The organism is Pedobacter frigoris (assembly GCF_005116445.1).
Taxonomy (GTDB): Bacteria; Bacteroidota; Bacteroidia; order Sphingobacteriales; family Sphingobacteriaceae; genus Pedobacter; species Pedobacter frigoris.
This window is the reverse complement of record NZ_SWBQ01000001.1, coordinates 692,057-807,399: the sequence shown is the minus strand read 5'-3', so window position 1 is coordinate 807,399 and position 115,343 is coordinate 692,057. Positions and strand designations below refer to the sequence as shown.

Below are 115,343 nucleotides of genomic sequence, written 5' to 3'. Positions count from 1 at the left end.
TGTATCTCCACTGAATTCCATCCCATTGATTTCATATCCATTTCTAAAATCTGTACCACCCGAGATAAAGAACCTCCAGCGGTTCTGAAGCAAACTAAACTCCCAGCCAGGCCCCTGACCATCTCCCCAGCCGCTTGTCGCTTTCTTACCCAATACAGAAGGCCACTCATAATAATAATCTCCTCTTGAAACGTTGGTTGGGTTTTTCCCTTTTTTAATTTTAACTGAAATCGTAAAACTTGTGGTATCACCAAAATTAAAATTCGAAGATAATGCCGGACTCACTAAACCAACTGTCTTTTCAGGATCACCTAAAAATGTAACTGAACTGGCTAAAAAAGAATTTCCAAGGAAAGGTTTGGCGATGAAAGTCTGTTTGATTGATTCACTGTAGATCATCGTGAAAGTATTCACATTCATGTTGCTGAATATTGTTTTGTCATCTTGTGCCGGAGGCAACGCAAATTGTCCGCCTTTATTTGAAGTGATAATAATCAGCCAGTTTTCTTCTTTATAAGTTGGCCTGGCTTTCACAGTATTGATGATCTCACCAACCCGGGTATCAAAGTCCTTTATAGCTGTTTTGTACGCTGCAAAAGAGTTATCATAGTCCGAAGCTCTACCCGCTAAATTAATTCCTGAAAATTGTCCGATCACAAATGAGGCAGTATCCGATTTCAGAAAATCGACCATACGAACTTTAACAGCCTCATCATTATTATTAAATGACTCTGACACATCCGCACCGGTTGTCAACTTATCTTTAAAAACACTTGACGAAGCAAATGAAGCTATCCTGATGTTAGGATTGATCGATTTTATACGTTGCAATACCACAGGATAATCTGCCAGTTTATTACCCGCAAAGTCCTCAGTCAAAACCTGGTGCTTTTCCTTCTTCACACCTGTCATCATATCTGTCCAGTTAGTAGCATCGGTACCATTTAAATCTGCCAATGAATTCCAGCTGTATACAGACTTGGCAATTAACGACTTAAGCACTGGGATATCAGCATCTCTTACGGATGTACCTCTAGCGCCATCAGCAATGATGTAAAGCACTTTTGGTTTTTTATATTTTATGTCTGAATTAAGATCAGGAGATTCCGGAATGACTTTATTAAAGTCGCTGTCACATGCGCTTAACAGAGCCAATACGAAAAGTGAAGCCCCCATGAACCTGGTTTTAAATGTTTTCATACTTTTCAATTTATATTTAGTTTTCATACCCCTACTCTAATACTACTCTGATGATATTGTTAATTGGTTTATTATCAAAGACGTTAAACTGCCCCATGATTAACAGTGCACGTTTTCCATCTGCTGAAGTTGTCTCAAAAATATCGTTAAACTTGGCCTGAGAACCTACCACGTTACCTGTCGTATTATACCCTTCCGCAAGGTTTCCTGTTTTATCAAGAATCAGGAATCCATTTCTTACCACACCGTCGTATGATTTAAAATCACCACCTACAACTGCCAGTCCATCTTTAAGCAATTTCACAAAATACGGGGCGCCACCAACGAAAGCCTTAGGTGCGAATGTCTGATCTACAGTACCATCGTAATTCAGCAATACCACGTTTCTGCTTTCCTTTCCATTAAAGCTTCTGAATCTGCCTACAGCAATGTATTTATTCAACTCAGGACTATAGCTTACATGATCGATATAATCATTCGCTCCGGTGCCTGGGGTAAAAGTAGGATCAATTGTTCCATTAGGATTTAACCTAACGATATATCCCGCTGCAACATCATCAAATCTGTTAAACTGTCCATAACACAATAACTTACCATCATCGTGCATCAATGAAAATAACCTTCCGTTTCCACCTGCCCAGCTCTTTCCTTTCTTGCCCTTATATCCAATTGCATTCAGGTCATATCGCCATGTAGAATCAAGCTCTCCGGTCTCGTGAAATCTTACCAGCTGTCTAACTTCAGAGCTATCTATAGCCGTACTATCCTGATATTTATAGGAGTTAATGTTATACCTGCGTTTTACATAATAAGTAAAATCTCCTGTGGCTACCAGCTTGCCTCCAAAGCTATACAGACTACGAATGTATCCGGCAACACCTCCATTGAATCTAGGGACGTTCTTTGTTTTTAAAGTATAGGTCGTAACCTGCATGGTATCAATAACTCCACCTGCTGAGATTCTCGTAATATTGCTGATGTCTCCGCGCTGAGCATAACCACTAAATCCTCCTGCAATGTAACTCCATCCATTTAGAGTCGCCATACTTGATAAAGTACCATTTGATGCGGTGCCTGATAAATATGACCTGTCCCAGGTTCCGTTAGGGAATGTCCTCACAATTCTTCTGAGCTCTCTTACAGCACCATGATTATTGTAATTTGTAAAACCACCTAATAAAATGATGTTATTATCAGGCAGTACAAATGCCCTGTTTACTGGACCGTTAGTCCCATTTATAGCCACATAGGTCGGGTCTATCGTTACTTTACCCAATACAGTAAACACAGGACCAAAAACCAGTTGTCCGTTCACAACAAAGGATGTTACTCCTGAACTTGCTTTACCCGGAACTTTCACTTTGATCCCCGTCTCAGTAACGTCAACTATTTCAGCTTCCTGCCCGTTAAACATAAATTTCAGGCTACCCTTATGTTGTACCAGCCCTGTCGCGGTAATAGTCACCTCGGTACCTGCATATCCAGCTGCTGGAACAGGTATCTGCTGTGCATTTGTGATGATCCCCAGTGGTGCTTTTCCGCCGTCGTAAGGATTTTCAAACACAGTCTTATCGTCTTTACAGCTACTTAAAAGCATCCCAGCGATGACGATAAATAATGCGGTATATTTAAATTTCATAATACTTCTATTTTTCTGTTATCAATCCTTATCTGTTTAAAAGAACATCCTGGCCAAACTCGTATCCCAGGCCAAACCTGTTCGCACCTTCATCCGGGAAAAGCTCTCCTATAGCATTTCCGGTATATACTGCAAGTATGTGTACGACTCCATTTTTAGGCAGTACATCCGAAGACGCTACAGCCGCCGTATAATAAACCTGAGGGTTAGACTGATCAGGAAGATTAGCGATGCTGAGCTGTCTGTAACCGGTATATTTTACATTATTTGAAGAATTATAAACAACACCTATATTGGAAAGGTCACTGTTATAGCTGAAATAATAACCTCCCGGATAGAGTGCCCTCAGGTTAAAATCAAGCTGAGGATAATCTTTTAGCCTGAGCTTACCTTTGAATATATATTTCATCAGGTGTTTTTTCCAGATATCTCCGGGGATATCAGACAGGACTTTTATCGTGTCTTTATTGGCATTGAACAGCTGCTGATTCAACCGGTTACTTACATTTGGCTGGTTCGAATTTACCAGGCCAATTGTACGTCTGATCACTTCATCCGTTGGTGCAAAAAAGGTAATCTCTTCATTATTAAAAGCATCTTCCATTCCCGCCAGTTTGATAATCTGGGCTATAGTATCAAACTTTGCATTGGATTGCAGATACTGCATTACTGTCCCGTTATAAACCGGATCTGCTTTACCCCCATCCTGATAATATTCATCTTTTGAACAGGAAGATATGGTACACATCAGCAAAACAGAGCATGCTGTGACAGGTATAATGTATTTTTTTATAATATTTTTCATGTGCTTATCAATTTATTAAAGTCCGGTGCCTATCCAATACTCATTCAATGACATATATGGATTGTTATTTAAAGCTGATGGATTGATTGGCCATGTCCATCCCCCCCTGTTAAACTTATCGTAGGTCAGCGGATTATCTGTATACGTTTTATTCAGCACCTTTTTTGTCCGTACCAGATCGAAGTAATGCGTACCTTCTCCCATCAATTCTTTAGCACGTTCCCAGAATATGGCATCTTTTAGATCTGTATCGCCAACAGCGTTGGGATAAAGTGTTGCCCGTCCACGGTCTCTTACCAGGTTCAGCATCTTGATTGCTTCTTCGTCCTGAGTACCCAATTCTGCAAGGGCTTCGGCGCGAAGTAATATCGCATCTGCGTAGCGCATAATTAGGTAAGTGTTGTCTGGATTGATATCCAAGCCTGGATTACTGGCATCAACAAATGTATTGTAAGCAAATTTCTTCAATTGGAATGTTTCTGCATTCTGATCGAAGGGCGAAACAAACCAGTAGTTCAACCGACCATCTCCTTCGTCAGGATATAGTTTTTTCATGTACAACTCAGTAAATACAGCGTTGCTGTAACGGTGCGTATATTCCGGTTGTTTATAAGGGAAGTGAATGAACACATCTGCAAACGGAGAAAATGGGTTTGCTTGTGCAAAAGGATTATCAGAATCGTTATAATTAAGCGTTCTGAACAATTCGAACAGACTTTCTTCAGAACGGCCTTTGGCTACAGTAGCCCATTCTGTAATAGGAAGCAGGCGAAAAGCATTACTCTTAATCAGTTCATCACCCAACGCAGCTGTTTCCTCGTAGTATTTAGTTTTATTAGCCGGATCAAAACCTGCATTCCACATATTAAGATTCATCAGCAAACCTACTATTGCTCCTCTGGAAGCTCTAACCCCACGTAGAGATGGGTCATTCATTGTCCATATAATATCAGGTTTCGCTGTTTTCAGGTCAGCGATACATTTATTGACTACAGACACCATATTTTCCCTTGGCAGCGGGTCTTTCTGGTAGGCAGTGGTGTAATAAACCACATCTCCGTAAAGACGAACCATTTGAAAATAACAGAATGACCTGATAAACTTTCCTTCAGCAATATAGCGTTTAGACTGTTCTGCCGTCAACGCAGGAATTCCTTCTTCAATTTTACTGATCAACAGGTTGGCCGCCTGAATTACCTGGTAATATTCATTCCATACGGTGAGGTCTCCAAAATTATAATCAGACCAGGAACGTCCTGTTTGTACTGCCTCCAGTAATAATCTATCGTCTATCGTGGTCTCGGGAATCACTTGTTTATCAGTATTACCTCTCGGATCAGGAGTTTGTCTGGTATGCCCGCCAAGACGACCGAGCCCTCTTCTAAGCTCGCCACCCTGTACTGCGGGTATGGCTTCACCCGACCGGAACTCACCGGTAGCACCGGCAAAGGAGGTTCTGGTATATTTATCAAATAACCTTCCGTACATATCAGTGATATTGCTTTCCATATCATCTGCACTGCGGTAAAAGTTATTTCCTGTCAGCTTATCAATTGGCGTGATGTCCAGGAATTTCTTACAGCTAAATTGTGAAGCACTTAACACAATTAATAAGCAAATAGTAATCTTTTTCATGTCTTATTTATTTTGTGACTTCAATTAAAATGTTACGTTAAAACCTAGGGTATATGTACGTGGATTTGGATAACCACTTGATAAATCTTTACCTAAACTGGTTACACTCTCCGGGTTTGGTCCTGAATAAGGAGAGAATGTAACTAAGTTCGCTGATGAGATATATGTTCTTATTCCATTTACACCTACTCTTTTCGCCAGCTTTTTCTTAAAGGTATAGGCAAGGGTAGCCTGATTTATTTTCAGATAGCTGCCACTCTCCTGCCATAAGGATTGCTCGTATCTGAAATTGCCCATGTAACGTCCATGCTCATAATCGTATGCATTCGCATAAGTCGCATCAGTATCGCCAGGTCCGGTCCAGATATCTAAACTTCCTGCCGGAGGCACAGTCTTGGTTCCAAAAGGATCACCCAATAACAGCAATCGCTTAGACAATGCATTGTTCAGGATAGAACGTACTGCTGTATAAGATGCATAAAAGTTTAAAGAGAAATCTTTGTACTGAAATGTATTAGTAATACCACCGGTAATCAATGGCTGGGTATTACCTGTCACCTGTCTGTCTCTGTTATCTATTACATAGTCACCATTTGCATCCCAGATGATCGCATCTCCGCCTTCGTAAGAGTTGAGGTAGCTTCCTGAGCTTCCATTTCTCATTCTTAATCCGGTCACCGGATCTACAGGTACATTAGTTGTAGAACCATAAACACCCTGATTAATAAACAGGTAGTTAGACAATGAGTTTCTGCCGACTCTTTTAGCAATATACTGACCAATACCATCCTGATCTACGAAATCGATGTACTGACCGTTATATTCTTCCGGCAGTCTTGTCAATACGTCATAGTTTAAGGCTCCGTTAATGGAGAATGTCCATTGAAAAGCACTGTTTTTTGACAAAGGTCTGCTGGACAGGGAAAGCTCATATCCATAATTCGCCAGCGCCGCGCCATTACTTTTATAGATACCAAAACCTAAGGTATTTGACAATCTGTTGTCGAATAGTTCATTGTCAACTTTTTTGAAGTAAGTCTCAAAAACGACATCCAGTTTACCATCCCAGAAGCCTGCATCAACACCTAAGTTGTACATCAATACTTTTTTGGCCTTTAACAATGGATTGGGAATCTGACCATAGTCAATCCCTACACGGGCAGCATTGTTGTAAAACCCGTAAGGATTATATCTTCCATAGATGTCAACCAGGTTACCCTGAGGAAAGATATTCTGTCCCGCTGTCAGCCTGAATGAACCATAAGACAACCAGTCAGCAGTACCTTTCAGGAAATCTTCTTTAGCAAAGTTCCAGCGCAGACCGATAGATGGGTTCTTTGAATATGGATCCAATTGGCCACTTGCCGAAGAACCATCTATCCTGTAAGTAACATCCAGAATATATTTCTTTTTATAGTCATAGGTAAAGGCAGCTGCCAGTGAAGCCTGTTTCAAATCCCTGAAGCTGGTCAGTACACCGCCACCTTTTGAGTTGTAACCATCGTAGCCCAGAGGTCCTTCAAACTGATCATTTGGAGACCTTTCAATCTGAGTAATATTCTCCTGATTCTTTTTGATGTAGATCTCAGAGAATAAGTTTACAAAGAAGTTGTGGCTATTGTTAACCGACTTTGTATAGGACACGTTGTTACGGTTGTATAAAGTAGAACCGTAACTGTAGTAATTGTATACTCGTGCGAACTGTGAGTTTGCCGCAGCTGGCAAAAAGGTATCTTTGGATTCTATCGTATAGTCATAGTTACCTGAGGTTCCTATGTTTAAGCCGGGTAACAATTCATAATTCGCAGTCATATTTGCGGTTATATTTTTAGGTCCCGCACTCTCCCTGATCTGAAGTGTAGTTAAAACATCACTGGTAGCCAATAAGAATGATGGGCCGGGTAATAAAGAAGACCTCTGACCACTGTCATCCACTACTCTCTGTAACACACCGCTACCACTACCGGATTTTACACTACCGATAGAACTCCTGATAGATCCGAAAAAGCTAAGCTTTGGTGAAGGTTTGAACTCCATATTCATATTCAAACTGTATCTTTCAAAACCGGTATTTTCAACGATACCATCCTGAGAGAAGTAGTTTAAATTCGTTTTGTAGTTGAACTTAGCATCGCCTCCATCCAGAGAAACGTTATGGGTCATGTTAAACCTGTTAGAGTAAAAAATATCCTGCCAGTCAGTAGAGTTATTGTAAAAAGCACTTAAACTATCTGCCAAAAATGGCGTATTTGTTATCTTGTAGATGTCATCGGTTAATCCATAACGTAAAATCTGGTCAAGCTTAAAATCACGTTCATATGTACCTCCGTAAGTTTCACGTAGTTTAGGTACGGTAGACACGAAGTAATTAGAAGTATAAATTACCCTTGGGATTTCAGATTGCCCCCTTACGGTCTGGATTAAAATCACACCATACGCACCTCTTGAACCATACAAAGCTGTTGCTGTAGCATCTTTGAGGATCTCGATGCTCGCAATATCTTCCTGAGGAATCAGAGACAGCGGACTTACTCCAGGACCTTGTTGGTCAAACCCAAATTCTGATGCTTTATCTGCATCCATTGGCACCCCGTCAATTACATACAACGGTGAAGTTGGCTGTAAGAAAGCGTCATCTCCTGATCCGGTAGTCGCAATCGTAGAAAGACCACGGATATTTACAGTACCACGCATACCAGGAGCACCTGTATTGTTCTGGATGTTCAATCCGGCTACTTTTCCCTGTAAGAGCTGTTCTACGTTGCCAACCGGTACATCCTGAATTTCCTTCCGGGAAACCAACGCAGATGAGCCTGTTGTCTGGTCGCGGGTCCTTTTTACGTAACCACGTACCACAACCTCTTTCATGTTGTTTTTTTCTTCCTGCAGATTTACGTTCAATAAAATCTGTCCGGGAGAAAGCTTAACTGATTTTGACTCGTAACTAACATAGGTAAATATAACTGTTGCACCCTCGTCTACCACTATACTGTATTTCCCTTTACTGTCTACCACAACTACCCTCCTCGGCGTACCCGAAGCTACTGTAGCACCTACCATTGGTAGCTTAGTATCTGCATCAAGGACGGTACCCGTTAGTGTTATCTTCTTAGCTTGCGCCATCAAATCCTCGCATAAAAACATGCAGCTGAAAAAAATTGATAGCAAAATAATGTGTTTTCTCATCGTATTAATTTTAATCATTAGGATTCTAGTCGTTATCAAACTTAGGGTTGATGTCTTTGAAGTGGAATACTATTTCCCAATCACCCTTTTCATAAATTTTAAAGTCTTTAGAAAGCTTTCCGAACTCTCTAACCCCACCAAAACCAACTCTGGAGAAGGTAAATTCTACATGTGCCATGTCTCCCGAACCTGTAGCCCCCCCAGCGGTAAACCTTGTTGGTATCCTTGCTAATGGTATTGGATAGGCTACATTGTATTCTACATATTCAGTAGTCATCTTATAACCCAATTCTGTACCTGCCTCATTAAATCCGTGCACCTGCTCAAGCCATTTGGTTTCGTTGAAAAGCAAAGGGTTCATCGCAACAGAGTCTTTGTTCAAAAATTTAAATCTCAACCTATGACCATTAGCATCATTAGAGAATTTCCTGATGTATAAATAAACACGGCCAGTGGTTGGGTTCTTAGGATCATTCATGGCAACATTCGTGGTAGCTCCTTTTATCCCGCTGATAGAGGGGTAATTAAACACCCTTACTTTACCACCTGGCGTAGTGGTATTGGGCTTACCATTTATCGTGTTGTAATCATCACTTGGCTCATAAGGAACATCTATACGGGGAATGATCTGCAAATTCTTAATCACCCTGGAACCACCTGAATTCGAGATCTTCACATCGAAGTAGCGGATGTCCTGAGGATATGTCACAGAATCACTTGGTTTAATGAGATCCCTGGTTGCCGTGTACCACATGATCAGGTCGCCAGATCCACGCAGTTCAACCATAGGTCTGTTTTCGATCCTTCTCTTGTTTTCTATTTCCGCCAGGGTTTTTTCCTGACCAGTATATTCAGAAGCCCAGATCAATGTCGGCTTTACAGCCATCATATCACTTGCATCCCTTCCATCACCAAATCTTGCATTCTGAATGGTGAAGGTCATAGGAAAACTGGATGCATCCGGATTAAATGCGTTTACAGTTACAGATGTCCTTCCCAATCTTGGTGTAAAAATCTTTGTATTGTAATCTGCTTTTGTACTCAGGTAATCTACTTCTTCCGGAAGGTCAAATACTTTCCTGCACCCCGTAAAGGAGATCACTGCAGTTAACAATATTAAAACTTTATATTTTGTTGCGTCTTGCATAATATTACTATTTAAATCTGTCTTAGCGGTTAGTTAAATATTTCCCTTAAATTCATTGTCCACTCAGATATTTGAATTGTATTACCTCCATTATTTTGTAAGAAGACCAAACGGTATTGTTTGTAGGGAACTGTATTTACAAAATCAAAGATTTTCTGCTGATAGTTTGTGGTAAACTTCTGATCCTGACGGATGTCAAGCTGTACCCAGGTTTGAGTTACAGTCACAGGATCGTTCGTTGCTTCCAGCCTCCATGCCTTTGGATCTCTATCCAGATAAGTCTTACTGTCATTTGCAGAAGTAATGGTGTATGAATTGGCTACTTTGGGCTCACTCGGTATCCAGTTCATATAGATTTTATTGGTAGGGCTAAAAGTATTGAGCATTTTGGTCTGAAAGTTATTGTCCAGTACCTTAATGAACTTCTCGCCCGGACTAATACTTCCGTCAACAGTATTTACATCATCCCATTTTATAAACCAGGTTCCACCAGTAGGATAAGTAAACAAGTTCGGTGGCGGCGGGATTAAGGTAAGCCGGTTCACAAATTCATCAAAACCGAATACATGATCTGGCCTCAACAGGTGTACAATCCCATTTTTCGTTTTTATATTTACCGAAGTTGTCGTGGTTTTAGACCAGTTTGGCACAAAAATACTGCGTTTGGTATTGGCAAATTCAATAATAGCAGAGCCACCGTTTTGCCATCCCTGAGCATCAGCGAAAGTGCGCAAACCATGCATAGGGTAATCTCCCCTTACACTGTAAATCGTTTGTCCGTCACCTATCGCAAAATCATTTGCTACAAATAATTTTTTGATGATGTATCTCGACACCATCGTATCTAAATGCGAACTGTCTGCAATCGCTTTAGGCTTCTCTTTATTAGTCATCCCTGGCTTAACGCCCTCCGCAATGTCATTCAAATAAATTGCCGGCTTTCCTTGTGCTTTGCGTACATCATTTAAATTTTTAATTGCAATCTGAAAGCTCGTGTTTGATGGCGCAAACAGCGTCACCTCTTCCTGCTTCAGTATATTTTGCATGTTTAACTTATCGATCAAAAACAGCAAAGAATCATAAACCCCGGGTTTGCTTTTCAAATATTCATAAGTATTTAAATCTGTTTGATTAACAATATCGGAAGTATCATAAAAGCCTTCTTCGCGCTTACATCCTATCTGAAATGTGAGTGCAGCAAATGCAAGCACCAGCAAACATTTACTAAAAAAAGTTGATTTTTTCATTTCTATCTATACTTTATTACTTCCAAAAAGGATTTTGTTTTAACAATGGGTTTTGAGCAAGCAGGTCTTTTGCTATAGGCCAGTAAATACCTCCAGTTTCTATTAAATGCAAAAAAGCAGGGTTATTCTGTTTTATTTTATGATACCTGATCTGATCATACCAGCGCATGCCTTCACCCATAAATTCTTTTTGGCGCTCTTTAAAAATGGCTTCAATCAGAGTACCATGCATAGCACGGGAATAAGCAACGTAGTCCGTCGAACTCGAATTCTGCAAGCCCATATGATCTACATTATATCTTCTCTGTCTTACAATGTTCAGGTCATTTGTTGCTAAAGTCGTTTCACCCAATACAGCATACGCTTCAGCTCTTAATAAAGTGATATCTTCCAGTCTTGTAAATAAAATAGCGCTGGAGAAAATCCTGAACGTCGGATCCGTTGACCCACCCTGAATACATTTGATCTTACTGAAGATAGGATACCTTCCTGCAAAGTTTGTAAAATACAGCTGTGAATGGGTAATACCAGTTGTATCTATATTGAACCGGCCATCATTGGTTTCTTTAAATATGGATAAGATCGAATCCTTCGGTACAAAAATATCAGGGATGTTCTTATTCACCACTGGTTCAGCCAATGTCAAAGATTCAATATTGCCTACATAAGTTGCATCCTGATGGCCAAATACAAAGCCAAAAGCAAGTAACTGATTAGATTTCTTATCATAAAAAAGTCCCTGACGATCTGTTAAGTCCTGAGTAGAAACATAGCCCATCGATGCTTTTCCATAATCATTTAATACAATTTTCGAATAATTGATGACATCAACGTATTTACCTTGCCATGCAGCTACGTGTGCAAGTACACCATAAGCCGATAATTTTCTAACCAATGCACCATCCCATCTGCCGCTTCCCTCATTGTAATAATTTCCAGGTTGCTGTATGTCGTTTGCGCTATAGCGATAAGGCAATACCTCTGCCGCAGCAAGCATTTCAGATTGTACAAATTCGAGAATCGCTTTTTGATCAGTTTTAGGTCTGTTTTCAAAATTACCATCATCTGATGAGTCAATAAATGGTACGTCACCCCAAATCCTGATCATATAGAAATAAGCAAAGGCCCTTAAAAACCGAACCTGTGCCATATCCACAGCCATATTGTTTTCGGTATACCTCGCGTCTTTTGCTTTTACTTCTTTAATCCTTTCCAGGAATATATTAGCAGCGTTGATGATCGCATAAAACCTTCTCCAGTTAGACAGTTGCTCTACAACCGGATAGGAAGCATTGAGGTCATTTTTTATTACGGCCTTCAGATCCTGACGGTTAGGGCTATCAAAATTACCCATGCGTACATCCCCATAGATCCAGTGTCCGTTATTATCGGCTAATGCAGCTCTTGTTAAACCATAAACACCCATTATCGCAGCCCTGGCATCTTCCAGTGTATTCCAGTAGTTATTTTCATTCACTACTCTTGTCGAGTTAATATCCAAAGCCTTCTTGCAGCTGCCTGCAAACAAGCTTGAAATAATAAGGCCCAGCAAAATTATTTTTTTCATTTCTTCTGTTTTTATCTATGATCAAACACTAAAAATCCATTTTTACACCCAGGGTAAATGTTCTTGGAATCTGCATTCCATATCCTGTATCATAACCGGTATAGCTAACCAGTTCAGGGTCTTGTCCGGTATATTTGGTTAGTGTAAATACATTGTGAACACTTCCGTAAACCTGGAACTTCTGAACATTTGCTGCTTTCTTCTTAAAGAACTCAGTAAGGTCATAAGTAAGCGATAGCGTACGCAGCTTTAAAAAAGAAGCATCTTCCACGAAAATATCCTGGTTGGCCTGGTATGGTGCTACAGAACTCCATGGGTTGTAAAGCAGGTATTTAGAATAATCTCCTCTTTTCTCCCAAAAAGTAATTTCCCTTACCGAATTGATGTTGTTCTGACCTTCACGGTTTACAAAGTCAAACCTGTTCGCCATCTCCTGGTTCACCAGTTCGCGACCCAGATTGAAATAGAAATTCAACCCTAATGTCCATTTTTTATAACTGAAGTCGTTATTAAAACCACCTGATACTTGAGGTAAGGCATGGCCGGTCAATGTCCTGTCTTCATTAGTAATCGCCCCATCGCCATTCAGGTCTTTCCATCTTGGATCCCCTGCTTTTAAACCGATACCATTATAGCTTAGCCTGTATCCGCCCGAATTTACCGGAACCTCCGAATCAGTGTTGTAGATTCCCTCATTGGTTAAAACCCAATAGCGATCTACCGCTTCACCTATTTTTAAAAGCCTGTCTCCTATGATCAACTGATCCAGTCCACCAGGCAATGCAGTCAGTTTATTTTGATTAAAATTCAGGTTGATGGAAGAATTCCATGAGAACAATTTTTCAGCAGGCAGGATGTTTGCACTGATGGCAAGATCTACCCCCGTATTCCTGATGGCCATGCCATTCTTTATAATTGATGTATAGCCATATTCCGCTCCTGAGGGAACTCCCAGCAGCATATTTTTATCTTCCTTAAAATAGGCGTCTATACTTGCATTGATTCTGTCATTCAGGAAAGACCCGTTGATACCCAAAGATGCCTGATCGGTATAGGCCCACTTTAAATCATAGCCAACTGATCCAGCAGTATAAGGGCGATTTAATACTGCAAAACCGTTATAGCCAGGACTTATAAGATTTCCTGTAAAACCTATAAAAGCAGTATACTGAGGGCCCTGGGCATAATTATCGAAATTTTCATAACGTCCCATTCTTCCTGCACTTGCTCTTAAATTAAGAGAAGATACGCTGCTGTTGTCTGCAAGCAATTCTTTTTTAATGTCCCACCCGGCAGAGAACACAGGTGCATAAAACCAGCGATTCGTAGGCTGCTGATTAGAGGACGCATCACCACGTAAAATGGCTGAAAAACTATACTTCTCTTTATAAGTATAATCTGCTTTTCCATAAAATGAAACCTGGTTATTCCTGGTCTTATCTAAAAACTTATACACCAGTTCTCTTCTGAATACTGTTGGTTGCAGATAGTTACCATTATTGGGATCAGATTCTAACAGGTTTAGCTTAATAAAGTCATTGCTTCCTTTATATGCATACGCATAGCTGTATCTGTATTTATCATACTGTATGATACTTCCCACAGAAAAATTGAATTTATGATCTTCATTTAAATCATAATCATAGGTAGCCACATTGTCTATTGTAGCACGTTGATTATAACCGTAATAGTTGGAAGCATAGTTGGTGCTCTGCAACAATGTTCTCGCAAAGAAAATATCCCTCGTTCCCTCATTGTAGTCCAATCCGAGCGTACTGATGAAATTAAACTTGCCAAGATTGACACCGAGCTTTACATAGCCCTCAATGATATTGGTTTTGTTCTTGTCAAAGCCTTTATTGAACTCAGAAAGATATCCACTATAATAATCCTTGTTAGGAGCAATTGGCGAACTTAAATCAGGAATGTAATTCACTTGCGAAAGCCTGTCGCGAACATTTCTATTGCGCTGGCGCATAATCTGATTGGCATTTACCATTGCACTTACGGTAAACCAGCTAACAGGTTTCATATTGATAATGAACCTGGTATCGTAACGGTCTGCTCCTGTATCATCTGCTACGCCCCCGCTGCGAAGCGTTCCTAATGAAAATCTAAAATTGGCACGGTCTGTACCACCAGAGATACTGGCGTTTACACCATAAACAACCTCACTGTTATAATATTTGTCATTCCAGTTGGATGGACCATAGAAGGCATTGTTCAGTGAGTCACTTAAATATAAAGGATATACGTCATTTTCTGAGTAATTGCCATTGGCCGTATACTTATTGTAAAACTGCCTTCTGAAATCATTCTCAAATTTACCATTTATAGTAGTAACCGAGTTTGGCTGGGCCAATCCTACATAACTGTCAAACGTAATCTTTCTTTTAGTCCCAGGTGCGTTTGTGGTGATCAAAATTACACCATTGGCACCCTTAGGCCCATAAATAGCTGTCGATGACAAATCTTTTAAAACCTCTATAGACTTAATATTTGCCATATTAATGTTGGCAAGTGTATTTGTAGCAGGTCCTATTCTGTCATATTTGAACTGCTGAATATCGAATGCAAAAGGATGTTCACCTACCAGGGGAACACCGTCCAAAACTACCAGGGGCTGTGTAGCGAACAACTCACGGGCCGACAAAAGTGGCTGTGAAGTGCCATGAATAAACATATGCTGAACAGTCCCAGGTTCACCTGAAGGCTCCTGAACGTACAGGCCGGCAGACTCCCCTTTTAGGTACTGCTGTAATGACAAGGCCGGAAAAACAGAAAGTTTTTTAGGGTCCAGCTTGTTGCCTTTAGACTGTAATTTTTTCTCAATGCTTTTTTTAGGGCTGGCAATACCTACAACACCTGTATCTACCGATTTTTTAGCCGTATCAGTTTGCTGCAGAAAGCTCTCATTAAACAAGAGATTATTCGAAATACAGGCAGACCTAGCCGTATTGCCGAAAGGGTATGTTGCCGTACACAAAACACCCAGGAAAGTTATAGTTGCAATAATGCGCATAACAGACAATTAAGTATTAACTGATTGAAAATCTTTTTGTTAATCGTATTTATATCAGGAGTATCTTAAAAAATCAAGCAAATACTTTCCATCGCAGTATACTTTTACATATGCCGAAGAAAAACTCACAAGAAAACTTAAAATAAATTAAAACGTTTTAGCTAAGCGTAACTAAGAAAAATAGTTACCCTGCTATGGTTTTAATTTTTGGTAGCAACTGACTGTGTTTCTGAAAATGATAAGTGAAAGGATGTGAAGACCCACTCCTATTAGCTCTTGTAAAGGTTTGACTCATAGTTCGGTTATATTAGGTAATTATTTGGTTACAGATTAACCGATCTTTAGGTGCTAAATCGATTATCTATAACAATTATACGAAAGATAAATTATAATCCAAATCTTTTGCATCATTTTTTTTACAAATTTTTTATAATCTTATTTTAACATAAACCTATGAAATATTATCTCTTTTATCCTGCGCTATAACGTTATAGTATATTTAAATAATTACTCTACCAAGTATATATACAATATTGCTATTTTTACTGCTCAATCACAACATGCCTTTATCACTATTCAGTAATTATTAATATATAAAAACAATAATATCACCAGTTTAATGAATGAAAATTTGTTATTTTGATGCATAATAAAAACAGACAGGCCCTTTCACCCCAACAGACATGCCAGTTAAACAAAAAAAAGAAGTCAGCAGCAACGTATTATCTATTGATATTGGCGGCACAAGCATCAAAGCCTGTATATTGAGCAAAGATGGAGACCTGCTCTCCGAGTTCAAGAAAATTCCAACTCCTAAAAATTCTACACCGGAAGCAGTGATTGCTGTGATTAAAGAACTGGTACCTTCTCTGGAAGCTGAATTCAGTAAGATATCCATCGGCTTTCCAGGATATGTAAAGTGCGGAAAAGTGGAAACAGCCCCCAATCTGGCTAAAAACAAATGGACTAACGTGGATCTTGCACAGCAAGTGAGTAATCTTTATGGTAAGCCGGTACGGCTGATTAATGATGCTGATCAGCAGTCCTTAGGTATCGTCAGCGGCAAGGGTTTCGAAATTGTATTTACGGTAGGTACAGGCTTTGGAACAGCTATGGTATTTGATGGAGAACTTCTCCCCCATTTTGAACTAGCTCATCTGCCGGTTACAAAAACGAAAGATTACGATGACTATATCGGTACAAAGGCTCTTGAAAGAATCGGAAAGAAGGAGTGGAATGAACGTCTGGAACGCATCATCGAAATCTACAAGACCGTATTTAATTACGATACCTTATATATAGGTGGCGGCAATTCAAAACACATCACACTTGAACTGGATCATAATATTCAGCTGGTTACCAACAAAGATGGCATTAAAGGCGGTGCTAAGCTTTGGCAGGTGGCTGAAAAATATCATGTATACACAGTACATCCCCAAAATAAATAGGCATGTCCTCATGCTCAACAACAATGAATGATGAATAATAAATATACTTTAGGAATGATTGGCCTGGGCACCATGGGCCGCAATTTATTGCTCAACATGGCCGACAATGGTTTTCAGGTAACAGGATACGATAAGGATCCAAAAATGTTAAAGAAACTTGAGGAAGATGGTAAAGCTCATAACTTGAAAGGCTTTGAATCATTAGAAGAGTTTATACAGAGCTTAGAATTGCCAAGAAGGATTATGCTTTTGGTACCTGCAGGCAAAATTGTAGACAGTGTAATAGCAGAACTTATTCCCCTCCTTGGAAAAGGCGACATGATCATCGATAGTGGAAACTCACACTTTACAGATACCAGCCGCAGAGCTATTGAACTTTCAGAAAAAGGAATACATTTCTTTGGAATGGGCATTTCCGGTGGTGAAGAAGGTGCGCGTTTCGGACCAAGTATGATGCCGGGCGGAGACAAAGCTGCCTACAATGCTGTAAAACCGATCCTGGAAGCAGTATCTGCAAAAGTAAATGGCGACCCTTGCGTAGCTTACATCGGTCCGGGAGCCTCTGGTCATTTTGTAAAAATGGTGCACAACGGCATCGAATATTCAATGATGCAGGTATTGGCCGAAACTTATGACATCCTGAAAAATGGATTGGGTTATAACAATGACCAAATCTATAGCCTGTTCGAAAAATGGAACAATGGCCGACTGAAGTCTTTCTTATTGGAAGTAACACGCGACATCTTTAAAGTCAAAGACGAAAAGACAGGTAATTTCCTGTTGGATATGATCAAAGATCAAGCTAAATCAAAGGGAACCGGCAAATGGACTTCACAAGTATCAATGGATCTGCAGCTCCCTATCCCTACCATCAATGAATCGGTAAGCGCAAGGGATCTTTCTAAATTCAAATCATTACGTGTAGCGCTTTCAAAAGCATTACCACATCAGTCTGTTGCCATTAAAGATACAGCGGAATTTGAAGCCCACTTAGAACAAGCACTTTATTTCGCCATGATCACTTCTTATGCTCAGGGACTTCACTTGCTTGAACAAGCCTCTGTTGAGTTTAAATATGAATTAAATCTGAAAGAAATTTCTCAGATCTGGCGTGGTGGTTGCATCATCCGTGCTGAATTACTGGAAGATATTTATCAGGCTTATAAGAAACAGCCGCAATTGCCGCACCTGTACACAGATGAGAGCATACAGCACCAATTAAAAGAAATCATTCCGGGAACCAGAAATATCGTCATTACAGCAATCGCTAATGGAATTGCCATTCCTTGCTATGCTTCTGCACTGGCCTATTATGATGCGCTCAGAACAGATAAATCGCCGCTCAATTTAACACAAGCACAAAGAGACTTTTTTGGCGCACATACTTTCGAACGTATAGATGAAGAAGGTATTTTCCACGCCGACTGGAATTAAATCAATTAGCAAACACAATAAAATAATGAAGACTAGCATCAGCCTCAATCCTACCATAATTGTCATTTTTGGCGGCACAGGCGATTTAAATATGCGCAAATTGGCGCCTGCATTGTACAATCTGTATGCCGAAGGATATATGCCTGAAAAGTTTGCCATCATCGGTACTGCCAGAAGACCGTTAACGGATGACAAGTTCCGCGAAACCCTGATGGAAGGCGTCAACAGCTTTTCACGTACCGGAAAAGTACAAAAACACAAATGGGATAATTTCTCTCCAAACATCCATTACAACTCCGTTGATGTAAAGGATTCTGCGTCTTTCGATACGCTTAAAGAAAATATAGACAAATTTAAGGATGAGTTTGGTCCGGAAACCCAGATCATTTATTACCTGGCCGTATCTCCTGACCTTTTCCCTCCTATAGCCAAACGTTTGGCAAAATTCAAGCTGGCTGAAAACGAAGACAACTGCCGTATCGTGGTAGAAAAGCCATTTGGTAAGGATCTGGAAACAGCACGTGAACTTAATGAATTGCTGAAGCAACGCTTCTCGGAAAAACAAATCTATCGCATAGACCATTACCTGGGCAAGGAAACTGTACAAAACATCATGGCCTTCCGTTTTGCCAACTCTTTCCTGGAGCCGCTGTGGAACAGGAATTACATTGATCATGTGCAGATCTCGGTTACCGAGCAACTGGGTGTGGGCGACAGAGGTGGTTATTATGACGGATCTGGTGCCCTGCGTGACATGATTCAGAATCATTTACTGCAATTGCTTTGTATCATTGGTATGGAAACCCCTATAAATTTCGATGCTGATGAGATCAGGGACAAAAAAGTAGATGTATTAAAAGCCATGCGTCCATTCTCTGCTGAAGATATCCGTTTCAACACCGTACGCGGACAATATGCCAAAGGCTGGATTAAAGGTGATGAAGTATCAGCTTACCGTTCGGAGAAGGATGTCGATAAAGAATCTAATACGGAGACTTTCGCTGCCATCAAGTTTTTTGTAGACAATTGGCGCTGGAAAGGCATTCCATTCTATGTACGCACAGGTAAACGCCTTTCACAGACCTCTTCACTGATCACCATACAGTTTAAAGATGTACCGCACCAGGTATTCCCGGCAGGCGTTACAGAACACTGGCAGCAAAACAGGCTCATCATCAGTATACAGCCTGAAATGAGTATCCGTCTGCAGGTTCAGGGCAAAAGACCAGGTCTGGATATGACGTTAAACCCGGTAGATATGGTGTTCGACTACAAGGGAACTTATACCACAGAATCTCCGGAAGCTTACGAAACTTTGCTACTCGATGTCATGACTGGCGATCAGACCCAGTTTATGCGTGCCGATCAGGTGGAGATCGCCTGGGAACTGCTCATGCCGGTTATCAATGCCTGGGAAACCAAAAAATCACTGAGCTTCCCTAATTATCCTGCAGATTCGTGGGGACCTGAAGATGCTGAAGCATTGATCGCAAGAGATGGCTTCCATTGGTTTACACTCCCATTAAATAAAGATTAAATGAACTTACTGATCTATAAAACTCAGGCAGAATTATTTGAAGACCTGATAGATTATATCGTCAATATCGCAAACCAGTCGATCAGCGAAAAAGGCTGTTTCAATTTCGTACTTACCGGAGGAAATTCTCCAAAAGCATTGTACGAACTGCTAGCCACCACCTATAAAGATAAAATTGACTGGAGCAAAGTCTTCTTCTTTTTTGGTGATGAACGCAATGTAGCACCGAATCATGAAAGTTATAACGGCCTGATGGCTAAAAATGCGATACTTGCTCCGCTTAATATTGCTGAAGATCATATCTTTTATGTTGACACCACACTGGAGCCTGAAAAAGCAGCCATAGAATACCATAAAGCCATCGTAAATCACTTTAAAGGCGGTGATCTTGCATTCGACCTGATTTTATTGGGCATGGGCGATGATGCTCATACAGCATCTTTATTTCCCGGTACAAAAATACTGAATAGTAAAGAGGTAGAAATAGACTCGGTCTATGTAGACAAGCTCTCTACTTACCGCATCAGTTTTACTGCACCTCTGATCAATAAGGCAAAAAATATTGCCTTCCTGGTATTTGGTGAAGGAAAAGCGAATGCAGTACAACACGTCATTGAAGATGAGCAAAAGAATACAAACCTTTACCCTACCCAGCTGATCAACCCAATTGACGGTCATGTTACCTGGTTTTTAGATGATGCTGCAGCTAGCCTTTTAGATAGCTAGATAAAGCGCTCGTCATCTCGAACATCGTGAGAGATCTCTTGAATTTTACTTACTCCAAGCAAGAGATCTCTCTTTTCCTTCTTTCATCTTTTCCACAACATAGTTACACAATAAAAAAATTCCTATTTGTAACTTGCAGTAAAGTTTATAAAAACTAAACTTTAGCCACAAACCAAAATGAAACTGTTTTTATGGAACAAGAATTAAATGCATTGCCCCGCAGAGCGTTTTTAGGGAACATCTCTAAAGCCGGAATCCTGGGCTCCCTTGCCGCATTTTTACCCGGCAGCAGTTCTGCCGAAGTACTGCAGCAACTCACCGCCAAACCAGCAGAAGGACATATTTTCCTGACCAAACCGTACCTTCAGGTGCCTGCACCGGATGGTATGACTGTGAGGTGGATTACCAATAAACTCTGCTACAGCTGGGTAGAGTACGGTGAAGGCAATAACCTAAACCAAAAAGCACATCAGGTTACGGCCGGACTTGTTGATGCCCACAACCGCATCAATAAAGTAGCCCTTAAGAATCTGAAACCCGGAACTCAATACAGCTACCGTGTAGTGGCCAAAGAAATCGTAGATTTCAAGCCCTATGCATTGAAATATGGTGAAACCATTACCAGCGACTCCTACTCCTTTACCACCCCGAAATTGAACCCGGAGACGGTAGAATGGCTGATCATGAATGACATTCATGACAGGCCTGAGTCTATCCCTCACTTGATGAAACTCAACGGAACAGACAATTACGATTATGTGTTCTACAACGGAGATTTATTTGATTATCAGACAGATGAGCAGCAGATCATAGACCACATGCTTACCCCTTCTGCATTTTCCAGCACCAAACCCTTTATGTTCGTGAGGGGCAACCATGAAACCAGGGGCAAATTTTGCCGTGAACTTGCCGACTACTTTTCCAATAAAGATGGCAAGGGATATTTTGCTTACCAATGGGGTCCGGTTTTCAACGTAGTACTGGATACAGGTGAAGACAAAGAAGACACTCACCCGGTCTACGCAGGAATTGTTGATTTTGATGATTACCGCATGGAACAGGCAAAATGGCTGGAAGAAGTGATGACCTCAAGTGCATTCAAACGTGCAAAATTCCGTGTGGTCATGATGCACATTCCACATTTCCATTCCGGCGATGCACACGGACCGCTACATGTACGTGAACTATTTGCGCCGATTTTTGCCAAGCATAAAGTTGATATTGTCATCTCAGGACATACCCACAAATTTGGCGTTTGGCCACCCTCTGCAGAGCACCCTTATCCGATCATTATCGGTGGTGGTCCAAGAGATGGAAACCGCACACTGATCAAAGTAAAAGCCGATCAAAAGACACTTAATCTTACCATGCTGAAAGACGATGGTACTGAAGTAGGTAAATACAGCCTGAAAGCTTAATCACAAAATTCCTGCTTTACCGGATTCAGTTGAACAGCCGGATCCGGTAAAGTAATATTATACTTTAATACGTTCTACCACTACAGCATCGTTTGCTGTGTTCATCCCTTTTATCTCCACATATTTTACATTAGGGAGCCAGAAAGAACCACCCTCTATCCTCACAAAAATCCTTTCTATCTGTAATTTCTTCTGGTTTACCGTTACATAGACATGGAACTTTTTATCCTCACCACGCTGCAGGTACATCGGCAGTTTTTTATGAGAAACAAACCTCAGCTCGTATTGGTCTTTCGCAATCTGCTTTGTCTGAATACCATAAGCAAACTTCCGTTGGATATAACTCAAATCCTGTTTTTCTCCCTTGTCGCCATACCTCATCCAATAAATCAGGATAGGCTCTTTTTTATCTACCACCCCATTTTTATCCGCATTTAGTTCGTATATAATTGTATTTACATTCGGATCTCTTTGTAAATAGAAAAGTTGATTGGCAATTCCCTTAGGTGTGGGGAATTTTAATGGCGAAGGATCACTCTTATCTGTTGTTTGAGCAAAAGTCCGTACCATAAACAACTGCATCACCACAAACAGTCCAATGGCCAAAACACGAAAATTTAATTGTATCATTACCTGTTAAGTATACCCAAAGATAAGAATACAAAAATACTTTTATCACAAATCCATCTGTAAGAGATGACATTTTACCTTAGGCTTACAGCTAAATGCTAACAAATATTTCTTAAACGATTTGGAAAAAACTATAGCATTCCCTAGTAATAATCAGGATGCCCAGCATTAAAATGAACCAGCCAAAACCGGCTTTTAATTTTTTCGAATTAACCCTATCCGCAATCCTGGCTCCTGCTATACTACCTAATAACGCCATGGCGGATATGACAAGCAGAAACTTCCAGTTAATATCTACGTGATTAAGGTCGTTAGCAAAACCCGATAAAGAGTTTAAGGCCACTACGGCAAGTGATGTACCTACAGCCTTTTTAATATCCATTCCAAGCATTAAAGTCATCACCGGGATCAATATAAAACCACCCCCCGCACCCAGAAAACCCGTAACCGTTCCGATCAGCAAAGCATATGGAATACTGAGCATAAAACTGCTTGAGCCTTCCATGGTCACGCAATCTGTTTTCCCGCTTTTATTGATCATCACAATAGCTGCAAGGATCATTAAACATGCAAAAAGAACTATACTTAGCAAATCATAACTTAAAGTAGCATGGCCCAGGTGTCCAAATGACTTGGGCATTATTGGAATGACGAATTGCCTGATGGCAACGACAGCAACCATGGAAGTTAGTCCAAAAGTTAATGCTGAGCCCACCAGCACATCACCCTTACGAAATTTGCCCGTCGCTGCAAAGAAACTGGTGATGCCTACTACAAACAAAGAATAAGAAGTAGCCAGTACCGGAGGCATCCGAAAAAGAAATACCAGCACAGGGACCATTAGTATACTTCCACCGGCGCCAATAAGGCCCAGAGAAATACCTATTAAGGCACAAGCGCAATATCCAATCAATTCCATGCCGCTGAAATATTAGGCGATAGAAATTTCCTTGTTTTGAAAGATGGATGCTGCTACTTCAACGGCTTCAACAATCTCTTCCCTTGTAGTATGCTTACTGAAAGAGAAACGCAAGGTGGCACAAGACTTTGCCTTGCCAATCGCTTTCATCACATGAGAACCGCCATCTCCGCTGCTGCAGGCACTGCCTCCAGACACACAAATGCCTTTCATATCGAACAAAGTTACCAGGTAGTCGCTCTGCGAATCAACCGGAAAACAAACACTCAATACAGTATACAGTGAATTGGCAGGATTGTTAAAAGAAACACCCGGAACAGCCAACTTAAGTTGCGTTCTCATAAAATGATTCAGCTCAGTGATGTATTTACTATCGCTGTCATACCCTGCCGTTGCGAGTTCAAGGGCTTTCGCAAATCCCACTATACCGTACACATTTTCTGTACCGGCACGCAATTTACGCTCCTGACCGCCTCCGAAAATCAAGGGATATGCCTTCACCTCATCACTCACATAAAGTAAGCCGGTGCCTTTTGGACCATGAAACTTATGTCCGGCTGCAGTAGCAAAATGTACTCCACAAGCCTTTAAATCTATTGGATAATGGCCTATCGTCTGAACACAGTCCGCATGAAATAGCGCATTGTTTTCTCTGCAAAGCTTACCTGCAAGTGCTATATCCAGTAAACTCCCCAATTCATTATTGGCATGCATCAATGACACCAGGCATTTTTTACCTTGTTTGGACTGGTTCACTAGTTGCGCTTCAAGATTTTCATAGTCAACTTCACCGGTTGCAGTCAGCTTCACATAAGAAAATGTTAGATTTTTACTGTGTGCATAATGCTCCACAGTATGCAAAACGGCGTGATGTTCTATAGGAGAAGTAATGATATGTTTACAACCTAACTCGTTAACGGCCATAGCTATTGCCATGTTGTTACCTTCTGTTCCGCCGCTGGTAAAAATCAAAGTCGATGGTTTTACCGACAAGATTTGAGCAACAGTTTTTCGGGCTGCTTCGATGGCTGACTTGGTAACACGGCCCAGTGAATATGATGAGGATGGATTACCAAAATGCTGTGTCATATAAGGCAGCATAGACTCCAACACTTCAGGATCAAGGGCAGTGGTTGCAGCATTATCTAAGTAAACGGGTTGTTTCATAACAATTGAAAAATATAATATTTAACAAAAGTCGATATAATTGATAATTCCGTCAACGTACAGCGTATATTCCGTAAATTATACGGATTTTCACACAAATATTTAATGTAATTTCAGAACAAGCTCCTTTTAGAGCTATCAAACTGAAAAACATAATATTATCTGCAACCATTCGATTCAAAAATTTCATTCCCGTCCCTTCAAAAGCAAGACGTTTACGCCCGGGTTACTGATCTGTATTACATACCTGAACCTTTAAATCCTCAACTTCATCTGTAAACAAACTGTCCAGTATGGTCTGAGAAGCGGCCTCACTAAAATCAATACCTGAATAATCCGGATTATACCCCCCGATATAGGGCACCGCCATCATATAAATTCTTTCGTTGGCTTTACCAGTCCGGTCAGTTACCTGAAAACAGTCATTTATACTAATTCCCGGCACTGTCATAAAATATTGTCCATTGTGGTCTATGCTGACCAGCTCATTCTTTTTATCCACTTGTGCTTTCCCCTCCTGCTGTGAGCGAAACCTCAACCTTGCAGGGCTCACCACACCTTTATCAATCAGGTCCCGGAATGGAAAGTCTTCAAAAGCCAGGGCGGGCTGACCAACACAATCAATAAAGGTCTCGTAATGATGCGTCACCTCGTCATGATGCTCATCAGTATAGTGGTATTCTACCCCACCGCTATCCAGCGACTCCACTTCACTATCATCTCCTACTGATACCAGCGAAAGCAATCCGGCGTCGTGCAGCGCCATTAAATCCCGACATGAACTCTGCGGAACAAAGGCAATAACGATAGAAATAAGGGGCATAAGCACCTTCTGTAGCCTGAGCATGTCTTCCGCTGAAAGATACTTAGCCGGATAATTCATGGCGAAACTAAGCACTGCGAGCATTTCTTTCCAGTGTATAGATTCCCGGTTTTCGATCGACTTTTCTGCTTCTGCATATTCTTTTTTCAACAATTCAAAGGGATCCATCCTTTCTCGTTTTTGCATCATCGCATCCACAAACGTTTCGATGTTCATTCCTTTGATCTGCTCATAAAATTCGGGTTTCCGCTCTATGAATGTTTCCTTAAAGTTCTTTTCAAATAGAAAATCCAGGGAAATAAATCCGTCGTTGCCGGCAATGTGCATTTCCAGTTCCGCTTTACTCAATAGTCCATCCTTACCCAGATGAGAATCTTCCAGGTGAAACCTTACAGCCGGGAGCATGCCATTACGCGAATGCATCACAATCCGAAAATCAGCGGAGGCCTCATCAAGACAGAACGTTAGTTTGCCTTCAGCATCTTCAGCAAATGTCCCGTTCTCACGGGCAATCGTCCTGATCGCATCTATAGCAGTAAGCGACGAACCCTTGATGGCAACAGCATGGTTCAGCCTTTTTTTAAGCTTTAACGGAGGATACGGCGAATCATAATAACCAGGTATCTTTCCTTCCAGCTTTTTAGGCCAGTTGTGGCCAATGCAAACTACTACATGATCAAAATCATTCCGCTGATCACCGTCAACTTCCACCTGCACGCATTGGTTTTCAGGACGGTCAAGTATACCAGTAACATTGGTTTCTAAATGAACCGTCGTGCAGATGCCTGTACCTCCAGCTTTATCACACAATAAATCGAACTGGGCAGATAAATAAGCACCGAAAAACAGTCTTGGCAATACCTTATACTCATTAAAGTTTTCAGCATTAATATTAAACCGCTCCAGCAGCTCAACCGGTGCGGTCTCTACCCATTCAGCTATAGAGTTGAATATCCTGGGAATCTCATTATCCGAAACATTCGTGATGTGCTCATCATTGGCACCTTCGTGACTATAGGGCATGCCGGCGCCAAGATATGCCTTGCGTTCAAAAATATGAATATCAAGGTGCTTACGCCCAGATTCTACTAGTCGTTTGTACATAAAAAGTCCACTGGGACCGCCTCCCAATATGGCGATTTTTTTATTCATGGCTTGATGGCTTAACATTAAATCATAGCATTAAATAAAAAAAACGACAAATTGTTTTAAGGTAAACCTGATTATTAAATTTATATAAACAATCATCCGGAAAAAACCGTTAACATTATTTAAGATAACGTAGAATGACAAGTCAAAAACCAATGGACCAGGAAACTGAAATTTACACAAATCCCAAACTTTTTATGGTTTTACTCGGTTCGAAAGCGCCGCAGCGTAACGTCGAACAACACGACTACTTTTTTGGCATCGCGCCTTCCCTTTCCCGGCTGGTGCCACAACTCAAAGCCTTCTGGCCTGAAGCCGGATCCAGCCTTCACATCGATGGCTGGCGCGAAATCAATCTCGTTGACGGGTATCAAGTGAAGGTGATTGAAAAAAATAACACTATAGCGTCAGATGTACACAAACTCTTCTTTATTAACCTGGGTGGATACCAGACAGGCAAACTGGAAGAGCAGCATTACACAATGTTGTGTGTGAAACCCGATACAGCACAGGCAGTACAGGATTCAAAAAAGACCATATTTTTCAAATCCAACAGTACCAAAGGTGCAAATTCGCATATCGATGAAAAATACGGGATAGATGTGGATGATATTTATCGCCTTGATGACATCTTGAGCCCGGATTTAAAGAAAAAATATCAAATCCAGGTATCACCGGCAGACATAGAAATACCTGAAGACCAGATACATCTGGGGTATTTCAAATTAGATAAAATTGAAAGCCATCACTAATCTTGCCTATTGGTCTTTTGACTTCAGCTGATAAAGAATGATGTTCCTGGCGATCAGAAATAAGACGAAGAATCCCAAAATTACCAGCATGATTTCCGACGCTCCCACCTGATAACCGTATATGACCATTGCGATCTGACTCATCGACTATCCTGCCTTTATCGTTAAAAATGCCACCAGGTGTTGCTCCAGCAATTCGGTGTTGTAGGTTTCTTCAGCAGTATGGTCAGTAATTTCTATCTGATCATCACCGATCGTAAGCGTATACGCATTTCCCTCTATAACTTCCGGAAAGCTGATGTTTACCACATCAGAAACATGTGCAAATTCTACGTTAAGATTGCTTCCCAGCTGCTCATTAATATAAGTTGGAAAATCAGTTTTTAATAAATCGAATAAAGCTTCGGGGCTTAACGGCTGAATATTGTTGATAGAGATCATAACTTTTCTATAAACTATCCAATAATGGTGCCCCGAATATCTAAACAGTCAACGCTCTTACTATAAACACCTTACCTAATACGAGAACAAACCTAAGTGTACGATTCAGACTAATAAGTGAATCAGTATCGGCTGAGTGATGTGTTCCAGTATCTCAAATGTAACTTCAGCCATCCTGTTGCCTTTATGGTCGAGTAGCGGGTTTACCTCCACCACTTCAAAACAAATTACTTTATCCGAACCGATGAGCTGTTCTGTCATGGCAATGATCTCCTGCTGATCGAATCCCTTTGGCACAGGCGTTCCAGTCCCATCAGAAATTAGGTCGCAATCCATACTGTCTACATCGAAGGATACATACAGGAAGTCACAATCTGATAATTTAGCGAGGGCTTCCTGCACACAAACATCCATTTCCCTGCTACGGATCTCAGCCACCTGATAGTTTTTTATCCCAACGTTTTGGATGAGGATATCTTCGCTTTCTTCCGTATCACGTACACCGAAATAAACCAAATGTTCCGGCTTGATCTTAGGCCCACTGACGCCGATATTCTTCAAATGCTCCCAGTAAGCAGCCGTAAGTTCCGGTACGTCATTTATCTTGCAGGACAAATTATCTTCGCCAATAGTAGCAGCCAGCGGCATCCCGTGAAGGTTGCCCGAAGGAGTCGTATATGGCGAATGCAGGTCGGCATGTGCATCAATCCAGATCACACCCAGTGTCTTTTCAGGATAGGTTGCCTTGATTCCGGCAATACTGCCGATTGCCGAAGAATGGTCTCCCGAAAATATCAGAGGAAATTCACCAGCAGTTAATGTTTGCTGCACCACCGCCGCCAGACGGTCACATTGTTCTTTTACCTCTTCTATCCGTTTGGCAAATACATTTTGATCTGCGCGGTAGACAGATTCGTTCCTTGTCTGCACCTCTATAAAAGGAAAATTGTTGAAATACTGACTCCCCTTATTAATTGCCGCAATTTCTATAGCATCTACCCCCATGTCTGACCCCCGCGTTCCGGCACCAATATCAGACCTGTTTTTGATAATTTTTATGGATTTTCTCATAAACCCTAAGCAAAATTAGCAATAGCCTTTTCAATGATCTTCAGACTCTCGCTGATCTGCTCTTCGGTGATCACCAATGGCGGCGCCAGTCGGATTTTATTCCCGTGAGTAGGTTTAGCAAGCAGTCCATGACGTTTAAATTCCACACAAATGTTCCATGCCAGATCAGAATCTTCCCCGCTATCGATGACAATGGCGGTCAGCAATCCCTTCCCGCGCACTTCCCTGATCAGACCCAATCGATCTCCAATATCTCTAAGTCCCTCCCGGAGCTGCTCACCCAACTTCAATGCGTTTAAAGCCAGATTTTCATCCAGCACCACTTGCATTGCTTCTCTTGCTACAGCGCAGGCCAATGGATTCCCACCATAGGTAGAACCGTGTTCACCAGGCTTTATACATAACATCACCTGATCATCGGCCAGCACCGCCGAAACAGGGAGTACCCCACCGGAAATTGCCTTACCCAATATCAGTATATCGGGTCTGTTTATCCCCGTATTGATGTCGTAAGAAGCCAGCATACTGCCTGTTCTCGCAATACCAGTCTGTATTTCATCAGCGATATAAAGCACATTGTGGGCCTTACACAAATCATGAATGCGTGATAAGTAATCCTCATCGGGCACAACCACACCCGCTTCTCCCTGTATAGGTTCAACGATGAATCCTGCTATATGCTGATCCTGCTTCAGTAATGCTTCAAAAACATCCGCATCATTGTAAGGTACCTGAACGATGCCATCCAGAAAGGGTCCGAAGTCTTTTCTTGCACTTTGATCGTCTGATGCAGAAATCACTGAAATTGTACGTCCATGAAAATTTCCCTTGGCAAACACAATTTTGGCCTGCCCGTCCGGTATACCTTTGACCTGGTAGGCCCATTTTCTGCAGAGTTTCATGGCACTTTCCACAGCTTCCACTCCTGAGTTCATCACCAACGCCTTATTGTAACCAAATAGCTTACACATGAATTCTTCAAAATCACCCAGCTTATCATTGTAAAAAGCTCTGGAAGTTAAGGTCAGTTTTTCTGCCTGCGCTTTAAGTGCGCCTATAATTCTGGGGTGACAATGTCCCTGGTTTACTGCCGAGTAGGCAGACAAAAAATCGAAATACCGGTTTCCCTCCACGTCCCACAGAAAAACACCCTCACCCCGCTCCAATACCACAGGTAAAGGGTGATAGTTGTGGGCACCATAATTATTTTCCTTAGTTATTAACTCCTCACTTTTTGTTAGATTCGCTACTGATTCCATTTGCATACCATTTGGTTTTAGAGATTTCAAAAGTAAATAATAAACTTACAAACTACCAATAAAAGTCAATTTAAAACTTATATTGCAATTAAAAAGATACTTTGACTTACACTCAAACTAAATGGAAAGCCTAGACGACTTCGACATACAGATTTTAAAACAACTGGAAAAGGATGGCCGTATGGCCTATTCAGCAATTGCTGCAGAACTAGGTGTATCCAACACCATGATCCATCAGAGGATCAGCAGGCTGACTGAGCAGGGTATTTTGACCGGTATCAAGCCAGTGCTCGATGAAAAGAAGTTGGGTTATGACTGGGCAGCTTTTACGGGACTGATACTGGAAAAAGACCACGATTCCAACCGGATCATAGAGGAACTGAAAAAGATTCCGGAAGTAACGGAGTGCTATTACATCACTGGCACCTATACGTTATACCTCAAGATCATTGCAAAAGACCATACACACATGCGCCAGGTACTTTACGAAAAAATAGACAACATCGCGGGCATCGCTAAAACTGATTCCATTATGGAACTGGGCTGCGCCTTTAAACGCAATATTATCCTGTAAATTATCTGCTAAACAAAGAGATACCTCTACTTTTTAGCTCCAAATTTCCGCGGAAAGTAGGCTACGGAGATCATAAAATACTGGGTCAGCGTACTTACATTTGTTGTAGATAGCGTACTGCCATCATTGAAGACAGAGATGCTTTTATTTTGACGTAGCAAATCAAGCGCAGAGAGCCGCAATTCAATGTTTTTCTCCTCGGTAAACCTTTGTATCAACGTAGCATTCCAAATAGAAAAATTAATGGCTTTGCTGTTAGTCGGCTTAAAATTTTCATAAGTGATATTTGTATTGACCGTTAGCCCATTAAAAACCGGCACACTCAGACTTGACGAGGTCGACAATCTCAGATTGCCAAAAGAGTTCAAATTGGCACTACCCACATTTTTAGAAGAAGAATTGCTTATTCCCTGACTGAAGTCCAGAAACAATTTGTCTTTAAAGGTATATCCGGCATTCAAATCTACCTTACCGGAATGGCTCTGAACCATATTCTTAAAGCCATCGATGTAGTTTGGTCTTTGAGAATAACTATAACTGGCCGTCAACCTAAATTGCAATTGATGATCAGCTAGCTTAAACGACTTCGTCGACCTCCCACTAACACCCAGACTTTGATATCCATTGGCATTCACAAAATAATTAGTCCTCCGTCCCTGCTGATCATAGAAAATACTATCTGTTATCATATTATTTATTGCCGTATAGCTCAGGTTGAACCCATAATTCAGCCCTTTGCTCGCCTTATTTGGATTGTGTCCGAAACTCATAACAACTTCGTGATGATAGCTCTCTTTCAAATTCAAATTGCCCAAAGGGAAGCTAAAAACGTTTGTACTATCTACCAAAGGTGCCATCTGGCTAATCTCAGGTATTTCAATTCGTGTCTTATATTCCAGGGTGTATTGATTACTATGACTTCCGTTCTGTTGGTTACTGTAGCTAATATTTGCCGATGGGATAAACGCATTATATTTCCTGCCTATGTTCTGAACTTTTTGATCCGCACGGTTATCCTGCTTTAAGAACTGCCCGTGTAAGGCCACATTTACACTCATCGTTTTCTGATACCTGCCTTCCAATGCACTCAGTTCATAATACCTACTCAAGTTGAGACCATAAGTATCATTCAAAAGGTTATAATTGGTACGGTTAGTCAGGTAATTATTCGTTTGATAACGGTTTGTCGGCACATCAAAATCACTAACCCGATCGTCAGCTTTGTATTGATTCAAATCCAGGCGGTTTCTAAGCGTCATATTTATCCCTGACCTGTCATATCTTCCAAAAACCAGTTGTTGCAATGGCATTGACTGCAGCTCAAACATTTCCTTCGAATTTCTGACTGATGTTTGATATTTGCGGTTATAGCTCCTGTTTTGCGCAGGATCTGTTAATGAATTGAAATCCGTCATGTTAGTCCTGTCATTTTTACTTTCATCGGTAGAAATATCAAAACTTAAATTAAAAGTTGGCTTTAGCAGGCTGGTGCTGGATCCCATCGGGCTCTTGAGGTTATAACCTCCGGTCACACCATAAAACTGATAAGTATTGGCACCCAGGTTTCTAGCCGAAGCATTGCTTTGAGGCAATCCATCCTGAGTAGTAACGCTGCTGATAGAGCTGGAGTTGCTCTCCGAGCTATTGCGATTTATCCTGGGCCTAACAGAAAGACTATTTTTGCTATTGTTTAAAGTGTAATTAAAACTGAGGTTTTGCCTGTTAGACACCGTATTGTTCGAACTGTTATCCAGCTTTCTGGTGTCCGCACTCTGCGGCACTACCCGATCCGTGGTACTGGCTCTTTGTACCTCATTAAAAATCTTTGAAATAAAGTAATCTCCCGTCAGCAAATCGGCATCTTCAATGACCTTTCTGACTTTCAGAAAATCGTATTGAAATTGCGCCCCGCTGGCGTACTGTCTATTGATGCCTTGCTGCCTGAAATCAGGATTATAAGCTACACTGGTTCCCTCCCCTTTGAACGATGCGTTTTGCTGCAATTGTGAAACACTATTGGCCGTCTTATTGGTATTGTTGGCTGCCCCGATCAATGCAATTTGCATTTTATCATTAAAATAATTCAGCGAAGCATCAGCACCATATCGTTTATCAGTCCCATAACCAAGGCCAACTTTACCAAAAAGCCCCTTGTTCATGCCCTTTTTCAGCTTCACATTCATCTGCAGCGTAGAATCCAAAGGGTTATTTTCTGATGCTTTATTGAAAACCTGGATTTTTTCGACGATATTTTTCGGCAAATTTTGGGTAGCTACTTTTAGATCGCCACCAAAAAAAGGCTTACCATTAACCGTTAAGTTGTTGATGGCTTTACCGTTATAAGTGATGCTACCATCACCCCAAACAGTTAAGCCGCTCAGCTTTCTAATCAAATCTTCCACTGTTGCACTTTTCTCCAGGGTGTAAGCATCAGCAAAGAACTCCAGGGTATCTTTGTTCATTCTCACCGGTGGTGGTTTGATCTGCACCTCTTTCAACACAATATCCTTATTGGAAAGGTTCACATTCTTAAAATCTAAAACCTTATTTGCAGCTTTAAGTGTAAAATTTCTACGTTCACCTTTATAGCCGAGGTAAGTGAAATCAGCGAATAAGGGCTTTCCTATGGGGATATTTTTTGCTGAAAACTCGCCCAAACGATTGGCAAGCTGATAAACAACCAATGAGGAATCGGCTTTGTTATAAATAGCTATGGTTGCCGCATTCAAACTGAAATTGTGAAGCGAGTCTCGCACCACTCCTTTGATTTCACCAATAGCATTTGGGTCTTTTTGCTGCGCATAAAGATTTAAACAAGCAAGACAAACAACAAGAATTAAGAGCAATTTCCGCACAAGCCTAAAAATCAGATTTCAATTTTAACCTGATCAACACAGGATTTCCTAAACGGGATGAAGTCTTAAAATATTCCTGCATCAGTGTGCTGTAAACCGGATTTTTACCGGCAATTTCTTCCTTTGCCTGGAAAACCACAGCTGAACTTAAAACAGCATAAACATTCTCTTTGTCTGTGCCAACCAGCCCCAAACCGGTAACTGGCAAATATCCATTGGTAGCGTCGCCCTGTATATTCCTCATTTCCAAAGCAGTAGCCGTACTTAGATTATACATCACCCTATTCCAGCCACCATTCCAGTGCATAGCCGAAAAGAATAGCCAATTGTTTATTTTATAAAGATTCTGCAGGCCAAAAACTAAATCCGGGTTGCCGTTCACTATTGGAAAGCGTTTCCCTACATAGGTGCTGTTGGTCCAGAAATCGAGCGGCAAACTATTTTTCAACGGAAATAATACTTTATAAACTTCTTTAACGCCATTAACGCCGACATTACGGATATTATAGTCTTTTGACTCTACGAAAAGTACCGAATTATTATTCACATCAATACCAGACCAACTCATCAAGTTATGATCCATTCCGGAAGCCCTGATGTTCGTATCAGCCTCAACATATTTTGATAAAGGCTTATCGCCATCATAAAAGGTCACGCGATGTTTTACTTTGGCAGTATCCTTAACGTCGTACATATAGTTATCGACACCTGCGTTTATTTTATTACCAAAGTAAATATTTCCAGTTTGCTTTTCCATTCTCAGGTATTTGCCATCCAGATCGAAAAACACGTTGTAGTTCCCATCCTTATACCAGAATGCTTCTGCAATAATTTCTTTCCTTTCATGGTCAACCCACATCTCCCGAAAACCTTCATCCAACATTTTCTTCCCAGGAATCTCTGTGATCTTTTTGATAAACTTACCCTGTTTGTCAAAAATGAATATCCTCCCCGGCTTCTTATCGTCATGGATAATATACCGGTCTTTAGTAGATTCAACTTTTTCAATTCTATTGATTTGACTTTCTTTGGTGTCTTCCAATGGAATGTATTCGTTTTCTGCAAAAATTTCTGATACCGTACCACCGTTTAGGTTTTCAATATCGATCAGCACCTTTTTCTCCGGAGGATTTTGTTGGGCGATGGCAATTTGAGCGAGAACAACTACAAAAAAAGTAAACAGACAAGAGCGTTTTATCATAAAAGGGTTATTTATCCGTAAACATATAAAAAATCACAACACTTTTATTCTTCCAAATTAATATTCCCCAGGTATAGGCTATTGGAAACATCTTTACGGTCATCAGAAATGAAAGCCAGGTAAACTTCCACAGAGGTCTTTTTAGTTTTATAAGTCGCACCTTCCAAATGATACCCGATATCAAGTTCATCCTGACCTTTTGAGCGAAGGGCGCCATTGGTAATGAATTCTGTATTGACGGAATCGTTGGTGCCGGGAAAATAAGCGAACATCATCGCCTGATCCCTGTTGCGAGGATAACTGTCATGATCAGTAGTGCTCCATGTAAATTTCAACAGATTACCTTCCCTCGTTACAGCTGCGTATTCAGGTGTCGGCAACTTGCCTTTGCTGACCAACACATTTTCAAAATCAAGCTGAAAATCAGGAAATTCACCTATTACGGCATGTTTCAAATTGTAAGATACAGCTCCGTTTTCAGGAATTCGTGTTGTGCCCTTAACATCTGCAGCAAAACCTACACTTATAAAATCCTTACCGGCAGAGACAAAGGATTTGACCAGTGAAAAACGTATATTTACTGCCTGTTGAGCCGGTGTTCTTGGCTTTTTGCGTTTAGGTTTGCGGGTCTTCATTCTAACCACATTTTCACCCAACCGGTCATAGCTAATCAGGTTTCCAAGCTTACCTACGATCATTCCGAATATTCCGTCTTTCAATCTTGCCATTTTTCAGCGATTTTTTATGGTTTTAGTCTAGATATGTTAATTCAAATATAAGCATAAACTAGTCTTCAGCAGTAGATTATTTTTGTTTTTTTGTTGGATTTATATTGTTCATTTTTTGCTATTATTTTGTTAAAAGCAAAAGGATAGCAAAACAATAGCAAAAGGATAGCAAAACAAAAGCAAAAGAAATATAGAGTACAAACAGAACTTTTAGTTACTTCTGCCTACATCTAATAGTTGTTGTCCAATGATTTCGTGGTTACGTATTTGTACCGCAAAATAGGTTTAAGCAAAAGCAATCTGTGATTTTGAAGGATGTTCTTTTTGAGCTATCAGGTAAATGTCCTCAACCTTCGTTTATGATCCTTTAGCAAGTTCGATCATTTTGTTGACCTCAACAAAATGATCTGAAACCTTCTTAGAGTGCAATAATCTCTTCCAGAGAAAGACCTGTAGCCTCCGCTATAACTTTAAAATCTAAACCTTTAATCTTTAATTTTTTGGCGATTTCCTTTTTTTCTGCTACAGCCCTGAACCGTTCTTCTTCACGAACTTCCTTCTTCGCATATTCCAGAATGCTATAATTATCCCATGCTCTTTGTTGTGCTGTTCTATACATATCTCGTTCCTCCGGTGTTAATTTGGCATAGCTAGCCAGTTCAAAAAATGTTGTTAATTCTGGTGCGTTTAAAAACAGCGGCTTCCGCTTCATTGTAGAAGCATGCTTTAAAGCATAAAGCCACTGATCTAATGCAGATTTGAGTTCCTCTTCTTTTTTGGTAAATTTTAATACTTCTATATAAATGAAATGCAGCTTATCATAAAAGGCTTTCCTGTCTTAGTATGGCATAAACAGACATTGTGCATATAAGTATCCACATCGGTACCAGATAAACAAAAACCCTCAAGCAGCGAAATAGAATAGACTTCTTTTAACTTATATTTCCAGTTCTTATCTCCTTTTGGCGCCTGGTCGCTAATTAACCGGCCTGCATAAAATAAAGAACGCTCTTTAAAATGTTCCAGTTTTTGCTTTTGAACTTCTACCAGAAAAGAGGTGCCGTCAAAATCAGTACATGCAAAATCAAACACACTGCCGCCCTCTTCTTCAATCTCCCCAGGATACTCGTTCTTAGTATAAACAATACTTTGTATTTGTCTTTTACCCTGTAAAATCTCATTCAGGAAAGCTATTATAACTTCCTTATGTGCATCAGAAGCAAAAATCCGCTTAAAGGCCCAATCAACAAAGGGGTTAATGTAGCATTGCCCAAGATTATTATCTTCTACAAAGTACTCAGCTCCAGCTTCCTTAACTATACTTTCGTCTTTTTCTATATTCAGTTTTCCAATCATTACCATCAATAAAAATCAGTTAACCAAATATAACAAAAACAACTAAAACAACCAATATTTTCTTTAAAATAAAATATTGTATCTCTATTAAATATTTTGAGTAATAATTTAGAATCTTGAATGATAAATCAAAATATTGAGTAGATGAGGGGTGTGAGCATCTTAGAAAGACTAAAATATTGGTCAATTGATCAAAATATTGCAAAATCATCCAAAATATTAATTACAGAGAAATGTTTGGTTGAATTTTATCTTTTGAGTATATTTGATAAAAATTAAAAGTATGTGATAAGCTAATATTATACATTTGCAAAATCTTCAAAATATTTGAAGCATTTAGCACTTAAGAGTCTCGTCTTGGAAACGTAGGAAATTTCAAAAGGGGTGAGAGGATAAGTGACAAGTGCTCGCGCTAAAAGCGCGGGCCTTGCTTATTCGCCCCAAGGTCTCCTACGACCTCCAAGACGGTAAGTGGGGTTCCGCGCTTTTTGCGTTTAATAAGCATTAGGCAAAATACAATCAGGTTCACCTCCCCCATTCTTCAGATTCTGTATCATATCTGCTTAAACCAGGCTAACAGAATGCTATGAAAAGGTCTAAGACACCAACACCACATATACTGATCAAAGCATCTACTACCAGTAAATGGGACGAGGTTACTTTTGCGATCATACACCTCAGTGCAGATTGGAAAGCCCGCATGGCAGAGCGGATGGTGGCTGTTTCTCAGTTTAAAAGAAGCAGGGAATTCTATTGTCAGGTTTACCGGGATGCCCCGCTGGGTTATTATACAGGTACCCTCCCCGGAAGTTTGCTTGATAAAATCCTTCGTCGTCATGAAGATTATATCTATATCACCCTGGAAGCTGACGAAGAAAGCACACTACCCAGGCCTGTCAATAAATTAGATGTGCACCAGCTATTCATCACCAAAAATGGTATTGCACATTACAGAACATACGGTAAACATACCGGCGAGGAATTTCGTACCGAAGAATTCAATCTGATGAAGTTGATTGCTGGAAAGCCGACTTGAACAAGAGATCTCTCGTAACCTCGAGATGACGGCAACCTGAACTTTAACAAAGTAAACAGATAATTAAAGAAATATAACAATGAAAAAAACGATACAATTGGTCGTAATGGCCATGCTTTGCCTCAATTTTTGCTACGGACAAACTAAAAAGGCTTGTCCTGAGCCTGGAACTACCCGAACTCACATCTATGCTTTTACGCGCTATAAGTCTGGTTATAAGAGCAGTTGTCGCATTAGCGCAGACGAGTTTATGCGGGGGAAGATGATTACTGTGCGCAATTACACCATTCCTCAATTGTATGCCATTGCTCTGAGATTGGCACCGCCCAATGACGCTTCTTTTAAAGCTAGTGAGCAGGAAAAAGTCATCATTGATGTTCGCCAACCTGAGAAGTTGAAGCGGCTATACTGTTATAAACTGGTAGTCCCTTACAATAATCAGGATGACTTTTATGTACTGATGCACAGAAGCCTTGACGGGGAATGGCCGGAGTATGAAGTGAAAATAGAAAAAAAGGGTAAGGAATATTTAATGGTGATCAGAGACAAGGATCAGGACACGAATTAATCTGATTAATTCGTGTCCTGATCTTTTCTCATAGCTATGCTACAACAGCTGTCCGTAAAATCAACTGGTCTTCTATTTCCTTAATCGCCGTAACAGTTTTCATAAACGAATCCGGTGTAACGGAGATGGAATCTATGCCTTCCTCTACCAAAAATTGCGCGAAATCAGGGTAGTCGGATGGCCCCTGACCACAGATCCCTACTTTTACATTCATTTTTTTAGCAGTTCTGATCAGATTAGATATCATCATCTTGACGGCCTCATTGCGTTCATCGTACAGATTAGCCACCAGCGATGAGTCTCTGTCCAGCCCCAGCACAAGCTGGGTAAGGTCATTTGAACCAATCGAAAAGCCATCAATGTGTGCTGCAAACTGCTCCGCTAAAATAACATTAGAAGGGACTTCTGCCATTAAGTAAACCTCTAAACCGTCTTTCCCACGTTCTAAGCCATACTCTTTCATTGTTTTATAAACCATCAGCAACTCACCGACAGTACGGCAAAACGGTATCATTACCACCACGTTCTGTAGTCCCATAACCTGACGCACTTTCTGGATTGCTTTACATTCCATTCCAAAAGCCTCCTTGTAAGCCGGAGAATAATACCTGGAGGCACCTCTCCAACCGATCATTGGGTTTTCCTCACTTGGCTCAAAATACTTACCTCCTGGCATATTGTAGTATTCGTTGGTCTTAAAGTCAGAAAAGCGTACGATTACCTTGTTGGGATAATAAGCTGCAGCAATTTTTGCAATTCCATAAGAAAGCTTTTCAATAAAGTAAGCTTCTTCATTTTCATAACCTGAGGTCAGCTGACTGATATAGGCCGTCAGCACTGCATCGTTCAAGGTTTTGTGCTTCAACAGCGCCAGGGGGTGAATTTTGATGTAATTGTTGATGATGAATTCCTCACGTGCCAAGCCTACACCTTTTGCGGGATAATCAGCATAACGAAAAGCGATATCAGGCGACCCGATATTCATCATCACAGGTGTCTCAATCTCAGGCAAATCGCACAGACGATGTTCAGTTTTGGTAAAGGCTATTTTTCCGCTATAAACTATCCCTTGTTCTCCCTCTGCACATGAAACCGAAATTTCCTGACCCGTGCGAAGGATCTCGGTTGCATTATCGCAACCCACGATAGCAGGCACGCCGAGTTCTCTTGCAACGATGGCGGCATGACAGGTACGTCCACCCTTGTTGGTGATGATCGCAGAAGCCTTTTTCATGACCGGCTCCCAGTCTGGATCAGTCATTTCAGTCACCATAATATCGCCCGGCAAGAAATTGATTTCATGGATCTGCTGTTTCTGCAGCCCTTTAAGGTTATGCACGCGGCCCGAAGCGATCTTATCGCCCACAGCAACACCAGTCAGGATCACCTTCTCATGCCTGTTTTTGTCATTGATGTGGTAAGCAGTAATGCAATCCTGCTTTTTAAGCGAATGGATAGTTTCAGGCCTGGCCTGAACAATAAAGAGTTCACCACTGATCCCGTCTACCGCCCATTCTACATCCATCGGACACCATTGCCCTCTCAGCTGCGTATAATAATCTTCTATGATGATCACCCAGTTGCTGAGCTTCAGGATTTGTTCATCGTTTAGACAAAACCTGCCTGAATCCATTGGGGGCGTATCGATAATTTCTACCGCTTGCCCCTCCTGGGTACCATAGATCATTTGCGCTTGCTTTTTACCTAGTTTTTTTTCAATAATGGAGGGATATCCCTTTCTAAGCAAAGGCTTGTGAACAATATATTCATCTGGGTTAATTGCGCCCTGAACGATCAGTTCGCCCAAACCATAAGATCCGTTGATGATGATGGCATCTTTAAAACCACTTTCAGTATCTATTGAAAAAGCAACCCCGGAAACCCCTCTGTCTGAGCGTACCATTTGTTGCACACACACTGACAGTCCGATATCAAAATGGCCAAACTTAAAGGATTCGCGGTAACTGATGGCCCTGTCGGTAAAAAGTGAGGCAAAGCAATTTTTGATAGCCGTCAGGATGTTCTGTTTCCCCCGGATGTTCAAATAGGTATCTTGCTGACCAGCAAAAGAGGCATCGGGCAGATCTTCTGCTGTTGCAGACGAGCGGACAGCGAAACCAACCGACTGCTCATAGTGATCTCCTACAAGTTTGCGGTAAGCCTGAAGGATTTCCTCCTCAATCTGAGCAGAAAACATACCTTGAGAAATCAAAGTCCTGATCTGATGTGCGCAGGAAACCAGGGTTTGCAGGTTTTCTATATCTCCAGATTCTAAAATAGTTCTGATCTTTTCATCCAATTGATTGTCCTTAAGGAACTGGAAATAACAGGCACTGGTGATGATAAATCCGTCAGGAATCCTGACTCCTTGCGAAGCTAATTTTTGGAGCATTTCACCAAGTGAGGCGTTTTTCCCACCTACCATTTCAATATCGCCGATGGAGGCCTCGATAAGGTCCATCACATAACCTTTTGCTTTCATAGCTAAATAATTTTAACAAATGTACATCGTCTGTCAAAGTCACATTTATTAAATATTAAGGTAAATTGATACTATATTAATACATTTGTTCTATTCAATAGGCATTCATATCTGTATATAATACATGAAAGACTTTTTTGGGCAGGTTATAAAGGTGGCTGGTTCCACATTTACCTTAGCGGAAGCCGAGACCTACCATGCGCTCAATAGTTTTCACAGTCACCTGGAATTAGAGCTGATCTATGTAAAATCAGGGGAAGGTATTTTTTCCATTGGGGATACTTCCAAGCGGATCTCCGGCGGCACAATGATTCTGATTGGAGCTAACGTGCCCCATCTTTTTAAATTTGAAGCCAACAGGTATTATGACTATGCGACGAAACACGGAAAGACGATAGTTCCGCTACAACTATTGACCCTGCATTTTGATCCCAACAAGCTCGGTAGTGATTTCCTGGCGCTCCCGGAAAATGCCCTGTTGAATGCGTTGCTGGATCAGGCCAAGCAAGGACTTTTTATCAATGAACAAGTCAAGCAGGTTGTACTGGAAAGATTACAAGTACTGGAGCATGCTGCCGGATATGAACGGCTGCCACAGTTGTTGCTGTTATTGAATAAGATCGCAGAAGATCAGGGAACTTCGATTTCAGAACGATCAGAAAAAAAGCCTTTTAAAAAGATAGACGAGACCAGGCTGTCGATGATCTACCTGTACACAATGGACAACTTCTATAAGGAGATCAAATTGAAAGACATTGCCAACATCATCCATATGGTGCCTAATGCATTTTGCCATTACTTCAGATCACGCACGGGTAAGACGTATTTCGAATTCCTGATTTTAGTAAGGATTGAGCATGCCTGCAAACTCCTGAGGGAGAATAACGATAGCATAACATCGGTATGCGACGATTCTGGATTTACCAACATCTCTAACTTCAACAGGTATTTTAAACTGCAGACTGGCACAACACCTTTGGAGTACAGGCGAACCTACCGACAATAAATTTGTATTAGCAAGAGTAGCCGACTTTATAAGTCGACCACCTTACATTTGAGAAACGTTATTGTATCAAAGAAGAAAGCTTTTTAGACAAGTCATCCCCACGAAGATTTTTACCAATAACAAGTCCATTGGGATCAATTAAAAAATTTTGCGGAACTGAGGTCACGCCATATTGCAGCGCAACCTCATTTTTCCAGCCTTTTAGATCACTCACGTGAATCCATGGCATACCGTCTTTTTCTATCGCTTTTGACCATTGCTCTTTAGAATTGTCTAACGATACACTTACTATTTCAAAATTTTTACCTTTTAACTGGTTATAAGCTTTTACTACATTTGGATTTTCTGCCCTGCAAGGTCCACACCAGCTTGCCCAGAAATCTACCAAAACATATTTACCTTTTAAGGATGACAAAGTAAAAGCTTTGCCATTAATATCATTCTGCGTAAAGTCCTTAACCCTGGCACCGAGCTGGCTTTTCTTAGCGAGTTCTATTTTAGCCAGAACTTTCTGCCCGTGCATTGATTTTTTTATAGCAGGGAGGAATTTATTGAATTCGATTTCGGCAGTTTTTGGGTCAAAATCAGAACCCAAACCATAAATATTAAAAGCAAACAAGGCTATATAAGAGGTTCTATTTTTTGCTATAAAATTCATATTGATCAATCTCTCTTCGGCCATCAATGCAGTTATTTTAGTACCGGCAGTCTTGCTATAAGTTTTATCGCTTTGTTCTTCCGGTGTTTTGCGCAAGAATTCGTCTGTTATAGCATCGATTTGTTTCTTCACCGGTTTCACTAATGCTTGCAACTGCCGATTTTCATAATCGGTAACAGATCCTTTAACCGTCGCTTTTTTAATAGAATCTGTAGAGGTAATCTCGATATCGGAATTTTCGATATAAAAGGATAACATGTCCTTTGCCTTACCTGATGGAGTTTCTGCCGCATATTTGATATTGATAACAGCACGTACGGGACAAGGCACTTTTCCTTTAAACTGGAAACCCGCATTTTTGATTTCCATAGAATCAACAACAGCTTTACCCTCTATTGTATAGTTTAAGTAGGCCTTTTCCGGGCTATTTAACTGCCCAAGTTGCCCCTTAATGATAAAACCTTTTTGTGCCATTAGAGATACAGGCATCAAACAAATAATTAATAAAACTATCTTTTTCATAACGATAAGAAAAATTGAGGATTGATTACTTTTGGGCCAGAACCTTCTCCAGCAATGTTCTAAGTTCTGGATTCGAAGGCCTTGGTGAGTTAACTGTTACGATTTTTCCATCTTTGTCAAAAACCATAAATCGTGGAATACCAGTGATTTTATAGTATTTTGCAAGATCACCCCAACCTGTAGCAAACAACTGAAGACCTCCAAGCTTGTCATCTTTAACCATTTTAAGCCACTTCTCTTTGTCTTTTGCTTCGTCGACAGAAATACTCACAAATAATACATCGGTTCCCTTCATCTCTTCCTCCAATTTCTTCAGGTATGGAATCTCTGCTTTACAAGGAGCACACCAGGTAGCCCAGACATCAACTAAAACCACCTTACCTTTTAATTCTGTCATAGCGACCATTTTACCATCTTTATCGGGATAGCTAAAGTTGAAAGCAGCTGCTCCCGGCGTTAGAACTGCAAGCCTGCTCATCACCTCCATATCACGCGTTTTTTGAGGTGCTGTTAGAATATATTTACCGAAGATGCCTAAATAAGTAGTATAATCATCAAACTTCGTCAGGCTTTGCATTCTTATTGAAACAAGATCACCTTTCAAAGTATCATTCGGAACGAAGTTTATATTTTCTTTTAATCCATCCACAGTGCGATTCGACAACGTACCCTTTAATTTAAAATTCAACTCAACCATATAACTCAACAGGCGTATCCCCCATGGGTAACGATATAAAACATTCGTGTTTTTCGCAAAATCGTTGATATTCAACTTCCGGTAATAGTCATTAAAATCCTCTTTAGCCGCCTTTTTAGTTCTAAATGTGAACACAAAATTTGTGGCATAATATGCCAGATCATTCTTTATAATCTGGTGCATGGACCGGTCAAATTTTAGATTTCCTGTCGCTTTACCGTTTAAAAAACTACTGGATTTTGAAGCCAGCTGCTCCATAGCAGGGAAGAAGTCAACATAGGTTACGTTAACGGTATTTGCAGTAAGAAAGAAAGTCGATTTTGTTGCTATATCCTCTGAAAAGGTATACCACTGTGACAAGACTTTATTTTCTTTTGAATTCGTGTTTCCAGTTAAACGATAAGTCGAATCCAGTAGCTCTAGCGAAAGCTGCTCCCCACCTTTAAAATAGAACTTATAATTGTTACGGGCATCATCCAACTCACCAGTGCCGAGTACATACAAACCCTCATAATCGGGATAAAAGGTAAAACCAAATTTACCCGTTGCGCTGGGTTGGGCACTTGCTATTTCTACGATTTTGCCAAGTTCAACTTTAAAAAGTTTAACGGGCTGCATTCTTTCTTTTTTTAGCAGGCCGGTAACTTGTACCGGCTGCTGAGCGACTAGATTAAATATGCTTACTAAAAAGAAAAGCGAAAAAATAATTATTTTCTTTAACATCATTTCCAGTATTTAAAATGTATTTGGATAAGTAAAACCAATTATATTAGGCTCTATGTAAAGTGCATCCGCAGCGGCGCCTTTTCCTTCGAGGGTAAAGGCCGGAGCAGCGGAAAGATTACCCGAGGACTTAATAAACATCCTTACTTTGTAATTGCCTCCGATTTTTGAGCTCACCATCACATAATTAAAGCTATATGGAGCAGCGCCGGTATATTTCCGGTGTCTGATGGCAGTAACTTCTTCACCTGCCTGCAAAGTATACTGTAACTGTTCAAATTTATTGGAAAGATTGCGCGACCAGATCTGATTGCCAACAGAGAAATAGATCAAACTTTCATCCTGAAAGAGCAATGCAAAATTAGATCCGTTGTAAATCTTATCGGTAGCTAACAAGTTCTCATTAACTATTTTGAACTTGGTTAAATTGGGTGTTATGGTAGATAAAGTTTTTGTAGCAGGATTTGTTTTGTCCTGGAATATCGCATATCCGACAAAAGGACTCTGGGTTTTAAGCCCCATATATACCATTTTTTTGTTATTGTTGTTTGATGGCAGATCGGTAACAGCATCATCCACTACTGGAGTCAGGTAATTGCTACCTCCGGCAGCCGATACAAATGAGCAACTTGTCTCATCGAAAAAATAAGGTGTAGTATATATTAGATGGTATTTTGACAAGTTGTAGGGTGTATTTTGATTGTCTTTTAGCTTGCGTCCGCCAAAACGACCATTATTTGCTGTCACATTTAAAATGCTGTGCAACTGACCATCATTGATCGCATAAAAGGCAGTAAAAATTTGACAGGTAACTACAGCCGGTTTTTTTACTGCCGGTTCCTCTACAAATAGACTGGAAAAGCCTCTGATCTCCTTAAGTGTGCTGACATCAACTGTAGATATATCCTGATCGGACACCAAAAACAACGACCTCGCATTGGCAGCCCCTACCGGTGTAACAATTTTGTAATCCTCATAAAAATTCAGGATTGTTGCTTTTCCGGCTAATTTCCTACCATTAAGTGCACTGAATATATTTTCGCGGGGACTTCCGGGAACAATAGACTGCTGCGTTGGAAAAAAATCCAGGTCAGTCTGGCTTCCATCATCTTTTAGCACATACCATCCATTGGTAAATTCAGTACCTACACTTAGTGTAGCATTCATATATTTTGAATAGCCTGTTTTTTTATTGGTTGCCCTAAACACCAGTACCCAATCTTTAGCGCCAAGTTTAACCTCATAATTGAGGTCCTTGGTTTTAGTAATGGTATCCAGCCTGGGCGTAGTTCCGTTAGCTACATTGGTTTCATAAATTCCCCAGAAATATTCGAAATCAGAATCCATATTAGATGATACTGCGGGATTTATGGTTACATAATTACCCTTTAAAGTGATTATTGAATAATTGCTGGCTATACCTGTGACAGTGATAACTTCCTCTTCATCGAAATGGAGGTCGCTGTTATTTTTTTTGCACGAGCTTACCATCACAGTAAACAGGAGAAGTGCGAGTATATATAGGTGTCTCATATTAAATTATTATTTAAGGAATTATGACTAATTCACCAGCTTCATCTGTTAAGGGAGCGGTTGGATGTGCTTTATTGTAGGCAATCAGGGCTTCTTTTACAAGAGAAATCCAATAAGCCTGTTCTGAAGAGTCACCGGCAATTTTTACTAGGAAATCCTGATCCCATTTTTGCCCGGTGCTATCGATCATGAACTTGTGCTTAACCATACTGTATTTGCCAAAAGTATTGGTAGCGTAGGCATCTGTCCAGGCATTAGGGCGACTTAAGCGATCGGTAAAAATCAGTTTACGCCATAAAAATTGCTCCTGTCCGAATTTGAAGTTTTGATCTTCAACAATACTTAGTTTCAAAACAGCTGAGTTTGTTTTCAGACTATTATCCCTGATGAGTACCACTGGTACAAGGCTATGGCTCTGGCTTGCTTTGATCACGTAATTCTTACTTGTTTCAGGATCGTTAAAGGCTTTATAGTGCTGACCAGGAATTGCATTGTAAGCACCCGGAACCTGTTCTTGTTTTAAAGTAAATGACCTGTCCTGATTTGTTTCATGCCCAATGGAATAAATGTCGAAATACACAGTATCTGAGACCACTGTAGTAGCATCATAAAAGAAAGTCAGTTGTTTTAACGTATCATTATAGGCATAGGGAGCAAAATACCGCCATTGAAACTCTGGTCCAAATTGCAATCTGGCTACACCGGTATAACGAACATAGTCCGCTTTTTTACAGGAAAACATCAATAGACAAATTCCTGCAATTGCGATATATTTAAAATTCTTCATCTCGTTTAATTAATTATAGTAGTTTCAGTTTTTGGCATAGGGACCAGATAATTCACCGTAGCAGCTGCCGGTGCAAAAAGTACGCTTGTCTTTGCCGCATTAATACGTTTATATGCAAAAAAAGCCTGTCCTTCCGCATAGAACTCTTTTCTGTATTCTTTGATCATATCCGATTGGCGCTGTAAAGGATCAGCGGCTATTACTAAAGGGGTTAAGTTACGTGCAGTACGGAAGGCATTCCACAAGACCTGAGCTTCAGCCGCCGGCGCAGTTTCTATTGCAATCAGATACATTTCACTTACACGTAACATCGGGATCTGTTTAAAATCCACAGCCATATTTGCAGGCGTTTCTATCGACTGGTATTTTTTATAGATATAACTCTTGCTTGCTGATATGGTTAATAATTCCCATAAATTAGCCTCCCTGATATCCGTTCCTGTATTACCATATAACTGGGTCTTAATCGTCGTTTCAGCATTACCTTTTTTTAACAATCCGGTAGCAAAAATGGTATTGTAGCGCGTAAACAACTTAAAATCATACAATCCAAAAATATGTTCGCAGGTCAGCACATAATCTTTAGCCGTCATATCTGCAGCAGTACCAAGCCTGAATTTAGGCTTACCGTCATTATCCTTAGCGTCAATCACCAGGCGAGCACAGTCATAAGCTTTTTGCTGATCATTAAACCACAAGTAAGCGCGGGCCTGCAATGCTTTAATGGCATAATAATTCATCCTGGTGTACCGGTAGTTTAAAAAATTATTATCCGTTTTGAAAACACCATTTTTAAAGTCGAGTATACTATTTTTTGTAAATGGGTCTACCTCTTTTTCGAGCGCTTCGGCATCAGCCAGATCTTTCAACAATAAAGTTTTAAAGGTCTCGTAGCTCACCGCGGCATCAGGTTTTGTAGATAAATTCTGAACATAGTGCAACTGGTTACCAACTGCAGGGGCTGTAGGAACAGGCCCAAACAGGCGCAATACATCAAAGTGGCAATAAGCGCGCAAGGCCAAGCACTCCCCTTTAATCATTTCGTACATGCCTGGACTAAAAATATCCTTTTTAGCATCAATTTGTTCAAGAATTGCATTTATACTCGCAATGATCTTGTATTCCTGACCATAAATATCGGACAGTGCTGTTTCAGCCCCGGCATCGGTATAATTGAATAATCCGAGTCGCTGTTCTGTGCTGTTAGCAGTTACATCCCAGCTTGAGATCAGGCTCTCCAACGTAGTCATGGTCATTGCTTTACCATAGGATTTTTCTTCTTTCATCTGAATGTACACTCCTGTCAGTGCATCCTTAAAACCAGATTCATTAGAAAAAAGCACATCCCTGTCCATTTCTGTTTTAGGGTTTATGGTTAAATACTTTTTGCATGAACTGATGCTCATCATCACAAGCAGCAGCATGACTGTATATTTGATATTTTTCATCTTAAATCTTTTAAAATGTTGCACTAATGTTTAAAGAGAATTGTCTGGAAAAAGGATACACTGTTCCTCTTTCTTGTTCAATAGTAGAAAACCGGAAAGGCTCCGCTGTATTTGCTCCAATAAGCAGGTTGTTTAGTCCCACCTTACGTTTTAAATAACTGGATTTCAACTCATACTGGATATTGATATTCTGACAGGTGATGGTATTCTCATCCTGTACAAAACGGGAAGTTCTGGAGGTAGGTGTAAAAATCATCAAACCTTTAAAAGCGGCATCATCACCAGAATTCTGCCAGCGATCATCATATACCCTGGAATCAACGTTGTACTTATAATCTGCATTTTCTACTTTGCTGATTAACGTTTGGTTATACAGTTGTCCGCCAAAACGATAACCAAAAACTGCGTTGAACGACAAACGTTTATACCTGAACATGGTACTGAAATTGCCCATAAAATCCGGATCTGAATTGCCCATGGCGCGTAGGTCGTTACCGCTCCAGGTATAGGTGGGTTTACCGTTGATATCCAGATAAAGCTCTTTACCACTACTTGGATCTATACCCAAGGATGGAACAACCCAAATCGCATTTGTAGAATAGCCTTCAAAATATAGTGCACTCAATACATCCCCTGTACCCAGTTGTCTTGATTTTTGAGCATCTTTTAATGCCTGTGAAGTTTTAACGATCTGATTGCGGTTCTGAACTACCGCACCTGTGATACTCCAGAACCAACCATTTGGCTGATTCAGTAAAATACCGGTCGCTTTGAATTCAAATCCTTTGTTCCGCATTTTCCCAATATTTTCGATGTAGTTAGCGAATCCTCTTGATGCAGGAAGATTTACAGAAGAAACAAGGTCTTTAGTGGTCGACAGATAATAATCAGCAGTTACACGAAGACGGCTTTTTAAGAATTCTGCATCAATTCCAATGTCATATTTCATAGCCTGTTGCCATTTTAAGTCTTCATTGCCAAGACCAAGCAGGTAAGCGCCATTCCAGCCCATATAACGGTCATCTGTATAATACTGATAAGTAGAAAGTGACTGATAAGCACTGAAATTCTGTGCCCCGGTTATACCAGCTGAACCGCGCAATTTCAATCGGTTTACCACATCATTATTCTTTAAGAATACTTCATTGTGCAGATTCCACCCTATACCAGTTGACCAGAAAGGCGCCGTCATGTTCTTTCTTCCAAACTGTGATGATCCGTCCATACGTAAAGATGCATCTACAAAATAACGGTCGTCATAGTTATAATTTACGTTACCTGTAAAGCCCATCGCCCTGGTCAGGCTCTCGCTGCCTGTAGGTTTCTGATTTTTGGCGTATTGCAATGCCATTGAAATAAAATCGAAGTTGGGATTCGTAAAACCCTCTGCAAGAAAACTATAGGCTGAACTTTTATATTGGCGAATGTTATAATCCAAACCGGCAAAGAAGATATGTTTTTCCTTAAATACTTTAGAATACTGCAAATTTAAACTTCCATCATAGCTGAAGCCATTTCCAATGCCATAGTTATAATCCCCTTTCCGAAATAATTCTGTAGCAGGATATTCAGCAAAAGCAGTATGATCTGCAGGCCTGAATTTGTCTTTTTGCGTAGTGTTTTTCGTCAGCCCGAGCTGTGCTCTAATCACCAAATCTTTTAATAAGGTCAGTTCAACAGTGGTATTGTTAATGAGTTCCGATGTTTTGGTTTTGTCAAAAACATTCAGCGTCGCATTAAACAAGGGATTTGTTGGTAAAGTAGCCCACCGGGATTGATAATCAAAATTACCAGGATCTCCCATAAACTTAAGTACGTTTCCTTTGCTATCGTAAGGGGTCCAATATGGGTTCATTTTAACGTAATCTGCGAATGAGCCATAAGATGATTCCGTAGAATTACCCTCTGTAATCATTAGGTTATTGCTAAACCTGATATTTTTATAAGTATAGGCCAGGTTCACTGTTCCGTTAAATGTATGACGTCCAGAGCCTTTCATTACACCCGCAATATTATTTACCTGTGCAGAAGCCGAATAACGAAAGGTGTGATCTCCACCAGAGAGGCCGAAATTATGTCGCTGCCCAACTCCTGTACGGACAGGTATAGATAACCAGTCTGTATTTACTCCCTTATTTACCTGATTCAGCACATAATTATAGTATCTTTTCAAAGGCAAATCGAATTGCGGAGTTGATGCGTTATACAAACCCGATTTCTGCTCAAGCTCCAACTTTTGACGGGCATCCAGCAAATGATAATCGCTCAAGTCGGCAGCTTCAATATTAAGATCTGCTCTGTAATTGAGCTTTAATGATCCGGCTTTAGGAAGTTTAGTTGTAATGACAACAACACCATTAGAGCCTCTAGACCCATAAATAGCCGTTGCAGAGGCATCTTTAAGCAGGGTAATGGACTCTACTTCATTTTGATTAATATCCAGCATCTTTTGTAGCGTAGATTGAAATCCATCCAATATGATCAATGGTGTATTCAACCCGGCAAGATCGTCCAGATTGGCTACATTAGGCAAACTGGAATTCCCCCTGACCTGGATATCGGGTAAACGATTTGGATTGGAGCCCATTGTATTACTCTCAATGATATTGAAAGAAGGATCGAAATTCCTTAAAGAAGTGACGAGGTTGCGATTACCAAACTGTTCCAATTCTTTTGCTGTGATGGTTGTTGATGACCCGGTGAAGCTTTTATCTGCTTTTCTAAACATACCCGTACTAATCAAAACCTCATCCAGCTTATTGTCGGCAAGCGCCATCACTATATTTAAGGATGTTTGATTGGATTTTAGTTGAATTTCCTGGCTTTTATAACCTATATAAGAAACCATTATTATCGACTTTTCTGGAACATCTTTTATAGAAAAGGCCCCATTGACATCTGTCAACGACTGTTTATTAGTTCCTACAACACTTACAGTTGCTCCAGCTAAGGGCATTCCTGAATCAGCACTGACTATTCCACTAATATTTACGTTTAGAAACTGGGAGATTAACCTATCCAAGATTGAAACCTCCTTTTTCGAGATTACCACCATTTTCTCCTGCACAACAAAATCTAATGACTGATTTTCAAGCAGCTGTTTCAAAACCAATTTAAGTTCTTTATTGTGTACGGTGATGGATACTGGTTTTGCCTGTTTAAGTATGTCACTAGGAATCAGAAAATCGTAACCAGTTTGTATTCTGATTTTATCGAAAATCTTATCTATCGAAGTGTTTTTCTCAGAAAGGGTAATTTTCTGTGCAAAAGAGCTTGCACTTACTTGCATAACAGAGACAAAAAGGATCAGGGTGGTTAGCCGCATAATCATGACTAATTTACGTACGCACCCATTTGGGATGCATATTTTTTGTTTATAAAAAATGTACATTTGTTAAGTTTGGTTTACGTTATGCCACTGCATTTTCCAAGATGAGTGTGGTATTCCGTATGAGCTGATATGTTGATTAATGTATTTGTAATCCAAATTTTAGTCAGGTTACCGGATCCTTCTGGTTCCCTGACTTCTTAGACTACTTTGTTTATGGTATATTTATTCCATAGCAGTAATCCTCCTTCCTTCAACTCTAAAATGAATAGATTTTGTGGATTCCAGGGCTTTCAGTACCTGATAAATATTTTTAGAACGCGAGACCTTACCATTGAAGCCTTTTGCTGAAATTTCGCCTTCGTAGCTAACCTCAACATTATACCATCTTGATAGTTTACGCATAATACTTTCAATAGGTTCATTTTTAAAAACAAAATCACCATTTTTCCAGGCGACGGCATCATTTACGTCTACAGCTTTTACATTAAGTGTATTACTGGTCAGCACTGCCTGTTGTCCAGGCTGAAGTGTTTTCTGGACATTTAATTTTGCGACACCTTCTATTCTCACACTCCCTTCGAGCAGTGTAGTCTGAACTACAGCTTCATCTTCATATGTATTAATATTGAAATGCGTACCCAAAACTTCTACCTGCTGTCTGTTACTCTTGACAACAAAAGGGACTTTTTTATTGTTAGCAACCTCGAAATAAGCCTCACCTTCTAAAAATATATCACGCGTCTTTTTTACAAATGACTGTGCAAATGAAATTTTAGATTCAGCATTCAGCCAAACTTTTGTGCCGTCTGGCAACGTAAATGTATATGTTTGCCCCTTAGTTGTTTCTGCAGTTACCTCTAGCCCCCCCATTGATTCCTTGTCTGAGATAACCGAGCTTCCATCTGTATAAGCCAGCCGGTCCTTTTCTATCACTACCCCACTTTGTACGTCGCTTAGTTGTATAACTTTGCCATTTGCTAAGGTAATGGTGGCTCCGTTTTTACCAGGAGTAATGTCTTTAGCAGAAATCAGAGGGTCCCCGCGATGGTTGATATGATGATCGCTTTGGTTTGAAGCATAATATAACCACACTCCTAATGTCATCACCGCGACGGCGGCCGCAGTAGCAATCATACGATAATTAAAACGTATCGAAACTCTTTTCTCACGATTAATTCCGCGGTTAGTCTTAGCCCAAACTGCCTCTTCATCTAAGGAGTTAAATTCTTTTAAAGCAGACATTAGCATCGCATCATTTTTAAACTCTTCAAAAAAAGTTTTATTATGGTCAGAAGCAGCAATCCAGCTTTTAAGTGCTTCTTGCTCACGAATATCCAGCCTTCCTTGCAAATGCCTGACTATTAAATCTGAAATAGAAAATTGATCTTCAAATATCATGTCAACTCGTTATAGGTTTGATTCTTTCTATAGAAACGGTTGACAAATCCAAACAACCCAAAAAATGTATTTTTTTTATTTGTCCAGATAAAGTAGAAGAGCTAGAATTCCAGCAGAGGAAACACCTCTTTTGATCATCGCAGTTTTTAATAATTCGATCGTTCTCGTTTTATAGTTTCTAACTGTTTGAGGTGTGAGTCCAAGTTCCAAAGCTATTTCATCAGTCTTTTTGTTTTCGAAATAGATAAGCTTAAATACTTGCCGATAATTATTTGGTAATTGTTCAATTTCCTGATTTAAAACCTGTAACACCTCAGCTTTCACAATATGATACAAAATTGTTTCCTCAGCCTCAGGATCTTGATTTAGGTAGCGTTCTTGTGCCAGGGTTTTTACTTTAACATGTCGAAGGTAATCCAGGCAAGCATTTTTACAGCTGAGGTATAAAAATGCTTTAATATTATCAACTGTCTTAAAACTTGAACGTCTTTGCCAAAGTTTTATAAAACAAGTTGCCACAATGTCTTCTGCTTCTTGTTTATCATGAACTAAACGGTTTGTAAAATACCCCAATGATTTGGCATATTGCTTAAAAAAATGAGATAGCGCAGTTTCGTCGGCACCAGACAGAGCATCTATCCAATACTGATCATTTTTTTCTGTTTCCTTTTCCATTGCTTGTAAAACCCCTACAAATCGCAGCCGGCAATATCGATATTATTTTTGAATCATAATATATTCTCCTGACCGCATGAAAATTAAAGCATATGGATTCCTGTGTGGTATATTTTTGTGATTTTCTCAATAAAGCTACCCTAAAGGCTTTATTATACATAATTTTGCGGCATGCAAGCTTTCCTGAATGGTTGTTTAAATTTTATACGCAGAGAACACACCGGCGATGCGCTCCGCAATACGTTTGCGACCTTTGTTCCAGGATTTGCCATAGTCATCTTAGGCGGAGATAGAAACGTGGCAATCGCGACCAGTGTAGGCGCGCTTTTATCATCTTTAACAGATCTTCCCGGTATCCGTGCGGATAAATTGCAGTCTGCCGGCTGGTGCATACCATTTTTCTTTGTTTCAGCATTTTTAACAGAGGTAGTATTGATTAATCCATGGGCGCTCACGCTATGGCTGACAGTTGCTGCTTTTGCCTGCGGGATGTTATTTTCATTGGGAACACGCATTGCGAATGTTGGTGTGCTCACGCTGATTTTGATCTGTTTTACGATTGGGTTGCAACCGGACGGGGCTTTTGACTGTAGTTTGTACATCGCATGCGGCGCATTGTGGTACTTTTTGATCAGTATCGTTCAATCCTACATACTTCCTCACCGTTCTCTATACTATGCCATGAAGGAAAGCTATAGCGGAATGGCAACCTTACTGCGTGCGAAAGCAGACTTTTATGGCAAGGACATCCCAGTAGTTGACATTTATAGAAAAATCAGTAAACTTCATGTTATCGTCAGTGAGCAACAGGAGCATGTAAGGTCTTTATTGTTGCGGGAAGAAAATCTGTTAAAATCAGATAACTCTAAAGGGCGACAGTTGTTGCAACATGCTTATCGTGTGATTGACCTGTATGAACTGCTAACAGCAATTGATCATGATTACGATCACATTCGCCAGTCTTTAGATGCAGAATCCTCATTAAGTCCGATCAGAAAAATCATCACGCTGACGGCTGAGCTAATAGATGCGCTTCACCTTCCTTTGACAAAATACCATAAGAAGGAACAAATTTTAGAAGCTTCTATTCGCCTTCACTTAGCCGAATTAGAGCAGTCGGCAGACACACACAAGTCTGAACCAGGCAAAATCCTGAAAGCGACTATTAGAAATATCAATGAAATTATAGAGAAAATTCTCAGCTTAAAGGCACTTGAAGTCATCCAGTCCCTGCCAGAACCTGAAGAGTCCGTTTTTGACTATACTAAATTTATTCCGGAAGTTAGTATAAGATGGAGTACCATCAGGGCACAACTGATATTTAAATCACCTGTTTTTCGCTTTTCAGTTCGCCTGGCTATGTTATTTGGCTTAAGCGCTGCATTTGGATTCTTAATCGTTCAGGCAAAATATTCATATTGGTTATTGCTTACGATAGTCATTGTGGCCAGACCTACCTATGCCATAACTCAAAGGCGAAATTATCAGCGTATCATCGGAACAATTCTTGGCTTAATGATTAGCATGGTTGTTTTATTGCTGCTGGGCAACAAAGCGGTGTTGCTAAGTATAGTAGTCGTCAGTTTATTTGGCTTCTTTCTTTTTAACAGACCTAATTATTTGGTAAGTGTCTTGTTTGTCACGGTAGCCGTGCTGGTCTCCTTGCTTACATTTGAGGGAGCCAGTCTGGAGCTATTTAGCAGCAGAGCTGTATTTACCTTGCTCGGAACCTTGCTTGCGCTCTTAGGGTGGTTTGCCATCCCGGTCAGGCAAAGCAAGGGAATCAGTGGTTTAAAAGACGCTGTAGTGGAAAGCAACACGGCATACTTTGAAACCATAAAGTCATATCTGGAAGCAGATCAAGTTGATTTGTTCGGCATACGCCTGGATCGCAAGAAAGCGCACATTTCTTTAGCAGCTTTTTCTGAAGCTTTTCATCAGTTACAAACTGAGCCGGGGAAAAAAAAGACAGATTTTGACAGGCTTTTTGACTTCCAGGCATTGGCCTACCGCACGAATTCATTGCTGATCGGTCTCTCGTTAATGATAGGGAAAAGCAGGAGTATTCCTGATTTTCAACATTCGCAAGATCGGATCCTCCATCTGGAATCTCTTTTAATGGAATTGAAACGGATAGCAGGTGATCATTCATCGGCTCAGGTGTCATAGCACACTGTGGAACTAATCCTATTGCGATTATAAAAGGAATATGATCTTATAGTCTGAACTGTCATTACCCGCTAAAAACCGCTTTGAGTTTATCGATAACGCCTGTTCTCTTTTTTCTTTGCTTTTCGGTGCCGATCAGAAAACCGTAGGGCTGCAGATCCGGGACATGATCGCAAACAATTTTCAGCATCCCCAGTAAGGGCATAGCAAGAACCATCCCCGCTATGCCCCAAATCATCTCACCCAATACAATTGCGAGTATGGTAAATAAGGGATTGATGTTTACCTGTTCTCCTACAATAAGCGGTTCAAGTATATAAGTCTGAATAAATTGGACGAGCGCATAGGTAATTAACACGCCAATAATCATGCGGCTATCCCCTCCCTGGGCGAGCACCGAGAGCACTGTGATTGAAGTACCAGTTAAATTTCCGACGAATGGAATGATTTCCAGAATACCGCATAATACCGCGAAGAAGATTGCGCTTTCTACACCGACAATGCTAAAGCCTATCCCATACATCACCCATAGCACCAAAATCATTGTGGCTAGGCCACTTAAATAACGCTGAGCTACCTTTCCGGCTTGATGTACCACTCCATCAGCCTTACCTTTCTCTTCTCCAGGTACAAGCTTCAGAATGAATTTTTTTATGTGCGAACGATAAAGCAAGAACAAAAACATATAAACCAGTATAAGCACAGTATTGACAAGGATCCCCATTATCTTATCGGCAAAGCCGGCCAGCATGCTTCCTGATTGCCCGTTATCAGACTGAATCATTTCTTTTTGTTGCTTCAAATCTATACCTGCCTTTTCGTATATCCAATGCTGAAAATTTGAAAAAAGACTGACAACACGTTGTTTCATCGCATCTATGTTTTCCACCAATCCGTTTAGTTGCCAGCTAAGCAGGAAAACAATCAGGCAAATTGCTATCATAAAACTAGCTATACACAAAAGCGAAGCTATGCCCCGATTCATCCCTTTATTTTCCAGCCAGTTACAAAACCTAATGAACATCATGGAAAACACAGCTGCCAGTGTGACCGGAATAAGAAATGGTGCTGCGAAATATAATCCGCCAAGGCTTAATATAAAAAAAAGTAAGACGTAGATACTGCGTTGAAGTTTTGTCATACCTCATTTAACAAATCCTGAAACAAAGTGTTTTTGTGATCACACAACTGGGAGTGGAGTCTGTGATCCATCTATCGGAACTCACAACGGTTTTTAGGGAAATCTGGTACGTTTAAGAAGACAAAAGCCTAGAGATATTGCGTGATTGAAATGAATATTGTCTAATGTTCGCCAATGAATAAAATGAACGATTTTTTCAGCTCAAAAATACAGTTGTGATACAATAAGTTACAACTAAAATGGAGGTGTTTGTCGCAAATGAGGTCTCCTACACAACCCCTTTAAAACTGCCCAAACTGAATGCAATGAACAAAAATCATTGAGTTTTCTGTAATAAGTTTGAGAAACGATACAATTAAGTGCGATTTCTTACAAAAACCTTCACTTAATTGAGCTATCGTGAAACATACTTAGTCGCTCCGCGTGTTCAAACTTAAACTCCCATATTCATGGTTTATTGTATTGCTGTTTGCGGTGATGTTTGTGGTATTATCTGGGAGTGTTGCGAGCGCACAGTGTACCGCACCAACAAGAGTTTATGCAGATGACGAATCTCATAGAGCAAATGGAAGTCATGTAGTAACCTTAGTTACATTAGCGCGTTGGTCAACACAAAACTCTGGAAATGTGGTCGGTGCTAATGCGTTAGATAATCCTGCGACACTGCGCACAGAGGTTATATTGAACTTAGGTGTTGCAGAATCCTGGATTCAAATGAAATTTTTAAGTTCCAGTAATAATCCTACCCTCCCTATCCCCGCAGGAACTACTACTTACGTAAAAATAGGTGGTTCATCTTCGGCAGGTTTGCTTGGTTTAATTGGAGGCGGAAATGTTGTTGCCAGTGCTTATCAAGGTGCTACTGCTGGTAGTGATGGCACCAAGATAGCAAGTGGGGTTGCAGTAAGTACAATAACTACTCCCAGTGGCACTACCTATCTGGCAATCACACCAAATACGACTTACAATTCAGTTAGAGTAACTCTGGTTGCACCAACTCTTCTAACTACCACTGACTTATACGTTTACCATGCATTTTACCAAATGGCCGGATATAATTGTGATCCAGCTTTAGGGGCATCTACAAGTGTAACAGGACTACTTACCCTTGGCGGTGCAGTTAATAATCCTGGAAGTGCTATTGACAATGACAAATCCACAAATGCAACGCTTACAATGGGAGTGGCTGGTGTAGGAACGACACTAAAGGAAACAGCGTATTTCCCAGGGCCATCTAATAGCGGAGATGCAGCAACAATTACCTTTTCTATTCCACCCGCATTGCTGCTAGATCTGAGTTTATTGGATAATATCACAATGACACCTTATAACGGCAGTACAGCTGGAAGCCCTGTTTCGTTGACCTCATTATTATCGATTGATCTTTTGGCACTATTGAGAGACAATAAAATCACAACTGTTTCGCTGGTGCCCCCCTCCACATTTGACAGAATTGAAATTTCGATGTCCTCGCTTGTCGGAGTTCTAGCACAAATGAACTTATATGAGGTTCAGCGTACGCCGCCGAAACCGACTTTTACACTGCCGGCCTCTCAAAGTGTAACTATTTGCTCAGGATTAAGCACTACGTTAAGTGCGACGGCTGGCTCTTGCAATGAACTGCATTGGTACACAGTCCCAACTGGGGGTACTGCCACTGTTGGTAATACCTATAATACTGGTACCTTAACCACTACTACTATATTCTATGTTGCCGCAGCAAGAATAGGCTGTACCGCTGAATCTGAACGAGTTCCGGTTACCGTAACGATAAACCCTCTTCCACCGGCGCCAACAGTTCCGGGAACAGCTATTTGTAATGGAACTAGCACAACACTATCAGTAACTTCTTCAGATGCCAATTATACATACAAATGGTACACTTTATCGTCAGGCGGTAGCAGCTTCAACACGGGAACCAGCTACATCACACCTACTTTAACAACTGCTACCGATTATTATGTTGAAGCGACTAATAACACTACTACCTGTGTTGGTCCCAGAACAAAAGTTACAGTAAATATAAACCCTCTGCCTTCTGCTGGCACCATCACTGGAAATGCAAGTGTGTGCTTAGGACAAACTACGTCCTTAACAAATGCCACTCCTGGTGGAGTTTGGACAAGTAGCGACGAAACCAAAGCAACTGTAGATGCTACAGGTACGGTTACAGGTGTAGCGGTGGGGACTGCAACAATAATATATACGGTAACGAATGGCGTTACTGGCTGTACAAGCTTTACAACCCAGGCAGTAACGATCAATGCTTTACCCGTTGTAAATTTAATTATAGGAAATTCTTCGTTATGCGTTGGGAATACAATTACATTGGCAAATACGACTCCAGGAGGAATCTGGGCAAGTAGCAACCCTACCAGCGCAACGATAAATTCCAGTGGTCTGGTAACCGCACTTGTAGCAGGACAAACCATCATCACTTACACCGTGACTTCGAACGGTTGTTCTACCCCGGCAATGAGAGTAATTGATATCAACCCTTTACCTACAGCTTCAATATCTGGAACTACTACAATTTGTCAGGGTGCGACATCTCCAACAATTACATTCACAGGAGCTGTGGGCACTGCACCTTATACTTTCACTTATAACATAAATGGGGGAAGTAGTACGACAATCACGACGAGCAGCGGGAATTCCGTGAGCCTGACAATACCAACAACCAGTTCGGGAACTTTTAATTACAACCTGATTAGTGTAAAGGACAACAGTTCAACACAATGTGCCCAATCACAAAGCGGTACAGCAACGATCATAATCAATCCTAAACCACTACATCCGGTAACAAGCATAAGTTCAAATTAAATACATAAATATTAAATCTCTTAAAACAATTTCATTATGAACACTAAATCAACAATTTTGAAAACTGCAATCATTTGCCTTTTCTCCATGTTTACAGCTAATGTACACGCCCAATCAATCAGCTCTCTCGCCGATTTCACTGCTGCAAATGCTAGCATGACGAGCTTAGATCAGGTAATTTGCGCCGGAAAAAAGGTGCATTTGGAAACCCCTACCCCTCCGGCCAACACTACTTATGTATGGGAAACACGCTTCCCTTCAGCTGATGGAAGTGGAACTGGGACTGCACTTGCTGTCAATACAGGGACATTTGATGAAGCAGCGGCACTTGCAGCCGGATTTTACACTTATAAATTAAAAGCCACAAATACGTTAACCGGATGTTCTGAGATTTATGATCAGCTTGTCTTTGTACTTCCTGAACAATCTGTGACTGTGACCGCTCCTTCTGATGTTGCTGCCTGTAACAATGTTTCAGAAACTTTCAATTTCTCATCTAACGTAACTGGTAACACAGCAGCAGGTTTCACTTTCCCTCTGACTTACCAGTGGTATACAAAAGCCAGTGCAGGAACTGAAACTGCAGTAGCTACAGGAGGTACTTTATCAACGCTCGCACTTACTTCACCAACAACTGCTGAAAGCTACGAAGTATATGTAAAAACAACTTATGCATTGAAGAGCTGTGACATAGTTACTTCAGATAAAAAAACAGTTACAGTTACCAACGGCCCTACCAGACCGGCCATTACAATCGCTGGAAACTAGATTGCTGAATTCATAATTGTTGAAATGTTTAACAGAAAAACAGGTTTCGTGACGAGTCTGCTGTTGCTTAGTGCAACGGCAGGCTTTGCGCAATCTGGTAGTTCGCAACCAGTGAAGATCCCCCAGGGTTCTTCACTGAAACTGCGTGCAAATTCTGTTGGTGCCACTACTTATCAGTGGATAAAGAATGGAGCAGCAATAACAAATGCTACACAGCAGGATTATGTAGTAACAACCGAGGGTACTTATAACGTGGTGTCCTTTAATGCTCAGGGCTGTGCTTCGGATATATCAGATCCTATGCAAATTGTAGTAGAAAGCTCTTCCTTAATTGCCGATCTGGTAGTACGAAAGACTTCAGAAGCAAAAGCCATTAGTATCAATGACACTTTTGAATACCTGATAAAAGTGACGAACAACGGGTCTTCAGATGCAACTCAGGTAAGGATCCATGATGCCCTTCCTCCTGAAATCAGTCTAGAACAAATACACATACCTACCTTAGGATTAGCAGATTACAATCAATCTACTAAAGTAGTACTATGGCAGATCGACAAACTGAACAACGGACAGAGTGCTGAATTAAAAATCAAGACGAAAGCTCTGAAATCTGGGATTGTTAAGAATACCGCTACAATCAGCGCCACGGAAACAGATCCTAACCTTGCCAATAACAGTTCGGAAGATAGTAAAGAAATCATCGGCATCATCATTCCAAACGTATTTACCCCGAATGGTGACGGTAAAAATGATACGTTTGAAATTCCAGGTTTGGATCAGTATGCTGAAAATGAACTGACCATCATCAACAGATGGGGCAGCACTGTCTATCAGAAAAAAAGCTATAAAAACGAATGGGATGGCAGTTCGCTCAATGAAGGAACTTACTTCTATCTGCTAAAAATTAAGTCTGCAAGTAACCAATGGGAAGTATACAAAGGCTACGTGACCATCATAAGAGGAGTAAACAAATAAGTAGAGGATAATGAAAAGAACCATTTTAATATTCATCGCGGTATTTTTTACTTGTTGTGCCTATGCGCAACAGGAAAGTCAGTTTACGCAGTATATTTTTAATGGTATCCACATTAACCCGGCTTATGCAGGCTACAAAGAGAGCGTTTATATACAATCATTTTACCGTTCACAATGGCAAGGCGTGACCGGAGCTCCAAAAAGTTTTTCTATTGCTGTAGATGGTGCAAATCCTGAGGGAAATATTGGTCTGGGCCTATCTGTATCTAATGACCAGATTGGTGCACAAAGCTACCTGAGCGCTTATGGAAGTTATGCTTATAAGGTAAGACTAGGCTATGATGAAAATTCCAGACTCTCTTTCGGCATCGCTGCCGGACTAATGCAGTTGGGTCTGGATGGCAATAAATTGCAGAGCATTGATCAAACTGATGGTTCTGTCGCGGTATCTTCACAAACAAGGATATTACCTGACGTACGTTTTGGCGTATATTATTCCAATGAAAATTTCTTTGCTGGATTTTCTGCTACTAATATGCTGGCCCGTTATGCCGCCAGAAAAAACATGAGTAGCCTGACTGTCCCCGTTCCGCAGCCACACTTTTATTTTACGGCAGGAGCTCTGCTTCCTATTTCGGACGAGATCGCTGTAAAACCTGTCATCATGCTCAAAGATGATGTAAAAGGACCTACTTCCCTGGATTTGAACGGTTTTGTTTTATTGAATGAAAGAATCTGGTTAGGTGCATTTTATAGAACCTCTGTGGGATTGTACAACAAACCTGACCTGCAAACCAATTTACCTAAAAGCAGTGCCGCCGGTCTGATCATCGAAGTTTTTGCAACTTCCAATTTGCGGATTGGATACTCCTATGATTACACGCTGAACAAGCTCCAGAATTACAATTCGGGAAGTCATGAAATCTCAGCCGGGATTTACCTGAACCGTAAATCGACAAGAAGAGACGGACAATTGAAGTGCTACGACTTTTAAACAATCGCAGGTTTTCAATGTTGTAAATCAGTACATTTACTGATAGCCTACCCCATTTCAATGAATCCTGAAAACACCAATATCATTATTATAGGCGGAGGTCTTGCAGGCCTAACATGCGCAATACATCTGCTAAGATCGGGTCTTCAGGTAATGCTTATTGAAAAGAACACTTTTCCGCAGCATAAAGTCTGTGGTGAGTACATTTCTAACGAAGTACTGCCCTATTTAAGGTCGCTGGATATTGACCCTTTCGCATTACACCCTGAACAGATTTCCAGATTGGTATTTTCTTCTCCAGAGGGAGAAACAATCAGTTCGGATCTGCCTTTAGGCGGTTTCGGGATCAGCAGGTTTGCACTGGACAATTTCATATATGAAAAGGCCTTAGAGTTGGGTTGTGTTGTGATCAAAGACACAGTCGAGCAGGTTTCGTTTTCGGAGGATGAATTTGCGATAACCACTCATTTATCAGGAACATTCAAAGCTAAGTTTGTGATTGGTGCCTATGGCAAAAGAGCAAACATAGACCAAAAGCTCCAAAGGGATTACATTCTTAGAAAATCACCATGGTTGGCGGTAAAAGCACATTACTCGGGCAGTTTCCCCGACGGGCTGGTGGCTGTACATAATTTTAAAGGCGGTTATTGCGGTGTTTCTAAAGTTGAAGATAACAGGATCAACATCTGCTACCTGGCGGATTACAAAAGCTTTAAGGTCTTTAAAAATATAGATGAATTTCAAAAAGAGGTAATGTTTAAAAATCCTCAGCTAAAGCAAATATTTGAATCCTGTACATTGGTATTCGAGCAACCCCTGACCATTAGCCAGATTTCTTTTGATAAAAAAGAACCTGTTTATGATCATATTTTGATGATCGGCGACACGGCTGGACTTATTCACCCACTTTGTGGGAATGGGATGGCAATGGCGATACACAGTGCTAAAATTTGTGCAGAGCTGCTCATTGAATACACAAAAGGCCGGATCGCATCAAGAGTAGGTCTGGAAAAACGTTATGCAAGACAATGGGACCGTACTTTTAAGAACAGGCTGCTGACTGGCAGAATTTTAGCTGCTGTTTTAAGAAGACACTTACTATTCAAACCTTTGTTAAATCTATTGGTCAAGTTTCCATCAGCATTGCCATTTATTATTAAATTAACTCACGGAAAACCCTTTCAATAGATGCCTATAGACACCCGATACAGAAGTGATGCTCCCGAAATCATGGATGATTTTGAAATGGAGGGCGAGATACTCAGAGATGCACTGGATAAAATAGCCAGCATCAACCGCTTGCTTGGCGGTAATAAGGTGACGCTTCAGGGTGTAAAATGGCTGTTAAAAGATCATTCGCCAGGTGCTGAAATCAGTATTCTGGACGTCGGTTGTGGCAATGGCGATATGTTGAGGGCTTTGGCAGACTATGCCGCAGAAAATGGCCTGAGATTTAATCTGGTTGGAATAGACGCAAACAAATTCACCATTAAACACGCAGGTAATCTATCTGCTGAATACCCTAATATCAGTTATGTCTGTGTGGATATTTTTGACGAATTTAAACAACCTCTCAGTTACGATGTTATTCTGTGTACATTGACCTTACATCATTTTAAAGATCCGGAAATTATGGAACTCTTAGAGGGCTTTAAAGTCCAGGCCAGCAAAGGAATTGTGATTAACGACCTTCATAGAAGTGCTGTGGCTTATTACCTGTTTACGGCATTGTGTTTTGTGTTTGGACTGAACAAGATGTCTAAGGAAGATGGACTGATTTCTATTTTAAGAGGATTTAAACGGAAGGACCTGCTGTCTTACTCGCGTGAGCTGGGTCTGGAAAAGTACCGTATCAAATGGAAATGGGCTTTTAGGTATCAATGGCTAATCAAAACTTTATAACCTTTTTGTAATGAGCGTGAAAATAAATACTGTTTGTAAGCTACTTCCAGATTATTCAAGAAAAACAAAGGACATTCTGCCATTTTTAGACGTTTGGCTGAATGGACAGGATGAGCGTTTTGTAAAAAAGGTGAAGAAAATCTTTGAAAACGCAGGTGTGGATGAGCGGTACTCGATTATGTCGCCGGAGTTGGTGTTTAGTGACCTCCCTTTTGAGGAGCGGAATGATATTTATATCAGGGAAGGTGTGAAACTGGGGGCACAGTGCTTGTCGCAGGCCCTGGACAAAGCAGGGTGGCAGCCAGCGGATCTGGACTACATCATTACGGTGAGCTGTACGGGCATCATGATCCCTTCTTTGGATGCCTACCTAATCAATGCTTTGGGATTAAGAAAAGATATTGTACGCTTACCGGTTACTGAGATGGGTTGCGCAGCAGGTATTTCGGGAATCATTTACGCAAAGAATTTCTTGTTGGCTAATCCCGGGAAACGGGCGGCTGTACTCGCTTATGAGTCGCCCACTGCTACTTTCCAACTCAACGATTTCTCGATGGCAAATATCGTTAGTGCTGCCATTTTTGGTGATGGAACAGCTTGTGCGCTACTCTCTTCTCATCCTGATGATGCTGGACCGGAAATTATTGCCGAGGAAATGTACCATTTTTATAATGCTGAGCAGATGATGGGATTTAAGTTGACCAATACCGGCTTACAAATGATTTTAGATGTTAGTGTACCCGATACCATAGAACAGCATTTTCCGGAAATCATACATCCGTTTCTGGCAGCAAACGGGCTGTCGATTGAGCAGATTGATCATTTGATCTTTCATCCGGGAGGGAAAAAGATTGTACAGCTGGTGGAAGGGCTTTTTTCTGAACTGGGGAAAAATATCGCGGAAACCAAAGAGGTTTTAAGGCTTTACGGAAATATGTCGAGCGCGACGGTATTATATGTGCTGGAAAGATATATGGATAACGTGAAACCTGCTGCAGGGGATTATGGGTTGATGCTGAGCTTTGGACCGGGTTTTTCAGCGCAGCGGATTTTGTTGAAGTGGTAGGTCGGAGCGTTGTAGGCCCCGTCATGCTGAAATAAATTCAGCATGACGACTGCTTTAGGTAATAATAAATAAAAATAAATACTTTTAGTGTACAATAAGTTTAAACATGAATAAAGAAGAAATTTTAGATCACTTACCTTACTCAAAGCCATTTTTGTTTGTTGACACCATCGAGGAAATCGACGAAAATGGTGTGACTGGCAGTTATACCTTCGATAAAGACCTTGATTTTTATAAAGGCCATTTTAAAGATGCACCTGTGACTCCCGGCGTGATACTTACAGAGACTATGGCGCAGGTCGGACTCGTTTGCCTGGGCATCTATTTATCAGGTAATGTAGAAGGCGGTCTGCCTGGACACGTGATGCTCACTTCTACTGCAATCGACTTTATGAAACCGGTCTATCCAGGAGAAAAGGTTAGCGTTATTGCAGAAAAAATCTATTTCAGGTTCAAAAAACTGCATTGCAATGTACAGATGTTAAATGAAGCCGGCGAAGTAGTATGTAAAGGTACGGTATCAGGAATGGTGACCAATAAAATGAATGGATAACCGGGTTGTCATAACGGGATTAGGTGTTGTAGCGCCAAATGGGATTGATTTAAAGACCTTCACCCATGCAATTCAGCATGGAGTCTCGGGAATTAAATATGATCAGCAATTGACGCAGCTTGGATTTTCCTGCCAAATCAGCGGTACACCGGAACTGAGCGATGAACTGATATCCCGTTATCTTACCCCATTAGAATTGAAAAACTTCAACAGCACAGGCATCCTTTACGGTGTAATAGCCGGCATGGATGCCTGGCATGATGCCGGTCTGTCGGGGCCTACTGGCAATGAGCCGGATTGGGATAGCGGAACGATCTTCGGCACGGGCACATCCGGCATTGATAAATTCCGGGAATCCATTTATAAAATTGATGAACAACAGATCCGTAAACTGGGCAGCACCGTAGTGGCCCAAACGATGGCAAGCGGCGTAAGTGCTTACCTGGGCGGGAAGCTTGGACTTGGCAACCAGGTGACGACCAACTCATCAGCCTGCATTACCGGCACAGAAAGCATTTTAATGGCCTATGAGCGAATTAAAAGCGGGCAGGCGACCAGAATGCTGGCCGGGAGCACAAGCGATAGCGGACCGTACATATGGGCAGGATTTGATGCATTGAAAGTTTGCACTTATAAGAACAATGATGCTCCGGAAAAAGCCTCACGGCCGATGAGCAAAAGCGCCTCTGGATTTGTGCCCTCAAGTGGCGCAGGAGCATTGGTTTTGGAAAGTCTGGATTCAGCTCGATCACGCGGTGTCAGGATTTACGCGGAAGTTTTGGGCGGGAACATCAATTCGGGCGGGCAGCTCGGGACAGGCAGCATGACTGCACCGAATAACACCGCTGTTCAGCGTTGCATTAAAGCCGCGTTGTTAAATGCAGGGATTGAAGGAAAAGATATTGACGCCATTAATGGTCACTTGACCGCTACTGCAAAAGATGCTGTTGAGATCCAGAACTGGAGTGCCGCACTGGGTCTGGAAGGCACCGATTTCCCCTTTATCAATTCACTAAAATCGACTATCGGCCATTGCCTTACGGCAGCCGGAAGTATAGAGTGCGTCGCATCGGTATTGCAACTTGATCACGGATTCATTTTCCCGAATATCAATTGTGAAGATCTAAACCCGGAAATAACGGGCATCATCGACAGAAAACGCATACCTCTTAAGTTCTTGCAAAAGGATTTAAAAGTAGTGGCCAAAGCAAGTTTTGGATTTGGCGACGTAAATGCCTGTATCATCTTTAAAAAGTATAGAAATGAATAGAGAAGAAATCATTGCCCGGCTGAAACCGATCATCAAGGTATATGTAGATGATAAGTCCTCGCTGGATCATCTGGATGAGTCAACGGATTTCATTAAAGATTTGAAAATCAACTCTGCAAATCTTGTAGACATTGTTTTGGATGTTGAGGAAGAATTTGCAATTGAAATTGACAACACTGCAATGGAAAAAATGCTCAGTGTGGGAGCTTCCATAGCTGTCATCGAACAAAAACTGGCAGACAAATGATCGGCAATGACATTGTAGATCTGGATCGGGCAGCAAGGGACAGCAATTGGCAGAGAAAAGGTTATCTGAATAAATTGTTTACCGCATCTGAACAATACCTGATCGCCTCGGCTCCCGATGCCAGTATAATGGTCTGGCTGCTATGGTCCATGAAAGAATCAGCTTACAAGATCAATTCCCGGAAAACTGGATTAAGGTCTTTTGCCCCCGTCAAACTGATCTGCGATAGCATCATCATTAATGAGCACAACGCTACTGGGAGCGTGAGTTATGAAGGCGAGTGGTATTATACCCGTAGTGAATTTAATGATGCTTATGTGCATACCATTGCATCATGTGAACAAGAGGAACTGCAAGCTATAAAAATACAAATCACCGGCTTCTATTCCGATTACAAAAGCAGTATGCCACAATGCGTGAGTCATCATGGTAATTACCTGGCACTTACCTATCTATAAATTTACCAGGTTTTCTTCTATCAGCAAATTGATAATACCATCTACCATCCCTACTTTAGGTACATATATCTGCTTGATACCTGTCCATTTCATCAATGTAATATAGATCTCGCAGGCGGGAATAATTACATCCGCTCTATCGGGATTAAGCCCGAAAACGCTGATTCTTTCCTTCAGGGAGTGGCTATTCAACTGATTGTACAGACCTTTTAATTTGATAAAAGACAGTGGCATGCCATCTTTTTCATCAGACATACGGAATAGCTTATTGATATTTCCACCTGTACCTATGCCCGCAACATTTTTGAGGGACTTGGTATTTTCCTTAACCCATTGCTTCATGGATTCCCAGGTTTCATCCTTATCCTGGTTATCAAGGATACGGATAGTTCCGATATCAAAGGACTTGGAGGCCACAGGTACCTTATTTACAAAAACTGACAACTCTGTACTTCCCCCACCAACATCAATGTATAGATAACTCCTTTTGCTATCCAGATTTTCTTCAATGTGATTTGAATATATGATATTTGCTTCACGCTGCCCCTCTATGATCTCAAGTTCGAGATCAGCCATCTTCTTTACCTTTTTTATAACTTCTTCCCCATTCTCTGCTTCGCGCATTGCAGACGTAGCACAGGCCAGGTATTTTGATACATGATATACATCCATCAGGTTCTTAAAGGCAATCATGGTCTTGACCAGGTCATCTACCTTACGATCTGAAATGTGCTGATCAAGGAAAGCATCATCGCCCAGTCTTAAGGGTACGCGTACCAGAGTGTTTTTTTTGAATGTATATCCTTCTTCAGTTCTTGAAATGTCAGCAATGAGTAACCTTACGGCATTAGATCCTATATCGATGGCGGCGTATCTTAACATGTATTATTGATGTTTGTTTTTTAGGTAATTGTAGGTTTGCACTTGCGCCCTAACTTTGGTTGTGAGCCTGTTTTTATGATATTTATTATTGTTAAGCTTAGTGATGTCCCTGGCTTTTACATTGTCCTGCAACTGGAATTCAATGATGTCCCTGATTTCATGGCGTACATCTTCGTCCAGTACAGGAAAACCTACCTCTACCCTATGCTCAAAGTTACGGCTCATCAAATCTGCTGAGGAAAGAAACATCTCCTCCTTTCCGTGATTCCCGAAGATAAATACCCTTGCGTGTTCAAGGAATTTGTCGATGATACTAATGACAGTGATGTTCTTGCTGAATCCTTCGATTCCTGGAACTAACGTACAAATGCCCCTGACGATCAACTTGATCTTGACGCCTGCATTGCTGGCATCGTAAAGTTTTTCAACCACCCCCTCGTCTGCAAGGCTGTTTACTTTTAATATCATGTAAGCAGGTTTGCCCTGTTTTGCTATTTTGATCTCCCTGTCGATCAATTCATATATCTTATTGCGTGATTCCAGCGGAGATACGATCAGGTGTTTGAAACCTTTTATTACTGTCTTCTTATTGAGTGCGGTAAATAGTTTGATTAAATCTGATGTAATCTCTTTCTTAGCCGTAAATATGCTATGATCACAATACAGCTTTGCGGTCTTTTCATTGAAGTTACCCGTAGCGAGGTTTGCGTAATAAACTGGTCTTCCTTTCTCTATCCTTTTCACCAGACAGATCTTGGAGTGTACCTTATAGTCTGTCAGCCCATAATTTACATGCACGCCCTCTTCCTCTAATTTACTGGTCCAGAAGATATTGGCCTGTTCATCGAACCTGGCTTTCAGCTCGACCAGGCAATTGACTTTTTTTCCATTCTTAGCGGCATTTATCAGGGCGTTAATGACTCTGGAGTTTTCCGCCAACCTATATAAGGTAATATGGATCTCAGTTACCTTAGGATCTATTGCGGCTTCGCGTAAAAAGAGGATGATATAATCATAAGACTGATACGGCAGGTTTATGACATAATCCTTTTCCTGCAATTTATTGAAAATGCTTTCCGTACGGTGCAGGCCATGGACTTTCAACGGCACATTTGGTGCATATTCCAGATCTTTGGAGCCTACGTTTGGAAAGGCAATAAAATCACCAAAACGATGATACCTGTTCCCGGGGATCAGACTTTCTGCTTCGATCTTTAATTTGCTGATCAGCACAGTGAGCATATCAAAAGGCATTTCTGTATCATAAAGCAACCTCATGGGTTTGCCCTTTTTCCGCTTATCAAGGCTCGTCTTTAATTCATCGATAAATTTATCGCTGATGTTCTTATCAATGTCAAGCTCTGCATCTCTTGTCAGCTGGATAGAATAGGCATCCAGAACATCATAATTGAACACATAAAAGATATCATCAAGACAATATTTAATGATGTCTTCGGCAAGAATGATAAATTTCAGTCCATTCGTTTCTGGTAATACCAGGAATCTGGGAAGATCCGGTGGGAGTTCTATCAATGCGTACTTCGCATTCCTTTTAGATGTCTTTCTTGAAAGACGGACAAAGAAATACAGATACCTGTCTTTGAGCTCTGGAAATGGCTTATCCATATCCAGCATGATCGGGACCAGGTTAGACAATATCTTATCCCTGAAATGATTACGGACAAACTCTCCTCTAGAGACGTTCAACTGTGTTTCGTTGAGGATAAAAATTCTGTTTTGGGCCAGTTCGTTTATTAGGGTCGCCTGGAAGAGCAACTCAAATTTGCGTTCCTGTTTTACGACTATATTCTTGATTTCATTGAGGACTTTGCGGGGACTAAAGCCCAGTAAAGCTTTGGATTTATCATTCAGATTGGAAAGGCGGGTCATAGTGGCTACCCTGACTCTGTAAAACTCCTCCAAGTTAGAAGAAAAAATAGAAAGAAACTTTATTCTCTCAATAAGGGGCACTGTTTCATCTGCAGCTTCTTGTAAAACCCGCTCGTTAAAATACAACCAACTGATTTCCCTGTTTAAAAACGGTGCCTTTTTCTTCGTCATATATTAATTAAAAGAGTGGATGTCCGAAGAATTGCCTCAAGGGACATCCACCGCTCAAAACTGCATATTCTTTTGTTAAGTAATTGTTAATTATTCTTACTTATTTTCTGATGCTTTATTTTCTGTTGTTGCAGGTGCAGCGTCTATAGCTTTAACTTCGTCTTGTTTAGCAACAGTAGTTTTTACAGGTGCTTTTGAAGCAGGAGTTTTAGCCGTGGCCGGTTTGGCAGGAGCTTTTGCTGTTGGTTTAGCAGGTGCCTTTACAGATGTAGTACGGGCTGGTGCAGCTTTTTTTACGGGTGTTTTTGCTACCGGCTTCGCTGTTGCGGCTTTTACGACATCTTTTACTTCGGTCTTTACCTCATCAGCTTTTGCGGAAATTGCTTTAGCAACGGTTTTTACTTTTGAGGCGACTGTCTTTGCTGGTTTTGCTATAGCTTTTGCCGCTTTTTCTTCAGTTGCAATTGCGGCAACTTTAACACTTTGGGCAACGGGCTTTGCTTTTGCAACAGCTTTCGCAACTACCTTCTTAGCTTCCTTTGCTCCTTTTTTAACTTCTTTCTTAGCTTTAGCTACTTTTTTTGCTACAGGTTTTTTGGCTGCAGACACTTCATCTAATTTGTTCTCTACGGCAGCCTTTACTTGCTTGAACTTTTTAGACATTTTTTTGGCTACAAACTTACTCGCTATTTCTATATCCTTACCAATCTTCTCTGCATCGTGACCTAAATGTTTTACCACCTCAAGGATTTTATCAGTTAAGCTTTTCTCCAATTGTTTCTTGGCTGCTTTTTTTGAGCCTTTTTTTTGCACCTTTGACTTATTGGTTTTCATATACTACACTATTTATATTTTATGAATTTTTGTTTTTTTGTATGATAATTCCAGGAATACCTAAATCTAACATATTTTTAACTATAAAGCTATAATCATGCCCACTTTCGATATTGTAAGCAAAGTAGATGCACAAACATTTGATAATGCGATAAATAACGCAAAAAAAGAGATCCTTAACCGTTATGACTTCAATTCTTCAAACAGCACGATAGATCACGATAAAAAAACGAACGTAATTACTGTAGTAACAGAGGACGATATGCGCCTAAAAGCCATACAGGATGCAATCATATCCCGTATGATCAAACAAGGACTGGATGCAAAAAGCTTGGATTTCGGCAAGGAACAATATGCTTCAGGGAATATGATCCGAAAAGAAATTTCAATCAAAGAAGGAATTGACAAGGAAACCGCAAAAAAGATCGTTGCAAAGATCAAAGCGAGCGGATTGAAAGTACAGGCCTCAATGATGGATGACCAGGTTCGTGTACAGAGTAAAAACATCGATGATCTGCAAGGCGTAATTGCATTGTGCCGTAATGAAGATTTTGGTCAGCCTTTACAATACATCAACATGAGGAACTAATGGAAATCGAAGACAGTGGTTTTATTTTTTCTGACGATACGCAAAAAATAGATCCGGTTGCGGTACACCATTACCTCAGCAATCAATCCTACTGGGCAGAAAACATTCCACTTGATGTGGTGAAAAAATCTATAGAGAACTCACTTTGCTTTGGTATCTACAAGGATACCAAACAAATTGGTTTTGCCAGATGGATTACGGACAAGGCTACATTTGCTTACCTGGCAGATGTTTATGTAGATGAGATCTACAGAGGTCAGGGATTGTCAAAAAAACTAATGTCTTTAATGCTCTTTCATAAAGACCTTCAGGGTCTGAGAAGATATATGTTGGCCACTCAGGATGCTCATGGCTTATATGCACAATTTGGCTTTAAATCCATTGATCATCCTGATCGGCTGATGGCTGTAGTGATCAAAGATGCTTACAAAGAACTTTAATTAAAGGGTCTTCACATCATCTTCACTATAATCCTTAATATCGGTAATGTATCCGTTGACAATAAGAAAATCAAACAAGGGCTTGGCATCAGGTGTAACAGGCATATTGGTACTGGTAATCACCTCATTGGTCTTCTTATCAAGGAAAGGATAAGCAAACAATTTCACATTCTTATTGAACATATCACTTACATAACTCAATAGCTGACTTGCATAATTCTCTCCAAAGTTAGTCGAGTTGAACACGAACTTTAAGTTGTTGATGTTAGTAGAAATACCCACACTTTTAGGTCGGCAGCGATCAAGATATTTAGCCAGCTTATTGTGTCTGGCAAAGTTGGAAACAATTACCTTATTGCCCGTTTTGCACATCTCTTCTGCCCTCTTGGCCACCGCCGTAAGGTCTATTTCATCAGAAACAGCTTCATTTACAGAAAGCAGGTTTGACATCAATACTTCAATCAATACACTCAGATTTTCCTCCTGTACATTCTCTGTGCGCACAAACTGATCTACCGCTTTGTTGAGCATGCTAAAGTTCGGATTGGACTTTTGGGCGTATTTTGTACGGAGAATCATGATATCTTTCTTGTACAACAGGTCTTTAGGCAAACGGGGTCTGCCCGTAGAATCAAAGATAGCTGCATCGGAAAAGTCCTTAACGATCAGGTAAAGATTGAGCAAAATATTGTCTGCGCCTTTAAAGGCTGGCCCATTTACAGAGATTAGGTCAATTTCTACAGATCCTACGGTGAGGTTATCAGCCAGGGACTCAATCATCGCCTTATGGTCGTCATGGTAATAAAAGGCCGCATATACTAGATTGACACCAATGATACCCAATACATTTTGCTGCAGGGCAGCGTCAGTATCGAGCAGGCGCACGTGGAAAAATATCTCATTTGGCTCCCCATCAGGTTCAGTCTGAAAGCACAGGCCTATCCATCCATGAGGATCATTAGATTTGTTATAATTTAGAGTGGTTACTGTATTTGCAAAAGCGAAAAAAGTACGGTTGTCATACTTTTCGCTATGCAGACGCTCAGTAAGCAATCCGAATTCATGGCTCAGCATCTTCAATAACCTGGAATCACTTACATACCTGCCTGATTCTTCTACTCCATATATGGCATCGCTGAAGGTCATGTCGTAGGCCGACATTGTTTTGGCAACCGTACCGGAAGCAGCACCAGCGGTAAAAAAATTACGGGCTACTTCCTGTCCTGCACCTATCTCTGCAAAAGTCCCGTAAATCTTAGGGTTTAAGTTAATCTTTAGCGCTTTGCGCTTGGTATCAAGGATTTCTCTTTCCATTTTGCAAAATTAAGCAAACCGCTGAATTTGGACGATAAAATAACGCTGATGAAATCGGATTTCTCTTATCAAGATTATGTCTTAATAAGATGTTTCAGCGGGTATACTAGTCGCCGGCTGCAATCTTGCCGGGGTCTTCACGCTTTTCTTTTTTTAAAATCGCAGACAATCTGATCAGATCGGTATTGATAGCTCTCCTTATTTCGCGTTCCTTAAGCTTATCATAGCGTTTCAGTAAGATCATTACTTTAAAAATAACGACATCCTTATTGATCGAAATGGTTTTCACAGTCAGCCCCCCTTCAACCACGTTGTCTGAATAGTGCTCGATGGATTTATTAAGGTGATTCTCAAGATACTCAGGCGTATAACCATTGTTCAGCGACATCTCAAATTCTATACTCAGTTTCTTTGTATTCTGCTTTGACTGGTTGATGATCACCGAGCTGAAGGCAACCGAATTTGGAATAATGACCATATCGCTGTCTTCGTTTTGCAAAATCATGTTGATGAGTGTAATGTCCAGTATTTTACCTTCATGGTCACCGATCCTGATGTGATCACCCAGGGAAAGTCTGTCTGAAAACATAATAATCAGTCCGTTGATCATATTGCCAATGTAATCTTTGAAAGTAACAGCCAGCGCTGCCGCAACGATGGATACACTGAACACCAGTTCCTCGATCTTTACATTCCATAAAGTGGTAAATGCGACAACTAAAAACACCGTGTTTAGTATCGACACGATTCGGTTGATGCCCAGGATAAAATTATCCTTGATATTGCTTTTGAACCTATGCTTTCTAATGTACCAGTATATAATCACCAGTCTGAGCACCGATATGACCAAACTCGGGCCTAAGAAAACGAATATTGCAAGCGCAAGACTTCCTATTCTGGGATTTTCCTTATAGAACGTCCAATGGTCAGCATAGGAATCCTGGCTGATATAAAATGAATATACAAGAATACCAAAGATGATGGTCTTGATGGTTATCATCAACAATTCCTTACCGGTCTTTCTTTCGTTATCTTCTATCATGGGTAATAAATTAGCATTAAATTGACCTTGTACTGCATAAGCAAAGGTACAAAATACAACAATCTATCAGTTCAAATTGTTACCTTCGATTGATTCATATCTATATTATGGCAAAAAGGAAATCATCTCATCTGGAACTCGTTTTAATACAATTAATTAGCGATATTTTGGAGAAAAGCAAAAACGAAGCCCTGAATTATAAGCAAGTTTCAGCCAAATTGAATATTACTGATCCGTCGGGTCGCGAAACCATACTGGATGTCCTCAGGGAACAGGCAAAAAAAGGTGTCTTTCTGGAGCCTGAAAAAGGAAAATTCCGGTTAAAAGACCTTAAAACCTTTGTTACCGGCAAGGTGGACATGACTACAGACGGCTCCGCTTTTGTGGTGCCGGATGACGAGTTTGAAAAAGACATTTTTGTATCTGCCCGTAAGCTTCATAATGCTTTACACGGGGATCAGGTAAAAGTATATATCTACGCCAAGAAAAGTGGACGTAAAAATGAGGGCGAAGTCGTTGAGATCATCAAACGCGCTAAGACAGATTTTATTGGTGTGATCCGCATCTCTGACCGCTTCGCTTTTGTGAATGTAGACGACCGCAAGATGCTGCATGATATTTTCGTGCCCTTAAGTGATCTTGGAGGTGCTAAAAATGGGCAAAAGGTACAGGTGAGTATAACTGATTGGCCAGAAGGCGCAAAAAACCCGATAGGAAAAATTGTTACCATACTAGGCGAACAAGGTGAGAACAATACCGAAATGAATGCCATATTAGCGCAGTACGGGTTTCCCCTTGCTTTCCCTCCTGAAGTAGAACGCGAAGCGAATGCAATTCCTGAGCAAGTTACCGAAGCTGACCTCAAAGGCAGAAAGGATTTCAGAAACACTGTTACATTCACCATAGATCCTGCTGATGCGAAAGATTTTGATGATGCCATCTCCTTTAAGAAGTTAGAAAATGGCAATTATGAAGTCGGCGTACATATCGCCGATGTTTCTTATTATGTAAAGCCAAACAGCCATCTGGATAAAGAAGCTTATTCCAGAGCAACTTCGGTCTATCTGGTAGACCGGGTGATTCCTATGCTTCCGGAACGGTTGAGTAACGGAGTATGTTCGTTGAGGCCACATGAAGATAAGCTTTGCTTTGCTGCAGTATTTGAACTTGATGATGAGGCGAATGTAGTCACAGAATGGTTTGGTCGTACTGTAATTCACTCTGACAGACGCTTCTCTTATGAAGAGGCGCAGGAAGTGATCGAAACTAAAGAGGGAGATCATTCGGAAGAAATACTGAAACTCAATGACCTTGCTTACATCCTCCGCGACAGGAAATTCAAGAATGGCGCCATCAGTTTCGAAAGCACTGAAGTAAAGTTCAAACTGGACGAGACCGGAAAACCAATAGGCGTATATGTAAAAGAGCGCAAGGATGCCCATAAGCTGATTGAAGACTTCATGCTGCTTGCCAATAAAAAAGTGGCTGAATTCATCTCCAAAAAGGACAAAGGCAAAATGAAATACACCTTCGTATACCGTTCGCACGACTCCCCTAACCTCGAAAACCTGGGTAACTTTGCATTGTTCGCAGCTCGTTTTGGTTATAAAATCAACATGAAATCGGATAAGGAGATTGCAAAATCACTGAATTACCTGATGGAGGATGTGGAAGGTAAGAAAGAACAGAATGTGCTTACACAACTGGCAATCCGATCGATGGCCAAGGCTATCTACACCACAAAAAAAACCAGTCACTACGGTTTAGCTTTTGATCATTATACACACTTTACTTCCCCTATACGAAGGTATCCCGATGTGATGGTGCACAGGCTGCTGGCAGCTTATTTAAACAATGAGAAGTCAGCAAATGAAGAAGAGTACGAAACTGCTTCATCACATTCATCCACTATGGAGAAAAGGGCGGCAGATGCTGAGCGTGCTTCCATTAAGTACAAACAGGCAGAGTATTTAGAAGAAAATATTGGAAATATCTTTACAGGTATCATTTCGGGGGTTACCGAGTGGGGTATGTATGTAGAGATTATAGAAAATAAATGTGAAGGCATGATCAGACTGAGAGATCTTTCCGACGACTTCTATGTACTGGATGAAAAAAACTACTGCATTATAGGACAGCGTAAAAAGAAAAAATACCAATTGGGTGACGAAGTCAAAGTCAAAGTTAAAAAAGTAGATCTGTCTAAACGACAGATTGATTTCTCACTAATACAAGATTAGATAACACATTAAATAAGAATGCATTCTCCTTCAGAACTATTACAAAAGATAGAACAAGCAATAAATAACATACAATACCCGCCTCACCCGGCATCATTATATGAACCAATAAGTTATATTATGAGCCTTGGTGGCAAACGCATCAGGCCTACTATGCTGCTGATGTCTGTAGACCTGTTTAAAGGAAGCATAGAGCGGGCTATCCCGGCAGCACTGGCCATTGAAACCTTTCACAACTTCACGCTGATCCATGATGACATTATGGACAATGCCCCACTTCGCCGAGGCAAGCAAACGGTACATGAAAAATGGGGCGATAACACCGCCATTTTAAGTGGAGATGTAATGATGGTAGAAGCTAACAAGCACTTAACCAAAGTAGATGTTACTATACTAAAACCAGCATTGGACACCTTTAATGCCACTGCTCAGGGAGTTTGCGAAGGGCAGCAGCTGGACATGGAGTTTGAATCCAGAAATGACGTAAGCATTGATGAATACATCAATATGATTCGCCTAAAGACCGCCGTTCTGGTAGGTGGTGCAATGAAATTGGGTGCCATTGTATCTAAAGCGGGTGATGACGAAGCTGAGCTGATCTATCAGTTCGGAGAAAATCTTGGAATTGCGTTCCAGCTTCAGGATGATATCCTTGATGTCTACGGAGATCCGGAAAAATTCGGCAAGCAGGTGGGTGGCGACATCATTTCCGACAAGAAAACTTTCTTAAGGCTAAAGCTACAGGAGTTGGCGAATACGAATGACCTTAATAGATTAAATGCACAACGCCTGGAAGATAAAGCGGATAAGATCAATAATGTAACTTCACTTTATGATCAGTATAAAGTAAAGGAACATGCTACATTAATCATGAAGGAGTACCTGGAAAAGGCATTTATGGCGTTGGAATTAATCGATGTACCAGAAGAACAAAAAAAGGAACTGATACTCCTCGCAAATCAGTTGATGAACAGAGAAAGCTAGTTATTCAATAACAGTGCATAAAAAAGGCCTCAACATTTGTTGAGGCCTTTTCTTTTAATAGTATCTTAAAACTATTCTGCAGGAGCAGCTTCTGTTTCAGTAGATTCAGTTGCAGTTTCAGCTTTAACAGCTTTTTTAGCTGGAGCTTTCTTTGCAGGTGCTTTTTCAGCAGTTTCTTTTGCAGGTACAGCAGCTTTAGCTACTTTCTTTGCAGGTGCTTTAGCTACTTTCTTTGCAGGTGCTTTTTCAGCAACAACTTCTTTAACTACAGCTGTAGGTAAAATAGAAACATAAGATTTATTGTCTTGTTTCTTTTTGAAGATTACAGTACCATCAACCAAAGCGAATAAAGTATGGTCTTTACCAATACCTACTCCTTTATCAGGATGATGTTTTGTACCGCGCTGACGTACTAAAATGTTTCCAGCGATAGCTTCTTGTCCACCAAAGATTTTGATACCTAAGCGTTTGCTATGCGACTCACGTCCGTTTCTGGAACTACCGGCTCCTTTTTTATGTGCCATCTTGTTTTTATATTTTATAAATTACCTGTTAACCAGGAAATTCAATGTTTAACAAATAATTATAAACTGATACCAGAGATCTGGATTTTGGTGAAATACTGACGGTGACCGTTTTTCTTTTTGTAACCTTTTCTACGTTTCTTTTTGAAAACGATTACTTTATCACCTTTTAAATGAGACACGATTTTAGCTGAAACAGTCGCGCCTTTCAATGCAGGAGCTCCTACAGAGATTTTACCACCATCTTCAACCAACAATACATTGTCAAATTCAATACTAGCGCCTTCATCTCCTTGCAAACGGTGTACAAAAAGGTGCTGGTCTTTTGCAACTTTGAATTGCTGTCCTGCTATATTTACTATTGCGTACATTGTTAAATAATTATTATTTTAAATTGTTTATTTTTTTTATCGAGGTGCAAATATAGAATTTATTTTTATAAATACACAACACCATTCATTATTTATTACCGTAACGTTGTTCAGCATCATTAATGCTTTGTTCAATCAGTTGAGTCATCTGTTTTGCCAATCCCTGAAGCTTCGGTATTTCATTATAATCAGTCAGATAGGTAACAGTCTTGGATTTACGTTTGTAATTGAACTGAATCACATAACGCAATACTTTTGAAGTTTTTAAATCTGTACCCTTATTGGCTATCAAATCCGGGAAATTCCAGAAACCAAGCTCGTGGGCCTTCCCATGCAGATAAATGATATCATTAGACCTAAGCTTAACATTAGTTGTCACCAGCGAATCCCTGGTATCTTTGTAATGATACTCACCTGTAGCTGAATTGTATGAATTTTCAAGATTCTCGCCTGGCCCCCACTTATACACAATCGAAACAAACTCTGTCGACTTAAATGGTGCATTCTTAAACATTGGGATGTAATAGATTACGCAATAGGCTAGAAAAGGCACTATAATCGTAAAAGCTAAGAATATTTTTTTTGTTTTGCTACTCATATATTATACTTCCTGTGTTTCTAACTGATCTGGGTTGTACTCACCCTCCCATTTGGCGATTACTACTGTCGCCAGACAATTCCCGATTACATTCAGGGATGTCCTGCCCATATCCATCAGCTCATCTATACCTAAAATAGCTGCAATGATAAATGTTGGCAAACCAAACTGGTCTGCTGTTGCGATTAAAATGATCAAAGATGCTCTTGGAATTGCAGCTACTCCCTTACTGGTGATCATTAATGTAAATACGATTAAAAGTTGGTCTCCAAACGACAAATGCATACCCGCTGCCTGGGCAACAAAAATAGAAGCCAGAGACAGATATAAGGTCGTCCCATCCAGATTAAAACTGTATCCGGTAGGGATCACAAAAGAAACAATCTTACGGGGTACGCCAAACTTTTCCATAGCGCTCATTGCCTTTGGAAGGGCGGCATCTGAACTTGTCGTTGCAAACGCAATAGATACCGGTTCCTTGATTGCATTGATAAACTTGCCGATAGGCAGTTTAATATACAAGGCGATCGGAAGTAGTACGATTAATATAAATGCAATTAATGCTGCGTACAAAGTAGCCACCAGCATAAACAAATGCATCAAAATATCAACCCCCATATGCCCCACGGTGTATGCCATTGCAGCACCTACACCAATTGGGGCAAAATACATGATCACATTAGTGAATTTGAACATTGTCTCCGACAAACTCTCGCAGAAATCCACCATTGGTTTACGTTTCTTTTCGTCCACCATTGCTAATCCAACTCCAAAAATGACAGAGAAAATTACGATTTGCAGGATTTGCGCATCGTAGATAGACTTAGCTATATTTTCCGGAAAGATATTTCTAAAAAACGCTAATGTTTTATATAACCAATGTACATTATCAGGCAAAGTTTGCAGGATACTCTCATCAGCAAGATCCTTCACCGGCTTAGGCAACTCATTGTGAGGCATATTTTGGATATTAACCCCTACCCCCGCCTGAGAAATATTAATTGCCGCCAATCCTATAAATAACGCAATGGTAGTAGCGCAATAGAAATAAAGCATAGACTTCCAGGCCATTCTGCCAACCTGCTTTAAGTCAGAATGGCCGGCAATACCGTATACAAGCGTAGCAAACAGAATAGGCCCCACTATAGTTTTAACCAACTTAATAAAGCCCTTGCTAAGTGGTTGCAGGGCAACAGCAACATGAGGGTAATCAATCCCAACAAAAACTCCAAGGACCATACAGACCAAAATCCAGGTAGTCAGGTTTTTTTTCATGATTGCGTAGACTACAAGTTCAAGTCCCAGAATCCATCTGGTTACCATCATCAGATTATCCGGAACCGGGAGAATATTAAATTCTTTGGAAACCCCTAAAAGAATTGCAAGCGTAATAAGAATAAATGTAATTAACCCGATACGGTTTTGTTTCATACAGAAGGTTTTATTTTGAAGCAACAAAAGTAATTAATTGCGCTAAGCCCGCAAACATTTATTATTTTTGATGTTTCCTGCCATGTAACATTTCAGGTCCAGGAGAATCAAACACCCATTAGCCGTTAATTAATGGAAAAAAAAGACCAGTTATTTAAGCAGATTTTCGACACCAACTCTAAAAAGATATTCCATTTATGCTATGGTTACACCGGTGATGAAGACTCGGCTAATGATTTACTGCAGGAAACTTTTTTAAAGGTCTGGCAGAATCTGGATAAATTCCGTAACAAATCACTAATATCAACCTGGATATACCGCATTGCAGTAAACACCTGTCTTACTTATCTGAGATCGGAGAAAAGACAGGCAAAAGATGAGCTCACAGAAAACATCATAGAAAACCGTGCTGAAGAGTTCTCTGAAAAAAATGAGCAAATTACTTTGCTGTACAAGTCCATATCCAAATTGGAAGAAAATGACCGCTTGATCATTACCATGGTGCTCGACGAACTACCTTATCATGAAATAGCAGAAATATCCGGGATTAGTGAAGGAAATCTTAGGGTAAAAATTCATCGTATTAAACAAAAACTTACCGAATTATACAATCAGCATGCAAGAATTTGATCATATACAATCACTTTGGCAATCACATTCGGTTGAGGTAAAAATCTCTTCTGATGAAATGCTTGCGCAGGCAAAGAAAGAAGTTAATGGGATCCGAACCAGGTCACTTTTCAATATTCTTGGAATGGTGTTATCTTTCGCTGCCATTACAGGGTTAATTATATTTTTTCAGTTTAATTCCTGGACCACACTTGCAGGACTGAGCATCATAGTTGCATCTGTAGCCGTCTATACACTTATCCTTTATAAGGATTACAGAATAATCGCACAAAACGATTTCACCGAACATCCCAATGCATTTTTATCGAGACTTAAAATATACCAGCTCAATAAATTCACCATATACAATAAGCTCTATTGGTTTTACGCCATTGCACTGTCGATCGGGTTCATTCTCTACTTCTATGAGATGCTGGATAATCTGAATATTTGGGCACAAGTTGGCATTATCGCATTTACTATATTCTGGATGACGCTATGTGCCACTATTTTGCGAAAAGCCTACATGAAACGTGAGAAAGAAAGGCTGGATCTGTTAATTGAAAAGTTTGAGAGGATCAGCGATCAGTTTAAAGAACAGCAATAATAAAAGTCATCCTGTTTTGATGACTTTTATTATTAACTAACCCAAATTTAAATTCATCCAAACTTATATGGGTTTACCTGATTCAAATATAAATCTGACAATGGGGATCTAGATAGGCGAAAATCACCCAAATGCTTTATTAAACATTAAATCTGTTCACATTGGTTATTTTCCATGCACCTTTCCTATCCTTTTCGATAGAAATGTAATTCTGCTGTACAAAGGACGGAAATTTAAAATCTACCCTTGCTAATATGGTACAGTCGTTGGTGGATAAAATCTCGAAATCAGTAGTACAATTTAGTTTGATCTCACCGCTTTTCTTATAAAAATCGATTATTTCGCTTTTTGAGTGTTGAATAACTTTGTCTTTCCTGTTGATTTTGATGACCGCACCATCTTGCAGCACAATATTAAAAAGACTTGCATTTCCATTTAAATTGGCCTTAACAAAGGCTTCAATAACTGAATTGGGTTTAACATTGATCTCGTTTATAGGACGGTCAGCTTTCGCTGAGAGTGTAGTAAAAGCCATACTTAGTACGACTAAATACATTAAAAATCGTGTTTTCATTGTGTTATTGTTTTTAAGGTTTCAAAGAACACCAGATGCAATTAATCAATACGGGAATTTACTCGGTGTAATTTTAAATGAACTCCTGAATAAACGCGTAAATGAACTTGGGCATTCGAAACCTACAATATCCACAATCTCACTTACGGAGTAATCTGTATTTTTTAAATAGTACTTAGCCTGCTGAAGTCTTACATCTGTTAAAAATTGGTGTGGCGATTGACGGTATGCCTGCTTAAAAGTGCGGAGCAAATGGTTAACAGATAAACAAGCAGCCAATGCTACATCATACAAGCAGATGCTCTTATACGAAATACTCATACTCAGTATCGTCGACAATGGGCAGGGATTTGATGTTGAACATGCAAAAAAATGGGCATGGTATCAATAACCTGTACGTAAGGGCCGAAAGAATCAACGCGGACTTTAGTATTACTTCCGATACAAAAGGAACGAATATATCCTTAATGATTAATTTTCCAACATTAAAGCATTTCAAAAATGTATAATCAGTCTATAGCGAGGGTCGTAATAATTGAAGATGATGAAACCATACGAGAAGGCTATGCCTATCTGATTAACAATACCTCTCCATACATAGTGGTTAATACTTATCCCTCTTTTGATCTCGCAAAACAAAAGATTAGCAGGGACAATCCCGATGTAATTATATTGGACATTCAATTACCTGGTACAAATGGCATCGAAGCTTTACCGCAATTAAAAAAAATGCTTCCACACACACACATCATCATGCTTACAGTTTATGAGACTGAAAAAACCATATTGGATGCATTGGCTAATGGCGCGTCGGGCTATTTCACAAAAAACACTTCCTCTGCAAAAATAATCGATGCAATAAGAGAAGTAATTCAGGGTGGCGGACCTATGAGTCCGGACGTTGCAAAAATAGTCATCACTTCCCTACAAAAAACCAGGATTCACCACTCACCAAAAGGGAAGCGCAAATCCTGGAATTAATATCAAAAGGTAAAGACAGGGGTCAGATCGCACATGAACTATTCATTGAAATAGAAACAGTAAAAACCCATATCAAAAACATCTATTTAAAGCTCAATGTGAACTCTAAATCTGATGCCATCAGGGTAGCAAAATCCAACCGCTTGATTTAGTGAATTACTCCCCTTTTTTAAGTTCTGAAATCTCGAAACTATTGCCTCTCAAACTATACTGAAGGTATTTCATATCACCTGCCTTTATACTGGTATCTTTAGGATTTACCAATAGATAAGTGCGGAAAAGCTCTCCATTTTTTATGCTGAATTTATCATCACCTGCATAGCTTTCTTTTGCTCTGCTGCTCAATGGAGGAAAACTAATCTTATTAAAACTACCACCTGAATACTCATAAACATTAAGATCCTTTACGTTCTTTTTACTAAGCAGTTCTATATAAATTTCAGGATCGCCATCATTATCCATATCCATATTCCAGGCATCAGTAATGATCCCTTTACGCTCATTGGAAAATGATTTATAGTTATTTCTGATCGAATCTGACATCAGAATGTTATAACCTCCTATACTGTCGACACCTTTCCCCCAGCTGATCAATTCAAAATTAATCCCTGGCCTGATCTCGATATCCTTATAAAAAACGAATTGCCCAGCGGGCTTCTTTGCTTCAGATGATGCGATCTCTGAAGTAGTTTTATCATCACCGGCACAAGAAGCCAGAAAAAGCAGTCCTGATAACATCAGAGACTGCTTTACTAAGTATTTCATTAATTTCATTTCTATTTTTTAATGCAAATACAATTAAATAGTTTATTTAGCTTTCAAATCTGCACCATTGTTTAAGATCGTCTCCGTAACGACACTTCGTCTGCCTCCTGGAGTGATAACGATCGTTTTCAATACACGTTTTTGTCCTTGAGGAACCACGACTTTGATTGGACCTTTATATAAATTACCATTTTCAGATGGACGCGTAAGGTCAAATGTGTAATAGATCTTAGCTCCCGGTACCGGTTCTTTCAACTCAATATTAAAATCCTGTCCGTTCATTACCTTGTCTTTCAGGCCTATTGGTGCCGGCACCCAGTAATTTATTTTCTCTCTGTCCAGTTTAGCCAAATGTAACGGCAAGCGTTCTTCAGAGAAGTTTTTAATGTCCTTACGTTCTACCGGGCTCCATGCAATTTCCGATAAAGAGAATATCCTTGGAAAAATAAAATACTCTACTTTTTCAGGCGTTCTCACATACTCTGTCCACAAATTAGCTTGAACACCAATTACATGTTTCTTTTCATCAGCGGTCAGTTCAGCGGGGATCGGATCATAAGAATATACTTTAGCATAATTCGATAAACCTCCGATGTTTGTCGGCTCATCAACAGACTCAGATTGTTTATGGTCAAAATACAGACCATTTCCATTAGGTGTCATGATTACATCATGTTTTTGCTTAGCTGCAGCAATTCCTCCGGCAGTACCTCTCCATGACATCACGGTCGCATTTGGTGCTAGTCCGCCTTCAAGGATTTCATCCCATCCGATGATAGAACGGCCTTTTGAATTCAGGTATTTTTCGATTCTCTGGATAAAATAGCTTTGTAGTTCATGTTCATCCTTTATTCCAAGCTGTTTGATCAGTTTCTGACAAAACTCACTTTCTTTCCAGTATTCTTTAGGGCTTTCATCACCACCAATATGAATATATTTAGAAGGGAAAAGTGCAATCACTTCATCCAATACATTTTCAAGGAATTTGAATGTATTCTCACTAGGCACAAATACATCATCAAATACACCCCACTGCTGCTGCACTTGTTTTCCTTTTCTTGAGCCGGCCCATGGGGTTTTTGCATCTACAAAAGTATCTCTATCAGGGAAACAGCTCAATTCAGGGTAAGCCGCAATCGCAGCCGAAGCATGACCTGGCATTTCTATCTCCGGGATCACATTGATAAATCTTGCCGTAGCATAAGCTACAATTTCTTTCACCTCATTCTGAGTATAAAATCCTTTATAAACTTCGTTATCTGTAGCTACGCCAGGGTGGTGACCAATGATGGTTCCATTTCTGCTGCCACCAACACTGGTTAATTTGGGATATTTCTTGATTTCAATTCTCCATCCCTGATCTTCAGTTAAATGCCAGTGAAAAGTATTCAGTTTGTACTGGGACATGATGTCAATGTATTTCTTAACGAAAGCGACAGGGAACATATGACGGCCTACATCAAGGTGCATACCTCTATATTTGAATCTTGGATAATCATTTATTGTTGCGGCATTTACGACAATCTGATCATTCTTTTTCTCAGGAAGTAACTGAATGGCAGACTGTACAGCATAGAACAAACCCGCATCTTTACCTGTAATCGTTATTTTTTTATCAGTGATGTCAATGGTATAACCCTCAGCAGGTAACTTATCCGCTCCTGCAGAAGTAATCACAATTGCCCTATCACTCGCTCCTGCAGTTTTCACTTCTCTAAGGGCATATCCGGCTTTGGTTACAATTGCAGCATTCAGCAAATCTGTAACTTTGGCATTTGCAGCATCTGCAGACACCAATACTACAGTTTTGTCCAATTTAAAAGAACCGCTCTTTTTAGTTACAGATACCGGGGCAGGGATAATCCCCATATTGGCATCAGTTTGCGCCAATACATTTACCGAGATAAATGCCATAAGCGTAATTGATAATAATCTTTTCATGTGTGTGGTCAAATTTTTGATTGTATTAAGCCACAAGATAAAAAAATCTCTTAAGAAAAAGCACAAAAAAAAGGCAGAATCATAATGATTCTGCCTCATATCTAATAAAATGTCAATTAAGACAAAACTTTTACCTCATCTTCTTTAGCTGCAAGATAACGCTCAGCATCTAGGGCCGCCATACATCCCGAACCAGCAGCTGTAACCGCCTGGCGATAATAGTGATCCTGCACATCTCCACAAGCAAATACTCCTTCTACATTTGTTTTTGTAGAACCAGGTATTGTTTTCAGATAACCAGTCTCATCCATTTCCAACCATCCTTTAAAGATGTCTGTATTAGGTTTATGGCCAATCGCTACAAAAAATCCTTCAACCGGCAAATCAGATTCTGCACCTGTTTGGTTGTTCAGTACCCTTACGCCTGTTACATTTTTACCATTACCAAGAATTTCTTTGGTTTCTGAATTGTAAATTACTTCAATATTCGGGGTATTCATCACCCTGTGTACCATAGCTTTAGAAGCTCTGAATTCATCCCTTCTAACCAACATATATACTTTTTTACAAAGTTTAGCCAGGTAAGTAGCCTCCTCCGCAGCTGTATCACCCGCACCTACTATTGCTACATCCTGCCCTTTGAAGAAAAATCCGTCACATACAGCACAAGCTGATACACCAAATCCGTTATATTGTTGTTCACTAGGCAATCCAAGCCATTTAGCTGTAGCGCCGGTTGAAATAATTACGGTATCTGCAGTGATTGTTTTAATTTCATCCACGACAACTTTATGGGGCATCGAAGTAAAATCTACTGAACTTACGTAACCAAAACGGATATCTGTACCAAAGCGTTCCGCCTGCTTACGGAAATCTTCCATCATCTCAGGACCAGTTATTCCATTAGGATATCCGGGAAAATTATCAACTTCCGTTGTTTGGGTCAATTGACCACCTGGCTCCATGCCAGTATACATAACGGGCTTAAGATCTGCACGTGCGGCATAAATTGCAGCCGTATAACCAGCAGGACCTGACCCTATAATTAAACATTGAACGTGTTCTATTTCTTGTGACATATTTTTAATTGTATTACACAGCAAAATTACGCTTTATCCGGCTATCCAGCAAACCGCATAATGTAACAAATGCAACATTGTGATTTATAGATTATAATTGAACTTAGGTCTGGATTACACCCACATTAAACTGTCTCTTGATGGGCGACTGGTTTGCCGCTTCAATTCCCATCGAAATTACCTGTCTGGTGTCTTTAGGGTCTATAATTCCGTCAACCCAAAGTCGGGAAGCGGCATAATATGGTGTTGTCTGACTATTATAACGATCCGTAATTTCTTTCAACAGCGCTGCTTCTTTTTCAGGAGTTATCGCCTCTCCTTTTGCTTTAAGTGACGCCTCCTGAATCTGCAGCAATACCTTGGCCGCCTGGGTCCCTCCCATTACGGCAATCTTTGCGCTTGGCCAGGCATAGATCAATCTTGGATCATAAGCCTTACCGCACATCGCATAGTTACCTGCGCCATAAGAGTTACCGATAACAATAGTGAATTTAGGCACTACTGAATTGGCTACCGCATTGACCATTTTAGCTCCATCTTTAATGATTCCTCCGTGCTCAGATCTGCTGCCCACCATAAATCCGGTCACATCCTGCAAAAATACCAAAGGAATTTTCTTCTGATTACAGTTCATAATGAAACGGGTCGCTTTATCAGCACTGTCTGAATAAATTACGCCACCAAACTGCATCTCTCCTTTTTTGGATTTCACTACTTTACGCTGGTTGGCTACAATACCAACTGCCCAACCATCAATCCTTCCTAATCCACATATGATGCTTTGTCCATATAACTTCTTGTATTCTTCAAAATCCGAGTCATCTACCAAACGATGGATCATATCCAGCATATCATAAGGTTTCTCTCTGTTCTCAGGCAAAATCCCATAAATCTCCTCCTCTGCGAATTTAGGGAGACCTGGCTTTATCCGGTCGAATCCCGCTACCTCTGGCGCACCCATCTTGCTCATAATGTTTCTGATGCTATCCAGGCAAGCCTGATCATTTGGATGCTTATAATCTGTTACACCTGAAATTTCACAGTGCGTTGTTGCTCCGCCAAGGGTTTCATTATCTACTTCCTCTCCAATGGCAGATTTAACGAGGTAAGAACCCGCCAGGAATACAGAACCTGTGCCATCAACGATCATTGCCTCGTCACTCATAATTGGCAGATAGGCACCACCTGCCACACAAGAACCCATAATCGCGGCAATCTGAACGATGCCATCCGAAGACATCAGTGCATTATTTCTGAACATCCTGCCAAAATGCTCCTTGTCAGGAAATATTTCATCCTGCATAGGCAAATAAACCCCGGCACTGTCCACCAGATAGATTACTGGTAACCTGTTTTCCATTGCAATTTCCTGAGCCCTCAGATTTTTCTTGGCAGTCATAGGAAACCATGCCCCGGCTTTTACAGTCGCATCATTAGCGACAATCATGCATTGTCTTCCTGATACATATCCGATTCCGCATACCACACCTGCAGAGGGGCACCCCCCTTGTTCAGCATACATGTCTTCTGCCGCAAAAGCTCCGATTTCCAGAAACTTGCTTTCTTGGTCGATCAGATAGGCAATGCGCTCACGAACGAGCATTTTACCTTTCTCCTTTTGCTTCGCCGCACTCTTATCTCCCCCACCTTTATATATCTTTTTTAAACGTGTCTTTAACTCGTAAACTGACTGTTTATTAACGTCCTCGTTTTTATTGAATTCTATATCCATCGCAGGCAAGTTAATTGTATTTTTTTATGGAACAAAAGTCCAAATTAGGATTTGGTATAGAAACACCCTTAACTAAAGATCGTCATTCCGAATTTATTTCAGAATGACGATCAAAGTAAAAACCAGACTTTCGATTTAACCTTAGTCCGTATACTTCTTGAATATAGAAGTCGCTGTATGTCCACCGAAACCAAATGTGTTATTCACTACATAGTTTACCGGTTGGTGTACCGACGTACCTAAAATAAAATTAAAACCTTTAGGTATTGCCGGATCAATATCTTTGGTATTTATCGTAGCCGGAATGATGTCGTTCTTTACAGAAAGTACACTGATTACACTTTCTATTGCACCGGCCCCACCCAAAAGGTGACCAGTCATAGATTTAGTAGCGCTAATAGCTACAGGCAAATCACCAAATACTTTCTTAATACCATTTAGCTCACCTATATCTCCCAGACCTGTTGAAGTAGCGTGGGCATTGATATAATCAATTTTATCAGGCGTTATTCCTGCATCAGCCAAAGCTTTTGATATACCTAAAGATGCGCCTAATCCATCCGGAGGTGTTCCAGTCAGGTGATAAGCATCAGCAGCCATACCACCGCCAACCATTTCTGCATAAATATGCGCACCTCTTTTCACCGCATGTTCCAGTTCTTCAAGAATTAAAGCACCTGCACCTTCACCGATCACAAATCCATCTCTGTTTATATCAAATGGACGTGAAGCACCCTGAGGGTCTTCGTTATTTTTAGATAATGCCTGAGCAGCGTTAAAACCACCTACTGATGAAGGAGTAATTGCTGCTTCAGAACCTCCGGCAACCATTATAGTAGCCTTACCTAACCGGATAGTATCAAATGCATTTATGATCGCTGTGTTCGAAGAAGCACAAGCAGATACTGTAGCGTAGTTCGGTCCATGGAGTTTATTGCGAATAGAAATTACCCCGGCCGCAATATCAATGATCATTTTAGGAATGAAATAGGGGTTAAATCTTGGAGTACCATCACCCAGATGAAAATCTTTCAGTTGCTGTTCAAAAGTCCCTATACCACCATTTCCAGACCCCCAAACTACACCAACTTCATAACGGTCAGCTTCAGACATATTTTCAAAATCAAGTCCGGAATCTTTAATAGCCTGATCACTTGCAGCAATTGCATATTGAGTAAAAACGTCATATTTCTTTACTTCCTTCTTGTCAATATACTCTTCGGCATTAAAGTCTTTAACCTCAGCGGCAAAATTAGTTTTGAATTTTGAAGCATCAAATTTGGTTATTGCTGATACGCCGCTTTTTCCGGCCACAATATTGTCCCAAAACTCTTGCACTGTATTACCCAAAGGGGTTACAGCTCCTAAACCTGTCACTACTACTCTTTTCATATTTTACTTATTTTCTATTAACGGCTGCTCTTTTAAAAGCTTCCGGGTTAATTAAAATTGTACCCATCACCTATTTATCCCATTCAAGATTTTCTTTATCCTGAGTAAATTTGCGCTGCAATTTACAACATTCTTCTTAAATAAGCCATATGAAGTAATTTCAATAGATTCACATATCATTAGCCGCCCGACACATTAGCTGCCTAAGTTCCGCCATGTGCTCGTATCTACTCCGGTATCGCTCCGTATCTTCTAGGGTGTTGGTTCGATCCAGACCGAATCAACACCCTATCAATACCTTGGTAGATACGAACGCATAGCGAGCGCATCACCAGATCAGCGACAGTCAGCAGCAATAAGCACTGAGCTCTTGCTAAATCGAATTTAGGCAAAATTATGTGACCAAAATATTTTTGAATAGCGCTATTTATCGGCTACCTTTAGCTTACTAATCCAACATAATAAACTATTTAAAAACACACGATGAATTTTAGACAAACAATCTTCACCTCCACTTTAGTTATAGGAACGCTCAGTATGACAAATGCGCAGGAAAAAACAAAACCAGAGGAAACTGAAGTGTATACACCTATTCCCAAAATTGTAGAAGCAAAGGCCCTAACTACCCCTGCCCCTTCAGATGCGATCATTCTTTTCGATGGAAAGGACCTGAGCAAATGGGTCATGACCAATAACAGGGATCAGACTGCACAATGGACTGTAGCAAATAATGAATTTACTGTAAACAAAAAATCAGGGAATATAGAAACAAAACAAGCGTTCCTCAACTACCAATTGCATATCGAATGGAAAGTTCCTGCAAATATTAAAGGAAAGGGTCAGGGACGTGGTAATAGTGGCCTTTTCCTTGCTTCAATCGGCAAAGGAGATGATGGCTATGAATTGCAAATCCTTGATTCTTATAAAAATGACACTTATACAAATGGGCAGGCTGCAAGTATCTACAAACAGTTTGTTCCTTTAGCCAATCCGACAAACAAACCTGGTGAATGGAACTCTTACGATGTAATCTGGACCGCTCCAACTTTCAATGATGATAAATCAGTAAAAACACCAGCAAGGGTTACTGTACTTTTTAACGGTGTACTGGTACAAGACAATATTACTTTAAAAGGCCCTACTCAATACATCGGAGATGCGGCTTACAGAAAGGCACACGGAGCATCTCCAATAAAACTTCAGTCACATGGGGACCCAAGTGAGCCATTAAGCTTCCGCAACATCTGGTTAAGGGAATTGTAAAATACATAGATAAAAAACCCGTCATTGCGAAATACCATGCAATGACGGGTTTATATTTTATTGATTTTATCAGCCTGTCTTAACTTCTTTCAACAATACACTTTGGCTGATGAGTTATTGGAAAATTACACGAATTGGCTATGAAACACATTTTATGCGCCTGGGCGTGCAGTGCATTCGCCTGATCAACGTTTCCTTCTTTGTTGATGGTCACTTCCGGATTCAGGACTACTGAAGTAAAACGTCCGCTGCCATCAGCATTTTCTTCCATAACACCCACCGCTCTATCTTTGTAATCTAAAACTATGATTCCGTTTTGGGAGCATAGGTGCAAATACCATAACATATGACACGAGGATATGGAGGATACCAAGAGATCTTCCGGATTGTGTTTGCTTTTATCGCCCATAAATGCAGAATCAGAGGAGCCCTGTATATCCGCTTTATGATCTACCGAAATTACATAACTACGGTCGTATAACCTGTAATCCATCGTACCTGAACCTTTATTTCCTGTCCATACCAAACTCGTCTGGTATTCATGCATTTTAGCCATAACTATGTGTTTATACTTGATAATCCCAATTTAAACATTCTTGTGCAGGTTTCCATACATTTTTCGAAAAGTTAGATACTTACTGCACTGCCTTTCTGTTAATATCTGAAATCCAGGCATTTTTATTTTCCTGGGGCTGATCGGTTGCCGTAATATCTAACGTTCCTCCATCCATGATCTCTTTTTGAGTGATCCAGTTGCGATCCAGCTTTTTACCGTTTAAACTTACTTCTTTGATGTATAGATTCTTATCCGAGAAATTCTGAACTTTAATATTCAGACTTTTACCATTCTCCCAGTTAAACGTCACTGTTTCAAACAGCGGTACGTTCAGGTAATACACAGGCCAGCCAACACATGCAGGTGAAATACCCGCAGCAGTAAGTACAAACCATGCAGACATGGCTCCTGCATCGTCATCCATCGTGCGGATATAAGCTTTATCTGTATTTTTATAGATGCGGTCGACAAACGGATCTATACCCCTGCTGTTGTCATTAAAGTAATATTGTACCACCGTATCTACTGCGTAGTTGTGCATCAGTTTTTGAGACTTCCAGGCTTGTGGAGTTGTATTGTACATCAATGGCACCTGCAAATCAGGTTCATTAGCGTGGTTATACAGGTCATTTTTGAAGAAATAATCCAGCTGTTCCAGATAGGTCTTCTCACCTCCGATCAGTTCTGTTAAACCCTTTACATCAAACGGCACGAACCACCTGTACTGCCATATCGTCCCCTGATAAAGCTTGCGTGCCTGCATTCTGTCTACGTCAGACTTAGTGATGTCTTTAAAGTCCTTGTTCCAGTAGTTTTTATACTCCAGCGCTTTTTGCTTGTATTTATCAGCAGCATCCTTTTTGCCCATTATACTCAGTATCTCAGAAAGCGCCCAGGCATCGTAAGATGATTCTAATGCTTTATCAGGCGCTCCATAATCCAGATGGTCGACTTCTTTAATCAGAGAGTCTATGATCTTTCCGGTGTTTATTTTATAACCCTTTCTTATGGCGTCCAGCACAACTACTACCGCATGTTCTGTCCTTACTGTTGGCGAAGGCTCAAATTTAGTTGCATAGTCCTTTTTGCCATAGGTGTAAAGATTGGCAATAGACCCGGCTATGTCCTGGTATCTTTCGGGATAGGCAATTGAAAGTAAAGGCAGCTGCGTTCTGTAATTGTCCCATATGGCCCAGCCGTTATATTTTATACCTTCTGCTTTTTGGGTAGACCCATCTATTGCTTTATAGGTTCCGTCAATTTCAGAAATCTGATAAGGAGATTGGATGGTGCGGTAAAGAAGTGAATAAAACAACTTTTCTCTTTCTTTATCGCCCTTTACCACAATACGGTTCAGGTGGCTATTCCAACCCCGCTTACTTTCTTCCTTCAGCTGGTCAAAACTAAGCTTACTAAGCGTTCTTTTCGCATAGTCAATACTGGTAGACGAAAAACTCACTTTAATCTCCAACTCTGTATCTGCGGCATTGGGAACAGCATTGAATTTATGATCGCCAGCAGACTGGAATTTTACCGGCTTGCTAAATTCAATGAGATAATAGATGCGATAAACACCAGCGCCACATGTCGTTTTTGAAGCAATCATACCGGTTATGGCATTGTTTTGTACTTGATGTTCTTCAGCAACGAATGCCCCGTTAAAAGCGTATCCCAAATCAATAGCAAAACCTTTTTCGCCCTGCGGCATGCGGTAACGGTGCATACCCTGGTTTTTATAAACAACCATTTCAGCTGTCATCTTATTTTCAAATCCCACACTGTAGTATCCCGGAGATGCCTGTTCTTTTGATTTTATCAACTCCCCTTTAGCGGGATCATTTCCCAGGTAAGGTTTAATCATCAGGTTTCCCCCACTCCCAGTGCAACCCACCCCTTCAAAGCGATTGTGAGTAAAGCCCAGAAATTGCTTAGCTGAGTGCTCATAACCTGCATGTAGATTTGGGTAGGTTTGCGGACCAATACTCAGCATACTAAAAGGATAACTGGCTGCCGGCGACAATTGTCCGTGGTCGCCGGATGAGCCTAGAAAGACATTTACATCGGAAGTCAAGTCTCTTGAGTTTTTCTTGAATTTAGTTTTTGATGGCTCTTGCGCGAAGGTAAACTGGGAAGTAATGATTAAAAAAAAGAGTGCAAAATATTTCATATCTGTTATTGAATACTGAAGCAATTTAACGTTTTAGTTTTAAATCAAAGGCGATTTGTGCTCGAAGTAAAAAACTTAATGTTGTGTTCACCATCATATAAAAATGTGTTAATCTTTGGAAAACAATTTAAAGGTTGATGGATCAGCGACAAGCTCATCGTCAAGTTCGCTCCGTCTGCTGAAGTCAACTTTTACAAGTGCTGTTATTCTGGGTGAAACTTTATTATTTGAATGGTGTACGTGCATGACATACTGATAATTACCGGACTTATCTTTGAACAAGTCGCCATGGCCTGTCCCATTTAACCCAATATTTGACCTGCTGATGAATGGGCTTCCGGAATGTTTCTTCCACGGGCCCATCGGCGAATTTGAAGTGGCATAGCCAACTGCATAATCTTTGCTTCTGAAGTCATTTGCCGAATAAATGAGGTAATAAAGTTTATTGCGCTTAATCACAGTGGGACCTTCCGTAACCGGCCAACCGGTATTTTCTGTATTCTCCCATTTTTCAATTCCAGAAATGCATTCTATAGCTCTTTCAGTTGTGATATCTGAAAGGTCTTTCTTCATTTTGACAACAAAAATCCTGTTTCCCTGCTGTAGCTTTACGTGATAAAGGTATGGCGTACCGTCAGTATCGAAATAGATAAATGGATCTATTTGATTTCCTGTTCTGGATAATGGCTTCAATACCTTTTGTTTAAACGGACCCAGCGGGCTATTACTTGTCGCTACGGCAATCTGCTCATTGGCCGTGTAAGATATATAATAAGTTCCTTTATGCTTAAACACCTGAGGGGCCCAAAAGCCCTTGGTGCCATAAGACTCTCCTTTGCTTAGCGCATAACCCTTGTTGTGCCCCACCGGTCCGGTCCATTTTTTAAGGTCTGTCGACTGATATACCATAAAACCATTTTCTCCTCCTGTACCATAGAGGTAATAAATACCTTTATCCAGAAAAATCGTAGGATCTGCCAGAAGAATTTCATCAGATGGTTTCAGTGAAGAAGCAGCTAAAAAAATGACAGGTATGACGATGATCCATACCTGTCGCAATATGTTATTTCTAAACATCAGGTTTTATTTATTAAAACCAAGATAATGGATTAATTAACCAAATAAAAAGAAAGCAATGATCAGGGTGACAATAATATTAAAACCCTGAGCAATTAAAAATGCATAGAAAGGTGTCTTACTATTTCTGCTGAAAAGATCTTTAAAGTTAGTTTCCAAGCCTATACTGGTAAAGGCGAGGGCAAACCAAAGACCCTGGAGGTTCTTAAGACTGCCTTTAACTGCTGCATTTGTTTCCGGAGAAACAAAGAAAGAGAATAACAATGATGCGCCTATAAATCCGATCACAAATTTAGGGAAACGCTCCCAGATTACTTTTAATGTAGGTTTTGATGCCGTATCTTTACCGGCAGGATGTTGTGTGTAAGTCCAGTATACTGAAATTGCAAAAGCTGCAATCCCCAGCAACACATTCTGAGAAAATTTAACGATGGTACTGATCTTTAAAGCTTCCTCTCCTACCAGTGTACCTGATGCCACTACAGCACCTGTGGTATCTATACTTCCTCCCAGCCATGCTCCTGTAACAGCCTGCGGGAAATTGAAATAATTCGCGATATATGGCATAAAAATCATCATTGGGATGGCTGTAATGAGCACCATTGATATGACGTAGGACAGCTTTTTAGAATCTCCCTTGATGGCTCCTGAAGTGGCAATAGCTGCTGAAACTCCGCATATAGATACTGCGCTGGAAATCATCATAGTCAGCTCCTCATCCACCTTCAGTTTCTTGCACAGCCAGAATGCAAAATACCAAACCGACAGTACCACAACCAACGCCTGAACCAGGCCTAGTGAACCCGCTTTTAAAATGTCGGAAAAGATGACGCTCGTACCGAGCAATACCAAACCAATCTTCACAAACAACTCTGTAGACAGAGAAGATTTGAACCATTCTGGCAATTTGAAAAAATTGCCTATGGCCAGTCCTATCGCCAAACTAAAAATCACAGCTTCGAGATTTAAGGCTTTGACCTGACTGTTGCCGGCGATAACGAGCGCGACTATGGTGAGAATATATACAAACGGAAAGGTAAATAATGCACTTCTCACTGATTTACCGGTCAAGAAGGCTCCCAGTGCAGCTATTGCAATCACAAAAAGAAATTGCAGTCCTATGATTTCAAGATTTGCCACCGACAATACGGTAGCCGATAGATCCGCAACTGTTTTCCAGCCAAAAACAGGAACAGGCAGTACGAGCCCGGAAATGGATAAAATAATGGTGAGTGCGCCGAGTATGACCACCACCCAGTCTTCATGAATACTAAATTGTTTGTTTTCAGACATTATATATTGGTTTTATTTGTGTTTCTTAATTGTCGATAATGATGGAGAAAATATCCTTTAACGCACGTTTGGCAGCATGATAACCACACATGCCATGTACTCCCCCACCTGGCGGGGTTGATGAAGAACAAATGTACAGACCCTTTGCCGAGGTACGGTAAGGTGAACTTCTAAGTGCAGGTCTCGTAAAAAGCTGACCCAGATCTATCACTCCGCCATTGATATCGCCACCGACGTAATTTGGATTATAGGCTTCAATTTCGCTGGTATCCATACTATGTTTTGCAAGAATCAATTCCCTGAAGCCAGGCGCAAAACGTTCTACCTGCTTTTCAATGATATTAGTCATGTCCTTGGTAGAACCATTGGGTACATGACAATAAGCCCAGGCGGTATGCTTTCCTTCCGGGGCTCTGGTATCATCAAATAAGCTTTGCTGGGCGAGTAAAACAAAAGGCTTGTCCACGTGCTTGCCTTGCCAGCAGCTTTTCTCCGAAAATACAATTTCTTCAATCGTATTACCTATATGCACGGTTCCGGCTCTTCGGGCTTGCTCTGCTATAAATGGAATCTGACCATCAAGCGCCCAGTCGACCTTGAACACGCCCATTCCATAACGGTACCTTTCCAGCTGCCATTTATAGATAGAAGAGAATTTATGTCCTGCAATCTTCAACAGCTGCCTTGGTGTTACATCAAAGAGTACTGTTTTGGATGAAGGCAGTTCATCCAGCGAATTGATAAATCGTCCTGTCTCAATCCTCCCACCAAGCGAAATGAAATAGGAGCTCAATGCAGTGGCGATCTGCTGGGATCCGCCTGCAGGAATCGGCCAGCCCTTGAGGTGTGCCGCCGCCATTAACACAAGACCAATAGCAGAAGTACTTAAATTTGATAATGGTTGTATGGAATGTGCCACCATCCCCGCCCAAAGCCCTTTAGCTTCTTTAGTTTTAAATTTCTTTGCCAGGTAAGTAGCCGATGTCAGCGCATTTAAACCAAATTTAGCCATAGCAAGAGGATATTTTGGGAAATGAAGCGGGCCTAAAACGTCGCCTGCAATATCCGGCCAATCCTTTACCAATGACCCTATTAGTTTAAGATAAACCTGCTCGTCTATCCCTAATGACTTAGCAGTTTCCGCCAGAGACGAACTCAATACCGCAGCACTGCCATCATCAAATGGATGGGCGGCGGCGAGATCTGGAAACTGATAGAGCAAACCATGATCACTTAGCGGTAAAGTATTGAAAAATGGCGAACCTATTGCCAGGGGATGAATGGCTGAGCAAATGTCGTGAACAAAACCCGGTAAGGTCAGCTCTGCCGAGCGCAGACCTCCGCCAATCTTGTCCTTTCCCTCAATGATCAGCACCGAAAGTCCGGCCTGTTGCATGGTAATCGCAGCCGCCAGTCCATTTGGACCGGAGCCTACTACTATGGCATCAAAATCAGTTTTATTATTTTTCATTAATCGGCATCTGCAAATCGTGAAGATATGGATATTATTTAAAGAGAAATATTCTAAAATCACCTAAATGTTTTTATTCGGCTTTAAAAGCTAAGCTAAAACGCTTTTTCTTTGCATAAAAGTTGATAATATTATATCTTGGACACGCCGAACAATATTCTTTAAAAAAATTAATAAATGAAGACCCGTATCATCTTATTCTGTCTGCCGTTTTTGGCATTATCAACATTCGCACAAAAGACGCCTGAAAAAAGCACTTCAGGAAATCCGATATTCCAGGGATGGTATGCTGATCCTGAAGCAACCATTTTTGGAAAAGAATATTGGGTATACCCTACCTACTCTGCAAAATATGAAGAGCAGATCTTCATGGATGCTTTCAGTTCAAAAGACCTCGTTACCTGGAAAAAGTACCCGAATATTTTGAGTAAGGATAATATCAAATGGGCAAACAAGGCGATGTGGGCACCTTCAATTATTAAAAAAGGCAACAAATACTACTTGTTTTTTGGAGCTAATGATATTCAAAATGATAAAGAAACAGGTGGTATTGGCGTAGCAGTTTCCAATAAACCATATGGCCCTTTCAAAGACCATATTGGCAAGCCGCTGATCGATAAATTTCATAACGGCGCACAACCCATCGACCAATATGTTTTTAAAGATAAGGATGGACAGCACTACCTTTATTATGGAGGCTGGTCGCATTGTAACGTAGTTAAGCTAAGTGATGATTTTAAAAGTATTGTCCCATTCCCAGATGGTACATTGTATAAAGAGGTCACACCTAAAGGATATGTGGAAGGTCCTTTTATGTTTATCCGAAATGGCAAATACTATTTCATGTGGTCAGAAGGCGGCTGGACGGGGCCGAATTATTCGGTAGCCTATGCCATTGCCGACTCACCTCTTGGACCGTTCAACAGGATTGACAAAATCCTGAAACAAGACCCAACAATCGCGACAGGTGCAGGACATCATTCTGTCATACAAAATCCTAAAACCAAAGACTACTATATCATCTACCACCGCAGGCCATTGGGAGAAACCAATGGAAATCACCGTGCAACATGTATTGATAAAATGGAATTTGATGAAAATGGCCATATTAAACCGGTAAAGATTACCTTTGAAGGAGTAAAGGCAAACCGGTTATAAGATGTATCCTGATAATTCCCAAAGCTTAGAAGACAATGCACTTCTGCTTCAGCTAAGTGAGGGGAATAAACATGCCTTTGACATACTATATAACAAGTACTGGAAGCAGGTGTTCAATGCCGCTTACAAAAGGTTAAATAACATAGAGCAGTCGCAGGACATTGCCCAGGATGTCTTTGTACAGCTTTGGACCAGAGGATCCAAAACTCAGATAGAGAACCTGCCAGCCTACCTGTTGGTTGCCGCCCGAAATGGAGTATTTAAAAAGATGGAAAAAGAGGCAAAATATTCCGCTTTGCCTGATGTCGCGGAGCAACTGGAAAGCCCGTTTGGCGGAGCTGATTCAGGAGTACTTCATCAGGAATTTCTAATCGCATTTAATGAACTCGTTAATACACTCCCGACACAACAACGCATTATCTTTAAAATGCGTTTCGAAGAAGAACTGAGCAGTCAGCAAATCGCCGATCAACTGGAGCTATCTCCGAAAACCGTAAGAAATCAACTGGGAAAAGCGCTGTCTAGTCTGAGATCCTCGATGCTTTTAATGCATTTGCTGTTGTTTTTATATCAAGGACGCTAGATTTAACAACCTTTATTCTGAGATTTAACAACCGCTTTCCTAACGAATAGCTACGTCATCTCAAAGGCCCCGAATAAAATTAAAAATATTTTCAACCTGCATGGGCTATTTTAAAAAAGCCGACTCATGTATATATAAACCTAGCGATGAAAGACAACTACAAACAATATTTTATTGACATTTTAAGAAAATACCGGTTGGGGACAGCCTCCCCTGAAGAAGTGAATTTTCTTGAGAAATATTATGACCTTTTTAATGCAAATGAGGACTTAAGCCTTACCGATGAGGATTCTATCCGCATTAAAGACCTGATTAAAGGCAGCATTGATCAGGAACTTGAACACCATCAGCATATTAAACCTCGCAACTCCTGGCAATGGGTAAAATATGCGGCAGCAGCATCGGTTGTTCTGATGCTTTCTGTTACTCTTTTCATTTTACTAAGTCCGCGAACGGACAAAAATCATCTTACAGCCTCGGCTAATGATGTTGATCCAGGCGGCAACAAAGCCATATTAACACTGGCCAATGGAAAAAAGATAGTATTGGATGATGCTTCCAAAGGCCAAATCAGTGATCAAATCGGCATTAACATCACAAAAACAGCTGATGGACAGATCGTTTACAATGTTACGGGAGATGAAAGTATAGTTAATGAGCCTACCCAAAATACCATTTCTACTCCAAATGGAGGACAGTATACTATCGTTCTGTCAGACGGAACCAAAGTAAAACTCAATGCAGCCTCTTCCCTGACCTTCCCAAATTCCTTCCGAAAATCAGACCGCATCGTGGAACTAAAAGGGGAAGCTTATTTTGAAGTAGCCAAACAGACGGGCAAACGCTTTCAGGTACGATCTGAAGGACAAACAGTTGAAGTGTTGGGAACTAATTTTAACATCAATGCCTACACCAATGAGGATAAGATCAAGACTACCCTGCTCGAAGGATCAGTTAAAGTATTACTCGGTCAAAACAACATGATGATCAACCCTGGTCAGCAAACCCTTGCAGACCGGACAACCACTTCATTATTAAAAAAAGATATAGATCCTGAAAAAGAAGTTGCCTGGATCAATGACCAGTTTTTCTTCGACAATGATAATCTGAAGTCAGTAATGCGCGAGGTTTCCAGATGGTACGATGTAGATGTGGTTTACACTGGTAATATACCCGACAAAAAATTCTTTGGCGGCATACCCAGAAGCAGCAAATTATCTGAAGTATTTAAAATACTTGAGCTCAACAATGTACACTTTGAAATAAAAGGCAAAACCGTGAAGGTTTCCTATTCAAGCACCCCTTAAACCGAATCACCCCTAATCAACATAACCAACTAACCGATTTTTAACCAAAAACCATTCTCTGATGATCAGAAAGCTACTTATTTGCTAGGAACCACAAAAGAAAAAGCCGAAAGTATCTCACTACTTCCGGCTTAAAAAAAATGTCAGCAGCCAGATTTGAAGCCCCGGCTGCAATTGTTCACTTTATTCTATTCCAAAAGTATGAAATTAACTTTTCTTTACAACCCCGCATGCACAATGCGGAGGGTAAAGTATAAACTATTTATAGTGATGAAATTAGTTGCTATTTTATTACTGATCGGCACCATGCATTTGTCTGCCGCAAGTTATTCGCAAAATGTCAATATATCCAGGAAGAACACAAGCCTGGAAACCGTTTTCAATGACATCAAAAAACAAACCGGCTACCTGTTCTTTTACAGTGGCGATGTAAACATTAATACCCAAAAGATTAATGTAGAATTGAAGAATGTAGGCCTGGAAGAGGCACTAAAGGCAACTTTAGAACAAATGAACCTCACATTCAACATCGTCAACAAGACCATTGTCATCAGGAACCTGCCTAACAACCCCGGCAATCCGGTTAAGTTTGCCCAGATCTCTGGAAAGGTTACCGATGCAAAGACTGGAGAAATCATTCCTGGAGTATCCATTTATCTTAAAGCCAACAAGAATATCCGGTCTCAAAGTAATGACCGCGGTGAATATGTCATTAATGCCATTTCAGAAGATGTGATTGTGTTTGCGTATGTGGGTTACAAAACCAAAGAAGTAAAGGTTGGGAATAATAAAACCATCAACGTAAGCCTCGAAGAAGAAGTAAACCAGATGACTGATGTCATCATTACCGGTTACCAGACCATCAAAAAGGAAAGCTACACAGGTACGGCCATTACCATGACCGGAGCGGATCTGAAGAAAATCAACCCGCAGAACCTCCTGTCCAGCATTGGTGCTTTTGATCCTTCTTTTAAACTTCAGCAAAATAACCTTGCAGGATCAAATCCCAATCGCATTCCGAACATCAATGTGAGGGGCTCTTCTGCACTGCCAAGCGGAGATGGAGAAGTATTGAGGAGAGATGATTTTACCAGCGGGGTAAATATGCCGGTGTTTATCCTGGATGGATACGAGGTTAACGTACAGAAGATATTTGACCTTGACATCAACAGGGTAGAAACAGCCACCTTGCTAAAAGACGCAGCGGCAACGGCCATCTATGGTTCACGTGCGGCAAATGGGGTCTTGGTGGTCACCACAAGGGCGCCAAGAGAAGGTAAACTGCGTGTGGACTACAACTATGAACTGAATGTGACGGGCGCTGACCTTTCTGATTATGATGTATTGAACGCCAGAGAAAAAATGGAATACGAGGTTCTGGCAGGACTTTATGATGGTGGTAAGCAAGGTATGTCCCAGGACCTGCTGAATGAACTTTATTACCACAGGTATGCAAATGTTGTTGGCGGTGTAAATACCTACTGGTTGTCGCAGCCGGTACGCACTACCGCCGGTCAGAAACATTCGGTAAGTCTGGACGGTGGTTCCAATGCGTTCCGTTATGGAGTCGATCTTCGTTACCAGACCCGTCCGGGTGTCATGAAAGGTTCTTCCAGAGACCAATACTCAGGGGGTATGAACTTTATGTACAACCTGAATAAGTTCCAGTTTAGAAATGACCTCTCTATAACCCAGGTAACAGCAACCGAATCTCCTTATGGCGACTTCAAAAACTATGTAAGAATGAATCCCTACTTCCCTATGCAGGACGCTTATGGAAGATATTCGCAGGTAATAGATTCATGGGAAAAACAGGATAGGTCCAAGACTCTTGTATTTAACCCGCTTTTCGACGCCCAGTTGAGCAGCTTCAACAAATCGGCTTATACTGAGATCATTGACAATCTTTCTGCGGAACTTGAGCTGGTAAAAGACCTGAAGCTAAGGGCGCAAATGAGTTTGACCAGCCGTTCTAACAACGATGACATCTTCACTTCGCCGCTTGCCAACAAGTTTTATGACTATACCACCGACAAAGCAGATGAGAAAGGTGAGTATTTCAACGGTCAGAGAAAAGAATTGATCTGGGATGGTACCTTAAGAATGACCTGGCTGAAACAACTTGGCGGAAGCTATATCAACTTCGTAGGCGGTGTGAACGTGAGGAGTGAGTTAAAAGATTCCAAAGACTTTACAGCCATAGGGTTTGCAAACGACAGATTTACCAGTATTGGCTTTGCCAAGGGGTATGCTGAGGACGGAAAGCCCAACAGTAAAAAAGAAGAAACCAGGTTATTCGGATCTTTCCTGAGTGCCAACTATTCATTCAAAAATAAATACCTGCTGGATGCTACCGTAAGAGTTGACGGTTCTTCGAGATTCGGAGTAGACAATAAATTAGCACCTTTCTGGTCGCTGGGACTGGGCTGGAACCTGCACAACGAGCCATTCCTGCAAGGCAACAGCGTGATCAGCCAGTTGCGTTTAAGGGCTTCTACCGGACTAACCGGCTCTGTTGAGTTCTCCCCTTACCTGTCAAGGACTACCTATAAATACAACACTGGCAACTGGTACTCGTCAGGTATTGGCGCCGTTGTAGACAACTACGGCAACGAAAACCTTTCCTGGCAGAAGACGAGGATGACAGACATCAGTATTGATCTTGGTTTGTTTAAAGACCGCCTGACCATCACCCCTAAAGTATACAGAAAATTCACTAAGGACATCCTCGCAGATGTTACCCTCCCTCCTTCCACAGGATTCCTTTCTTACAAAGAAAACCTTGGAGATATGGAAAACACGGGCGCCGAGCTGAACCTGAGATGGGAAGCCATCCGCAGCAAAGACCTGAATGTGAGTTTCTTTGGCAATTTTGTATCCAACAGAAACAAAATCCTGAGGATTTCTAATGCACTAAAAAAATACGAAGACAAAGCCGATGACCTGCAATCAGAGAAACCGGAAAATGGAGGGTTCAGAGGAATACCATTGCTGAGGTACAGAGAAGGTCAGTCGATCAATACCATTTACGGTGTACCATCTCTGGGTATAGATCCGGAAAATGGACGTGAATTGTATGTAAAGCGTGACGGCACCCTGACGTACGACTACGACAAGAGAGATATTGTGCCTATCGGAAATGCAGATTCTAAGCTGGATGGCTCTTTCGGAACCAACATATACTACAAGCGTTTCAACCTGTCGGCCAACTTCAGGACCTATTTTGGAGGCGACATGTATAACCTGACACTCGTTGAGAGGGTAGAAAATGCTGATCCTAAATATAATGTTGACAGAAGGGTATTTGAAGAGAAGTGGAAACAATCCGGAGACCTGAGTTTCTACAAGAACATTGCTGACATAGGTACAACAGAGGTCAACTCCAGATTTATCCAGAGGGATAACATGCTGAACCTGGAGACACTGGCTTTGTCGTACGATCTGGATCAGAAATATGCGAAACGACTTTTGATGACTAACCTGACTTTCACATTGACTGCCAATGACGTGTTGCGCTGGTCGTCCGTGAAACAGGAAAGAGGAATTGATTATCCCTTTGCCAGAAGTATCACATTTGGTTTAAGAGCAGGATTTTAGGAATGATTAAAGATATTTTAAAATATAAAAATATGAACAAGAAGTTATTAATCGGATTGTTTTTGCTTACAGGATTGCTCTCCTCCTGCAAAAAATGGCTGGAACTACAGCCAGAATCTGAGATTGCTGCTCCGGTATTGTTCTCTACCGAAAACGGCTTTATGGATGCAATCAACGGAATATACAACCGTGCTAATGTATCCGAACTTTATGGTGCTGAGCTAACCTTCGGAACAATGGAGGCACTGGCGCAAAATTACTCCATGCGTGAAGACCAACAGGATTACAGACAAACCACCCTGTACAATTATAAACATGGCAGGTTTATCGAGAGAAAAGATAAAATCTGGGCGGGCTTATACAGTGCCATCGTAAACTGCAACCTGGTACTGAAAAATGTAGATGAGAAAAAGAATATTTTCACCGGAGCAAATTATGAGATTGTAAAAGGTGAAGCACTTGCACTACGTGCATACTTCCATTTTGACCTGCTGCGTCTCTTCGCTCCTTCGTATCTCAGTAATCCTACCGCACAGGGCATCCCCTATGCTTCCAGATACACCAAGGACCCAACACCGATGAGCAATGTTTCTGAAACCATTGCACTGATCCTTAAAGATCTGGAAGAAGCAAAACGCTTGCTGACCAGCGATCCCATCCGCAGCGCGGGTTACAAAGTAGGATACCCTACTGTAACAGATACTACGATCACCACAGAATTGAATTCCGCATCGCTGTTCCTTCAAAACAGAAGGCACCGTCTGAACTATTATGCGGTTTGCGGCACGCTGGCCAGGGTATATCTTTATAAAAATGACAAGGCCAATGCATTGGTCAACGCCAAAGAAGTCATTGATGCTAAAAAATTCCCATGGACATTAAGTACTGATTTTGGCGCATTTGATGAGGCAAAGAAAGACCGCATCCTCTATAAAGAGCTGGTATTTGGCTGGTACATCCCCGGTATGGCAAAAGATGTCAAAGATTGGTGGTTCCGCACCGGCACCTATGGCTTTCACCTCATTGAAGACGCTGCAGATTTCATCTATGAAAAACAAACTGCCGGCTCAATGGACTCACGCTATAAATATTTCCTTTCCAAAAATTCTGTGCAGGGAAATTCTCCATTTTTTGAGATCTTAAAGTACCGCAGAAATCCACTGAGTGAAACTGCAACAGCAAACCTGCATTACCTGATGGCACCTGCCATTCGTTTCAGCGAAATGTATTACATCGCTGCAGAAGCTACTTACCCTACCGATCCTGCAAAAGCTTATGACTACCTGAACCAGGTACGTTCGGCACGTGATATTGGTGATAAACTTCCAGTAAGTAATCAGCAGGAAGATTTTCTGAAGGAACTGATTAAGGATGTGAGAAAAGAGACCATTGCCGAAGGACAGCTGTTTTATATGTACAAGCGACTAAACAGAGGCATTGTAGGGCAAACAGGAACGATTATCCCGGCATCGAACAATATTTTCGTGCTGCCCTTACCAAACGACGAATTGGTTTACGGAGGCAGATAAACAATGTTATACTTTAAAAAAGAAATTATGAAACCATATATCATCATATTGCTTGCAGTGATTTCCTTCGCTTCCTGTAAAAAGGCAGAGGAGATGAAGTTTGAGCATGCAGCCAATGTCTACTTTGACCTCAGGAACGGAGACCGGGACAGTATTGTAAGAACATTTGCTTACACGCCTACCATCCCACAGGATACGGTATGGCTGGCAGCACGCCTTTCCGGCATACGAACAGATTTAGCAAGAACATTTACTGCAAGAATCGAAACCGACAGCTCTACAGCGAAACCGGAATTGCACTATGAAGCACTGAAGCCAAACTACAGTATACCAGCGGGAAAAGGCGTTGGTTATATTCCCCTGGTGATCTATAATAAAGATAAGAAATTGGAAAACAGCGCAGTATCCATAATCGTGAAGCTAACCGGCACCAGCGATCTGGGGATTGAAAACCCATACATCATCAGAGCCAAGGTAGTATTCTCTGCAAAGCTGGAAAAACCGCACTGGTGGGATACCTGGCCTTTGCCGCCATATTCGAGGACCAAGCACGAATTGTTTATCCTGGTGACGGGACAAACGTCTATGTCGACCGACGGATTGGATGCACCTAAAAACCTCTACTATGTAGGATTGCTGAGCACCATGCTGAACAATCCTTTTAACTGGGTAACCAGAAATCCGCTGAAAAAATATGTCCTGGAAGAAGTAACGCCTGGAAATACGAACAGCTATTATTTCTACAACACCAACAATCCTGCAAAGAAAACTTTGCTTAGGAAGAACACACAGAATGGTAAATATTATTTTATAGACGAAAACGGCAATGAAGTCATTTAACAAAATAAACATAGCTATTAGAAAATTACTGGCACTGGCGGTGCTTGTATTTTCGCTTTCCGCCTGTCATAAAGATCTGGGCAACTACGATATCGACATGCCCGTAGACCCACAGGTAACTTCGCTTGATACGCTCTATACAGCAACGGTAGGCGATAGCCTGAAAATAGATCCAAAAGTAAAAGGCCCTTCAGGTGCTCAACTGGAACTTTCATGGAAAATAAGCGTGATGGAGGGAACAGATGTAACCTACGTAGGCCCCGTGATGAAGATCATCTTCGGACTGCAGGCACAGAGATATTCGGGACTTTTGACAGTACACAACAAAACAAACGGGATGAAATACTTTCATAAGTTTATGGTGCAGGGTGCTACAGAATTCAATGCAGGAACCAGTATTTTGAGTGTAGAGAACGGGGTTACACAATTCTCCTTCCTGAAACCCGACGGCACCCTTCAGGCACGTCTTTACAAGGCCATGCAAGGTAAAGATCTACCCCCTAACCCTACCAACCTGTTCCTCCTAAGGAACAAAAACACAGGCGGAACATTGCTTGGGTATTGGATCATCACCAAAAATGCAGGCATCAGGTTACAATCCAATACCATGATGGAAGAAGAAAAATACCCTCAGACCTTAAAAGACAATTTCTTTACCCCGCCGGATAATCTGGAAGTAGGCTCGGTAGTTGCGCATTCTCAGGGTGTAATGATGGGTGTTATCAACGGGAAGTTTTATGGTGGTACTACAAGTACCTGGGATCAGGCAGCAACCTATGGTATGTTTGGATTGCCTGCAGAGGGCGATTATGAACTTGCACCTTCATTTGCAATGGCAGAAACCGGTCCGGGCACCTATTTTATCGTGTTTGATAAAAACAAAAGACAGTTTCAAAGGATCAACCTGTACGGCGCTCCTGCCTACTTTGGAACACAATACTCTGTCAGCAGCACAACGATATTCGACCCCATGAACGTAGGTATGGATCTGGTAAAACTGATCCAGTTGAACAATGCCGACTGTTTCGCCTATATGAAACATACAGACGGTAAGATTTACGAATTGAAATTCAACGTGCAGTTTACCGGGCCTTTTACCTTCACCCCGCAGCATAAGCGTGAATTTATTCGTCAGGACCTGATCACTGCCGATACCAAATGGCAGGGTGCTAAAAATGGGGTAATCTATATTGCTTCAGGCAATAAGGTGGTTATTTACAACCCTATCAATCAGGAAGTAAGGGATGTCACTACAAATTTCGGAGGCAAGTCCATCACGATGCTGAAACTCTCAGAAGATGAAAAAACATTAATGGTGGGAACCGAGGGAACCATTTGGTTTACCAATATCAACACTGGTGAATATGGTTCATTTATTAAAAAAATTGAAGGTATCCCTGGTAATCCTATGGATATGGCCATCAGATAAGCAACACACATATGAAATTAAAATTCTTAATACTTGCTGCACTTTCACCGATCGTTGCAGCCGCTCAAAAACCCAATTTTACCATTAGTGGTAAAATTGGAAACTTAAATAAACCCGCAAAGATCTATCTGGATTACGGTTCTGATGGCAGTGGAAAATCAGATTCTTGTGAACTGGTAAACGGTACTTTCAAATTTACCGGATACATTGCAAACATCGCTTCCGGCCGGATGACGCTCTCACGTGAGGGCATCAGAGATAAGGAAATCTATGGCACTGGCGGTCTGGGCGATGTCATTTACCCAAGCTTTGGAAAGGAAAACATACAGATTAATTCTGCTGATTCTCTCTACAATGCGAAATGGACAGGTTCTAAAGTTTATGATGAATCTATCGCTTTTATCAAAGCCGTGGGTCCGCCGGTAATGACCATACACCACAATGCTAATTTTATACTAAGTCATGCCACTCCTGAGCAAAAAAAGGACACCTTGTTTTTCAAGGCACTGGATAAACAGGTAAACGATATGCAGGCTTCGAGAAGGGCAAAGATTCTGGAATTTGCCGGTAAAAACCCGAACTCCTACTTTGCCATGCACAGCCTGTCTGAAGCAAATTATCGCAATAAGCCGGAAGTGATCTTAGCTGTATTTAATAAGATGAGCGAGAAGCTACGTTTGTCTTACGATGGACAAAGCTTATACAAGCTACTTAATGCAGATAAGGTTACTGCGATCGGTTCAGCTGCGCCAAACTTCACACAAAAAGATGTGAATGGAAAACCGGTATCACTATCGGACTATAAAGGCAAATACGTACTGGTAGAATTCTGGGCGAGCTGGTGTTCACCATGCCGTGCAGAAAGCCCGAATCTGTTGAAGCAATATGCCATTTACAAAGACAAAGGCTTTGAGATTCTGGGTGTTTCTGTAGATAGTGATAAGGCCAAATGGCTGGAAGCGATCAAGAAAGACGGACTGACCTGGACACAGGTATCCGACCTGAAGGGCTGGGAAAGTGAAGCCCGTAAAGTTTACGGCATATCTGGTGTACCAGCTAATTTTCTGATCAGCCCTGATGGCAAGATTGTAGGTGCTCATCTGATGGGAGAAGTACTGAATAAAAAACTGAACGAATTGTTGAACTAAAAGTAATCAGAATAAAGGGGGCTAGAGCTCCCTTTATTTCAATACATTACTTTCTATCTTGCCTTTCAGGATTTCCAATATCCCCTCATTCTCTACAATCCACATTCCCATGCGTTCATCAGTAATACCCTTTTTCAACTGATAACTAAAAACTGGCCTACCATCTACCATTCTTGTCTCCAGGAAACTGAAATTGATATTGGCGTTCTGTTCTAACTCTTTCGCCACTTCAGTAATATGAGTAGACACGACAAAGAAACTGTCCCTGATCTTCGAAAAAGCATCTATAATCGAAAGTGAAGCATCGTATGCATCTTTTACATTGGTACCCCGGAACAATTCATCAAAAACAACTACCATGCTTTTTGAAGCGCTGATCTTTTCAGCCACATGTTTTACCCGCCTTACCTCGTTGTAAAAGTGGCTGTATCCTTCATTGAGATTGTCAGACAAATTAATGGTAGTGATCAGACCGTCAAACACGCTAAACTCCATGTATCGGGCAGGCACCGGGAATCCCAAATGTGCCAGATAAACACAAACAGCTATAGATTTGAGAAAAGTCGACTTGCCGGCCATGTTTACACCGGTCACGAAACACACGTTCTGATCCAAGGAAAATTCCACATCATTGGCGATTGCATCATCTACGAATAAGTGAAATACACCCTGCATTTTGATCATACGCTTTTTATCTCCGTTCAAAACCGGATAGCTCAAGCCATGTGTATTTGCTGCCTTGACGACCGAGAGATAAGCATCCAGTTGATACACCAGTTCCAGCAGCGCCTTTATTTTCTTTAGTAAGGTCTTTCTGATCAGAAAGTCACATTTAGCCAGTTCAGAAATATTTAATATTCCGGGTCTGGTATTCAAGCCTGATTTTATATCAGGCACCTCTGCTATTTCCAAAACAGCAGTTTTTATGTTCAAAAGCAGTTCCGGAAGGCCATCGTCATTTAAGTTTTGCGAAAACTCATGCAATACTTTTATCAGGTCTAAAATCCCATGAATTCCACGCAGTTTATTATAGCTCTCCTGTGTGAGTCCGGTGAAATTGTTCACGCTATCCTTCACTACCCTGAACTTACTAAAAGGTTTAGGTTCCGTTCTCTGGTTTAAGAAGAATTCAATGAAATCTATGGATTCTTTATCAAAATCCATTTCGATAGCTTCTTTTTGCAAAAAGGCAATCAACTGTTTTCTGTGGGCAATGAGCTCGATATCAATCAGTGGGTTTTCAAAAATGATCCTTAGTTTTTCCAGTCCACCCAATGTTGTCGTGAAGTTGAATGTAGAGAATACGCTTCTATCGCGCTTCCCTTTTCCAAAAACCTGAAGATCATTTAGCGTCTGCGCATCAACATCGAATCTTTCCATCAATTGTCAATTAACTCCAGATGCCGTTTACTGAAGTCAATATCATAGGCTGCCCGTCGGTAACCACAATGGTATGCTCGTGCTGAGCTACAAAGCCACCTTTGTTGCCGATTAATGTCCAGCCGTCCTCCTGCTGATCAGCATAAGTGGAGTCAGTCGCGATAAAGGTCTCGATAGCTACTACAGAATTCTTTTTGAAACGGCCGGTATTATACCTGTCGTAACAGTTTAGTATTTCATGAGGTTCCTCGTGCAAGCTTCTGCCTACACCATGTCCGGCAAGGTTTTTAATTACTTTATATCCTGATTTCTTAGCTTCAGTCTCAATTAACCTACCTATTTCAGCGATTTTAACTCCCCCTTTGATTTGCGCGATGGCTTTCTTAAGAATTTGTTTCGATGCATCTACCAGTGGCTGAAGCTGATTAATGTCTTCACCCAAAATGAAAGAGCCACCATTATCTGCCCAAAAGCCATTCAGTTCTGCAGACACGTCAATATTGATCAGATCACCTTCTTTCAGGATTTTATTTTCAGTAGGAATACCATGTGCTACCTCATTATTTACGCTGATGCAAGTCCAGCCCGGAAAATCGTAAGTCAGCCTTGGTGCAGATTTGGCCCCCATTGCATTCAGGAGATTACCACCAAAGTCGTCGAGTTCTTTAGTGGTCATGCCCGGAGCAGCGTATTCCCTCATCTGTTTCAAAGTTTCTGCAACAGCATTGCTGATCTGCTGCATTCCTAAAAGTTCTTCCTGTGATGTGATTGACATAAGCTTGGTGATTAAAATAAATGGAGTCTGAGGGCTTTTTGTAAATATAGCGAAACACCTCCAAATCTGCTTCTTTATTCAACAGAGTGTAGAGAGATTCTACAATATTTTTACACACTCAAAAAGATAAACCACTAATAATCAAAGCAGTGCCAAAAATCTCAAGATTTGGTATCATTATGAAGCATACACTACACAGAATTAACATGAGTTTTTAACTGAAACATTAAATAAGTATTATGAAAAAGATCATCTTATCAGCAGCATTTTTAGCAGTAGCAGGATTAACAACAGTAAAAGCAAGTAACATCAAAAACCCAATTATAGTTGCTGTACAACAAGATAGTACTACAAAAGCTCCGGTTGAGTTGAAAGACCTTCCAGAGGCAGTTACGAAGACCCTACAGTCTGATCCGGTTAAAGCCTGGACTCCAACTGCAGCGTTTTTAGTAACCAATGCAGACAAAACTTCTTACTATCTGATCAACGTGAAGAAAGAGCAGGAAACCGGTTCTTTGAAAATCGACAAAGACGGTAAAATTATTGAATAACCCCCATATATAACAATAGCTAATACGTACAAAAGGCCGGAGGATTCCGGCCTTTTGTGGTTTAAACCAGAAATCAGACCAGCGGGACCAAGATAGGTTGTCGATATCTTCAAATTTTTCAAATGGACATTGTTATACAATAATTTTACGGATTTAGCCGAAACAGCCAATCAATATTATTAAGTAAAAAACAGTCTGATACTGCCAAAACAACCACTTTTACCCGAAATGGAGGTGTCAGTTTAAATGCGGAATAACTGGCCACTTTCGCTAAAATACCCAACACTACCCAACTTGTTATAAGTAGCATTTCTTCTTTTGGACGCCTGCACAATTACCAATAAAATTAGAAATTCAAAAAGCCTGCTTGAATTCCAATAACTAGTAAGGAATACCACTACGCCATCGCGATCAATTCGTATTATTTCGTAATCTCAATTTTCCAATCCAACTTCTCCAGTTCGTCTAAAGAATATTCCATTCTTCTATAAATCCCCTTTTTATTTACTGTGTCTATACTATCATATTTTCTAAGTGAGTCCAATTCGTAGATAAACAGATACATTTTTCCATATCTGCTATTTGAAACAAATGCTGGCCAATTAGCGTCATTCTCCGGTATGTTCATACTTTCATTCGGGTAAATAACTGTCGACAAATAATACTCAATTAAATTATTGGTGTAAGGGACAGTATCTGCCCCATATTCATAACTAATCTGGTGACCAGTATTATTAGTGATTTGCAATCTCTTATCACCTGGATCATAAGCACACGATGACAGAAATATTCCGAGCACGACTATGATGAAAGATTTATCCATATTAATAAAATAAAGCATTGTAAACATCTTTTGGTGATATAACAGGGTTAGCTACTTTTGTTTCCAATGGAAATCTATTTTTATTCCATTCTTTAGGACTTTTAAAATATTCATATGACCTTCGATTAGCATCTGCCTCCGTCCAATAAGTTTTATGACCTGCACCATTTTTTTTAGCACTTTTAACGCTTGCTGGCGCCCAATTATAATACCACTTGAGATACCCAACTTTTTTCGCTTGAAGCATATGCCCATATTCATGTCTTAACAGCTGCAAATCTTTAGCATCTTCAAAACCGACAAAAATCCCAATACCAGGTAGGGTAGCCCCTTCACCATTTTTTAAAAACGAGACTGCAAATACAGGAACTTCCTCAATTGAGCTATAACTTGGCTTTTTAGCATTCTGCCCAAAGTTACCTTTTTTTGAATTATAAGCAGCCTGACTTCTCGCCTCTTTTTCTCGTTTTTGTCGTTTATCTCTATCTTCTGCTGTCTCCGGAGTGAGCCACTCAGAATCCCATCCCATACCGGATATTAATCGATTCCTTTGATCGATAGCTGCATTCCTCGCTGCCTCTCGCGCCGCTCTCTGCGCATCAGCATACGCTCTACCTCCTTCTCCAGAATTGTTACCTCCCTTTCTCTCTCCTACGACATAAGTATTACGGTACCCGTCAGGATCAGTCCAATAATATCTATTCGGATCGTTCTCGTCTACAGTAGCCCCCTCCGGAATCCAATCGGGCCGGTCAGGATACATCCCCGTAGGATCAGTAAAAGCCATTGGATTATTAAACACATAATTATAAGGCGACACCCCATAAAACTGTTCTGCCAAAGGATCCGCCACACTCCATCTCGCTATTGCAGGATCATAGAACCTTGCACCATGATCATATTCGCCCAACTCTTCCTGGAATTCCTTTCCGGTATACAGGTAATTATTCTTATTACCCGCTGTATAATTTATATCAGCACCGGGCATCACCATACCAAAAGGATAGTAACTATTCTCCTGCACCAATCTTGCAGTACGCTGTGTCACATCTGAGGGATCAGCATCAATCGTAGCTCTTACATTGCCCAGATGATCTGTCAGATTGTACTCATAAATAAACTCGCTGCCATTAAACCACGCACGCCCCTCACTGGTCTGGACATATTGCAACTGCAGACTGTTCACATGCGTGCCTACATATTCAATCCCCCTGTTATAAGCCGTAATCATGGTAACCGA

The 115,343-nt window shown here is 40.8% G+C and carries 95 protein-coding genes and 1 pseudogene (2 of these 96 running past the window's edge); 40 read left to right on the top strand and 56 right to left on the bottom strand.

The features are described from left to right. The 9 genes in view from FA047_RS03565 to FA047_RS03525 are tightly spaced (at most 31 nt apart) and all read right to left on the bottom strand, a layout consistent with a single transcriptional unit that may run on beyond the window. A protein-coding gene (locus FA047_RS03565) for a DUF4983 domain-containing protein (protein WP_169304306.1) crosses the window boundary here: on the bottom strand, positions 1-1,200 show its 5' portion. It extends 606 nt beyond the left edge of the window; only the first 1,200 of its 1,806 coding nucleotides appear in the window; the start codon lies at positions 1,198-1,200; its stop codon lies beyond the left edge, outside the window. Positions 1,201-1,231: 31 nt separating this feature from the next. Next, the gene (locus FA047_RS03560; protein ID WP_136834596.1) at positions 1,232-2,839 is read right to left on the bottom strand and encodes a DUF5008 domain-containing protein; all 1,608 of its coding nucleotides are present in this window, start codon (positions 2,837-2,839) and stop codon (positions 1,232-1,234) included. A gap of 28 nt (positions 2,840-2,867) precedes the next feature. Beyond that, the gene (locus FA047_RS03555) at positions 2,868-3,644 is read right to left on the bottom strand and encodes a fasciclin domain-containing protein (RefSeq protein ID WP_136834595.1); all 777 of its coding nucleotides are present in this window, start codon (positions 3,642-3,644) and stop codon (positions 2,868-2,870) included. Between the two features lie 15 nt (positions 3,645-3,659). After that, positions 3,660-5,279 carry a RagB/SusD family nutrient uptake outer membrane protein gene (locus FA047_RS03550; RefSeq protein ID WP_136834594.1) on the bottom strand — a complete coding sequence of 540 codons (1,620 nt, stop codon included), beginning with the start codon at positions 5,277-5,279 and terminating at the stop codon, positions 3,660-3,662. A gap of 24 nt (positions 5,280-5,303) precedes the next feature. Next, positions 5,304-8,465 carry a SusC/RagA family TonB-linked outer membrane protein gene (locus FA047_RS03545; RefSeq protein WP_225872619.1) on the bottom strand — a complete coding sequence of 1,054 codons (3,162 nt, stop codon included), beginning with the start codon at positions 8,463-8,465 and terminating at the stop codon, positions 5,304-5,306. A gap of 25 nt (positions 8,466-8,490) precedes the next feature. Then, complete coding sequence (locus tag FA047_RS03540; RefSeq protein WP_136834593.1) at positions 8,491-9,612, bottom strand: DUF5007 domain-containing protein; 1,122 nt, start codon at positions 9,610-9,612, stop codon at positions 8,491-8,493. 29 nt (positions 9,613-9,641) lie between these two features. After that, positions 9,642-10,859, bottom strand: coding sequence for a fasciclin domain-containing protein (locus FA047_RS03535; RefSeq protein ID WP_136834592.1), 1,218 nt, complete (start codon positions 10,857-10,859; stop codon positions 9,642-9,644). Between the two features lie 16 nt (positions 10,860-10,875). Next, positions 10,876-12,426 (bottom strand): RagB/SusD family nutrient uptake outer membrane protein, encoded by a 1,551-nt coding sequence (locus FA047_RS03530; protein WP_136834591.1) that lies wholly within the window; start codon positions 12,424-12,426, stop codon positions 10,876-10,878. A 28-nt stretch (positions 12,427-12,454) separates the two neighbouring features. Continuing rightward, a complete protein-coding gene (locus tag FA047_RS03525) occupies positions 12,455-15,448 on the bottom strand; it encodes a SusC/RagA family TonB-linked outer membrane protein (protein ID WP_136834590.1) in 2,994 nt (997 codons plus the stop codon). Positions 15,449-16,131: 683 nt separating this feature from the next. On the opposite strand from FA047_RS03525, the gene FA047_RS03520 reads away from it, so the two are divergent. From FA047_RS03520 to FA047_RS03500, 5 genes are all read left to right on the top strand, one after another. Next, positions 16,132-16,896, top strand: coding sequence for an ROK family protein (locus FA047_RS03520; RefSeq protein ID WP_136834589.1), 765 nt, complete (start codon positions 16,132-16,134; stop codon positions 16,894-16,896). Positions 16,897-16,923: 27 nt separating this feature from the next. Continuing rightward, entirely contained in the window at positions 16,924-18,330 is a 1,407-nt protein-coding gene (gndA, locus tag FA047_RS03515) for an NADP-dependent phosphogluconate dehydrogenase (RefSeq protein ID WP_136834588.1), read from the top strand. A gap of 25 nt (positions 18,331-18,355) precedes the next feature. After that, the gene (gene zwf / locus FA047_RS03510) at positions 18,356-19,867 is read left to right on the top strand and encodes a glucose-6-phosphate dehydrogenase (protein ID WP_136834587.1); all 1,512 of its coding nucleotides are present in this window, start codon (positions 18,356-18,358) and stop codon (positions 19,865-19,867) included. After that, on the top strand, positions 19,868-20,593 hold the full coding sequence (pgl, locus tag FA047_RS03505) for a 6-phosphogluconolactonase (protein WP_136834586.1): 726 nt from the start codon (positions 19,868-19,870) through the stop codon (positions 20,591-20,593). A 191-nt stretch (positions 20,594-20,784) separates the two neighbouring features. Then, complete coding sequence (locus FA047_RS03500) at positions 20,785-22,011, top strand: FN3 domain-containing metallophosphoesterase family protein (protein ID WP_136834585.1); 1,227 nt, start codon at positions 20,785-20,787, stop codon at positions 22,009-22,011. A 57-nt stretch (positions 22,012-22,068) separates the two neighbouring features. On the opposite strand, the gene FA047_RS03495 is transcribed toward FA047_RS03500, so the two are convergent. From FA047_RS03495 to FA047_RS03480, 4 genes are all read right to left on the bottom strand, one after another. Then, positions 22,069-22,641, bottom strand: a complete 573-nt coding sequence (locus FA047_RS03495; protein ID WP_136834584.1) for a DUF4833 domain-containing protein — start codon at positions 22,639-22,641, stop codon at positions 22,069-22,071. 112 nt (positions 22,642-22,753) lie between these two features. After that, complete coding sequence (locus FA047_RS03490) at positions 22,754-23,560, bottom strand: sulfite exporter TauE/SafE family protein (protein ID WP_136834583.1); 807 nt, start codon at positions 23,558-23,560, stop codon at positions 22,754-22,756. A gap of 12 nt (positions 23,561-23,572) precedes the next feature. Beyond that, positions 23,573-24,727, bottom strand: coding sequence for a cysteine desulfurase family protein (locus FA047_RS03485; protein WP_136834582.1), 1,155 nt, complete (start codon positions 24,725-24,727; stop codon positions 23,573-23,575). A gap of 226 nt (positions 24,728-24,953) precedes the next feature. Continuing rightward, positions 24,954-26,702: an FAD/NAD(P)-binding protein gene (locus FA047_RS03480; RefSeq protein ID WP_136834581.1), complete on the bottom strand. Its 1,749-nt coding sequence runs from the start codon at positions 26,700-26,702 to the stop codon at positions 24,954-24,956. Between the two features lie 134 nt (positions 26,703-26,836). On the opposite strand from FA047_RS03480, the gene FA047_RS03475 reads away from it, so the two are divergent. Then, complete coding sequence (locus FA047_RS03475) at positions 26,837-27,451, top strand: DUF1543 domain-containing protein (RefSeq protein ID WP_225872618.1); 615 nt, start codon at positions 26,837-26,839, stop codon at positions 27,449-27,451. A gap of 6 nt (positions 27,452-27,457) precedes the next feature. On the opposite strand, the gene FA047_RS20390 is transcribed toward FA047_RS03475, so the two are convergent. From FA047_RS20390 to rocD, 4 genes are all read right to left on the bottom strand, one after another. After that, positions 27,458-27,595 (bottom strand): hypothetical protein, encoded by a 138-nt coding sequence (locus FA047_RS20390; RefSeq protein ID WP_169304305.1) that lies wholly within the window; start codon positions 27,593-27,595, stop codon positions 27,458-27,460. 3 nt (positions 27,596-27,598) lie between these two features. After that, a complete protein-coding gene (locus FA047_RS03470) occupies positions 27,599-27,892 on the bottom strand; it encodes a hypothetical protein (RefSeq protein WP_136834580.1) in 294 nt (97 codons plus the stop codon). 105 nt (positions 27,893-27,997) lie between these two features. Then, positions 27,998-28,963 (bottom strand): arginase, encoded by a 966-nt coding sequence (rocF, locus tag FA047_RS03465; protein ID WP_136834579.1) that lies wholly within the window; start codon positions 28,961-28,963, stop codon positions 27,998-28,000. 5 nt (positions 28,964-28,968) lie between these two features. Next, positions 28,969-30,222, bottom strand: a complete 1,254-nt coding sequence (rocD, locus tag FA047_RS03460; RefSeq protein ID WP_205943228.1) for an ornithine--oxo-acid transaminase — start codon at positions 30,220-30,222, stop codon at positions 28,969-28,971. Positions 30,223-30,343: 121 nt separating this feature from the next. Between rocD and FA047_RS03455 the strand changes: the two genes are divergently transcribed. Further along, positions 30,344-30,796: an Lrp/AsnC family transcriptional regulator gene (locus FA047_RS03455; protein ID WP_136834577.1), complete on the top strand. Its 453-nt coding sequence runs from the start codon at positions 30,344-30,346 to the stop codon at positions 30,794-30,796. A gap of 26 nt (positions 30,797-30,822) precedes the next feature. On the opposite strand, the gene FA047_RS03450 is transcribed toward FA047_RS03455, so the two are convergent. The 4 genes and pseudogenes from FA047_RS03450 to FA047_RS03435 all read right to left on the bottom strand — a co-directional run bounded on the left by FA047_RS03450 (position 30,823) and on the right by FA047_RS03435 (position 36,936). Beyond that, positions 30,823-33,651 (bottom strand): outer membrane beta-barrel protein, encoded by a 2,829-nt coding sequence (locus FA047_RS03450; protein ID WP_136834576.1) that lies wholly within the window; start codon positions 33,649-33,651, stop codon positions 30,823-30,825. Positions 33,652-33,655: 4 nt separating this feature from the next. Then, positions 33,656-34,852 carry a 6-bladed beta-propeller gene (locus FA047_RS03445; protein WP_136834575.1) on the bottom strand — a complete coding sequence of 399 codons (1,197 nt, stop codon included), beginning with the start codon at positions 34,850-34,852 and terminating at the stop codon, positions 33,656-33,658. Positions 34,853-34,896: 44 nt separating this feature from the next. Then, entirely contained in the window at positions 34,897-35,580 is a 684-nt protein-coding gene (locus tag FA047_RS03440) for a DUF6266 family protein (protein WP_136834574.1), read from the bottom strand. A gap of 418 nt (positions 35,581-35,998) precedes the next feature. After that, positions 35,999-36,936: pseudogene (locus FA047_RS03435) on the bottom strand (Rpn family recombination-promoting nuclease/putative transposase). A 586-nt stretch (positions 36,937-37,522) separates the two neighbouring features. Here FA047_RS03435 and FA047_RS03430 point away from each other — a divergent pair. Both FA047_RS03430 and FA047_RS03425 read left to right on the top strand, forming a co-directional pair. Continuing rightward, the gene (locus tag FA047_RS03430; RefSeq protein WP_136834573.1) at positions 37,523-37,972 is read left to right on the top strand and encodes a hypothetical protein; all 450 of its coding nucleotides are present in this window, start codon (positions 37,523-37,525) and stop codon (positions 37,970-37,972) included. 79 nt (positions 37,973-38,051) lie between these two features. Beyond that, complete coding sequence (locus FA047_RS03425; protein ID WP_136834572.1) at positions 38,052-38,540, top strand: hypothetical protein; 489 nt, start codon at positions 38,052-38,054, stop codon at positions 38,538-38,540. A gap of 34 nt (positions 38,541-38,574) precedes the next feature. On the opposite strand, the gene ppsA is transcribed toward FA047_RS03425, so the two are convergent. Beyond that, entirely contained in the window at positions 38,575-41,022 is a 2,448-nt protein-coding gene (gene ppsA / locus FA047_RS03420; protein WP_136834571.1) for a phosphoenolpyruvate synthase, read from the bottom strand. A 124-nt stretch (positions 41,023-41,146) separates the two neighbouring features. On the opposite strand from ppsA, the gene FA047_RS03415 reads away from it, so the two are divergent. Further along, positions 41,147-42,028: an AraC family transcriptional regulator gene (locus FA047_RS03415; protein WP_136834570.1), complete on the top strand. Its 882-nt coding sequence runs from the start codon at positions 41,147-41,149 to the stop codon at positions 42,026-42,028. 58 nt (positions 42,029-42,086) lie between these two features. Here the strand turns inward: FA047_RS03415 and FA047_RS03410 are convergent, their stop codons facing one another. The 8 genes from FA047_RS03410 to FA047_RS03375 form a co-directional block, all read right to left on the bottom strand. Then, entirely contained in the window at positions 42,087-43,208 is a 1,122-nt protein-coding gene (locus FA047_RS03410; protein ID WP_136834569.1) for a TlpA disulfide reductase family protein, read from the bottom strand. Between the two features lie 25 nt (positions 43,209-43,233). Next, positions 43,234-44,631 (bottom strand): TlpA family protein disulfide reductase, encoded by a 1,398-nt coding sequence (locus FA047_RS03405; protein ID WP_225872617.1) that lies wholly within the window; start codon positions 44,629-44,631, stop codon positions 43,234-43,236. Positions 44,632-44,640: 9 nt separating this feature from the next. After that, positions 44,641-46,161, bottom strand: a complete 1,521-nt coding sequence (locus FA047_RS03400) for a PKD-like family lipoprotein (RefSeq protein WP_136834568.1) — start codon at positions 46,159-46,161, stop codon at positions 44,641-44,643. A gap of 13 nt (positions 46,162-46,174) precedes the next feature. Next, positions 46,175-46,948 carry a DUF4843 domain-containing protein gene (locus tag FA047_RS03395; protein WP_136834567.1) on the bottom strand — a complete coding sequence of 258 codons (774 nt, stop codon included), beginning with the start codon at positions 46,946-46,948 and terminating at the stop codon, positions 46,175-46,177. A gap of 5 nt (positions 46,949-46,953) precedes the next feature. After that, on the bottom strand, positions 46,954-48,396 hold the full coding sequence (locus tag FA047_RS03390; protein ID WP_136834566.1) for a RagB/SusD family nutrient uptake outer membrane protein: 1,443 nt from the start codon (positions 48,394-48,396) through the stop codon (positions 46,954-46,956). Positions 48,397-48,406: 10 nt separating this feature from the next. Then, positions 48,407-51,721 (bottom strand): SusC/RagA family TonB-linked outer membrane protein, encoded by a 3,315-nt coding sequence (locus FA047_RS03385; protein WP_205943227.1) that lies wholly within the window; start codon positions 51,719-51,721, stop codon positions 48,407-48,409. Positions 51,722-51,949: 228 nt separating this feature from the next. Further along, positions 51,950-53,125 (bottom strand): FecR family protein, encoded by a 1,176-nt coding sequence (locus tag FA047_RS03380; RefSeq protein WP_136834564.1) that lies wholly within the window; start codon positions 53,123-53,125, stop codon positions 51,950-51,952. A 75-nt stretch (positions 53,126-53,200) separates the two neighbouring features. Beyond that, a complete protein-coding gene (locus tag FA047_RS03375; RefSeq protein ID WP_136834563.1) occupies positions 53,201-53,800 on the bottom strand; it encodes an RNA polymerase sigma factor in 600 nt (199 codons plus the stop codon). Between the two features lie 171 nt (positions 53,801-53,971). Here FA047_RS03375 and FA047_RS03370 point away from each other — a divergent pair, with 171 nt between their 5' ends. Further along, entirely contained in the window at positions 53,972-55,969 is a 1,998-nt protein-coding gene (locus FA047_RS03370) for an FUSC family membrane protein (RefSeq protein WP_136834562.1), read from the top strand. A 64-nt stretch (positions 55,970-56,033) separates the two neighbouring features. Here the strand turns inward: FA047_RS03370 and FA047_RS03365 are convergent, their stop codons facing one another. Next, the gene (locus FA047_RS03365; protein ID WP_136834561.1) at positions 56,034-57,110 is read right to left on the bottom strand and encodes an AI-2E family transporter; all 1,077 of its coding nucleotides are present in this window, start codon (positions 57,108-57,110) and stop codon (positions 56,034-56,036) included. 423 nt (positions 57,111-57,533) lie between these two features. On the opposite strand from FA047_RS03365, the gene FA047_RS03360 reads away from it, so the two are divergent. The 11 genes from FA047_RS03360 (at position 57,534) to FA047_RS03310 (ending at position 68,166) form a co-directional block, all read left to right on the top strand. Then, a complete protein-coding gene (locus tag FA047_RS03360; protein ID WP_136834560.1) occupies positions 57,534-59,933 on the top strand; it encodes an Ig-like domain-containing protein in 2,400 nt (799 codons plus the stop codon). Between the two features lie 36 nt (positions 59,934-59,969). Then, positions 59,970-60,701, top strand: coding sequence for a hypothetical protein (locus FA047_RS03355; protein ID WP_136834559.1), 732 nt, complete (start codon positions 59,970-59,972; stop codon positions 60,699-60,701). Positions 60,702-60,725: 24 nt separating this feature from the next. Continuing rightward, the gene (locus FA047_RS03350; RefSeq protein WP_136834558.1) at positions 60,726-61,676 is read left to right on the top strand and encodes a T9SS type B sorting domain-containing protein; all 951 of its coding nucleotides are present in this window, start codon (positions 60,726-60,728) and stop codon (positions 61,674-61,676) included. Between the two features lie 10 nt (positions 61,677-61,686). After that, positions 61,687-62,670 (top strand): PorP/SprF family type IX secretion system membrane protein, encoded by a 984-nt coding sequence (locus FA047_RS03345; RefSeq protein WP_136834557.1) that lies wholly within the window; start codon positions 61,687-61,689, stop codon positions 62,668-62,670. Between the two features lie 60 nt (positions 62,671-62,730). After that, positions 62,731-63,858 (top strand): NAD(P)/FAD-dependent oxidoreductase, encoded by a 1,128-nt coding sequence (locus tag FA047_RS03340; protein WP_136834556.1) that lies wholly within the window; start codon positions 62,731-62,733, stop codon positions 63,856-63,858. Continuing rightward, positions 63,859-64,572 (top strand): methyltransferase domain-containing protein, encoded by a 714-nt coding sequence (locus FA047_RS03335; protein ID WP_136834555.1) that lies wholly within the window; start codon positions 63,859-63,861, stop codon positions 64,570-64,572. Between the two features lie 10 nt (positions 64,573-64,582). Continuing rightward, a complete protein-coding gene (locus FA047_RS03330) occupies positions 64,583-65,638 on the top strand; it encodes a type III polyketide synthase (protein ID WP_136834554.1) in 1,056 nt (351 codons plus the stop codon). Between the two features lie 106 nt (positions 65,639-65,744). After that, entirely contained in the window at positions 65,745-66,191 is a 447-nt protein-coding gene (locus FA047_RS03325) for a 3-hydroxyacyl-ACP dehydratase FabZ family protein (protein WP_136834553.1), read from the top strand. After that, the gene (locus tag FA047_RS03320) at positions 66,184-67,461 is read left to right on the top strand and encodes a beta-ketoacyl-[acyl-carrier-protein] synthase family protein (protein WP_136834552.1); all 1,278 of its coding nucleotides are present in this window, start codon (positions 66,184-66,186) and stop codon (positions 67,459-67,461) included. The genes FA047_RS03325 and FA047_RS03320 overlap by 8 nt, the downstream gene beginning before the upstream one ends. Beyond that, positions 67,454-67,708 (top strand): acyl carrier protein, encoded by a 255-nt coding sequence (locus FA047_RS03315; RefSeq protein ID WP_136834551.1) that lies wholly within the window; start codon positions 67,454-67,456, stop codon positions 67,706-67,708. Before FA047_RS03320 ends, FA047_RS03315 begins: the two co-directional genes overlap by 8 nt. Further along, the gene (locus FA047_RS03310; protein ID WP_136834550.1) at positions 67,705-68,166 is read left to right on the top strand and encodes a 4'-phosphopantetheinyl transferase family protein; all 462 of its coding nucleotides are present in this window, start codon (positions 67,705-67,707) and stop codon (positions 68,164-68,166) included. The genes FA047_RS03315 and FA047_RS03310 overlap by 4 nt, the downstream gene beginning before the upstream one ends. On the opposite strand, the gene FA047_RS03305 is transcribed toward FA047_RS03310, so the two are convergent. From FA047_RS03305 to FA047_RS03295, 3 genes are all read right to left on the bottom strand, one after another. After that, a complete protein-coding gene (locus tag FA047_RS03305; protein ID WP_136834549.1) occupies positions 68,161-69,048 on the bottom strand; it encodes a Ppx/GppA phosphatase family protein in 888 nt (295 codons plus the stop codon). The two genes, FA047_RS03310 and FA047_RS03305, sit on opposite strands and share 6 nt — an antisense overlap. A gap of 3 nt (positions 69,049-69,051) precedes the next feature. Then, the gene (gene ppk1, locus FA047_RS03300; protein WP_136834548.1) at positions 69,052-71,109 is read right to left on the bottom strand and encodes a polyphosphate kinase 1; all 2,058 of its coding nucleotides are present in this window, start codon (positions 71,107-71,109) and stop codon (positions 69,052-69,054) included. A 96-nt stretch (positions 71,110-71,205) separates the two neighbouring features. Then, the gene (locus tag FA047_RS03295; protein WP_136834547.1) at positions 71,206-71,943 is read right to left on the bottom strand and encodes a histone; all 738 of its coding nucleotides are present in this window, start codon (positions 71,941-71,943) and stop codon (positions 71,206-71,208) included. Positions 71,944-72,040: 97 nt separating this feature from the next. On the opposite strand from FA047_RS03295, the gene FA047_RS03290 reads away from it, so the two are divergent. Next, a complete protein-coding gene (locus FA047_RS03290; protein WP_136834546.1) occupies positions 72,041-72,532 on the top strand; it encodes a YajQ family cyclic di-GMP-binding protein in 492 nt (163 codons plus the stop codon). Continuing rightward, positions 72,532-72,972, top strand: coding sequence for a GNAT family N-acetyltransferase (locus FA047_RS03285; RefSeq protein WP_136834545.1), 441 nt, complete (start codon positions 72,532-72,534; stop codon positions 72,970-72,972). The genes FA047_RS03290 and FA047_RS03285 overlap by 1 nt, the downstream gene beginning before the upstream one ends. On the opposite strand, the gene FA047_RS03280 is transcribed toward FA047_RS03285, so the two are convergent. Both FA047_RS03280 and FA047_RS03275 read right to left on the bottom strand, forming a co-directional pair. Next, a complete protein-coding gene (locus FA047_RS03280) occupies positions 72,973-74,286 on the bottom strand; it encodes a nicotinamide mononucleotide adenylyltransferase (RefSeq protein ID WP_136834544.1) in 1,314 nt (437 codons plus the stop codon). Positions 74,287-74,392: 106 nt separating this feature from the next. Beyond that, positions 74,393-75,328: a mechanosensitive ion channel family protein gene (locus FA047_RS03275; RefSeq protein WP_136834543.1), complete on the bottom strand. Its 936-nt coding sequence runs from the start codon at positions 75,326-75,328 to the stop codon at positions 74,393-74,395. Positions 75,329-75,435: 107 nt separating this feature from the next. On the opposite strand from FA047_RS03275, the gene rnr reads away from it, so the two are divergent. Both rnr and FA047_RS03265 read left to right on the top strand, forming a co-directional pair. Continuing rightward, a complete protein-coding gene (gene rnr / locus FA047_RS03270; RefSeq protein ID WP_136834542.1) occupies positions 75,436-77,568 on the top strand; it encodes a ribonuclease R in 2,133 nt (710 codons plus the stop codon). 18 nt (positions 77,569-77,586) lie between these two features. Continuing rightward, complete coding sequence (locus tag FA047_RS03265) at positions 77,587-78,552, top strand: polyprenyl synthetase family protein (protein ID WP_136834541.1); 966 nt, start codon at positions 77,587-77,589, stop codon at positions 78,550-78,552. Positions 78,553-78,623: 71 nt separating this feature from the next. Here FA047_RS03265 and rpmA read toward each other — a convergent pair whose 3' ends face one another. The 4 genes from rpmA to FA047_RS03245 all read right to left on the bottom strand — a co-directional run bounded on the left by rpmA (position 78,624) and on the right by FA047_RS03245 (position 81,476). Next, positions 78,624-79,076, bottom strand: a complete 453-nt coding sequence (rpmA, locus tag FA047_RS03260; protein ID WP_136834540.1) for a 50S ribosomal protein L27 — start codon at positions 79,074-79,076, stop codon at positions 78,624-78,626. Between the two features lie 59 nt (positions 79,077-79,135). Next, positions 79,136-79,447 carry a 50S ribosomal protein L21 gene (gene rplU / locus FA047_RS03255; RefSeq protein ID WP_008241463.1) on the bottom strand — a complete coding sequence of 104 codons (312 nt, stop codon included), beginning with the start codon at positions 79,445-79,447 and terminating at the stop codon, positions 79,136-79,138. An 88-nt stretch (positions 79,448-79,535) separates the two neighbouring features. Next, a complete protein-coding gene (locus tag FA047_RS03250) occupies positions 79,536-79,961 on the bottom strand; it encodes a hypothetical protein (protein WP_225872616.1) in 426 nt (141 codons plus the stop codon). Between the two features lie 87 nt (positions 79,962-80,048). Then, positions 80,049-81,476, bottom strand: coding sequence for a dicarboxylate/amino acid:cation symporter (locus FA047_RS03245; RefSeq protein ID WP_136834538.1), 1,428 nt, complete (start codon positions 81,474-81,476; stop codon positions 80,049-80,051). Positions 81,477-81,608: 132 nt separating this feature from the next. Here FA047_RS03245 and FA047_RS03240 point away from each other — a divergent pair, with 132 nt between their 5' ends. Both FA047_RS03240 and FA047_RS03235 read left to right on the top strand, forming a co-directional pair. Further along, positions 81,609-82,106 carry an RNA polymerase sigma factor gene (locus FA047_RS03240; protein ID WP_136834537.1) on the top strand — a complete coding sequence of 166 codons (498 nt, stop codon included), beginning with the start codon at positions 81,609-81,611 and terminating at the stop codon, positions 82,104-82,106. Further along, positions 82,093-82,692 carry a hypothetical protein gene (locus FA047_RS03235; RefSeq protein WP_136834536.1) on the top strand — a complete coding sequence of 200 codons (600 nt, stop codon included), beginning with the start codon at positions 82,093-82,095 and terminating at the stop codon, positions 82,690-82,692. Before FA047_RS03240 ends, FA047_RS03235 begins: the two co-directional genes overlap by 14 nt. A gap of 139 nt (positions 82,693-82,831) precedes the next feature. On the opposite strand, the gene FA047_RS03230 is transcribed toward FA047_RS03235, so the two are convergent. Together FA047_RS03230 and FA047_RS03225 are read right to left on the bottom strand one after the other, a co-directional pair. Continuing rightward, positions 82,832-83,248 (bottom strand): hypothetical protein, encoded by a 417-nt coding sequence (locus FA047_RS03230; protein WP_136834535.1) that lies wholly within the window; start codon positions 83,246-83,248, stop codon positions 82,832-82,834. A gap of 63 nt (positions 83,249-83,311) precedes the next feature. Beyond that, entirely contained in the window at positions 83,312-83,587 is a 276-nt protein-coding gene (locus FA047_RS03225; RefSeq protein ID WP_136834534.1) for a helix-turn-helix transcriptional regulator, read from the bottom strand. Positions 83,588-83,767: 180 nt separating this feature from the next. On the opposite strand from FA047_RS03225, the gene FA047_RS03220 reads away from it, so the two are divergent. Both FA047_RS03220 and FA047_RS20765 read left to right on the top strand, forming a co-directional pair. Continuing rightward, positions 83,768-84,247 carry a response regulator gene (locus tag FA047_RS03220; protein ID WP_225872615.1) on the top strand — a complete coding sequence of 160 codons (480 nt, stop codon included), beginning with the start codon at positions 83,768-83,770 and terminating at the stop codon, positions 84,245-84,247. Next, positions 84,235-84,399: a helix-turn-helix transcriptional regulator gene (locus tag FA047_RS20765; RefSeq protein WP_225872651.1), complete on the top strand. Its 165-nt coding sequence runs from the start codon at positions 84,235-84,237 to the stop codon at positions 84,397-84,399. Before FA047_RS03220 ends, FA047_RS20765 begins: the two co-directional genes overlap by 13 nt. A 4-nt stretch (positions 84,400-84,403) precedes the next feature. On the opposite strand, the gene FA047_RS03215 is transcribed toward FA047_RS20765, so the two are convergent. The 5 genes from FA047_RS03215 to fabF form a co-directional block, all read right to left on the bottom strand. Then, positions 84,404-85,012, bottom strand: coding sequence for a hypothetical protein (locus FA047_RS03215; RefSeq protein ID WP_225872614.1), 609 nt, complete (start codon positions 85,010-85,012; stop codon positions 84,404-84,406). Positions 85,013-85,054: 42 nt separating this feature from the next. After that, a complete protein-coding gene (locus FA047_RS03210) occupies positions 85,055-86,953 on the bottom strand; it encodes a beta-N-acetylhexosaminidase (protein WP_136834532.1) in 1,899 nt (632 codons plus the stop codon). Between the two features lie 116 nt (positions 86,954-87,069). After that, complete coding sequence (gene trxB / locus FA047_RS03205; RefSeq protein WP_136834531.1) at positions 87,070-88,032, bottom strand: thioredoxin-disulfide reductase; 963 nt, start codon at positions 88,030-88,032, stop codon at positions 87,070-87,072. A gap of 103 nt (positions 88,033-88,135) precedes the next feature. Beyond that, a complete protein-coding gene (locus FA047_RS03200; RefSeq protein ID WP_136834530.1) occupies positions 88,136-89,764 on the bottom strand; it encodes an acyl-CoA carboxylase subunit beta in 1,629 nt (542 codons plus the stop codon). A 141-nt stretch (positions 89,765-89,905) separates the two neighbouring features. Next, positions 89,906-91,156, bottom strand: a complete 1,251-nt coding sequence (fabF, locus tag FA047_RS03195) for a beta-ketoacyl-ACP synthase II (protein WP_136834529.1) — start codon at positions 91,154-91,156, stop codon at positions 89,906-89,908. 483 nt (positions 91,157-91,639) lie between these two features. On the opposite strand from fabF, the gene FA047_RS03190 reads away from it, so the two are divergent. Continuing rightward, positions 91,640-92,419, top strand: a complete 780-nt coding sequence (locus FA047_RS03190) for a 3-keto-disaccharide hydrolase (RefSeq protein ID WP_136834528.1) — start codon at positions 91,640-91,642, stop codon at positions 92,417-92,419. A gap of 79 nt (positions 92,420-92,498) precedes the next feature. On the opposite strand, the gene FA047_RS03185 is transcribed toward FA047_RS03190, so the two are convergent. From FA047_RS03185 to FA047_RS03165, 5 genes are all read right to left on the bottom strand, one after another. Then, positions 92,499-92,975: an OsmC family protein gene (locus FA047_RS03185; RefSeq protein ID WP_136834527.1), complete on the bottom strand. Its 477-nt coding sequence runs from the start codon at positions 92,973-92,975 to the stop codon at positions 92,499-92,501. 79 nt (positions 92,976-93,054) lie between these two features. Beyond that, positions 93,055-95,142, bottom strand: a complete 2,088-nt coding sequence (locus FA047_RS03180) for a glycoside hydrolase domain-containing protein (protein ID WP_136834526.1) — start codon at positions 95,140-95,142, stop codon at positions 93,055-93,057. Between the two features lie 108 nt (positions 95,143-95,250). After that, positions 95,251-96,219 carry a glycoside hydrolase family 43 protein gene (locus FA047_RS03175; protein WP_136834525.1) on the bottom strand — a complete coding sequence of 323 codons (969 nt, stop codon included), beginning with the start codon at positions 96,217-96,219 and terminating at the stop codon, positions 95,251-95,253. A gap of 36 nt (positions 96,220-96,255) precedes the next feature. Then, positions 96,256-97,512: a YeiH family protein gene (locus FA047_RS03170; RefSeq protein ID WP_136834524.1), complete on the bottom strand. Its 1,257-nt coding sequence runs from the start codon at positions 97,510-97,512 to the stop codon at positions 96,256-96,258. Between the two features lie 25 nt (positions 97,513-97,537). Then, positions 97,538-98,983 carry a phytoene desaturase family protein gene (locus FA047_RS03165; RefSeq protein WP_136834523.1) on the bottom strand — a complete coding sequence of 482 codons (1,446 nt, stop codon included), beginning with the start codon at positions 98,981-98,983 and terminating at the stop codon, positions 97,538-97,540. 177 nt (positions 98,984-99,160) lie between these two features. Here FA047_RS03165 and FA047_RS03160 point away from each other — a divergent pair, with 177 nt between their 5' ends. The 8 genes from FA047_RS03160 to FA047_RS03125 all read left to right on the top strand — a co-directional run bounded on the left by FA047_RS03160 (position 99,161) and on the right by FA047_RS03125 (position 110,574). Then, positions 99,161-100,141, top strand: a complete 981-nt coding sequence (locus FA047_RS03160) for a glycoside hydrolase family 43 protein (RefSeq protein WP_136834522.1) — start codon at positions 99,161-99,163, stop codon at positions 100,139-100,141. Position 100,142: 1 nt separating this feature from the next. Beyond that, positions 100,143-100,724 carry an RNA polymerase sigma factor gene (locus tag FA047_RS03155; RefSeq protein WP_136834521.1) on the top strand — a complete coding sequence of 194 codons (582 nt, stop codon included), beginning with the start codon at positions 100,143-100,145 and terminating at the stop codon, positions 100,722-100,724. 146 nt (positions 100,725-100,870) lie between these two features. Beyond that, a complete protein-coding gene (locus tag FA047_RS03150) occupies positions 100,871-102,031 on the top strand; it encodes a FecR family protein (RefSeq protein WP_136834520.1) in 1,161 nt (386 codons plus the stop codon). A 270-nt stretch (positions 102,032-102,301) separates the two neighbouring features. Further along, positions 102,302-105,628 (top strand): SusC/RagA family TonB-linked outer membrane protein, encoded by a 3,327-nt coding sequence (locus tag FA047_RS03145; RefSeq protein WP_136835140.1) that lies wholly within the window; start codon positions 102,302-102,304, stop codon positions 105,626-105,628. 32 nt (positions 105,629-105,660) lie between these two features. Further along, positions 105,661-107,157, top strand: a complete 1,497-nt coding sequence (locus tag FA047_RS03140) for a RagB/SusD family nutrient uptake outer membrane protein (RefSeq protein WP_225872613.1) — start codon at positions 105,661-105,663, stop codon at positions 107,155-107,157. A gap of 27 nt (positions 107,158-107,184) precedes the next feature. Then, positions 107,185-107,997 (top strand): DUF4843 domain-containing protein, encoded by an 813-nt coding sequence (locus tag FA047_RS03135; protein ID WP_169304304.1) that lies wholly within the window; start codon positions 107,185-107,187, stop codon positions 107,995-107,997. Further along, complete coding sequence (locus tag FA047_RS03130) at positions 107,984-109,426, top strand: PKD-like family lipoprotein (RefSeq protein ID WP_136834517.1); 1,443 nt, start codon at positions 107,984-107,986, stop codon at positions 109,424-109,426. Before FA047_RS03135 ends, FA047_RS03130 begins: the two co-directional genes overlap by 14 nt. An 11-nt stretch (positions 109,427-109,437) precedes the next feature. Next, positions 109,438-110,574, top strand: a complete 1,137-nt coding sequence (locus tag FA047_RS03125; protein WP_136834516.1) for a TlpA disulfide reductase family protein — start codon at positions 109,438-109,440, stop codon at positions 110,572-110,574. 33 nt (positions 110,575-110,607) lie between these two features. Here the strand turns inward: FA047_RS03125 and FA047_RS03120 are convergent, their stop codons facing one another. Further along, the gene (locus FA047_RS03120; protein WP_136834515.1) at positions 110,608-111,954 is read right to left on the bottom strand and encodes a MutS-related protein; all 1,347 of its coding nucleotides are present in this window, start codon (positions 111,952-111,954) and stop codon (positions 110,608-110,610) included. 10 nt (positions 111,955-111,964) lie between these two features. Beyond that, positions 111,965-112,729 carry a type I methionyl aminopeptidase gene (gene map, locus FA047_RS03115; RefSeq protein ID WP_136834514.1) on the bottom strand — a complete coding sequence of 255 codons (765 nt, stop codon included), beginning with the start codon at positions 112,727-112,729 and terminating at the stop codon, positions 111,965-111,967. Between the two features lie 239 nt (positions 112,730-112,968). Between map and FA047_RS03110 the strand changes: the two genes are divergently transcribed. Further along, on the top strand, positions 112,969-113,280 hold the full coding sequence (locus tag FA047_RS03110) for a hypothetical protein (protein WP_136834513.1): 312 nt from the start codon (positions 112,969-112,971) through the stop codon (positions 113,278-113,280). Between the two features lie 421 nt (positions 113,281-113,701). Here the strand turns inward: FA047_RS03110 and FA047_RS03105 are convergent, their stop codons facing one another. Together FA047_RS03105 and FA047_RS03100 are read right to left on the bottom strand one after the other, a co-directional pair. Then, on the bottom strand, positions 113,702-114,103 hold the full coding sequence (locus FA047_RS03105; RefSeq protein ID WP_136834512.1) for a hypothetical protein: 402 nt from the start codon (positions 114,101-114,103) through the stop codon (positions 113,702-113,704). A 1-nt stretch (position 114,104) separates the two neighbouring features. Beyond that, positions 114,105-115,343, bottom strand: partial view of an RHS repeat domain-containing protein gene (locus tag FA047_RS03100; RefSeq protein WP_169304303.1) — the 3' portion only. 330 nt of this gene lie beyond the right edge of the window; the window shows 1,239 of its 1,569 coding nt (coding positions 331-1,569); its start codon lies off the right edge, out of view — the gene reads right to left on this strand; the stop codon is at positions 114,105-114,107.

What these genes read in the sequence shown, in the direction of transcription:
- FA047_RS03245 (WP_136834538.1), bottom strand. Translation starts at nt 81,476, where the DNA reads ATGAAACAAAACCGTATCGGGTTAATTACATTTATTCTTATTACGCTT.
- rocD (WP_205943228.1), bottom strand. Translation starts at nt 30,222, where the DNA reads ATGGAATCAGTAGCGAATCTAACAAAAAGTGAGGAGTTAATAACTAAG.
- map (WP_136834514.1), bottom strand. Translation starts at nt 112,729, where the DNA reads ATGTCAATCACATCACAGGAAGAACTTTTAGGAATGCAGCAGATCAGC.
- rnr (WP_136834542.1), top strand. Translation starts at nt 75,436, where the DNA reads ATGGCAAAAAGGAAATCATCTCATCTGGAACTCGTTTTAATACAATTA.
- FA047_RS03495 (WP_136834584.1), bottom strand. Translation starts at nt 22,641, where the DNA reads ATGATACAATTAAATTTTCGTGTTTTGGCCATTGGACTGTTTGTGGTG.
- FA047_RS03105 (WP_136834512.1), bottom strand. Translation starts at nt 114,103, where the DNA reads ATGGATAAATCTTTCATCATAGTCGTGCTCGGAATATTTCTGTCATCG.
- FA047_RS03545 (WP_225872619.1), bottom strand. Translation starts at nt 8,465, where the DNA reads ATGAGAAAACACATTATTTTGCTATCAATTTTTTTCAGCTGCATGTTT.
- FA047_RS03175 (WP_136834525.1), bottom strand. Translation starts at nt 96,219, where the DNA reads ATGTTTAGAAATAACATATTGCGACAGGTATGGATCATCGTCATACCT.
- FA047_RS03490 (WP_136834583.1), bottom strand. Translation starts at nt 23,560, where the DNA reads ATGGAATTGATTGGATATTGCGCTTGTGCCTTAATAGGTATTTCTCTG.
- rpmA (WP_136834540.1), bottom strand. Translation starts at nt 79,076, where the DNA reads ATGGCACATAAAAAAGGAGCCGGTAGTTCCAGAAACGGACGTGAGTCG.
- FA047_RS03415 (WP_136834570.1), top strand. Translation starts at nt 41,147, where the DNA reads ATGAAAGACTTTTTTGGGCAGGTTATAAAGGTGGCTGGTTCCACATTT.
- FA047_RS03480 (WP_136834581.1), bottom strand. Translation starts at nt 26,702, where the DNA reads ATGAATAAAAAAATCGCCATATTGGGAGGCGGTCCCAGTGGACTTTTT.
- rocF (WP_136834579.1), bottom strand. Translation starts at nt 28,963, where the DNA reads ATGAGAAAATCCATAAAAATTATCAAAAACAGGTCTGATATTGGTGCC.
- FA047_RS03125 (WP_136834516.1), top strand. Translation starts at nt 109,438, where the DNA reads ATGAAATTAAAATTCTTAATACTTGCTGCACTTTCACCGATCGTTGCA.
- FA047_RS03220 (WP_225872615.1), top strand. Translation starts at nt 83,768, where the DNA reads ATGTATAATCAGTCTATAGCGAGGGTCGTAATAATTGAAGATGATGAA.
- FA047_RS03250 (WP_225872616.1), bottom strand. Translation starts at nt 79,961, where the DNA reads ATGTTTAAGAATGCACCATTTAAGTCGACAGAGTTTGTTTCGATTGTG.
- FA047_RS03440 (WP_136834574.1), bottom strand. Translation starts at nt 35,580, where the DNA reads ATGGCAAGATTGAAAGACGGAATATTCGGAATGATCGTAGGTAAGCTT.
- FA047_RS03215 (WP_225872614.1), bottom strand. Translation starts at nt 85,012, where the DNA reads ATGAAATACTTAGTAAAGCAGTCTCTGATGTTATCAGGACTGCTTTTT.
- FA047_RS03275 (WP_136834543.1), bottom strand. Translation starts at nt 75,328, where the DNA reads ATGATAGAAGATAACGAAAGAAAGACCGGTAAGGAATTGTTGATGATA.
- FA047_RS03350 (WP_136834558.1), top strand. Translation starts at nt 60,726, where the DNA reads ATGTTTAACAGAAAAACAGGTTTCGTGACGAGTCTGCTGTTGCTTAGT.
- FA047_RS03210 (WP_136834532.1), bottom strand. Translation starts at nt 86,953, where the DNA reads ATGAAAAGATTATTATCAATTACGCTTATGGCATTTATCTCGGTAAAT.
- FA047_RS03370 (WP_136834562.1), top strand. Translation starts at nt 53,972, where the DNA reads ATGCAAGCTTTCCTGAATGGTTGTTTAAATTTTATACGCAGAGAACAC.
- FA047_RS03430 (WP_136834573.1), top strand. Translation starts at nt 37,523, where the DNA reads ATGAAAAGGTCTAAGACACCAACACCACATATACTGATCAAAGCATCT.
- FA047_RS03120 (WP_136834515.1), bottom strand. Translation starts at nt 111,954, where the DNA reads ATGGAAAGATTCGATGTTGATGCGCAGACGCTAAATGATCTTCAGGTT.
- FA047_RS03320 (WP_136834552.1), top strand. Translation starts at nt 66,184, where the DNA reads ATGGATAACCGGGTTGTCATAACGGGATTAGGTGTTGTAGCGCCAAAT.
- FA047_RS03530 (WP_136834591.1), bottom strand. Translation starts at nt 12,426, where the DNA reads ATGAAAAAAATAATTTTGCTGGGCCTTATTATTTCAAGCTTGTTTGCA.
- FA047_RS03200 (WP_136834530.1), bottom strand. Translation starts at nt 89,764, where the DNA reads ATGGATATAGAATTCAATAAAAACGAGGACGTTAATAAACAGTCAGTT.
- FA047_RS03290 (WP_136834546.1), top strand. Translation starts at nt 72,041, where the DNA reads ATGCCCACTTTCGATATTGTAAGCAAAGTAGATGCACAAACATTTGAT.
- FA047_RS03225 (WP_136834534.1), bottom strand. Translation starts at nt 83,587, where the DNA reads ATGAGTATTTCGTATAAGAGCATCTGCTTGTATGATGTAGCATTGGCT.
- FA047_RS03525 (WP_136834590.1), bottom strand. Translation starts at nt 15,448, where the DNA reads ATGCGCATTATTGCAACTATAACTTTCCTGGGTGTTTTGTGTACGGCA.
- FA047_RS03390 (WP_136834566.1), bottom strand. Translation starts at nt 48,396, where the DNA reads ATGAAAAATATCAAATATACAGTCATGCTGCTGCTTGTGATGATGAGC.
- FA047_RS03265 (WP_136834541.1), top strand. Translation starts at nt 77,587, where the DNA reads ATGCATTCTCCTTCAGAACTATTACAAAAGATAGAACAAGCAATAAAT.
- trxB (WP_136834531.1), bottom strand. Translation starts at nt 88,032, where the DNA reads ATGTCACAAGAAATAGAACACGTTCAATGTTTAATTATAGGGTCAGGT.
- FA047_RS03135 (WP_169304304.1), top strand. Translation starts at nt 107,185, where the DNA reads ATGAAACCATATATCATCATATTGCTTGCAGTGATTTCCTTCGCTTCC.
- FA047_RS03400 (WP_136834568.1), bottom strand. Translation starts at nt 46,161, where the DNA reads ATGAGACACCTATATATACTCGCACTTCTCCTGTTTACTGTGATGGTA.
- FA047_RS03325 (WP_136834553.1), top strand. Translation starts at nt 65,745, where the DNA reads ATGAATAAAGAAGAAATTTTAGATCACTTACCTTACTCAAAGCCATTT.
- FA047_RS03160 (WP_136834522.1), top strand. Translation starts at nt 99,161, where the DNA reads ATGAAGACCCGTATCATCTTATTCTGTCTGCCGTTTTTGGCATTATCA.
- FA047_RS03445 (WP_136834575.1), bottom strand. Translation starts at nt 34,852, where the DNA reads ATGATAAAACGCTCTTGTCTGTTTACTTTTTTTGTAGTTGTTCTCGCT.
- FA047_RS03375 (WP_136834563.1), bottom strand. Translation starts at nt 53,800, where the DNA reads ATGGAAAAGGAAACAGAAAAAAATGATCAGTATTGGATAGATGCTCTG.
- FA047_RS03185 (WP_136834527.1), bottom strand. Translation starts at nt 92,975, where the DNA reads ATGGCTAAAATGCATGAATACCAGACGAGTTTGGTATGGACAGGAAAT.
- FA047_RS03330 (WP_136834554.1), top strand. Translation starts at nt 64,583, where the DNA reads ATGAGCGTGAAAATAAATACTGTTTGTAAGCTACTTCCAGATTATTCA.
- FA047_RS03235 (WP_136834536.1), top strand. Translation starts at nt 82,093, where the DNA reads ATGCAAGAATTTGATCATATACAATCACTTTGGCAATCACATTCGGTT.
- FA047_RS03560 (WP_136834596.1), bottom strand. Translation starts at nt 2,839, where the DNA reads ATGAAATTTAAATATACCGCATTATTTATCGTCATCGCTGGGATGCTT.
- FA047_RS03285 (WP_136834545.1), top strand. Translation starts at nt 72,532, where the DNA reads ATGGAAATCGAAGACAGTGGTTTTATTTTTTCTGACGATACGCAAAAA.
- FA047_RS03295 (WP_136834547.1), bottom strand. Translation starts at nt 71,943, where the DNA reads ATGAAAACCAATAAGTCAAAGGTGCAAAAAAAAGGCTCAAAAAAAGCA.
- FA047_RS03305 (WP_136834549.1), bottom strand. Translation starts at nt 69,048, where the DNA reads ATGTTAAGATACGCCGCCATCGATATAGGATCTAATGCCGTAAGGTTA.
- FA047_RS03395 (WP_136834567.1), bottom strand. Translation starts at nt 46,948, where the DNA reads ATGAAGAATTTTAAATATATCGCAATTGCAGGAATTTGTCTATTGATG.
- FA047_RS20390 (WP_169304305.1), bottom strand. Translation starts at nt 27,595, where the DNA reads ATGAGTCAGATCGCAATGGTCATATACGGTTATCAGGTGGGAGCGTCG.
- FA047_RS03180 (WP_136834526.1), bottom strand. Translation starts at nt 95,142, where the DNA reads ATGAAATATTTTGCACTCTTTTTTTTAATCATTACTTCCCAGTTTACC.
- FA047_RS03345 (WP_136834557.1), top strand. Translation starts at nt 61,687, where the DNA reads ATGAAAAGAACCATTTTAATATTCATCGCGGTATTTTTTACTTGTTGT.
- FA047_RS03520 (WP_136834589.1), top strand. Translation starts at nt 16,132, where the DNA reads ATGCCAGTTAAACAAAAAAAAGAAGTCAGCAGCAACGTATTATCTATT.
- FA047_RS03310 (WP_136834550.1), top strand. Translation starts at nt 67,705, where the DNA reads ATGATCGGCAATGACATTGTAGATCTGGATCGGGCAGCAAGGGACAGC.
- FA047_RS03500 (WP_136834585.1), top strand. Translation starts at nt 20,785, where the DNA reads ATGGAACAAGAATTAAATGCATTGCCCCGCAGAGCGTTTTTAGGGAAC.
- FA047_RS03110 (WP_136834513.1), top strand. Translation starts at nt 112,969, where the DNA reads ATGAAAAAGATCATCTTATCAGCAGCATTTTTAGCAGTAGCAGGATTA.
- fabF (WP_136834529.1), bottom strand. Translation starts at nt 91,156, where the DNA reads ATGAAAAGAGTAGTAGTGACAGGTTTAGGAGCTGTAACCCCTTTGGGT.
- rplU (WP_008241463.1), bottom strand. Translation starts at nt 79,447, where the DNA reads ATGTACGCAATAGTAAATATAGCAGGACAGCAATTCAAAGTTGCAAAA.
- FA047_RS03380 (WP_136834564.1), bottom strand. Translation starts at nt 53,125, where the DNA reads ATGATATTTGAAGATCAATTTTCTATTTCAGATTTAATAGTCAGGCAT.
- FA047_RS03230 (WP_136834535.1), bottom strand. Translation starts at nt 83,248, where the DNA reads ATGTATTTAGTCGTACTAAGTATGGCTTTTACTACACTCTCAGCGAAA.
- FA047_RS03165 (WP_136834523.1), bottom strand. Translation starts at nt 98,983, where the DNA reads ATGAAAAATAATAAAACTGATTTTGATGCCATAGTAGTAGGCTCCGGT.
- FA047_RS03405 (WP_225872617.1), bottom strand. Translation starts at nt 44,631, where the DNA reads ATGATGTTAAAGAAAATAATTATTTTTTCGCTTTTCTTTTTAGTAAGC.
- FA047_RS03335 (WP_136834555.1), top strand. Translation starts at nt 63,859, where the DNA reads ATGCCTATAGACACCCGATACAGAAGTGATGCTCCCGAAATCATGGAT.
- FA047_RS03385 (WP_205943227.1), bottom strand. Translation starts at nt 51,721, where the DNA reads ATGCGGCTAACCACCCTGATCCTTTTTGTCTCTGTTATGCAAGTAAGT.
- FA047_RS03170 (WP_136834524.1), bottom strand. Translation starts at nt 97,512, where the DNA reads ATGTCTGAAAACAAACAATTTAGTATTCATGAAGACTGGGTGGTGGTC.
- zwf (WP_136834587.1), top strand. Translation starts at nt 18,356, where the DNA reads ATGAAGACTAGCATCAGCCTCAATCCTACCATAATTGTCATTTTTGGC.
- FA047_RS03485 (WP_136834582.1), bottom strand. Translation starts at nt 24,727, where the DNA reads ATGAAACAACCCGTTTACTTAGATAATGCTGCAACCACTGCCCTTGAT.
- ppk1 (WP_136834548.1), bottom strand. Translation starts at nt 71,109, where the DNA reads ATGACGAAGAAAAAGGCACCGTTTTTAAACAGGGAAATCAGTTGGTTG.
- gndA (WP_136834588.1), top strand. Translation starts at nt 16,924, where the DNA reads ATGATGAATAATAAATATACTTTAGGAATGATTGGCCTGGGCACCATG.
- ppsA (WP_136834571.1), bottom strand. Translation starts at nt 41,022, where the DNA reads ATGAAAGCAAAAGGTTATGTGATGGACCTTATCGAGGCCTCCATCGGC.
- FA047_RS03240 (WP_136834537.1), top strand. Translation starts at nt 81,609, where the DNA reads ATGGAAAAAAAAGACCAGTTATTTAAGCAGATTTTCGACACCAACTCT.
- FA047_RS03475 (WP_225872618.1), top strand. Translation starts at nt 26,837, where the DNA reads ATGACAAGTCAAAAACCAATGGACCAGGAAACTGAAATTTACACAAAT.
- FA047_RS03280 (WP_136834544.1), bottom strand. Translation starts at nt 74,286, where the DNA reads ATGGAAAGAGAAATCCTTGATACCAAGCGCAAAGCGCTAAAGATTAAC.
- FA047_RS03315 (WP_136834551.1), top strand. Translation starts at nt 67,454, where the DNA reads ATGAATAGAGAAGAAATCATTGCCCGGCTGAAACCGATCATCAAGGTA.
- FA047_RS03425 (WP_136834572.1), top strand. Translation starts at nt 38,052, where the DNA reads ATGAAAAAAACGATACAATTGGTCGTAATGGCCATGCTTTGCCTCAAT.
- FA047_RS03455 (WP_136834577.1), top strand. Translation starts at nt 30,344, where the DNA reads ATGGAAAGCCTAGACGACTTCGACATACAGATTTTAAAACAACTGGAA.
- FA047_RS03150 (WP_136834520.1), top strand. Translation starts at nt 100,871, where the DNA reads ATGAAAGACAACTACAAACAATATTTTATTGACATTTTAAGAAAATAC.
- FA047_RS03145 (WP_136835140.1), top strand. Translation starts at nt 102,302, where the DNA reads ATGAAATTAGTTGCTATTTTATTACTGATCGGCACCATGCATTTGTCT.
- FA047_RS03155 (WP_136834521.1), top strand. Translation starts at nt 100,143, where the DNA reads ATGTATCCTGATAATTCCCAAAGCTTAGAAGACAATGCACTTCTGCTT.
- FA047_RS03190 (WP_136834528.1), top strand. Translation starts at nt 91,640, where the DNA reads ATGAATTTTAGACAAACAATCTTCACCTCCACTTTAGTTATAGGAACG.
- FA047_RS03410 (WP_136834569.1), bottom strand. Translation starts at nt 43,208, where the DNA reads ATGAAAAAGATAGTTTTATTAATTATTTGTTTGATGCCTGTATCTCTA.
- FA047_RS03365 (WP_136834561.1), bottom strand. Translation starts at nt 57,110, where the DNA reads ATGACAAAACTTCAACGCAGTATCTACGTCTTACTTTTTTTTATATTA.
- pgl (WP_136834586.1), top strand. Translation starts at nt 19,868, where the DNA reads ATGAACTTACTGATCTATAAAACTCAGGCAGAATTATTTGAAGACCTG.
- FA047_RS03355 (WP_136834559.1), top strand. Translation starts at nt 59,970, where the DNA reads ATGAACACTAAATCAACAATTTTGAAAACTGCAATCATTTGCCTTTTC.
- FA047_RS03340 (WP_136834556.1), top strand. Translation starts at nt 62,731, where the DNA reads ATGAATCCTGAAAACACCAATATCATTATTATAGGCGGAGGTCTTGCA.
- FA047_RS03535 (WP_136834592.1), bottom strand. Translation starts at nt 10,859, where the DNA reads ATGAAAAAATCAACTTTTTTTAGTAAATGTTTGCTGGTGCTTGCATTT.
- FA047_RS03540 (WP_136834593.1), bottom strand. Translation starts at nt 9,612, where the DNA reads ATGCAAGACGCAACAAAATATAAAGTTTTAATATTGTTAACTGCAGTG.
- FA047_RS03555 (WP_136834595.1), bottom strand. Translation starts at nt 3,644, where the DNA reads ATGAAAAATATTATAAAAAAATACATTATACCTGTCACAGCATGCTCT.
- FA047_RS03130 (WP_136834517.1), top strand. Translation starts at nt 107,984, where the DNA reads ATGAAGTCATTTAACAAAATAAACATAGCTATTAGAAAATTACTGGCA.
- FA047_RS03470 (WP_136834580.1), bottom strand. Translation starts at nt 27,892, where the DNA reads ATGATCTCTATCAACAATATTCAGCCGTTAAGCCCCGAAGCTTTATTC.
- FA047_RS03140 (WP_225872613.1), top strand. Translation starts at nt 105,661, where the DNA reads ATGAACAAGAAGTTATTAATCGGATTGTTTTTGCTTACAGGATTGCTC.
- FA047_RS03550 (WP_136834594.1), bottom strand. Translation starts at nt 5,279, where the DNA reads ATGAAAAAGATTACTATTTGCTTATTAATTGTGTTAAGTGCTTCACAA.